Origin of the sequence: Rhizobium sp. NPDC090275, assembly GCF_044772225.1 — a bacterium.
Classification (GTDB): domain Bacteria; phylum Pseudomonadota; class Alphaproteobacteria; order Rhizobiales; family Rhizobiaceae; genus Rhizobium.
In genome coordinates, this window is sequence record NZ_JBIVYL010000005.1 from 56,912 (window position 1) to 167,054 (window position 110,143).

116 protein-coding genes and 1 tRNA gene (2 of these 117 cut by a window edge) are annotated in these 110,143 nt (G+C 62.5%); 63 read left to right on the forward strand and 54 right to left on the reverse strand.

All coding sequences use genetic code 11. The features are described from left to right. On the forward strand, positions 1 to 378 hold the 3' portion of the coding sequence (locus ACIQUB_RS14050) for a PLP-dependent aminotransferase family protein (protein WP_113235865.1). Its footprint begins 1,032 nt before the window's first position; only the last 378 of its 1,410 coding nucleotides appear in the window; its start codon lies beyond the left edge, outside the window; it ends in the stop codon at positions 376 to 378. A gap of 89 nt (positions 379 to 467) precedes the next feature. Next, on the forward strand, positions 468 to 1,262 hold the full coding sequence (locus tag ACIQUB_RS14055) for an alpha/beta fold hydrolase (protein WP_113235864.1): 795 nt from the start codon (positions 468 to 470) through the stop codon (positions 1,260 to 1,262). A 3-nt stretch (positions 1,263 to 1,265) separates the two neighbouring features. Here ACIQUB_RS14055 and ACIQUB_RS14060 read toward each other — a convergent pair whose 3' ends face one another. Further along, positions 1,266 to 2,192 carry a carbohydrate kinase gene (locus tag ACIQUB_RS14060; protein WP_112981960.1) on the reverse strand — a complete coding sequence of 309 codons (927 nt, stop codon included), beginning with the start codon at positions 2,190 to 2,192 and terminating at the stop codon, positions 1,266 to 1,268. A 91-nt stretch (positions 2,193 to 2,283) separates the two neighbouring features. Continuing rightward, positions 2,284 to 2,973, reverse strand: coding sequence for an orotate phosphoribosyltransferase (locus ACIQUB_RS14065; protein WP_111561624.1), 690 nt, complete (start codon positions 2,971 to 2,973; stop codon positions 2,284 to 2,286). Between the two features lie 434 nt (positions 2,974 to 3,407). Here ACIQUB_RS14065 and ACIQUB_RS14070 point away from each other — a divergent pair, with 434 nt between their 5' ends. Further along, complete coding sequence (locus tag ACIQUB_RS14070) at positions 3,408 to 4,310, forward strand: GGDEF domain-containing protein (RefSeq protein WP_113235863.1); 903 nt, start codon at positions 3,408 to 3,410, stop codon at positions 4,308 to 4,310. Here ACIQUB_RS14070 and ACIQUB_RS14075 read toward each other — a convergent pair whose 3' ends face one another. Beyond that, positions 4,311 to 4,967 carry a TetR/AcrR family transcriptional regulator gene (locus ACIQUB_RS14075; protein ID WP_113235862.1) on the reverse strand — a complete coding sequence of 219 codons (657 nt, stop codon included), beginning with the start codon at positions 4,965 to 4,967 and terminating at the stop codon, positions 4,311 to 4,313. Between the two features lie 115 nt (positions 4,968 to 5,082). On the opposite strand from ACIQUB_RS14075, the gene ACIQUB_RS14080 reads away from it, so the two are divergent. Together ACIQUB_RS14080 and ACIQUB_RS14085 are read left to right on the forward strand one after the other, a co-directional pair. Then, complete coding sequence (locus tag ACIQUB_RS14080; protein ID WP_113235861.1) at positions 5,083 to 5,565, forward strand: anthrone oxygenase family protein; 483 nt, start codon at positions 5,083 to 5,085, stop codon at positions 5,563 to 5,565. A 90-nt stretch (positions 5,566 to 5,655) separates the two neighbouring features. Beyond that, positions 5,656 to 6,927 carry an MgtC/SapB family protein gene (locus ACIQUB_RS14085; protein WP_113235860.1) on the forward strand — a complete coding sequence of 424 codons (1,272 nt, stop codon included), beginning with the start codon at positions 5,656 to 5,658 and terminating at the stop codon, positions 6,925 to 6,927. Between the two features lie 10 nt (positions 6,928 to 6,937). Here the strand turns inward: ACIQUB_RS14085 and ACIQUB_RS14090 are convergent, their stop codons facing one another. The 6 genes from ACIQUB_RS14090 to ACIQUB_RS14115 form a co-directional block, all read right to left on the reverse strand. Then, positions 6,938 to 8,116, reverse strand: coding sequence for a GGDEF domain-containing protein (locus ACIQUB_RS14090; protein ID WP_113235859.1), 1,179 nt, complete (start codon positions 8,114 to 8,116; stop codon positions 6,938 to 6,940). Positions 8,117 to 8,298: 182 nt separating this feature from the next. After that, on the reverse strand, positions 8,299 to 9,339 hold the full coding sequence (pyrC, locus tag ACIQUB_RS14095; protein ID WP_113235858.1) for a dihydroorotase: 1,041 nt from the start codon (positions 9,337 to 9,339) through the stop codon (positions 8,299 to 8,301). A 104-nt stretch (positions 9,340 to 9,443) separates the two neighbouring features. Further along, on the reverse strand, positions 9,444 to 10,070 hold the full coding sequence (locus tag ACIQUB_RS14100; RefSeq protein ID WP_111561617.1) for a nucleoside triphosphate hydrolase: 627 nt from the start codon (positions 10,068 to 10,070) through the stop codon (positions 9,444 to 9,446). Beyond that, a complete protein-coding gene (locus ACIQUB_RS14105; protein WP_018898262.1) occupies positions 10,067 to 10,849 on the reverse strand; it encodes an ATP-binding cassette domain-containing protein in 783 nt (260 codons plus the stop codon). The genes ACIQUB_RS14100 and ACIQUB_RS14105 overlap by 4 nt, the downstream gene beginning before the upstream one ends. Further along, positions 10,849 to 11,928, reverse strand: a complete 1,080-nt coding sequence (locus tag ACIQUB_RS14110) for an ABC transporter permease (protein ID WP_018898261.1) — start codon at positions 11,926 to 11,928, stop codon at positions 10,849 to 10,851. Before ACIQUB_RS14110 ends, ACIQUB_RS14105 begins: the two co-directional genes overlap by 1 nt. 264 nt (positions 11,929 to 12,192) lie before the next feature. Next, the gene (locus tag ACIQUB_RS14115; protein ID WP_018898260.1) at positions 12,193 to 13,218 is read right to left on the reverse strand and encodes a sugar ABC transporter substrate-binding protein; all 1,026 of its coding nucleotides are present in this window, start codon (positions 13,216 to 13,218) and stop codon (positions 12,193 to 12,195) included. A 233-nt stretch (positions 13,219 to 13,451) separates the two neighbouring features. Between ACIQUB_RS14115 and ACIQUB_RS14120 the strand changes: the two genes are divergently transcribed. Both ACIQUB_RS14120 and ACIQUB_RS14125 read left to right on the forward strand, forming a co-directional pair. Next, positions 13,452 to 14,699 (forward strand): ROK family protein, encoded by a 1,248-nt coding sequence (locus ACIQUB_RS14120; RefSeq protein ID WP_113239779.1) that lies wholly within the window; start codon positions 13,452 to 13,454, stop codon positions 14,697 to 14,699. Further along, on the forward strand, positions 14,683 to 15,159 hold the full coding sequence (locus tag ACIQUB_RS14125) for an RbsD/FucU domain-containing protein (RefSeq protein WP_113239780.1): 477 nt from the start codon (positions 14,683 to 14,685) through the stop codon (positions 15,157 to 15,159). Before ACIQUB_RS14120 ends, ACIQUB_RS14125 begins: the two co-directional genes overlap by 17 nt. A gap of 15 nt (positions 15,160 to 15,174) precedes the next feature. Here ACIQUB_RS14125 and ACIQUB_RS14130 read toward each other — a convergent pair whose 3' ends face one another. From ACIQUB_RS14130 to ACIQUB_RS14145, 4 genes are all read right to left on the reverse strand, one after another. Then, positions 15,175 to 16,212 carry a 4-hydroxyproline epimerase gene (locus ACIQUB_RS14130; protein WP_402930355.1) on the reverse strand — a complete coding sequence of 346 codons (1,038 nt, stop codon included), beginning with the start codon at positions 16,210 to 16,212 and terminating at the stop codon, positions 15,175 to 15,177. A 62-nt stretch (positions 16,213 to 16,274) separates the two neighbouring features. Continuing rightward, positions 16,275 to 17,522 (reverse strand): FAD-dependent oxidoreductase, encoded by a 1,248-nt coding sequence (locus ACIQUB_RS14135; protein ID WP_113239782.1) that lies wholly within the window; start codon positions 17,520 to 17,522, stop codon positions 16,275 to 16,277. Positions 17,523 to 18,033: 511 nt separating this feature from the next. Next, a complete protein-coding gene (locus ACIQUB_RS14140) occupies positions 18,034 to 18,411 on the reverse strand; it encodes a surface protein (RefSeq protein ID WP_113239783.1) in 378 nt (125 codons plus the stop codon). Between the two features lie 190 nt (positions 18,412 to 18,601). Beyond that, positions 18,602 to 18,928, reverse strand: coding sequence for a hypothetical protein (locus tag ACIQUB_RS14145; protein WP_113239784.1), 327 nt, complete (start codon positions 18,926 to 18,928; stop codon positions 18,602 to 18,604). A gap of 137 nt (positions 18,929 to 19,065) precedes the next feature. Here ACIQUB_RS14145 and ACIQUB_RS14150 point away from each other — a divergent pair, with 137 nt between their 5' ends. Further along, positions 19,066 to 19,275 (forward strand): hypothetical protein, encoded by a 210-nt coding sequence (locus ACIQUB_RS14150; RefSeq protein WP_162737628.1) that lies wholly within the window; start codon positions 19,066 to 19,068, stop codon positions 19,273 to 19,275. A 31-nt stretch (positions 19,276 to 19,306) separates the two neighbouring features. Here the strand turns inward: ACIQUB_RS14150 and ACIQUB_RS14155 are convergent, their stop codons facing one another. From ACIQUB_RS14155 to ACIQUB_RS14175, 5 genes are all read right to left on the reverse strand, one after another. Then, complete coding sequence (locus ACIQUB_RS14155) at positions 19,307 to 19,474, reverse strand: hypothetical protein (RefSeq protein WP_018898251.1); 168 nt, start codon at positions 19,472 to 19,474, stop codon at positions 19,307 to 19,309. A 50-nt stretch (positions 19,475 to 19,524) separates the two neighbouring features. Further along, positions 19,525 to 19,746 carry a hypothetical protein gene (locus ACIQUB_RS14160; protein ID WP_113239786.1) on the reverse strand — a complete coding sequence of 74 codons (222 nt, stop codon included), beginning with the start codon at positions 19,744 to 19,746 and terminating at the stop codon, positions 19,525 to 19,527. Between the two features lie 220 nt (positions 19,747 to 19,966). After that, positions 19,967 to 20,043 (reverse strand) — tRNA-Arg (locus ACIQUB_RS14165). Between the two features lie 122 nt (positions 20,044 to 20,165). Then, entirely contained in the window at positions 20,166 to 21,680 is a 1,515-nt protein-coding gene (locus ACIQUB_RS14170) for a HAMP domain-containing sensor histidine kinase (protein WP_113239787.1), read from the reverse strand. Between the two features lie 155 nt (positions 21,681 to 21,835). Beyond that, positions 21,836 to 23,833, reverse strand: a complete 1,998-nt coding sequence (locus ACIQUB_RS14175; RefSeq protein WP_402930359.1) for a methyl-accepting chemotaxis protein — start codon at positions 23,831 to 23,833, stop codon at positions 21,836 to 21,838. 449 nt (positions 23,834 to 24,282) lie between these two features. Between ACIQUB_RS14175 and rpmH the strand changes: the two genes are divergently transcribed. The 4 genes from rpmH (at position 24,283) to yihA (ending at position 27,423) form a co-directional block, all read left to right on the forward strand. Beyond that, positions 24,283 to 24,417: a 50S ribosomal protein L34 gene (gene rpmH / locus ACIQUB_RS14180; protein ID WP_065689331.1), complete on the forward strand. Its 135-nt coding sequence runs from the start codon at positions 24,283 to 24,285 to the stop codon at positions 24,415 to 24,417. 20 nt (positions 24,418 to 24,437) lie between these two features. Continuing rightward, on the forward strand, positions 24,438 to 24,839 hold the full coding sequence (rnpA, locus tag ACIQUB_RS14185) for a ribonuclease P protein component (RefSeq protein ID WP_081619887.1): 402 nt from the start codon (positions 24,438 to 24,440) through the stop codon (positions 24,837 to 24,839). Further along, positions 24,839 to 26,626 carry a membrane protein insertase YidC gene (gene yidC / locus ACIQUB_RS14190; RefSeq protein ID WP_113239789.1) on the forward strand — a complete coding sequence of 596 codons (1,788 nt, stop codon included), beginning with the start codon at positions 24,839 to 24,841 and terminating at the stop codon, positions 26,624 to 26,626. Before rnpA ends, yidC begins: the two co-directional genes overlap by 1 nt. 140 nt (positions 26,627 to 26,766) lie before the next feature. Next, positions 26,767 to 27,423: a ribosome biogenesis GTP-binding protein YihA/YsxC gene (gene yihA, locus ACIQUB_RS14195; RefSeq protein WP_018898245.1), complete on the forward strand. Its 657-nt coding sequence runs from the start codon at positions 26,767 to 26,769 to the stop codon at positions 27,421 to 27,423. Between the two features lie 58 nt (positions 27,424 to 27,481). Here the strand turns inward: yihA and ACIQUB_RS14200 are convergent, their stop codons facing one another. From ACIQUB_RS14200 to ACIQUB_RS14210, 3 genes are all read right to left on the reverse strand, one after another. After that, a complete protein-coding gene (locus tag ACIQUB_RS14200; RefSeq protein ID WP_113239790.1) occupies positions 27,482 to 28,039 on the reverse strand; it encodes a fasciclin domain-containing protein in 558 nt (185 codons plus the stop codon). 105 nt (positions 28,040 to 28,144) lie between these two features. Then, complete coding sequence (locus ACIQUB_RS14205) at positions 28,145 to 28,873, reverse strand: anti-sigma factor domain-containing protein (protein WP_113196579.1); 729 nt, start codon at positions 28,871 to 28,873, stop codon at positions 28,145 to 28,147. Further along, positions 28,870 to 29,409 (reverse strand): sigma-70 family RNA polymerase sigma factor, encoded by a 540-nt coding sequence (locus ACIQUB_RS14210; RefSeq protein WP_402930363.1) that lies wholly within the window; start codon positions 29,407 to 29,409, stop codon positions 28,870 to 28,872. Before ACIQUB_RS14210 ends, ACIQUB_RS14205 begins: the two co-directional genes overlap by 4 nt. 163 nt (positions 29,410 to 29,572) lie before the next feature. On the opposite strand from ACIQUB_RS14210, the gene argB reads away from it, so the two are divergent. Then, positions 29,573 to 30,460 (forward strand): acetylglutamate kinase, encoded by an 888-nt coding sequence (argB, locus tag ACIQUB_RS14215; protein ID WP_111561606.1) that lies wholly within the window; start codon positions 29,573 to 29,575, stop codon positions 30,458 to 30,460. Positions 30,461 to 30,652: 192 nt separating this feature from the next. Here argB and ACIQUB_RS14220 read toward each other — a convergent pair whose 3' ends face one another. Next, positions 30,653 to 31,423 carry an isocitrate lyase/phosphoenolpyruvate mutase family protein gene (locus ACIQUB_RS14220; RefSeq protein ID WP_113237530.1) on the reverse strand — a complete coding sequence of 257 codons (771 nt, stop codon included), beginning with the start codon at positions 31,421 to 31,423 and terminating at the stop codon, positions 30,653 to 30,655. Between the two features lie 120 nt (positions 31,424 to 31,543). On the opposite strand from ACIQUB_RS14220, the gene ACIQUB_RS14225 reads away from it, so the two are divergent. The 4 genes from ACIQUB_RS14225 to ACIQUB_RS14240 all read left to right on the forward strand — a co-directional run bounded on the left by ACIQUB_RS14225 (position 31,544) and on the right by ACIQUB_RS14240 (position 33,758). Next, positions 31,544 to 32,263 carry a pyrimidine 5'-nucleotidase gene (locus ACIQUB_RS14225; protein ID WP_402930366.1) on the forward strand — a complete coding sequence of 240 codons (720 nt, stop codon included), beginning with the start codon at positions 31,544 to 31,546 and terminating at the stop codon, positions 32,261 to 32,263. A 110-nt stretch (positions 32,264 to 32,373) separates the two neighbouring features. Beyond that, entirely contained in the window at positions 32,374 to 33,015 is a 642-nt protein-coding gene (locus ACIQUB_RS14230; protein WP_113237528.1) for an EF-hand domain-containing protein, read from the forward strand. A 136-nt stretch (positions 33,016 to 33,151) separates the two neighbouring features. Beyond that, a complete protein-coding gene (locus ACIQUB_RS14235; RefSeq protein ID WP_402930368.1) occupies positions 33,152 to 33,352 on the forward strand; it encodes a DUF4160 domain-containing protein in 201 nt (66 codons plus the stop codon). Next, complete coding sequence (locus tag ACIQUB_RS14240; RefSeq protein ID WP_113237526.1) at positions 33,345 to 33,758, forward strand: DUF2442 domain-containing protein; 414 nt, start codon at positions 33,345 to 33,347, stop codon at positions 33,756 to 33,758. The genes ACIQUB_RS14235 and ACIQUB_RS14240 overlap by 8 nt, the downstream gene beginning before the upstream one ends. A gap of 7 nt (positions 33,759 to 33,765) precedes the next feature. Here the strand turns inward: ACIQUB_RS14240 and ACIQUB_RS14245 are convergent, their stop codons facing one another. Then, positions 33,766 to 34,632 (reverse strand): LOG family protein, encoded by an 867-nt coding sequence (locus tag ACIQUB_RS14245; protein ID WP_113237525.1) that lies wholly within the window; start codon positions 34,630 to 34,632, stop codon positions 33,766 to 33,768. Positions 34,633 to 34,821: 189 nt separating this feature from the next. Here ACIQUB_RS14245 and dapD point away from each other — a divergent pair, with 189 nt between their 5' ends. The 3 genes from dapD to ACIQUB_RS14260 all read left to right on the forward strand — a co-directional run bounded on the left by dapD (position 34,822) and on the right by ACIQUB_RS14260 (position 37,616). Beyond that, positions 34,822 to 35,682: a 2,3,4,5-tetrahydropyridine-2,6-dicarboxylate N-succinyltransferase gene (gene dapD / locus ACIQUB_RS14250; RefSeq protein ID WP_111561602.1), complete on the forward strand. Its 861-nt coding sequence runs from the start codon at positions 34,822 to 34,824 to the stop codon at positions 35,680 to 35,682. 157 nt (positions 35,683 to 35,839) lie between these two features. Continuing rightward, complete coding sequence (dapE, locus tag ACIQUB_RS14255) at positions 35,840 to 37,033, forward strand: succinyl-diaminopimelate desuccinylase (RefSeq protein WP_113237524.1); 1,194 nt, start codon at positions 35,840 to 35,842, stop codon at positions 37,031 to 37,033. Next, complete coding sequence (locus tag ACIQUB_RS14260) at positions 37,020 to 37,616, forward strand: hypothetical protein (RefSeq protein ID WP_018898233.1); 597 nt, start codon at positions 37,020 to 37,022, stop codon at positions 37,614 to 37,616. The genes dapE and ACIQUB_RS14260 overlap by 14 nt, the downstream gene beginning before the upstream one ends. On the opposite strand, the gene ACIQUB_RS14265 is transcribed toward ACIQUB_RS14260, so the two are convergent. From ACIQUB_RS14265 to ACIQUB_RS14305, 9 genes are all read right to left on the reverse strand, one after another. Continuing rightward, the gene (locus ACIQUB_RS14265; RefSeq protein WP_162737471.1) at positions 37,613 to 38,092 is read right to left on the reverse strand and encodes a DUF2442 domain-containing protein; all 480 of its coding nucleotides are present in this window, start codon (positions 38,090 to 38,092) and stop codon (positions 37,613 to 37,615) included. The two genes, ACIQUB_RS14260 and ACIQUB_RS14265, sit on opposite strands and share 4 nt — an antisense overlap. Continuing rightward, on the reverse strand, positions 38,064 to 38,294 hold the full coding sequence (locus ACIQUB_RS14270) for a DUF4160 domain-containing protein (protein ID WP_113237522.1): 231 nt from the start codon (positions 38,292 to 38,294) through the stop codon (positions 38,064 to 38,066). Before ACIQUB_RS14270 ends, ACIQUB_RS14265 begins: the two co-directional genes overlap by 29 nt. Positions 38,295 to 38,371: 77 nt before the next feature. Then, positions 38,372 to 38,773 (reverse strand): arsenate reductase (glutaredoxin), encoded by a 402-nt coding sequence (arsC, locus tag ACIQUB_RS14275; protein ID WP_113237521.1) that lies wholly within the window; start codon positions 38,771 to 38,773, stop codon positions 38,372 to 38,374. Further along, positions 38,751 to 39,557 carry a tRNA pseudouridine(38-40) synthase TruA gene (gene truA / locus ACIQUB_RS14280; RefSeq protein ID WP_113237520.1) on the reverse strand — a complete coding sequence of 269 codons (807 nt, stop codon included), beginning with the start codon at positions 39,555 to 39,557 and terminating at the stop codon, positions 38,751 to 38,753. The genes arsC and truA overlap by 23 nt, the downstream gene beginning before the upstream one ends. Next, a complete protein-coding gene (gene fmt / locus ACIQUB_RS14285) occupies positions 39,557 to 40,498 on the reverse strand; it encodes a methionyl-tRNA formyltransferase (RefSeq protein ID WP_113237519.1) in 942 nt (313 codons plus the stop codon). Before fmt ends, truA begins: the two co-directional genes overlap by 1 nt. Positions 40,499 to 40,538: 40 nt before the next feature. Next, positions 40,539 to 40,958 carry a type II toxin-antitoxin system VapC family toxin gene (locus ACIQUB_RS14290; protein ID WP_113237518.1) on the reverse strand — a complete coding sequence of 140 codons (420 nt, stop codon included), beginning with the start codon at positions 40,956 to 40,958 and terminating at the stop codon, positions 40,539 to 40,541. Beyond that, positions 40,955 to 41,242 (reverse strand): FitA-like ribbon-helix-helix domain-containing protein, encoded by a 288-nt coding sequence (locus ACIQUB_RS14295; RefSeq protein WP_113237517.1) that lies wholly within the window; start codon positions 41,240 to 41,242, stop codon positions 40,955 to 40,957. The genes ACIQUB_RS14290 and ACIQUB_RS14295 overlap by 4 nt, the downstream gene beginning before the upstream one ends. A 65-nt stretch (positions 41,243 to 41,307) precedes the next feature. After that, positions 41,308 to 41,826, reverse strand: coding sequence for a peptide deformylase (gene def, locus ACIQUB_RS14300; RefSeq protein ID WP_026282951.1), 519 nt, complete (start codon positions 41,824 to 41,826; stop codon positions 41,308 to 41,310). Between the two features lie 97 nt (positions 41,827 to 41,923). Then, a complete protein-coding gene (locus ACIQUB_RS14305) occupies positions 41,924 to 43,423 on the reverse strand; it encodes a methyl-accepting chemotaxis protein (protein WP_402930373.1) in 1,500 nt (499 codons plus the stop codon). A 195-nt stretch (positions 43,424 to 43,618) separates the two neighbouring features. On the opposite strand from ACIQUB_RS14305, the gene ACIQUB_RS14310 reads away from it, so the two are divergent. The 3 genes from ACIQUB_RS14310 to ACIQUB_RS14320 all read left to right on the forward strand — a co-directional run bounded on the left by ACIQUB_RS14310 (position 43,619) and on the right by ACIQUB_RS14320 (position 48,382). Continuing rightward, a complete protein-coding gene (locus ACIQUB_RS14310; protein WP_113237516.1) occupies positions 43,619 to 44,842 on the forward strand; it encodes a DNA recombination protein RmuC in 1,224 nt (407 codons plus the stop codon). A 50-nt stretch (positions 44,843 to 44,892) separates the two neighbouring features. Beyond that, positions 44,893 to 45,792 carry a ribokinase gene (locus tag ACIQUB_RS14315; protein WP_113237515.1) on the forward strand — a complete coding sequence of 300 codons (900 nt, stop codon included), beginning with the start codon at positions 44,893 to 44,895 and terminating at the stop codon, positions 45,790 to 45,792. Between the two features lie 226 nt (positions 45,793 to 46,018). Then, positions 46,019 to 48,382: a methyl-accepting chemotaxis protein gene (locus ACIQUB_RS14320; protein WP_113237514.1), complete on the forward strand. Its 2,364-nt coding sequence runs from the start codon at positions 46,019 to 46,021 to the stop codon at positions 48,380 to 48,382. A 74-nt stretch (positions 48,383 to 48,456) separates the two neighbouring features. Here ACIQUB_RS14320 and ptsN read toward each other — a convergent pair whose 3' ends face one another. The 6 genes from ptsN to lptC all read right to left on the reverse strand — a co-directional run bounded on the left by ptsN (position 48,457) and on the right by lptC (position 53,692). Continuing rightward, complete coding sequence (gene ptsN, locus ACIQUB_RS14325) at positions 48,457 to 48,921, reverse strand: PTS IIA-like nitrogen regulatory protein PtsN (RefSeq protein ID WP_018898220.1); 465 nt, start codon at positions 48,919 to 48,921, stop codon at positions 48,457 to 48,459. 62 nt (positions 48,922 to 48,983) lie between these two features. Beyond that, positions 48,984 to 49,559 carry a ribosome hibernation-promoting factor, HPF/YfiA family gene (hpf, locus tag ACIQUB_RS14330; RefSeq protein WP_026282950.1) on the reverse strand — a complete coding sequence of 192 codons (576 nt, stop codon included), beginning with the start codon at positions 49,557 to 49,559 and terminating at the stop codon, positions 48,984 to 48,986. Between the two features lie 256 nt (positions 49,560 to 49,815). Beyond that, complete coding sequence (gene rpoN, locus ACIQUB_RS14335) at positions 49,816 to 51,381, reverse strand: RNA polymerase factor sigma-54 (protein ID WP_113237513.1); 1,566 nt, start codon at positions 51,379 to 51,381, stop codon at positions 49,816 to 49,818. A gap of 193 nt (positions 51,382 to 51,574) precedes the next feature. Continuing rightward, the gene (gene lptB / locus ACIQUB_RS14340; protein ID WP_047507090.1) at positions 51,575 to 52,357 is read right to left on the reverse strand and encodes an LPS export ABC transporter ATP-binding protein; all 783 of its coding nucleotides are present in this window, start codon (positions 52,355 to 52,357) and stop codon (positions 51,575 to 51,577) included. 37 nt (positions 52,358 to 52,394) lie between these two features. Further along, positions 52,395 to 53,015 (reverse strand): LptA/OstA family protein, encoded by a 621-nt coding sequence (locus ACIQUB_RS14345; protein WP_112941010.1) that lies wholly within the window; start codon positions 53,013 to 53,015, stop codon positions 52,395 to 52,397. An 11-nt stretch (positions 53,016 to 53,026) separates the two neighbouring features. Next, positions 53,027 to 53,692 (reverse strand): LPS export ABC transporter periplasmic protein LptC, encoded by a 666-nt coding sequence (lptC, locus tag ACIQUB_RS14350; RefSeq protein WP_112941011.1) that lies wholly within the window; start codon positions 53,690 to 53,692, stop codon positions 53,027 to 53,029. Positions 53,693 to 53,902: 210 nt separating this feature from the next. Between lptC and sppA the strand changes: the two genes are divergently transcribed. The 5 genes from sppA to ACIQUB_RS14375 all read left to right on the forward strand — a co-directional run bounded on the left by sppA (position 53,903) and on the right by ACIQUB_RS14375 (position 57,136). After that, positions 53,903 to 54,853: a signal peptide peptidase SppA gene (gene sppA / locus ACIQUB_RS14355; RefSeq protein ID WP_113010997.1), complete on the forward strand. Its 951-nt coding sequence runs from the start codon at positions 53,903 to 53,905 to the stop codon at positions 54,851 to 54,853. Between the two features lie 29 nt (positions 54,854 to 54,882). Then, on the forward strand, positions 54,883 to 55,182 hold the full coding sequence (locus ACIQUB_RS14360; RefSeq protein WP_018898213.1) for an integration host factor subunit beta: 300 nt from the start codon (positions 54,883 to 54,885) through the stop codon (positions 55,180 to 55,182). Between the two features lie 121 nt (positions 55,183 to 55,303). Next, positions 55,304 to 55,636, forward strand: coding sequence for a LapA family protein (locus tag ACIQUB_RS14365; protein WP_018898212.1), 333 nt, complete (start codon positions 55,304 to 55,306; stop codon positions 55,634 to 55,636). Next, positions 55,636 to 56,073, forward strand: coding sequence for a GNAT family N-acetyltransferase (locus tag ACIQUB_RS14370; RefSeq protein ID WP_113237512.1), 438 nt, complete (start codon positions 55,636 to 55,638; stop codon positions 56,071 to 56,073). Before ACIQUB_RS14365 ends, ACIQUB_RS14370 begins: the two co-directional genes overlap by 1 nt. A gap of 157 nt (positions 56,074 to 56,230) precedes the next feature. Continuing rightward, positions 56,231 to 57,136, forward strand: a complete 906-nt coding sequence (locus ACIQUB_RS14375) for a S1C family serine protease (protein ID WP_018898210.1) — start codon at positions 56,231 to 56,233, stop codon at positions 57,134 to 57,136. Between the two features lie 5 nt (positions 57,137 to 57,141). Here ACIQUB_RS14375 and ACIQUB_RS14380 read toward each other — a convergent pair whose 3' ends face one another. Beyond that, on the reverse strand, positions 57,142 to 57,579 hold the full coding sequence (locus ACIQUB_RS14380) for a GNAT family N-acetyltransferase (protein WP_113237511.1): 438 nt from the start codon (positions 57,577 to 57,579) through the stop codon (positions 57,142 to 57,144). A 61-nt stretch (positions 57,580 to 57,640) separates the two neighbouring features. Then, on the reverse strand, positions 57,641 to 58,093 hold the full coding sequence (locus ACIQUB_RS14385) for a carbon monoxide dehydrogenase subunit G (protein WP_113237510.1): 453 nt from the start codon (positions 58,091 to 58,093) through the stop codon (positions 57,641 to 57,643). 117 nt (positions 58,094 to 58,210) lie between these two features. On the opposite strand from ACIQUB_RS14385, the gene ACIQUB_RS14390 reads away from it, so the two are divergent. From ACIQUB_RS14390 to ACIQUB_RS14410, 5 genes are all read left to right on the forward strand, one after another. Then, on the forward strand, positions 58,211 to 59,314 hold the full coding sequence (locus tag ACIQUB_RS14390) for a class I SAM-dependent methyltransferase (protein ID WP_113237509.1): 1,104 nt from the start codon (positions 58,211 to 58,213) through the stop codon (positions 59,312 to 59,314). Continuing rightward, entirely contained in the window at positions 59,311 to 60,171 is an 861-nt protein-coding gene (locus ACIQUB_RS14395) for an RNA methyltransferase (protein WP_113237508.1), read from the forward strand. The genes ACIQUB_RS14390 and ACIQUB_RS14395 overlap by 4 nt, the downstream gene beginning before the upstream one ends. Next, the gene (lspA, locus tag ACIQUB_RS14400) at positions 60,168 to 60,671 is read left to right on the forward strand and encodes a signal peptidase II (RefSeq protein WP_047507075.1); all 504 of its coding nucleotides are present in this window, start codon (positions 60,168 to 60,170) and stop codon (positions 60,669 to 60,671) included. Before ACIQUB_RS14395 ends, lspA begins: the two co-directional genes overlap by 4 nt. A 55-nt stretch (positions 60,672 to 60,726) precedes the next feature. Next, positions 60,727 to 62,994 carry an ATP-binding protein gene (locus ACIQUB_RS14405; RefSeq protein WP_113237507.1) on the forward strand — a complete coding sequence of 756 codons (2,268 nt, stop codon included), beginning with the start codon at positions 60,727 to 60,729 and terminating at the stop codon, positions 62,992 to 62,994. Positions 62,995 to 63,103: 109 nt separating this feature from the next. Continuing rightward, positions 63,104 to 63,979, forward strand: coding sequence for a GNAT family N-acetyltransferase (locus ACIQUB_RS14410; protein ID WP_113237506.1), 876 nt, complete (start codon positions 63,104 to 63,106; stop codon positions 63,977 to 63,979). Between the two features lie 199 nt (positions 63,980 to 64,178). Here the strand turns inward: ACIQUB_RS14410 and ACIQUB_RS14415 are convergent, their stop codons facing one another. Next, complete coding sequence (locus tag ACIQUB_RS14415) at positions 64,179 to 66,461, reverse strand: NADP-dependent malic enzyme (protein WP_113237505.1); 2,283 nt, start codon at positions 66,459 to 66,461, stop codon at positions 64,179 to 64,181. A gap of 124 nt (positions 66,462 to 66,585) precedes the next feature. Here ACIQUB_RS14415 and mutS point away from each other — a divergent pair, with 124 nt between their 5' ends. The 4 genes from mutS (at position 66,586) to murJ (ending at position 74,226) form a co-directional block, all read left to right on the forward strand. After that, entirely contained in the window at positions 66,586 to 69,306 is a 2,721-nt protein-coding gene (mutS, locus tag ACIQUB_RS14420; RefSeq protein ID WP_402930381.1) for a DNA mismatch repair protein MutS, read from the forward strand. 4 nt (positions 69,307 to 69,310) lie between these two features. After that, positions 69,311 to 69,586 (forward strand): hypothetical protein, encoded by a 276-nt coding sequence (locus ACIQUB_RS14425; RefSeq protein WP_047507061.1) that lies wholly within the window; start codon positions 69,311 to 69,313, stop codon positions 69,584 to 69,586. Positions 69,587 to 69,696: 110 nt separating this feature from the next. After that, positions 69,697 to 72,594: a [protein-PII] uridylyltransferase gene (locus tag ACIQUB_RS14430; protein WP_402930384.1), complete on the forward strand. Its 2,898-nt coding sequence runs from the start codon at positions 69,697 to 69,699 to the stop codon at positions 72,592 to 72,594. A gap of 48 nt (positions 72,595 to 72,642) precedes the next feature. Then, positions 72,643 to 74,226, forward strand: a complete 1,584-nt coding sequence (gene murJ, locus ACIQUB_RS14435; RefSeq protein WP_112943831.1) for a murein biosynthesis integral membrane protein MurJ — start codon at positions 72,643 to 72,645, stop codon at positions 74,224 to 74,226. 22 nt (positions 74,227 to 74,248) lie between these two features. Here murJ and ACIQUB_RS14440 read toward each other — a convergent pair whose 3' ends face one another. Continuing rightward, entirely contained in the window at positions 74,249 to 74,677 is a 429-nt protein-coding gene (locus tag ACIQUB_RS14440; protein ID WP_209189597.1) for a D-Ala-D-Ala carboxypeptidase family metallohydrolase, read from the reverse strand. A gap of 1,026 nt (positions 74,678 to 75,703) precedes the next feature. Here ACIQUB_RS14440 and trpS point away from each other — a divergent pair. From trpS to ACIQUB_RS14525, 17 genes are all read left to right on the forward strand, one after another. Next, the gene (trpS, locus tag ACIQUB_RS14445; RefSeq protein ID WP_018898196.1) at positions 75,704 to 76,768 is read left to right on the forward strand and encodes a tryptophan--tRNA ligase; all 1,065 of its coding nucleotides are present in this window, start codon (positions 75,704 to 75,706) and stop codon (positions 76,766 to 76,768) included. A 120-nt stretch (positions 76,769 to 76,888) separates the two neighbouring features. Further along, the gene (locus tag ACIQUB_RS14450) at positions 76,889 to 77,320 is read left to right on the forward strand and encodes a cupin domain-containing protein (RefSeq protein WP_111561577.1); all 432 of its coding nucleotides are present in this window, start codon (positions 76,889 to 76,891) and stop codon (positions 77,318 to 77,320) included. A gap of 88 nt (positions 77,321 to 77,408) precedes the next feature. Continuing rightward, positions 77,409 to 77,900, forward strand: a complete 492-nt coding sequence (locus ACIQUB_RS14455; protein WP_047507053.1) for a universal stress protein — start codon at positions 77,409 to 77,411, stop codon at positions 77,898 to 77,900. A gap of 111 nt (positions 77,901 to 78,011) precedes the next feature. Continuing rightward, positions 78,012 to 78,578, forward strand: coding sequence for a NifU family protein (locus ACIQUB_RS14460; RefSeq protein ID WP_018898193.1), 567 nt, complete (start codon positions 78,012 to 78,014; stop codon positions 78,576 to 78,578). Positions 78,579 to 78,675: 97 nt separating this feature from the next. Next, entirely contained in the window at positions 78,676 to 79,335 is a 660-nt protein-coding gene (gene tsaB, locus ACIQUB_RS14465) for a tRNA (adenosine(37)-N6)-threonylcarbamoyltransferase complex dimerization subunit type 1 TsaB (RefSeq protein WP_113237499.1), read from the forward strand. Then, positions 79,332 to 79,832: a GNAT family N-acetyltransferase gene (locus ACIQUB_RS14470; protein ID WP_402930388.1), complete on the forward strand. Its 501-nt coding sequence runs from the start codon at positions 79,332 to 79,334 to the stop codon at positions 79,830 to 79,832. Before tsaB ends, ACIQUB_RS14470 begins: the two co-directional genes overlap by 4 nt. A 36-nt stretch (positions 79,833 to 79,868) precedes the next feature. Then, positions 79,869 to 80,297 carry a Fur family transcriptional regulator gene (locus tag ACIQUB_RS14475; protein WP_018898190.1) on the forward strand — a complete coding sequence of 143 codons (429 nt, stop codon included), beginning with the start codon at positions 79,869 to 79,871 and terminating at the stop codon, positions 80,295 to 80,297. Between the two features lie 30 nt (positions 80,298 to 80,327). Continuing rightward, a complete protein-coding gene (locus ACIQUB_RS14480; RefSeq protein ID WP_113237498.1) occupies positions 80,328 to 81,128 on the forward strand; it encodes a lysophospholipid acyltransferase family protein in 801 nt (266 codons plus the stop codon). 64 nt (positions 81,129 to 81,192) lie between these two features. Then, positions 81,193 to 81,405, forward strand: coding sequence for a hypothetical protein (locus ACIQUB_RS14485; protein WP_113237497.1), 213 nt, complete (start codon positions 81,193 to 81,195; stop codon positions 81,403 to 81,405). A gap of 5 nt (positions 81,406 to 81,410) precedes the next feature. Next, the gene (gene miaB / locus ACIQUB_RS14490) at positions 81,411 to 82,820 is read left to right on the forward strand and encodes a tRNA (N6-isopentenyl adenosine(37)-C2)-methylthiotransferase MiaB (RefSeq protein ID WP_113237496.1); all 1,410 of its coding nucleotides are present in this window, start codon (positions 81,411 to 81,413) and stop codon (positions 82,818 to 82,820) included. An 18-nt stretch (positions 82,821 to 82,838) separates the two neighbouring features. Further along, on the forward strand, positions 82,839 to 83,891 hold the full coding sequence (locus ACIQUB_RS14495) for a PhoH family protein (RefSeq protein WP_026282943.1): 1,053 nt from the start codon (positions 82,839 to 82,841) through the stop codon (positions 83,889 to 83,891). Continuing rightward, a complete protein-coding gene (gene ybeY / locus ACIQUB_RS14500) occupies positions 83,891 to 84,406 on the forward strand; it encodes an rRNA maturation RNase YbeY (protein ID WP_113237495.1) in 516 nt (171 codons plus the stop codon). The genes ACIQUB_RS14495 and ybeY overlap by 1 nt, the downstream gene beginning before the upstream one ends. Further along, positions 84,403 to 85,554: a hemolysin family protein gene (locus ACIQUB_RS14505; protein ID WP_047507047.1), complete on the forward strand. Its 1,152-nt coding sequence runs from the start codon at positions 84,403 to 84,405 to the stop codon at positions 85,552 to 85,554. Before ybeY ends, ACIQUB_RS14505 begins: the two co-directional genes overlap by 4 nt. 77 nt (positions 85,555 to 85,631) lie before the next feature. Then, positions 85,632 to 87,236, forward strand: coding sequence for an apolipoprotein N-acyltransferase (gene lnt, locus ACIQUB_RS14510; RefSeq protein WP_113237494.1), 1,605 nt, complete (start codon positions 85,632 to 85,634; stop codon positions 87,234 to 87,236). 151 nt (positions 87,237 to 87,387) lie between these two features. Continuing rightward, entirely contained in the window at positions 87,388 to 87,807 is a 420-nt protein-coding gene (locus ACIQUB_RS14515; RefSeq protein WP_018898182.1) for a helix-turn-helix domain-containing protein, read from the forward strand. A 180-nt stretch (positions 87,808 to 87,987) separates the two neighbouring features. Then, positions 87,988 to 89,229 (forward strand): methionine adenosyltransferase, encoded by a 1,242-nt coding sequence (gene metK, locus ACIQUB_RS14520; protein ID WP_112982010.1) that lies wholly within the window; start codon positions 87,988 to 87,990, stop codon positions 89,227 to 89,229. Between the two features lie 4 nt (positions 89,230 to 89,233). Beyond that, entirely contained in the window at positions 89,234 to 89,935 is a 702-nt protein-coding gene (locus ACIQUB_RS14525; protein ID WP_047507043.1) for a tRNA (guanosine(46)-N(7))-methyltransferase TrmB, read from the forward strand. Here the strand turns inward: ACIQUB_RS14525 and ACIQUB_RS14530 are convergent. The 3 genes from ACIQUB_RS14530 to ACIQUB_RS14540 form a co-directional block, all read right to left on the reverse strand. Continuing rightward, positions 89,922 to 90,665: a carbon-nitrogen hydrolase family protein gene (locus ACIQUB_RS14530; protein ID WP_112982011.1), complete on the reverse strand. Its 744-nt coding sequence runs from the start codon at positions 90,663 to 90,665 to the stop codon at positions 89,922 to 89,924. The genes ACIQUB_RS14525 and ACIQUB_RS14530 overlap by 14 nt on opposite strands. An 84-nt stretch (positions 90,666 to 90,749) precedes the next feature. After that, complete coding sequence (locus ACIQUB_RS14535) at positions 90,750 to 91,007, reverse strand: DUF1150 family protein (RefSeq protein ID WP_018898177.1); 258 nt, start codon at positions 91,005 to 91,007, stop codon at positions 90,750 to 90,752. A gap of 50 nt (positions 91,008 to 91,057) precedes the next feature. Then, positions 91,058 to 91,489: an Hsp20 family protein gene (locus ACIQUB_RS14540; RefSeq protein ID WP_047507035.1), complete on the reverse strand. Its 432-nt coding sequence runs from the start codon at positions 91,487 to 91,489 to the stop codon at positions 91,058 to 91,060. Between the two features lie 288 nt (positions 91,490 to 91,777). Between ACIQUB_RS14540 and ACIQUB_RS14545 the strand changes: the two genes are divergently transcribed. Further along, positions 91,778 to 92,722 carry a nucleoside hydrolase gene (locus ACIQUB_RS14545; RefSeq protein WP_112982012.1) on the forward strand — a complete coding sequence of 315 codons (945 nt, stop codon included), beginning with the start codon at positions 91,778 to 91,780 and terminating at the stop codon, positions 92,720 to 92,722. 48 nt (positions 92,723 to 92,770) lie between these two features. Here the strand turns inward: ACIQUB_RS14545 and grpE are convergent, their stop codons facing one another. Further along, positions 92,771 to 93,391, reverse strand: a complete 621-nt coding sequence (gene grpE / locus ACIQUB_RS14550; protein WP_018898174.1) for a nucleotide exchange factor GrpE — start codon at positions 93,389 to 93,391, stop codon at positions 92,771 to 92,773. Between the two features lie 219 nt (positions 93,392 to 93,610). Between grpE and ACIQUB_RS14555 the strand changes: the two genes are divergently transcribed. Beyond that, on the forward strand, positions 93,611 to 94,045 hold the full coding sequence (locus ACIQUB_RS14555; protein WP_111561566.1) for a GFA family protein: 435 nt from the start codon (positions 93,611 to 93,613) through the stop codon (positions 94,043 to 94,045). 9 nt (positions 94,046 to 94,054) lie between these two features. Here ACIQUB_RS14555 and hrcA read toward each other — a convergent pair whose 3' ends face one another. Further along, positions 94,055 to 95,143: a heat-inducible transcriptional repressor HrcA gene (gene hrcA / locus ACIQUB_RS14560; protein WP_018898172.1), complete on the reverse strand. Its 1,089-nt coding sequence runs from the start codon at positions 95,141 to 95,143 to the stop codon at positions 94,055 to 94,057. 183 nt (positions 95,144 to 95,326) lie between these two features. Here hrcA and rph point away from each other — a divergent pair, with 183 nt between their 5' ends. The 4 genes from rph (at position 95,327) to hemW (ending at position 98,502) form a co-directional block, all read left to right on the forward strand. Further along, a complete protein-coding gene (gene rph, locus ACIQUB_RS14565; RefSeq protein ID WP_018898171.1) occupies positions 95,327 to 96,043 on the forward strand; it encodes a ribonuclease PH in 717 nt (238 codons plus the stop codon). A 186-nt stretch (positions 96,044 to 96,229) separates the two neighbouring features. Further along, positions 96,230 to 96,634, forward strand: coding sequence for a VOC family protein (locus ACIQUB_RS14570; RefSeq protein ID WP_113239293.1), 405 nt, complete (start codon positions 96,230 to 96,232; stop codon positions 96,632 to 96,634). Between the two features lie 10 nt (positions 96,635 to 96,644). Further along, the gene (gene rdgB, locus ACIQUB_RS14575; protein ID WP_113239292.1) at positions 96,645 to 97,289 is read left to right on the forward strand and encodes an RdgB/HAM1 family non-canonical purine NTP pyrophosphatase; all 645 of its coding nucleotides are present in this window, start codon (positions 96,645 to 96,647) and stop codon (positions 97,287 to 97,289) included. Positions 97,290 to 97,299: 10 nt separating this feature from the next. Beyond that, complete coding sequence (gene hemW, locus ACIQUB_RS14580; protein WP_047507020.1) at positions 97,300 to 98,502, forward strand: radical SAM family heme chaperone HemW; 1,203 nt, start codon at positions 97,300 to 97,302, stop codon at positions 98,500 to 98,502. Between the two features lie 175 nt (positions 98,503 to 98,677). Here hemW and ACIQUB_RS14585 read toward each other — a convergent pair whose 3' ends face one another. Beyond that, on the reverse strand, positions 98,678 to 99,595 hold the full coding sequence (locus tag ACIQUB_RS14585; protein WP_402930397.1) for a DMT family transporter: 918 nt from the start codon (positions 99,593 to 99,595) through the stop codon (positions 98,678 to 98,680). Positions 99,596 to 99,793: 198 nt separating this feature from the next. On the opposite strand from ACIQUB_RS14585, the gene fhuF reads away from it, so the two are divergent. Next, positions 99,794 to 100,558 (forward strand): siderophore-iron reductase FhuF, encoded by a 765-nt coding sequence (gene fhuF, locus ACIQUB_RS14590; protein WP_402930399.1) that lies wholly within the window; start codon positions 99,794 to 99,796, stop codon positions 100,556 to 100,558. Positions 100,559 to 100,611: 53 nt separating this feature from the next. Here fhuF and ACIQUB_RS14595 read toward each other — a convergent pair whose 3' ends face one another. From ACIQUB_RS14595 to mutM, 5 genes are all read right to left on the reverse strand, one after another. Then, positions 100,612 to 101,694: a saccharopine dehydrogenase family protein gene (locus tag ACIQUB_RS14595; protein ID WP_113239289.1), complete on the reverse strand. Its 1,083-nt coding sequence runs from the start codon at positions 101,692 to 101,694 to the stop codon at positions 100,612 to 100,614. Positions 101,695 to 101,827: 133 nt separating this feature from the next. Beyond that, positions 101,828 to 103,378 carry a chromosomal replication initiator protein DnaA gene (gene dnaA, locus ACIQUB_RS14600; RefSeq protein WP_112945236.1) on the reverse strand — a complete coding sequence of 517 codons (1,551 nt, stop codon included), beginning with the start codon at positions 103,376 to 103,378 and terminating at the stop codon, positions 101,828 to 101,830. Positions 103,379 to 104,232: 854 nt separating this feature from the next. Then, positions 104,233 to 104,511, reverse strand: a complete 279-nt coding sequence (gene rpsT, locus ACIQUB_RS14605; RefSeq protein WP_111563244.1) for a 30S ribosomal protein S20 — start codon at positions 104,509 to 104,511, stop codon at positions 104,233 to 104,235. Positions 104,512 to 104,702: 191 nt separating this feature from the next. Then, positions 104,703 to 105,476: an enoyl-CoA hydratase gene (locus tag ACIQUB_RS14610; RefSeq protein ID WP_113239288.1), complete on the reverse strand. Its 774-nt coding sequence runs from the start codon at positions 105,474 to 105,476 to the stop codon at positions 104,703 to 104,705. Between the two features lie 48 nt (positions 105,477 to 105,524). Beyond that, on the reverse strand, positions 105,525 to 106,430 hold the full coding sequence (gene mutM / locus ACIQUB_RS14615) for a bifunctional DNA-formamidopyrimidine glycosylase/DNA-(apurinic or apyrimidinic site) lyase (RefSeq protein ID WP_113239287.1): 906 nt from the start codon (positions 106,428 to 106,430) through the stop codon (positions 105,525 to 105,527). Between the two features lie 149 nt (positions 106,431 to 106,579). Here mutM and ubiE point away from each other — a divergent pair, with 149 nt between their 5' ends. Together ubiE and ubiB are read left to right on the forward strand one after the other, a co-directional pair. Continuing rightward, entirely contained in the window at positions 106,580 to 107,356 is a 777-nt protein-coding gene (gene ubiE / locus ACIQUB_RS14620; RefSeq protein WP_047507000.1) for a bifunctional demethylmenaquinone methyltransferase/2-methoxy-6-polyprenyl-1,4-benzoquinol methylase UbiE, read from the forward strand. Positions 107,357 to 107,362: 6 nt separating this feature from the next. After that, on the forward strand, positions 107,363 to 108,937 hold the full coding sequence (ubiB, locus tag ACIQUB_RS14625; protein WP_402930405.1) for a 2-polyprenylphenol 6-hydroxylase: 1,575 nt from the start codon (positions 107,363 to 107,365) through the stop codon (positions 108,935 to 108,937). 64 nt (positions 108,938 to 109,001) lie between these two features. Here ubiB and ACIQUB_RS14630 read toward each other — a convergent pair whose 3' ends face one another. Continuing rightward, positions 109,002 to 110,143 carry the 3' portion of an MFS transporter gene (locus ACIQUB_RS14630; protein ID WP_113239285.1) on the reverse strand. Its footprint extends 157 nt past the window's final position, so 1,142 of the gene's 1,299 nt are visible here — the last part of the coding sequence; its start codon lies beyond the right edge, outside the window; the stop codon is at positions 109,002 to 109,004.

The following is a 110,143-nucleotide window of genomic DNA, read 5'->3' on the forward strand; positions in this document are numbered from 1 at the left end:
GGCGGCGGGCGTCATGCGGCGCAACTGGTGTTGAGCGTGCTCAGCGACGGCAGCTACCGAAAGCATATCGAGACACTGCGTAGCCGGCTGTCGAAGACCATGTTCGATGTTTCGACGAGGTTGAAAAACCTCGGCATCGTGCCCTGGATAGAGCCGCAGGCGGGGATGTTCCTCTGGTGCCGGTTGCCTGACGGGATCGACGCCGCCGATGTGGCGCGCGCCGCACTGGAGCGGGACGTTGTGCTGGCGCCCGGCAACGCGTTCAGCCTGTCGCAGACGGCGACGGATTTCATGCGGTTCAATGTTTCGCAGACGGAAGACCCGAAAGTGTTCGAGGTGCTGCGCGAGGCCATGCAGGCGGCGCGAGGTAAGGCTTAGTTCGGGCGGCGCGGTGATTATTTCGGTGGAGGTGTCGAGATGGGGCCGCGTCATCCGTCTAAAGACAGTGAGGGATTGGGAGGACCGACATGACTGACGACGAGCTGGAGCGATTTGCGGCGCAGGGAGCGGAGGCGCTGCCTGACGGTGAAGACGGCGTGGTCACGCATGATGGCGCCGATATCTGGTACAGCGCCTATGGCTCCGGGCCGGCTGTGATTCTGCTGCATGGCGGGCTCGGGAACAGCGGCAACTGGGGCTACCAGGTGCCGGCGCTGTTGCGATCAGGGCGGCGCGTGGTGGTGATCGACAGCCGTGGACATGGCCAGAGCACGCGGGACGGCAAGCCCTACACCTACGAGCTGATGGCATCGGACGTGCTTGCGGTGATGGATCATCTGGATATCCAGAAGGCAGCGCTTGTCGGCTGGAGCGATGGGGCGTGCACGGCGCTCATTCTCGCCGACAGGCACCCCGAGCGCGTCGACGGCGTGTTCTTCTTCGCCTGCAGCATGGACCCGTCGGGCGTAAACCCCTTCGTGCCGACGCCTGTGATCGACCGCTGCTTCAATAGGCATCGGATGGATTACGAGGCGCTGTCGCCGACGCCGGATCAGTTCGACCGCTTTGTCGAGGATGTGAGCCTGATGATGTCGACCGAGCCGAATTATTCGGCGGCCGATCTGAACCGCATCCGTGTGCCGGTGGCGGTGGCGCTCGGCGACAAGGACGAGTTCATCAAGCCGGAGCATGCCGCCCATTTGGTGCGCAGCATCCCCGGCGCGACCTTCATTCCGCTTGAAGGCGTGAGCCACTTCGCGCCGCTGCAGCGGCCCGATGATTTCAATCGGACCGTGCTTGGCTTTCTGGATCAGTTGCCCTGAGGGTTAGAGGCCGATTTCATTGGCCCATGGCGGGTTGGCGCCGGCGCGGGAGACCGTGACGGCGGCGGCCTTGGCGCCGAGCGAGAGCGCGTTCTGCAGTGCCTTTTCGTCGAGCGAGGCGACCTCAGCCTTGGTGAGCAGGCCATCCATTTTCAGCGAGGCGAGAACGCCGGCATCAAACGTATCGCCGGCACCGACGGTATCGACAACAGTGACGCGCTGGCTGGGAACGGTGACCTTGCGCTCGCTGGTGTAGCCCGTCGCGCCCTCGGCGCCCTTGGTGATGACAACCAGCTTGGCGCCGTGCTGCAGCCAGTGGGCGGCAAGATCGTCATGGCTGCCATCCATGCCGAACCATTCCAGGTCCTCATCGGAGAATTTCAGGATATCGGACTTGGCGGCCATGCGCTTGATGCGCGCCATGTGCGCCTGCTTGTCCTTGATGAAGCCGGGGCGGATGTTCGGGTCAAGCGAGATGACGCGCTTGGCCGCCTCGCGGTCGAGCAGCGCCTCGTAGGTTTCGCCACACGGGCTGGGGATCAGGCTGATGGCGCCGAAATGCAGCGCCTCGCAATCATCGCCGAGAACGGGAAGATCGTCGGTCGTGATCATGCGGCCGGCGGTGCCTTCGTCATAGAAAGCGTAGGTCGCCTGGCCGTTGACCAGCTTGACGAAGGCGAGCGTCGAGGGACGCTGCGCGATGGCGCAGAGGCTGAAGTCGACATTGCTCGCCTTCAGCGTATCGCAAAGGATTTCGCCCATCATGTCGTCGGCGAGACCCGTGAAGAAAGACGTCTGAATGCCCAGGCGCCCGAGCGCGATCGCCGTGTTGAATATGGCGCCGCCGGCATAGGGCGCAAAGCCCTTTTCGCCGAGCGTCGTCTCCCGCGGCAGCATGTCGATCAACGCTTCTCCACAGCACAAAATCATGTCCGTCTCCCAAGGGCATTACGATCTGTCGATGCCCAATTGGATTAGATAACTTCGTGGTAAAAGCAAAGCGCCGTGAGCAATTATTCACTCAAAGTGATGAAATACCGCCGTTGCGGCCGGACCATGCGAGCGGCGCGTCGAGGAAGGATTCCACCTCGTTCAAGGTGTTCTGATCGAACAGCTGCTGCTCCTTGGCGACGGCGAGAACATCGCGCCACGTGGCGATATAGTGCAGCTTGACCTTGCCATCGGCAAAGCGCAACGCGCCTTCATCGAAGATGCCGTAGTAGAAGAGCGCGATGCCGTGATCGACCACACCGCCGGCGTCGCGCACCGCATCGATGAACTTGAACATGCTGCCGCCCGCCGTCGTCAGGTCCTCGATGACCAGCACGCGCGAACCCTCTGGCATGTTGCCCTCGATCTGGGCGTTGCGGCCGTGACCCTTCGGCTGCTTGCGGACATAGATCATCGGCAGGCTGAGACGATCGGCGAGAAGGGCGGCAAAGGGGATGCCCGCGGTTTCGCCGCCGGCGATGCAATCGAACTTCTCGAAGCCCGCTTCGCGCAGCACGACGCTGGCGGCGAAATCCATCACCGTCGAGCGGATGCGCGGGAAGGAGAGAAGCTTGCGGCAATCGATATAGACGGGGCTCGCCATGCCGGAGGCGAACTTGTAGGGCTGGGTGGCATTGAAGTGAACGGCCTTGATCTCCCAGAGCATCTTGGCCACCAGTTCGGCCATGACTTTGCGGTCTGTGAATGTTGCCTGGATCATCGTTCTCTCCTTCGCCGGGATCTTGTGCTCAAACTTATGGGCCAATAGCAGCAAGTGGGGCAAGTTTCCAGAACGCGCGAGGCTCAAACGCAAGAATGGCAATTGCACGCGCCTGCGTTGCCGTTGGTGCCGCTTCTCGCTCTGTTAATTTCGCCGCTCAACGGGTGCGCCGCAGCACGGCCATTTCACCGTTTGCGCGAGGCGTATCCCGCGATGAAAACCATCGCTGGTATTTCCGTTGCGGACAACTTAAATTTCCACAACCTGTTCATAATTTTAGACATTCATCATACATATTGTTCAGCAGGGACTTGCATCGAGCCCCATGCCCGATGAAGCCCAGAACGCTCAAATTTGAATGATTTCGTTAACAACGGGGTGAAACTTCCCGCGCCATTTTCGCTGCGCCCAAAGACACCATGAAGGAGTCCAGAATGCGCCTCACGAGGTTCACACCGTTCCAGCAGTTCAACCAATCGCTGACCCTCAAGATCTTCTCCATTTGCTTTGTCTCGACGCACGTGCCGCTGCTGGCGCTCGTCGTCTATCTCGTCACCGGCTTTCGGAGCGAGGCGACGCCTGTACTGGTCCTCGTGCTGGCGGCGACGCTGATCGGGACTGCCTTTTGCCTGGCCTGCGTTTGGGCGTTCATCCGGCCGCTGCACCAGATCGCCGGCGTGGTCGAGACCTACCGTTCCACCGGCGTCGTGAAATCGGTGCGCAGCAAGCGCAAGGACGAGGTTGGTATCGTCACGAACGGGATCTCGATCCTGATCAAGGAACTCGACGCGACGCTGGCGCAACTGCGCCGCCAGGCGACGACAGACGTTCTAACCGGCCTCGGCAACCGCCGCTGGCTGAAGGATATCGGGGCACTTGAGATTGCCCGCGCCGCACGCGAGCGCACGCCGATCTCCGTCGTGGTCTTCGATCTCGATCACTTCAAGTCGATCAACGACCAGTTCGGTCATGATGTCGGCGACCAGGTGCTGGTCATGGCCGGCGCCACGATCCAGCACAATCTGCGGCCCTATGACATCGCCGCGCGCATCGGCGGCGAGGAGTTCTGCCTGGTATTGCCGCGCACCGATATCGATGTCGCCGTCAGCATCGCCAACAGGCTGCGCATGCAGTTCGAAAGCAAGGCCGTCGGCCCGCTGCCGGCCAAGCGCGTGACGGCAAGCTTCGGCGTCTATCGCGGCGACCCCGCCAGCGAAACGCTGAAGTCCATGCTGATGGCGGCGGACCGGGAGCTTTATGCCGCCAAGAACGGCGGTCGCAACGCGGTTCGTTCTGCGGTCGCATTGTCGATCCGGGACACGAAAATGCGTGCCTGATCACTCCGCTACCAGTTCACCGATATCGGCGGGCAGCATCTTCTTGTAGAGCGCGATTGCTGCCCGTCCCTCGTCCTCGCTCAACGCGGCGGCATATCTGACCGCCGCCGCCAGGAGCTGCATGACGAGCCTCGCAAGCGCGAGCAAGGCTGGCTTGCGACGATCCGGATAGACCCTCACCAGCACGCCAAGCAGCGCCTGGGAGTGAAACTCCATATCGTCGGCATCGATTTCCTGCAGCAGCCGATCCGCCTGGGTGGCGAACCATATGTCGCGCATGACGGGCTCGCTGCGGAAGAAGGCGTGGTACTCGTCGGCGATCCGGCAGAGCGCGATACGCAGCGTGGCGGCATCCGTTGCGTCCGCAAGCGCCGCGACCACACAGGCGCGCCCCTCCTCGTTGAAGCGCTCGGCCAGCGTCGCGAAGATCGAGCTCCTATCCGGGAAATACTGGTATAGCGCGCCGAAGGAGAGATCGGCCTTTTCGACGATTTCGCTCATCTTCAGCGCATCGCTTCCCTTCGCCTCGATCAGCTGCGTGGCAACAGCGAGAATCTTTTCGAAGCGCTCGCGGCCTCTTTGCTGGCGGGGAATACGCCGGGGCTGCCTTGTGGCGCCCGTCTTGGTTCGCGATCCCGCCGCCGCCTCGTCCGCCATCCAACACTCCATTCCGGTTGACAGGAGAAATAAGAGAGTTTATCTCATTTTGCAAATGAGAGAGTTTCTCTGTTATTGGCTTTTGGCTTGGTAGCCAAAATGGGAGGTCATCGGCATGGCAATCATTCTCGTATTGGCACTTGTCGCCGCCGCGATCGGCAGCGGGCTCGTCGCCGGCACATTCTTCGCGTTCTCGACGTTCGTGATGCCAGCGTTTTCGCGCATACCGACGGAACAGGGGATCGCGGCGATGAACTCGATCAATGTCACCATCCTGCGCTCGCCCTTCATGATGCTGTTCGTGCCGACGGCAATTCTCTGCCTGTTGATCGGCGTGCTCGCGGTGATGAGCTGGCGGGAGGGGGCGAGCCTCTGGATGCTCGCCGGCGCCGTCATCTACATCGTCGCCTCTTTCGCCTCGACCATCATCTTCAACGTGCCGATGAATGATGCGCTAGGGCAGGTTTCAGGCAACGGTCCCGAGGCATCGGCACTGTGGCAGGGCTACCTTCGCGACTGGACGTGGTGGAACCATGTGAGGACCGTGGCTTCGCTTTTGGCATCGGCCGCGTTCGTTCGGGCACTGATGCTGATCTGATCGCGCAACCGAGCGTCGCTATCTCTAATGCGCCAATGGTTTCAGATGTTTGCGCTTGCTTAGCGGCGCGGCGGCGATATCGTGCAGTATATGGAACATATCGAAGTCTTCCGCCGTCTCGGCGTGGCGCTTGCCATCGGTCTGCTCGTCGGCGTCGAGCGGGGCTGGACCGAGCGCGACGTGCGCGTCGGCGGACGCACCGCTGGACTTCGCACCTTTGGTCTCACCGGCTTCCTCGGCGGCATTGTCGGCACGCTGCAGCCGCTGACCGGCCCGTTTTTCCCGGCCACGATCGCGGTGCTTCTCGGGGTCGTCTATATCGCCGGCAAGTGGCAGGAAGCGATCGAGGACAAGGATTACGGCATTACCTCGATCATCGCCGCACTTTGCGTCTTCGCGCTCGGCATGCTCGCCACGCTTGGCGATCTCATCACGGCGGGAGCCGGCGCGGTTGTGGTGACCGTCGTGCTCGCGGCCCGCACCAGCCTTCACGGTTTCCTGCAGGGGCTGACCTGGGTGGAACTCCGCTCGGCGCTGATGCTGCTTGCCATGACCGTGATCGCCCTGCCGCTGCTGCCCGACAAGCCGTTGGACCCCTGGGGCGCGCTCAATCCGTACGCACTCTGGCTTCTGACGATTACCATCGCTGCGCTCTCCTTTGCCGGCTATGTGGCGATACGGCTCATGGGATCGAGCCGCGGGATATTGCTTGCGGGCGCTGCCGGTGGGCTTGTCTCGTCCACCGCGCTGACGCTCTCCTTCGCGCGCTACTCGATGGAGGCCCCGCAAGGGGCGCGACATCTGGCGGCGGGTGCGGCGATTGCTGGCGCGCTCTCCTTCGCGCGCGTTCTCGTCATTGCGAGCGCGCTTTCGCTGAGCATGCTGGTGCCGCTCTCCTCGGCACTCGTCCCCGCCATCATCGGCTTCCTGGCGACCAGCCTGTTTCTGGCCTGGCGATCAGGCTCAAGCACGCAGGCGCCGGAGATCGGGCTCACCAATCCGTTCGAACTGAAGACGGTGATTTCGTTTGCGCTGCTACTCGGCCTGATCAGCCTCGTCTCAAAGATGGCGACGGAATATGTCGGCGCATCGGCGCTCTATGTCGTCGCTGCCATCTCGGGTCTTGTCGACGTGGACGCGATCACGCTCTCCACCGTACGCCTCGTCGGATCGGCGATCAGCGCCACGACGGCGGCCGATGTCACGCTGATTGCCGTGTTCGTCAACATGGTCACCAAGGTTGCGCTCGCTTTTACCGCGGGGCGCCGAGAATATGCCGTGACACTCGGCCTAGCCTCGGCGGTCGCCATCCTTTTCGGCGCGGTCGGCTATCTCTCCACGCGCGGGATTTGGGCTGTCTGAGGCGAGCCGATCAGGAGGCGGTGCGGGCGGTGTCCGTGGGGACGGCCTGCAGGTGGCTCGCAAGCTCGACGCGATTGCGGCCGGCGCGCTTGGCCGCGTAGAGCGCCTTGTCGGCAGCGGTCAGCATGGCGTCGAATGGCAGCGGCTTGGTGCGGCCGGAAGCGACGCCGACGCTGACGGTACATTTGCAGATCTCGCCGTCGATATCGAGTTCGCGTCCCTCGAAGGCCTTGCGGATGCGCTCGGCCACGACTTCGGCGCGGCCTGGCATGACCTCGTGCAGGACCATCGCGAACTCTTCACCGCCGAGGCGCGCAACCGTGTCGCTCAGCCGGCAGCTCGCGGTCAATTCGGCCGCAAAGACCTTCAGCACGCGGTCACCGACCGTGTGACCGAAGTTGTCGTTGATCGACTTGAAATGATCGATGTCGAAAACCAGTACCGCCGTGGTCGGGCCCATGACGCCGGCGCCGTGGCGATCGAACAAGGCGCGGCGATTGAGCAGGCCGGTCAGCGGATCGGTTGCGGCATCGATGCGGTGGCGGGCGGCCATGCGCCATTGGTGCAGGGCCAGAGACAGCGCGCCGATGCCGGTCATGCTGGCGATGCAGACGGCGAGGCTCAAATCCTCCGACCAGTTGTCGGGGGCAGCACCCAGAACAAGCTTGCCCTGATAGATCAGGACGGCGGCGCAGAGGACGAAAGAGAAGCCAGTCAGGCAATAGAGGCTGGTGATGCCCGTCAGCGGGACGATCGCTTCGGCGCGGGCGCGCCAATACTGGTAGGCCGTGGCGAACAGGAAGGAAGCTATGGCGATATTGTCCATGATGAAGGACAGGCCGTCATAGCCCAGCAACATCGGCAATGCGGTCGCCACCACCGCCACGGCGGCGAAGGCCGCGATACGCGCGTGTGGCAATGCTCCTGTCCGGAACTGGCAGCCGGCACCCCAGACGATCGCAAATCCGGGGAAGAGCAGCGCGAAGCAGACAACGCCGACGATCGCGTTCGGCTTATCGACATAGATGCCATAGGCAAAGATGCCGCTGACAATCAGGATCAGGCCGACCCCACAGGCCAGCAGAAATGTTTCGGTCCGCCGGGCAATCCAGCTCGCCAGCAAAGTAATGGCGAGACAAGTCGCCGAGACCGCCAACGCGGTCAGCAATGAATTATAGTCAAGCGTCATGCTTTGAGCTCCGCGGCTTCTGCCACGCTTTCGTTTTAAGAAAATGGGATTCGCCCGACAGCGAATGTGTTATCAATTTCGTTAAAAAAACATGTATTTAAAGCTTAGATGTTAGCGCAGTAACATATCTCGACGGATGCGCATCCTTCTTCCAGTAAAAAATGAGGGGTTTACGAGCGCTATTAGCGCTCGACATCCCAATGAAGCGGGAACATGGGGTCGAATACCGTGACGGGACCGGCGCCGGTCTCGATCTTGGCCGGGAACGACACGGGCTCAGCGCGCTTCACCAGCGTTATTACTTCTTCGTTTATCGGAAGGCCGTACCAGGCAGGACCGTTCAGCGAGGCGAAGGCTTCCAGTTTGTCGATGGCATTGTCCTGTTCGAAGACGTGGGCAAGGCAGCTCATCGTGTTGATCGAAGTATAGATGCCGGCGCAGCCGCAGCCGCATTCCTTCAGCGGATCGACATGCGGCGCGGAATCGGTGCCGAGGAAAAAGCGCGCATCGCCGCTCGTGGCTGCCTGGCGCAGCGCCACACGGTGGTGTTCGCGCTTGGCGACCGGCAGGCAGTAATAATGCGGGCGAATGCCGCCGACGAGGATGGCGTTGCGGTTGATGATCAGGTGGTGGGTGGTGATCGAGCCTGCGAGGTTGCGCTCGGCCGACTTGATGTAGTCGATGCCGTCCTTCGTCGTGACGTGTTCCATCGTCACCTTCAGTTCCGGCAGGCGCTTGCGCAACGGATCGAGCACGGTTTCGATGAAGACGGCTTCGCGATCGAAGATATCGACATCCGATGTCGTGACTTCACCATGGACGCAAAGCGGAAGGCCGATCTTGGCCATACGTTCCAGCACCGGCATGGCCTTGTCGATATCGCGTACGCCGCCATGCGAATTGGTGGTGGCGCCGGCGGGGTAGAGCTTGACGGCGGTGATCAGGCCGCTGGCCTTGCCCTTCTCCACATCATCGGGATCGGTGTGCTCCGTGAGATAAAGCGTCATCAGTGGCTCGAAGCGGTCGCCCTTCGGTAGCGCAGCCATGATGCGGCCGCGATAGGCCTCGGCATCCGCTGTCGTGACAACCGGCGGCACGAGGTTCGGCATGATGATGGCGCGGGCGAAGTCGCGGCTCGAATCGGCGATCACGCCTTCCAGCATGGCGCCATCACGCAGGTGAAGATGCCAATCATCGGGGCGGCGGATGGTGATCGATTGCATGACTGTAACTCCGGCAAGGCTGCGCTTTAGGGCTCAGCCTTGGGAATTACATCCAAGCATGGGGGATGGCAAATGGTTTGCCCATCGCTACCGGGCAAATGCGATCAGGCGATCTCGAGCGTGACGTCGGCGCGGCGGCGGTTGCCGAGAATGAGGCGGCCGTTCGGAAGGTCGTTCTCGTAGACCTTGCGAGCAGACTCCTCCTCGCTCAGCTTGTAGCCGCGCCAGCGCGCCCACAGCCGCTCTTCCAGAACCTCGATCGGTGGGGCGAGCATGATCGAATAATCGAACACGCCTTCCAGCTCCGCCCACTTGCCGAGGCTGAAAAGCAGGTAGTTGCCCTCGACGATGATGAAGCGATGCTCCGGGCCGATGGGACGCGCCGAGGCGATGGCAAGCTCACGCGAGCGATCGAACACCGGCACCAGCACTTCCTGGTCGGCCAGGCGAACGGCGCGGATGATATCGAGGAAGCCGCGCACGTCGAAGGTTTCGGGGATGCCCTTGCGGGCAAGCTGGCCGCGCTCGATCAGGATGGCATTGTCCATGTGGAAGCCGTCCATCGGCAGCACCGCCGCCGTTTCGCCGCCGGCGCGCAAGGCGTCGGCGATGTGGTCTGCCATGGTGGATTTGCCGGCGCCGGGCGGACCGGCGATGGCGATCAGAAAGCGCTTCGCGTCGCCGGCGCGGGCAAGAACCTCGCCGGCGATATCCTCGATCGTCATCGTCATGCGGCAACAGGCTCCGTAGGAACTGACTTGGCGCCGGTCATGAAGGCGACGGCATCCGACATTGTGTATTCCTTCGGATTGATCACCGTCAAGCGACGGCCGAGGCGGTGGATGTGGATGCGGTCGGCCACCTCGAAGACATGCGGCATGTTGTGCGAAATGAGCACGATCGGGATGCCGCGAGAACGGACGTCGAGGATGAGTTCCAGCACGCGCCGGCTCTCCTTGACGCCCAGGGCCGCCGTCGGCTCGTCGAGGATGATAACCTTGGAGCCGAAGGCAGCCGCACGGGCAACCGCCACGCCCTGGCGCTGGCCGCCGGAGAGGGTCTCGACCGCCTGGTTGATGTTCTGGATGGTCATCAGGCCAAGCTCGGTGAGCTTCTGCCGCGCCATCTTTTCCATCGCGGAATGATCGAGCTTGCGCATGAATTTGCCCATGAAGCCCGGTTTGCGGATTTCGCGGCCGAGGAACATGTTGTCGGCGATCGAGAGCGCCGGCGACAAGGCAAGGTTCTGGTAGACGGTTTCGATGCCGGCCTTTCTGGCTTCCATCGGCGAATGGAAGTTGATCGGCTGGCCCTCGAGGCGGATCTCGCCTTCATCGGGGCGGATGGCGCCGGAGATCGCCTTGATGAGCGAGGACTTGCCGGCGCCGTTATCGCCGATCACGGCCAGGATTTCGCCCGGATAGAGATCGAAGTCGGCATGATCGAGGGCGGTGACGCGGCCGTAGCGCTTGACGAGACCACGCGCCATGAGAAGGGGTTCGGTAGCCATCAGCCTGCTGCCTTTCTGATCCACTGGTCGATTGCGACGGCGACGATGATGAGGACGCCGATCAAGAGGTAGGTCCATTGCACGTCCGTGCCGAGCAGGCGCAGACCGAGCGAGAAGACGCCGACGATGAGCGCGCCGAACATCATGCCGAGCACGGAGCCGCGGCCGCCGAAGAGCGAGATGCCGCCGATTACCACCGCGGTGATGCTTTCGATGTTGGCGAACTGGCCGGCGGTCGGCGATACCGAGCCGATGCGGCCGATAAGGGCCCAGCCGGCGAGCGCGCAGATGATGCCAGAGAGCACGTAGACCGAGATCAGCATGCGCTTGACGTTGACACCCGATAGTTCTGCTGCCTCAGGATCGTCACCCACTGCATAGAGATGGCGGCCCCAGGGCGTGTGGTTGAGCACGTACCAGAGGAAGGCCACGAGCAGCACCATGGCGATGACGCCATAGGTGAAGACCGCGCCGCCGATGCGGAACGTATCACCGAAGAGCTGCAGGAGCGGCGCCGTGGTTTCGATTTCCTGGGCGCGGATCGTCTCGTTGGCGGAGTAGAGGAAGTTCGTCGCGAGAACGATCTGCCACATGCCGAGCGTGACAATGAAGGGCGGCAGCTTCATGCGGGCGACGAGCCAGCCATTGATGAAGCCGCAGAGCGCGCCGACGGCAAAGCCACAGAGGATCGCGAGCTCGACCGGAAGGCCATAGCGGAAGACGAACTGGCCCATGACGACCGAGGACAGCACCATGATGGCGCCAACCGAAAGATCGATGCCTGCCGTCATGATGACCAGCGTCTGCGCGGCGCCGACGATGCCCGTGATCGCCACCTGCTGAAGGATGAGCGTCAGCGAGAAGGCGGAGAAGAACTTGGTGCCCAACAGGGCGCCGAAGATGACCAGCGACAGCACGAGCACGATCAGTGATACCGCCGATGGGCTCGAATGCAGGAAATGCCGGAACTTCTGAAGGAAACTCTTGTCGTCCGTGTCGAACGAGGCGACGTCGGTCGAACTGTCCTTGAGGACTTTTTCGTAATCGTGATGCGGCGATGCCGCGGTTGGCTCACTCATGGATGTTCCTCCCGGAATCCTGTCCGCCGTGCGTGCGCGGGACGATTGCATGTGAGTGGTGGTCTTTCCCCAGGCCTGCCTTGCGGCCGCCTGGGGTCACAGTCGATGCATCGGGAAAGTCCCCCTCTGGCCTGCCGGCCATCTCCCCCACAAGGGGGGAGAAGACTTGCGGCGCCCACCTGCCCCAATCGAGGCTCAGCGGGTCCGGCCGGGTTAGCCCTCCCCCTTGTGGGGAGGGTTGGGAGGGGTCTTAGGCCCGATCGCTTAGCCCCAGCACTTGCCCAGGCCTTCCTTGGTGTCGATCGACTTGACGCCGGAGACCGGCTTGTCGGTAACGAGCGTCACGCCGGTGTCGAAGAAGTTCTTGCCTTCGGTCGGCTTCGGCTTTTCGCCGCTGTCGGCGAACTTCTTGATCGCCTCGATGCCAAGCGCTGCCATCTGCAGCGGGTACTGCTGCGAGGTGGCGCCGATGACGCCATCGGCAACGTTCTTGACGCCTGGGCAACCACCGTCGACGGAGACGATCAGCACGTCCTTCTCGCGGCCGACAGCCTTCAGCGCTTCATAGGCGCCGGCTGCAGCCGGCTCGTTGATGGTGTGGACGACGTTGATGGTCGGATCCTTCTGGAGAAGGTTTTCCATCGCGGTACGGCCGCCTTCTTCGTTGCCGTTGGTGATGTCGTGGCCGACGATGCGCTTGTCATCCTCGTCGCCGATCTTGTTCGGGTCCTTCGGGTCGATGCCGAAGCCCATCATGAAGCCCTGGTCACGGAGCACGTCGACGGACGGCTGCGACGGCGTCAGGTCGAGGAAGGCAACCTTGGCGTCCGCAGCCTTGTCACCCAGCGTTTCCTTGGCCCACTGGCCGATCAGCTTGCCGGCGAGCAGGTTGTCGGTGGCAAAGGTCATGTCGGCGCTGTCGATCGGCTCAAGAGGGGTGTCGAGCGCGATGACGAGCAGGCCGGCGTCGCGGGCCTTCTTGACGTTCGGCACGATGCCCTTGGTGTCGGACGCAGCAATCAGGATACCCTTGGCGCCATCGGCGATGCAGGTCTCGATCGCGGCGACCTGGCTTTCACTGTCACCGTCAATCTTGCCGGCATAGGACTTCAGGTTGACGCCGAGTTCCTTGGCCTTTGCGGTCGCGCCTTCCTTCATCTTGACGAAGAAGGGGTTGGTGTCGGTCTTGGTGATCAGGCAGGCGGAAACGTCCGCGGCCTTTGCAGGCGCCGAGAAGGCGACGCCGAGGGCCAGCGCGGCGAGCGCTGCGGAAAGCACTGATTTCTTCATTTACTCCTCCCAGAGTGTAGCCGGACCGCCCCATGGCTGGCCGGAATTTTAAAGCACGAACACCGCCTTCGAATACCGCCGATGGCTTCCTCCAAGCCGTTTCGTGCTGTTTACGACGCTAATTAAGGGCGAAAGAATTTGGCTTGTCAATAAATAAATCCAATTGAATTATTAATTCCTTGTGGCATGCTCGGCGAAAATAACGCATAGGCCGATCAAGGGAGGAATGGCCAATGTCGTCGATGAGAGGTCCGGTTCACTTGCCGGCCCAGCTGCCTGGCGTCAGTCCGGCAGGCGGCGCGAACCAGGTTCGGGTTCGCGCTTACAATGAAAGATTGGTGCTTTCGCTGGTGCGCCTGCATGGCGCGCAGTCGAAGGCGGATATTGCACGCCGCACGGGCCTTTCGGCGCAAACGGTGTCGGTGATCATGCGTGTTCTGGAAAAAGAAGGGCTGCTTTCGCGCGGCGAGCCGATCCGCGGACGCGTGGGGCAACCATCGGTTCCGATGCGGCTCAATCCCGATGCCGTCTATTCCTTCGGCGTGAAGATGGGACGACGCAGCGCCGATCTGGTGCTGATGGATTTCGTCGGCAAGATCCGCATGCAGCTGCATGTCACCTACGCCTACCCCCTGCCCGACCTGTTTCTCGACTTCATCGTGTCAGGTATTCAGGAGCTGGAAAGCCGGCTGAGCGAGGACGAGCGCAGCCGGATCGCCGGTGTGGGCATCGCGGCACCGTTCGAATTGTGGAACTGGGAAGAGGAAGTAGGCTCGCCCAAAGGCGCGATGGACGTCTGGCGCGACTACGACCTGCACGCCGAGGTGGCGGCGAGCCTCCCCTACCCCGTCTATCTGCAGAACGACGCGACCAGCGCCTGTGGCGCGGAACTCGTCTTCGGCATCGGTCCGCAACATCCCGATTTCGTCTATTTCTTCATCGGCTCCTTCATCGGCGGCGGCATCGTTCTGAACTCGGCGATCTTTTCCGGCCGCACGGGGACCGCAGGCGCGATCGGTCCCCTACCTGTGCGCGGCAAGAACGGCGAGACGTTGCAGTTACTGGAGGTCGCCTCGATCTTCGTGCTCGAGAACATGCTGCGCGAGCGCGGCATCGATCCGGAGCCGCTCTGGTATTCGGCCGACGACTGGATCGACTTCGGCGAGCCGCTCGAACTGTGGATCCAGGATACGGCCAAGGCCCTGGCGCAGGGCATCGTCGCGGCCGCCTCGATCATCGATTTCAGCGCCGCCGTCATCGATGGCGGCTTTCCGGCCTGGGTCCGTGAGCGGATCGTGCAGGCGACGATCTACGAAGCGGACAGGCTCGACCTGCAAGGCGTCGTCATGCCCGATATCATCGAGGGCGCGGTGGGGGCGCATGCGCGCGCCATCGGCGGCGCCAGCCTGCCGATCTTCGCCCGCTATCTCACGGACCAGAACGTGCTCTTCAAGGAGGTGGAGAATGCTGAAGGGACTTAACCCGATCCTGAGCCCCGAACTGCTCTCGACGCTGCGCGCCATGGGCCATGGCGACGAGATCGCCATCGTCGACGGCAACTATCCGGGCCTCGAGGACGCACGGCGGCTGATCCGGCTCGATGGGCATGGCATTATCCCGGTGCTCGATGCCGTCTTGAGCGTATTGCCGATCGACGAGTTCGTGCCGGAGGCGATCTTCCGCGCCACCGTGAAGGGCGAGCGCGACAAGCTCGACCCCGTGCACGAGGAGATGATCGATTGCTGCGCGCATTACGAGCCGCACCGGCAGGTCGCGCCTCTGGTAGGGCCGGATTTCTACAACAGGGTGAAGGCGGCGCATGCGCTGATCCAGACCAGCGAGCCGCGCCTTTACGGCAACATCATCCTGCGCAAGGGCGTGATCCATCCGGGCAAGCCGGGCGACAAGAGCAAGGCCCAGGTCGACCCGTTTCCCTACTGACGGATCAGCCGGCAATCAGATCTCGCCGGCCTGCGGCCCCCAGACGTCCGTCAGCGCGAAGCCGCCGGGGTGTGGATCGAAGGGATCGAGCGCCACCTGCGACAGGCCGAAGGTGAAGCCGCGCCCGGTGATCGTCGGGATGACGGCGGGGCGACCGGCGACGGTGGTCTCGGCCAGAAGCTCGACCTCGAATTCGGAATCGATGATCGAGCGCGACTTGAAGACATCGCCGACCTTCGCCTTGCCGCGCGCATGCAGCGTCGCGAGGTTGGCGGAGTTGCCGGTGCCGCATGGCGAGCGATCGGCCCGACCGGGCCACATGGTGGTGCAGGTGCGCACCGTACCATCGGCTTCGCGATCACGGAACATGACATAGGCAACGCCCGATATTTCCGGGATTTCCGGATGGACCACCTCGATATCGCGGTTGATCTTTTCCTTGATCACCATGCCGGCGCTGACGAGCGCGGCGGCATTGGACTTGGCGATCGTCAGACCGATCTGGCCGACATCGACAAGCGCATAGAAGATGCCGCCGTAGCAAAGATCGAGCTTGATGGTGCCCCACTGCTCGGTCTCCAGCGAGACGTCGAGCTCGTGCACGAAGGACGGCACCATTGTCAGTTTGACCTTGTCGCAGCGGCCATCGCGGCAGGTGGCTGTCGCCTTGACGAGGCCGGCGGCCGTTTCCAGCGTGACCACGGTTTCCGGCTCGTGCATCTCGACGATGCCCGATTCGAGCAGCGCCGTGGTGACGCAGATCGAGTTCGAGCCGGAGCTGGCATGCGCCTGATCGGGCTGCAGGATGATGAAGGCGGCGTCGGCATCCGGGTGCTTGGGCGGCAGCAGCAGGTTGACGGAACCGATCGGCGCGCCGCGCGGCTCAAGGCAGAGGAAGCGGCGAAGCTCCTGGCCCTTGGGATCGGTGTTGAGCCAATGCAGCTGCTCGGCAACGGTGTTGCCCGGGATCTTTGGAACGCCGCCGATCGCGACCTTTCCAATCTCACCTTCGGCGTGGACATCCAGAAGCTGGATCGTGCGCTTCCATCTCATCGGTGTCTCCCATCGTCCTAGCCGGCAGGGCGACCCCGTCGCCGCCGGCACTCTGTTATGTCTCAATAGCGGTTAATACGGAACGGTGTCATGTCGACGGCGGGTTTTGCCCCCGTCACCATATCCGCGATCAGCTGCGCGGTGGTTGCCGAATAGGTGAGGCCGAGATGGCCGTGACCGGTCGCGTACCAGACGCCCTGCATTTTCGACGACGGCGAGATGATCGGGATCGTATCGGGCAGCGCCGGACGGTGGCCCATCCACTCTGTCGCATCCTTGACCTGAAGGCCCGGGACGGCGCGCTGGGCATGGCGAACGAGGACGCGGGCGCGGCGGAAATCGGGCGCGGCATCGAGCCCCGCCAGCTCGACATTGCCGCCGACGCGGATACCGCCAGCCGTCGGCGTGATCATGAAGGCGCGGTGCGGCCAGATCACCGAATAGCGCATGGAGACGCCGGGCTGCATGATCTGCGTGTGATAACCGCGCTCTGTCTCGAGCGGGATCGGCTCGCCGAGCTTTTCCGCCAGGAAGCGCGTGTGGACGCCGGCCGCCAGCACGACGAAATCAGCCGCGATACGCTCACCGCTTTCGAGCAGCACGACGGAGGTGCCGTCGGCATTCTTTTCAACCGTGCGAACCGCGCCGGAGAGGAAGGTGGCGCCGCGTTCGCGGGCGGCGTCCGCCAGCTTGACCACCAGGCGATAGGGATCGCGGATGGTCTTGTTGTCGGGCAGCAGAACCGCCTTGGCGATCGACGGCGAGAGCGAAGGCTCCAGATCGCGGATGGCAGCACCTGCGAGCACGTCGAAATCGAAGCCATAGCGACGCATGAAATCGATATGGCCGCGATCGCCTGTAAATTCCGCCTCGGTCTCGTAGATCGCCAGGCAGCCTTCGTCGGTCATCAGCTCGGGTGCCGCGATCGTGTCCAGCATGGCGCGGAAATCGGCGAGCGCCGGGTTCGACAGGCTCATGCCCGCATCCTCGATCTGCCGCAGCCGCGAGGGCCTGCCGGCGGCGATGAAGCGCAGGAACCATGGCGCCATCTTCAACGCATAGGAGGGGCGCAGCCAGACGGGGCCTTCGGGATCGAGCAGCCAGCGAGGGATCTTGCGCCAGGTATTGGGGCCGGAGCCGGCGGCGAAATCGAGTGCGATGCTGGCCATGTTGCCATAAGAGGTGCCGCGCCCGGGCTCGCCCTTATCGATCAGCGTGACCTGCAACCCGCGACGCTGCAATTCAAGCGCGATCGCCGCACCGATGACACCTGCGCCGACAACCGCGACCGTCTGTTTCTTCTCGTTCATCCCTCACCGCCCATTCGCGCGGCGGAGCACACCACCGGCCGCATTGTGATATATCAGAACAGGGGCGACTTCCATCTGAATTTTCGAGATCTGCCGACCGCAGCGACATCACATTGCGTTGGACATGACGATGCAGCCGCACAAGAAAAAATGCCGATGAAGGGTGCAAAGAAGATGGGGAGGCCCAGAATGGAAAAGAGCCCGGTGCGGGAGGAGGTGCACCGGGCTCTTGATCCTGACTGACAACTGGGAGGAGGAGTGTTGTCAGTCCGATGAAGGAGCGCTGGGAGGAGGAGTGCGCTGCCTTCGAGGGGATAGATAGCCCATCGTTTCGATCAGGAATAGGGAGAATACCGCAACGCAGCAATGCGCCAAGCGCATAACACGACCCCTTAGATCGTCATTCGCAGTCGATTCATGCACATCATTTCATCAAACCTGCCAAGATATGAGCAATTCCAGCCACATGGGGCCGAAGGCGGCGGCCTGTGCCGTCGCCTTCGAGACTGACTCACCACTCGTTGCCGCATGGCATGGAGCCGTCGCCATTGGTGCCGCCGAAGGTGCCCTGGCAATAGGTCTGCCTGTGCATTTGCTGCATTGGAGGCTGGGGCTGCATCGGGCTCTCGGTGATCGAGCCGGTGGTCTGGCGGTCGACTCCGAAGGCGGCATCCGGATACCAGTAGCCGTCGTGGAGGCGGGTGCCGGGCCGCTCGGCGCGCGAGCCATGGTAGCCGTGCCAATAGCCCGGCTGCGTCTGCGCCACCTGGATTACTTGAGCCTGCGGCATGGACTGGTCGGCAGGTGCTGCCTGAACAGGCACCGCGGCCGAGAGCGCCGCGATAACGCCAAGCGACAGGACGGACGGGATGTAACGGGAGATTTTCATGATAAACCCTCCTTCAGGATTCACATGAAGAAAATGCCGTCTCAGCTTGCAAAGTTCCGCGCTTGCACGCGCGCTCCAACAGTCGTGATCACAGGCGATTGCGCGTGATCCCGATTACGCCTACGGCGTGATCCCGGTCACGCTTTAGGCGTGACCTCGCTTCTGCTCACTGCGTGATATCGGGCCGCCCCTACTGGTCGTAGACGGCGCGGTAGCCCTGGCTGGAAATGCAGGTGACATACTGACGGCGTGCGGCCGCCCTCGCCTGTGCTTCCTCGTTGGCGGGGTCGATCGCATAGCGCGACATCTGCGCCCGCGCCTCGTATTGCTTGCGCGCCTCGTTATACATGACGTTGCCGTCGGCGACGCAGATGTTGTGGGCGATGCCGGGCGGATTGAGCGGCGGGTCGAGCGTGTTGACGGGCGTCAGCATCGGGCCGTTGGCATGATCGACGCAACCGGCCAGGGCCGTCACCGACGCCAGAAACACCATTCCACGAACCATATTGCTCAGCATTCAATCTCTCCGGCCCACGGCCACGGCATGTCCTGCCCCAAAGGCATCTTGCCGAGACAATCGTCTGGCAACATTGTGCCAAGCTAGCGCCACGCCCGCATCGCGCAGGCGCCAACATCAAGATGGAGGATCAGACAGTGTCAGCTCTTCAAGACGAACACGCACACGATATCCCCACTCACCCGGAGGAGATGAAATCGATCTTCGACCTTCGCGTCGGAAAGCACATCACGCTGCAGGGCAGCGCCAGGATCACGCCCGCCGGCGTCATCAGCACGGGGATCGCGGTGGCGGCGATGACGTTTGCCGTGGGGTATTTGATTTCGTCGGTTGGTCGGCGGCGGTAGGGCGATCAATCAGGCGCGCTCGGTACGCCCCTCACACATAGATCCACCCTTTGCGCACCGCCTCTATAAGCTCGAGCTCGTAGCTATATTCGGCGGCCACGGCAAAGACCTTGATATCGCTGCTGGTCATGCCGATCCCGTGCCGTCGCGAGACATATTCGAAGGTCTCGATCCAATCGAGGCCCGACAAATGCAGCATGGCGATCTCCAGGGTGAAAGGGGCTTCCCGCTTCTTCTTGCGGCGGGCCATCAAGGTTGGAACCCGTGCCGATCGAGCAACACGCGCTCCTGCTCAAACATGCGGGCGGTGAGTTCCTCGAAATCGATCAGACCGGCGGCCGCAAGCGCATAGCAGGCCGCATCCGACGCACACCGGTCCCGCTCGAATCGATCTCGCAGAGATGCTCCCACATGACGAGAGCGGTTCATCAAAACGTCAGTGGCTAGCTGCGCATAGAAATTTGAGTCCATCGGCCTGACCTCGCAACGAATGCGCGGACACACCTGCCCTGCTTCCGTGAGGAAATGCCGGCCTGTGCGACGCTCTGGTGATCGTATGGATTTCGTACCGGGGAAGTGTCTCACGACTCGCAGAGGATGGGAATCGCGGAGATCGGCTTTAAAAATTTAGACGAGCAGAATTCGGCCTTGCTTGAGGTCGTCTCGCTAAATTTTCGTGAGAAAAGAGAAGTGGCGCACCCGAAGAGATTCGAACTCCTGACCCCCAGATTCGTAGTCTGGTGCTCTATCCAGCTGAGCTACGGGTGCGTCTGCAGCGGTGTGTCCCGCTGGCGTGAGCGGTTCTCTAAAGGGTCATCTGGATGAATGCAATAGGGTTTGTAAAAAAAGTGACGTCTTTCTTCGCGAGCTGCCGGGATCGCGGGATTGCATCACTTTTCCAAGAGGCTGCGGCCGCGATAATCGTCCAGCGACACAGGGCGATCGGGGATTTCGATGCGGAACTGGGTGCCGATCGAGGGTTTTTCCACAAGCGCGATGGTGCCGCCGTGGGCGAGCACCAGTTCGCGGGCGATGGCGAGACCAAGCCCCGTGCCGCCGGAGCGGGCGGAGCCACGGAAGGCGGTGAAGAGGTTCTGGCGGGCTTTCTGCGGCATGCCTGGGCCGGTGTCGTCGACTGTGATGCTGACGACGCTGCCGATGCGGTGGGCCGACACGGTGATGCGCCGCGGGCTTGCGCCTGCGTTGTTTGACGTCAGCGCCTGCAGGGCGTTGCGGCAGAGATTGTGGATGACGCGGAACAGCTGTTCGTTGTCGGCATCCACTTCGAGATCGGCGTTGATCTGCTCGACGAACTCCACATCGCTCTGCGGATCGATCGCCAGCATGTCCCTGACATCCTCGACAAGCGTCATCACCCTGACAAGGCGGCGGCGGGGGGCCGATTCGCTGGCTTGGCCGTAAGAGAGAACTTCGGTGGTGTAGCCGACGGCGCGATCGATGGTTCGCAGCAGCTTCGGGGCGAAGCGCTTCACCATGGGATCGTCGACATCGACTAGGCGGTCGGACATCAGCTGCGCGGAGGCGAGGATGTTGCGCATGTCGTGATTGATCTTGGAGACGGCGAGGCCGAGGGCCGCGAGGTTGCTCTGCTGTTTTAGCGTCTTTTGGAGCTGCAGCTGCATGGCGGTGAGGTGGCGGCCGGCGATGCCCAGTTCGTCGCGCCCGCCATCGCCGACGAAAACATGCTGCGGATTTTCGGGATCGGCGGAAAACTGCTGCATGCTGCCCGTCAGCCTGCGGATCGGCCGGATCAGAATGCGGTTGATCGCGAAGAAGACGAGCGTGGCGGTAAAGAGCGATATCAGGATCGACAGCAGGAAGACGTTGCGGGAATAGAGCAGCATCGCATTGCGCAGATGCTTGTCCTTCATCAGCACCTCGACACCGATATTGGTGTCCTGCACCGGCCCGTAGACGCGGATCATCCGGTCGCCGCCGAAGATCAGCGTGTCAAGCGCATCGCGCATGGCGGTGACGGCAGGCACGCTGGTAAGATCATATTGCTCATCGACGGATGCCGGCATGTCCCAGGTGGCGAGCAGGCGCGAGGTGCCGTCCTTGCGCAGCACGATCGCCTTGGTGCCCGTCGCTTCCAGGGTCTGCCGCTGCAGATCGCGCGGCAGTTCCACCGGCTGCAGGCCATCGATGGCGATGGCGGCGGCGGCGGCCGCGTTCAGCCGCTCGTCCAGCCAGCGAAGGCGCATGGAGGCCACCGAGGGAAAGAAGATCAGCACTTCGGCGAGCATGATGCAGACGACCGTCAGCCACAGGAGCTTGCCGGAGATGCCGCCGAACATCCCCGCGGGCCGGCATGAGGACCGCGCGGCGTCGGTCGCCGTCGTGAGTGCTTCGGGAACAGTTTGGCCTTGATCAGGGGCGGGCATCGCTTCTCGTCCAATCGGCGCCATGCGCCACGGATTCAATCTCTATATTAGACGAAACCGCGTCGCTTTCAAATCTTTGCGAGCGGTGCGACATAATGCCGAAACGCGAACGCCGCCCGAAGGCGGCGCTCTTGTTCAGTTTGCACACCAGGAAATCAGAATTCTTCCCAGCTCTGGTCGACCGCGGCGTTGCCGTTGAAGGCGCGGGCAACGTTCCCCATGGCGCGGCGGGCGGGCGAGGCAACCGGGCGGTGCTCCTCGTAGCGGGCGACGGCCACGGGCGCCGCGTGCTGCGCGTTCGACACCTTGAAGCGCGAGATCAGGCGTACGAGGCTGTCTGCTTCCGACGAGAGCTTGTGGGTGGCCGCCGAGGTTTCCTCGACCATGGCAGCGTTCTGCTGCGTCACCTGGTCCATCTGGTTGACGGCGGTATTGACCTCCTTGAGACCGGTCGACTGCTCCTTGGCGGCCGTGGCGATCGAGTGGATGTGGTCGTTGATGGCGTTGACGCGACGCTCGATCTGCGAGAGCGCCTCGCCGGTCTCCTGCACCAGCTTGACGCCGATCTGGACTTCGCTGCCGGACTTGGTGATCAGGCCCTTGATGTCCTTGGCGGCTGTTGCCGAGCGCTGCGCGAGTTCGCGAACTTCCTGGGCGACGACGGCAAAGCCCTTGCCCGCTTCGCCGGCACGCGCGGCCTCGACACCGGCATTGAGCGCCAGCAGGTTGGTCTGGAAGGCGATTTCGTCGATGACGTTGATGATCTGGCTGATTTCGCGCGAGGCCTGCTCGATGCGGCCCATGGCATCGACGGCGTTGCGAACGACGACGCCCGACTTGCCGGCATCGTCCTTGGCCTCGGAGACCATGACGCTGGCTTCCTGGGCGCGATCGGTGGAGTTGTTGACGACGGCGGTGATCTCGTCCAGCGCGGCGGAGGTTTCCTCAAGCGCTGCCGCCTGCTGTTCGGTGCGCTTGGAGAGGTCGTCGCTTGCGGCGCGCAGCTCGTTGGTGTTGCCGTGAAATCCCTCGGCGGTCTCGCGCACTTCGCGCATGGTCGATTGCAGCGTGGCGAAGGTGCTGTTGACGTTCTTCTGCAGCTCGGCGAAGGCGCCCTGGAAATTGCCGCGCATGGTCTGCGTCAGATCGCCTTCAGACAGGCTCGCGATAACACGGCGGGTTTCGCCGACGCCACCATCGACGCCTGATAGCAGCTGATTGATGTTGCTGGCGAACTGGTTGAGGTTGTCGTCCTGGTAGTCCTTGTCGATCCGGCGCGAGAAATCGCCTGCGGCAGCGGCAGCCACGACGACGGACATGCTCGACTGCAGGTCGTCGCTCTTGGCGCGCATGGCGGCTTCCTGGGCGTTCATGCGGCGGACGGCGAGGCCATTCTCCTTGAACACCGCGACGGCGGCGGCCATTTCGCCGATCTCGTCATTGCGGCCGGGGAAAGGAACATCGGTGTCGAAGTTGCCGTCGGCGACATTCTTGATCGCCTCGGTAACTTTCTTGATCGGACGCGAGAGATGGATGGTGCCGACATAAAGGCCCATTCCGATGCCGGCCGCGATGCCGAAACCGGTGATGCCGAGAACCAGCCAGAGGACCGAGGTGCGGAAGCTCTCGACTTCCTGGTTGACGGCGTCGAGCGTGGCCTTGTCGGTAGCGACGATCGCGTCGATCTCTGCCTGGAAGGCCTTGCGGTTGGCGCGGTTGGCGTCGTTGTTGCCCTGCTCGTTGGCGGCCTGCGGGCTGACCTCGGTGCCGAGGCGCGCGGTTTCGGCGCGGAAGGTGCGGAATTCGGCCGAGCGGGCCTTGAGCTTGTTGAACGCATCCATCTGGTTGTCGGGAACCAGCGGCGTCCAGGATGTGATGGTGGCGTCGATCTGGTCGAGTGCGGCGAGCAGACCCTTGGCGAAGCTTGCGGCGTCCTTTGTCGAGGGGGCGCCATAGATGCCGCGCGCTTCCATCACGGTCGCGGTCACGTAGCGGTTCAGGCGCTCGCCGGAATAGGCGCGGCTGGCGGCATCCTCATAGGCGGAGAGATTATTGTTGTAGCGCTGCACGGCCCAAAGAGCAGTGGCGCCGATAACCAGCGCGACACAGGACATGGCGCATACGAGTATGTTGATCTTGCCTCGGATTTTCAAAGGATCCCCCCAATAAGACTAGAGGCCGAAAACTGGATGCCCGGCCGTTAGATCAAATTGCGCTAAAACAATTAATGTTGAATTTCCGATACTTTCGCCGGCTACTATAAAAAATCATCCATGAACGATGGTTGCCGACGCTATTTTTTGCGCGAAAAACGCACAGAGGCTGGATAGGCGCACGTTTGGGCTGCGGAAACGGAATAAAATGATAGCGAGCACGATGTCGGCCGGATGGCGCAATCATTAACAGCATCTGCTAATTTTCACACCCAAGAGGCGAGCAGAGCGGATTCTCCCGGCGATAATTGACTTTCGCGACCTTCGTCCGTATAAGCCGCCGCACGTCCGGTCATATAAGGCTTTTTGAGCCTCCCGCCGTTCGAAAAACAACGCTCCTTGCATTATGCAAATTCAAGAAGGGCCGCACTCCGCGGTGATTAAAATAAATGAAGCGTACTTACCAACCTTCCAAGCTTGTTCGCAAGCGTCGTCACGGTTTCCGTGCACGTATGGCTACCAAGGGCGGCCGTAAGGTCATCGTTGCTCGTCGCGGCCGCGGCCGCAAGCGTCTTTCGGCCTAAGGCCGGAAGTGCCCGATCAGATGACGGGCGATCCGACGACCAAAGATCCCAAAATAACTGCCGGGCGGCTGAAAAGCCGCCCGCAGTTTCTTGCTGTTCGCAATGGCGAAAAACGCAGGGGTGGATTCTTCCTTCTCGAGGTGCTCGACAGGAAGGAACCCGATACCGAAGCCCGCGTCGGCTTCACCGTCACCAAGAAGCATGGCAACGCGGTTGAAAGAAACCGCATGCGTCGGCGCCTGAAAGAGGCGGTACGGCTGCATGCAGGGTTTGCAATGAAGCCCGGACACGACTATGTGGTTGTCGCGCGAAGGGACGTGCTCCAAGCATCCTTCCATCAATTAGCCGCTGAGCTTACGGCTCGCGTCGAGACGAAGCCGAAACACAAGCGGTCCGGAGACGGCCGCCCCAGGAACGTATGATGCAAAACAACCGCAACTACTTCATTGCGATCGCTCTCTCCGTGCTGATCGTTCTCGGGTGGCAATTCCTTTACATGAATCCGCGCATCGAAGCGCAACGCAAGGCCGAGCTTGCCCAGAAGGCACAGCAGACGACCCAGCAGACGCAGACACCGGCCGCCAATGGCGCGCAGACGAACGGCGCTGCTCCGACCGGCCAGGCGCCGGCGACCACGTCGCTGGCTGACGCTCTTGCCAAGAACCCGCGCGTCGTCATCGACACGGCAGCGCTTTCCGGCTCGATCAACCTTGCCGGCGGTCGCCTCGACGACCTGAAGCTCAAGGGCTACCACGAGACCGTGGATGACTCGAGCCCGATCATCACGCTGTTCAGCCCGTCGGAAACCAAGGACGGCTACTTCGCCGAACTCGGCTATATCGGCGACGCCGCGACCGGCAACGTCCCCGGCCCCTCGACGCTGTGGACGGCTCCCGAAGGCGCGAAGCTGACCGAGAAAACCCCGGTTACGCTGACCTACACCAATGACAAGGGCATCACATTCGCCCGCACGATCTCGGTAGACGAACGCTACATGTTCACGATCACCGACAAGATCACCAATGCCGGCCAGGCGCCCGCTGCACTCTCCTCCTACGGCCGCGTGACGCGCTACAACAAGCCCGCCGTCGCCTCGACCTACGTGCTGCACGAAGGCTTCATCGGCGTGATCGGCGAAGACGGCCTGATCGAGAGCAAGTATGCTTCCGTCGAGAAGGAAGCCGTGACGCCGGCAACGGCGACCGGCGGCTGGCTCGGCATCACCGACAAGTATTGGGCCGCGACGATCATTCCGCCGCAGACGACCGCCTACGACGCCCGCTTCAGCCACTTCACGGATGGCCAGCCGCGCTTCCAGGCCGATTACAAGCAGAACGCCGTTACCGTCGCACCTGGCCAGTCGCTCGAACTGAAGAACCTCGTGTTTGCCGGTGCCAAGGAAGTTCCCGTCATCGACGGCTACGAGGCTACCTACCAGATCCCGCGCTTCGACCGCCTGATCGACTGGGGCTGGTTCTACTTCCTGACGAAGCCGATGTTCAAACTAATGGACTTCTTCTTCCGTTACTTCGGCAACTTCGGCGTCGCGATCCTGATGACGACGATCGTCGTCAAGGCGCTGTTCTTCCCGCTCGCCAGCAAGCAGTACGCTTCGATGGCGAACATGAAGCGCGTGCAGCCGAAGATGGAAGAGCTGAAGGCGAAGTTCGGCGACGACCGCATGGGCCTGCAGCAGGCGACCATGGCGCTCTACAAGGAAGAGAAGATCAACCCGATCGCCGGTTGCTGGCCGATCGCGCTGCAGATCCCGATCTTCTTCTCGCTCTACAAGGTGATCTACATCACCATCGAGATGCGCCACGCGCCGTTCTTCGGCTGGATCCAGGACCTTTCGGCGCCCGATCCGACCTCGTTCATCAACCTGTTCGGCCTGCTGCCCTTCGCCGCTCCGACCTTCCTGCATCTCGGCGTCTGGCCGCTGATCATGGGCGTCACGATGTTCCTGCAGATGCGCATGAACCCGACCCCGCCGGATCCGACGCAGGCGATGATCTTCAACTGGATGCCGCTGGTCTTCACCTTCATGCTGGCAAGCTTCCCGGCCGGTCTGGTCATCTACTGGGCCTGGAACAACACGCTGTCAGTCATCCAGCAGGGCGTCATCATGCGCCGCCACGGCGTGAAGATCGAGCTCTTCGACAATCTGAAGGGGCTGTTCAAGCGAAAGCCGGCGCCGACAGAGAAATAGCAAAAGCCCCGGTTCGCCGGGGCTTTTTCCTTTGTGGCACCGGGATGCTTCTCGCGACGATCGGGGCTGCCGGTTGACAAAATCGCCCGAAACCTGAATGCCATAAGTTCACTGGAATTGGACGCGCTGGAAAAGGCCGAATGACCGACAATAAAGACAAGCCGCTCTTCGGCCGCCCCTGGATCTTCATCCGCGGTGTGCCCTCCCTGAAGTTCCTGCCGCCGGAAGGGCCGGCCGAGGTGGCCTTTGCGGGCCGCTCGAATGTCGGCAAGTCGTCGCTGATCAACGCGCTCGTCGGCCAGCATGGCCTGGCGCGCACCTCGAACACGCCGGGGCGTACGCAGGAGCTGAACTATTTCGTGCCCGAGGGCTATTCGGGCGAGGCCGGCGATCTGCCGCCGATGGCGCTCGTCGACATGCCCGGTTACGGCTATGCCAAGGCCCCGAAGGAACATGTCGACGCCTGGACCAAGCTGGTGTTCGACTATCTGCGCGGCCGCGCGACGCTGAAGCGCGTCTATGTGCTGATCGACAGCCGCCACGGCATCAAGAAGAACGACGACGAGGTGCTCGACCTGCTCGACAAGGCCGCTGTCTCCTATCAGGTGGTGCTGACCAAGACCGACAAGATCAAGCCGCCGGCGGTGGTGAAGCTGCTTGCCGAGACGGCCGAAAAGATCAAGAAGCGCCCCGCCGCCTATCCCGGGATCATCGCCACCTCGTCCGAAAAGAGCGAGGGGCTGGACGATCTGCGCGAGGCAATCGCGCTCACCGTCGGCGCCGATCACTGGAAATGAGGTGGAGGCGCCCCAGTGGTGTTGACAGGGCGCCCCCGTTTGCTGCCTGAACTCAAGATTACATCTTCGGCAGCAAGACCTTGTCGATGACGTGAATGACGCCGTTCGACTGCTTGACGTCGGCGATCGTGACATGGGCAACGCCGCCGCTTTCGTCGGTCAGCGTGATCTTGCCCATGCTCTCCTTGGCCTTCAGCACGCAGCCGCCGACCGTCTTGATGTCATGCTCGCCGCCATCGTCCTTGATCATCTTGGCGACGGTCTTGGCCATGGCATCGGCAGCCACGACATGGCAGGTGAGGATCTTGGTGAGCTTGGCCTTGTTCTCAGGCTTCAGCAGCGTGTCGACGGTGCCGGCAGGCAGTGCCGCGAAGGCTTCGTTGGTCGGCGCAAAGACCGTGAACGGACCCTTGCCTTCGAGCGTCGAGACCAGGCCGGCTGCCTTGACGGCGGCGACCAGCGTCGTGTGATCCTTCGAGTTGACGGCATTTTCGACGATGTTCTTGGTCGGATACATGGCGGCGCCACCGACCATCGGGTTCTTGGCCTGCGCGGCAAAGGCGATTGCGGATACGGCGACTGCAAGGGCTGTCGTGCGCAGTGCGGACTTGATCATGACTGGTTCTCCTCATCCGTCCGCTCGCGGTCGCCGGCTGAATGCATCAGCGTCGCTGGGACATGAGGATCTACGGAAGGTTGCCAGAAAAAGTTTCAGCCGATCTTACGGCCGGTGCGCGGCACCGCTCGCAACCACGGGGCCGGTCGGCGCGCCCGTCGGCGAGCCGCCGAAGGGTTCGAGGCTGACCGCGAAGCTCGTGCCCTCGCCGATGGCGGAGCGCATGTCCACGGGGATGACCAGTTCGCCATCGCCGCCCTCTCCCGCCGCGAAGATGCCGAGCGATTTCGGCGTGCCGCCTTCGGGTAAGAGCCAAAGCTCGAGCGACTTCTCCTCCGGCTTGCCCGCGGCGACCGGAATGATCCGCATGCGGCCGGTCTGGGCCTCGTAGGAAGCAAGCAGATTGACCTGGCTCGCCGGTCCCGACAATTGCGCGACCAGCGGCGGGACAGTCGGCTTCAGCGGCGATACCGTCGCGACCGTCAGCGACAGGGCGGCCGACGTGATGACGAGCGAGACGGCGGCGAGACAGCGCCAGAAGAAAAGGGAATTCCAGACGCCCCTGCCCGGCGCAACAGCCTGCTGCGGGGTGCCGAAAAGTCGGGCTTCGACCTGCTTGAATGTTTCCTGGCCGGGGGTGACGGCGTCATAATCGTCGTTGAAGGTGGAGAGGTTCGCCTCCCAGCGGCTGACGATCGCCGCGAACTGCCGATCGACCCGCATGCGGTCCTCGACGACACGACGATCCTGGAAAGAGAGAACACCGAGAACATACTCACCGGCGAGTACCTCATCGCGGGAGCGACCTCCCTTGCTTTGATCGGACGACGTCATCGTTCCAGGCACTCTCTCAGCTTCAATAGGCTGCGCCGCAGCCATGTGCGCATCGTGTTCAGGGGCACGCCGAACTCACCGGCCAGTTCATGATAGCTCAGCCCTTCGACATAAGCCCGTCTGACCGCCACCGCACGATCAGCTTCCAACTGTTCCATGCAGGTGTCAATCCGCCTTCCTTCATCGCGGATCACAGTTGTCGCTTCCGGATCAAGTTGGCTGTCTGCGAGATCATAGGCACTGTCCAATTCGTCGGCTACCGGCTTGCGGCTTCTCAGGGTGTCGATCGCCTGGTTGCGCGCGATCGCCGCAAGCCAGGACGAGGGCGTTCCCGAGGAGACCGCGAAAGCGGAAGCGCGTTGCCAGACCTTGATATAGACCTCCTGCAATGCTTCCTCCCCCTCCGTCTTGTCCTTCAAGATACGCAGGCAGATCGCAAAAAGTTTCGGGCTTGTTTCACGATACAGAGCCACGAATGCCTTTCGGTCGCGCATTGCAACCCGGCCGATCAGTTCGGCGATTTCCTCGCTCGTCATGCCGTGTCTCTTCCCCAATGTCCTTCCCTAACTATGGGTGTTCGGTCACGCTTGGCAAGACGTCGGCGTCTGGGCAAATTGCGCGAACTATCGGGCCATTGATTATTCCATCTGTCAAAAACTTGGGATAAAAGGCCGCAACCATTTTTCTGCGGGGTATCCGATGACCGAGACCGAAAGCGAAATCCAGGCACGGCTGCTGGCGCAGGCGCTGCCCTTCATGCAGCGTTACGAAAACAAGACGATCGTCGTGAAATACGGCGGCCATGCCATGGGCAATCCCGAGCTCGGCAAGGCCTTTGCCAGCGATATCGCGCTTCTCAAGCAATCGGGCGTCAACCCGATCGTCGTGCACGGCGGCGGACCGCAGATCGGCGCGATGCTGACGAAGATGGGCATCGAATCGAAATTCGAAGGCGGCCTGCGCGTCACCGACGCCAAGACGGTCGAGATCGTCGAAATGGTTCTCGCCGGCTCGATCAACAAGGAAATCGTCGCGCTGATCAACCAGACGGGCGAATGGGCGATCGGCCTTTGCGGCAAGGACGGCAACATGGTCTTCGCCGAAAAGGCTCAGAAGAAGATCAAGGACCCGGACAGCAACATCGAGCGCGTTCTCGACCTCGGCTTCGTCGGCGAAGTCGTTGAAGTCGACCGCACGCTGATCGACCTTCTGGCCCGCTCGGAAATGATCCCCGTTATCGCCCCGGTTGCCCCAGGCCGCGACGGCGCGACCTACAACATCAACGCCGACACGTTCGCCGGCGCCATTGCCGGCGCGCTCAACGCGACGCGCCTCCTGTTCCTCACCGACGTCCCCGGTGTGCTCGACAAGCAGGGCAACCTGATCAAGGAACTCTCGGTCTCGCAGGCCCACCAGCTGATCGCCGACGGCACGATCTCCGGCGGCATGATCCCGAAGGTCGAGACCTGCATCGACGCGATCAAGGCCGGCGTGCAGGGCGTTGTCATCCTCAACGGCAAGACCGCCCATTCCGTGCTGCTCGAGATATTCACCGAGCGCGGCGCGGGTACGCTGATCGTTCCGTAAGGGCGGTATTTTTCTGTTGCGGTCGGGGTGAAGTCCCCTCCCCAACCCCTCCCCACAAGGGGGAGGGGCTAAGTCGTTGCGCCCTCCGTCATCTCACACCATCAGCGTCTGTCGAGAGGCTTCGGCTTCATGGAGAGGGTGCGCCCAGCAAGCCCCTCCCCCTTGTGGGGAGGGGTTGGGGAGGGGTCTACCTCATAGCGCCCCGTAAACCGCCGCAGCCGCTTCCTTCAGCTTCTCCATCATCGCCCGATACGGCCCCGGCCCATAGCTGACACGGCTGACACCAAGCTTGGCCAGCGTCTTCACATCAGGCGCACCAGGCCGCATCATGATGTTGACCGGCAGCGGTGACGCCGCGCAGATCTTCTCGATCAAGGCTTCATCGATCAGCCACGGCACGAAGAAGCCATCGGCACCGGCAGCCGCATATGCCTTGCCGCGCTCCAGCGCTTCCTCGACCAGACCGGCATGCTTCGAAAGATCACCCTCGCGCAGAAACAGGTCGGTGCGCGCATTGATGAAGAACGCAACCCCGCGACGATCCGCCATCTCGCGGATGGCGCGGATGCGGGCGGCCTGTTTCTCCACCGGGTGCAGTCCGTCACCGCCCACCACCTGATCCTCGAAATTGATGCCGATCGCGCCGGCATCGATCAGCTGTTCGACATTGGCGGCAGCACCTAAGGGATCGGCGGAATAGGCGCCCTCGAAATCGACGGAGAGCGGCAGATCGTTGACCGCGGTGATCTGGCGGGTCGTTGCAACCAGCGCCTCCATCGGGATCTTCTCGCCATCGCCATAGCCCTGCGCGGCTGCGACCGACCAGCTTCCGGTCGCCAGCGCCTTGGCGCCCGCCTCGGTCACAGCCTTTGCCGTTCCGGCATCCCATACATTGTAGAGAACGACAGGATTGCCCTTCTGGTGCAGCGCGCCGAACGTCTTTGCCTTCTCAGCCTGATTCATCTTCGCCTCCTCATTTCGTGTGCCGGAAAGCTAGTGCGATCACGTCAGCCGATCAATCGGCCGGCGTGAATGGTCGCATTCCGGATTTCAATCGAAGGCGACGCGTGGCATAAGGCAAGTATGAGCAAGATCGATCGCACGCCCACCCATTCCGACTTCTCGCATGTGACAGAGTGGGTCTTCGACCTCGACAACACACTCTATCCGCATCACGTCAATCTCTTCGCGCAGATCGACAAGAGCATGACGGCCTATGTCTCGACGCTGCTGCAGATGGAGCGGGAAGAGGCGCGCAAGCTGCAGAAGCAGTATTATTACGATCACGGCACGACGCTGCAGGGGCTGATGATCCACCACGGCGTCGATCCCAACGACTTCCTCGAGAAGGCGCATGCGATCGACTATTCCAGCCTGACGGCGCAGCCGGAACTGGGGGCTGCGATCAAGGCGCTTCCCGGCCGCAAGTTCATCTTCACCAACGGCAGCGTCAAGCATGCGGAGATGGCGGCCGGCGCGCTTGGGATTCTCGACCACTTCGACGACATCTTCGATATCGTGGCGGCCGAGTTCGTGCCCAAGCCGGCGCAGCAGACCTACGACAAGTTCACCCAGCTGAAGCGCGTCGAGACGCAGAAGGCTGCGATGTTCGAGGACCTGCCGCGTAACCTGATCGCGCCGAAGGCGCTTGGCATGCAGACCGTTCTGCTGGTGCCCAACAATCTCGAGGACACGGTTGTCGAGTGGTGGGAAAAGACCAGCGGCGAGGACGATCACATCGACTTCGTGACCGACGATCTCACTGATTTCCTTGGTAAGATTACGCCCAATATTACCGACTAAATTACGAAAGTTTCATCCAGCTTACCGATGTTTAACTGGGTAATCGGGCTTGCCCGCCCTACCTTTTCGTCTGTGATCCCCAATGAGATTGCACACTGAAAGGAACCCAAATGTCTCGGAACAAGCTGATACTGGCCGCACTCTCCTCCGTCTTGATTGTCGGTGCCGCAGCCGGCACCAGTGTTGCTGCGCCTCACGACAAGAAGCACCATGGCCCCAAGCCGCATCACATGATGATGGGCGGCGGAATGCGCGGGCCGGTGATGAGGGAAGTCGTGTTCGTGCGCATGCTGCAGCAGTTCGACACGAACAAGGACGGCCAGATTTCCAAGGACGAAGCCCAGAAGGGCATGGAAACGATCTTCGCGGCAATCGACACCAACAATGACGGCTCGCTGACACCGGGCGAAATCCGCAAGTATCACGAAGCGCAGATGGCCAAGATGAAGGCACCCGCCGACGACATGGCGGCCGATGACGAAGCCCCGCCATCCCCGCCGCCGGCTGATGCCGACGCTGGCCAGCCCGCACCGCCGCAGGACGAAGCCGGTCGTGGCCCAGGGCGCCACGGCATGCGCGGCCCCGGCATGATCCGCGAACTGATGATCATGCAGCGGATCGACACCGACGAGAACGGCCAGATTTCCAAGCAGGAAGCCGAAGCCGCCTTCGACAAGTTCTTCACGCGGATGGACACCAACAAGGACGGCGTCATCTCGATCGCCGACATGCCTCAGCGTCCATTCCTGTAATAACGGGCCTGTAAGACGGGAACCGACCGACAACCGAGCCCGCCGCGACCATCGCGGCGGGCTTTTTCGTCCGATTGAAATACCCAAGTTGTTGGGTTATTCTTTTGGGATGGTCACGGTCCTACGTCAGCATGGAATGCGCTTCGTGATCTACACGGCGGATCATGAGCCTGCGCATGTTCACGTCATCGGAGACGGGGAAGCGCGCATCGACATCATCGATCTCAAAGTCATAACGCAGGGCGGGATGTCCGACCGCGACGTGCGCCGGGCGATTGCGGTCGTGGAAGAGAACCGTCAACTGCTGCTCGATACCTGGAGGCACTATCATGGTTGAGGTCACCGACGCCGAACTCGCGCAGGCAAAACAGCGCTGGGAAGCGGAGCGCGCCGAGCGGCCGATACCCGCATCGGTTCGCTTCGATGTCGCTTCGGAGCGCGTCATCCTGGATTTCACCAATGGTGCATCGTTCATCTTCCCCGCGCGCGCGTTGCAGGGATTGGAAGAGGCGACAGTGGCGGAGCTTGCGGAAGTCGAGCTGCTTGGAGAGACCGGCCTTCACTGGGAAAGCCTCGATGCCGACTACGCGATTTCAGGTCTGATGAACGGCGTGTTCGGAACCAGGAGTTTCATGGAAGCGCAACGCCGTGGCGGGCAATCCCGCTCGCCCGCGAAGGCGGCCGCAAGCCGGGCGAACGGCGCCAAGGGCGGCCGGCCGAAGAAGGCCGGCGACGCCCCCTGAGAGCACCCTATTCCGGGTGTTCGTAGAATTCCTGGATGATCTTCCAGGCGGCGTCGGCGGTGTCGACGAAGCTGATCAGGTCGACGTCATCGGGCGCGATCGTCCCGAACTCGGCCAAAGCCTCGAAATTGATGATGCTCTTCCAGAATTTTGCGCCGAAGAGGATGAGCGGCATCTTTTCCATGCGGCCGGTCTGGATCAGCGTCAGGCATTCGAAGAACTCGTCCATCGTGCCGAAGCCGCCGGGGAAGACGGCGATTGCCTTGGCGCGGACCATGAAATGCATCTTGCGGATGGCGAAGTAGTGGAAATTGAAGCTGAGCTCCGGCGTGACATAGACATTCGGCGCCTGCTCGTGCGGCAGCACGATGTTGAGGCCGATCGAGGGGGCGCCTTCGTCCGCCGCACCGCGGTTTCCCGCTTCCATCACGCCCGGGCCGCCGCCGGTGACCACGACATATTCGTGGAAATCGAAGCCGGCCGCGTATTTCGAGCACAGGCGGGCGAACTTGCGCGCCTCGTCGTAGTAAACGGATGCCGCTTCGAGATTGGCGCGCTGCGTATCGTTGCGGGCCGCCCAGGCGCTCTGGCCGGGCGCCGGAATGCGGGCGCCGCCGAACATCACGACTGTCGACTTGATGCCGCGCTCGGTGAGCAGCATTTCAGGCTTCATCAGCTCCAGCTGCAGGCGGATCGGCCGCAATTCCTCGCGGCACAGGAAGTCCTCGTCGGCATAGGCAAGGCGATAGGCCGGCGACAGGGTCTGCGGCGTTTTCGGCACGGCTTCGGCGCGCTGCTTGTCGGTCTCGCTTGATTTCAACGGATCCCAGACGCCGTCCTTGCGCCGCAGTCTGCCGTTTTTCGCCTTTGCCATTCCAATGCCTTTCAGTCCTGCCGGCAGTGCAGCCGGTATGTCGTTTTGTAGCAGTGATCGGGAGCTAACCGGTCCCGAAAAATCATTCCATTTTAGCCTTGCATGCGATAGAGCAGATCGCATCCCGCCAATCACAATTCCCGGAGGCCTTGGCCTCCAACGATAAAGATCGAAGTTTAAGGAATTCTCATGAGCGCCACCGACCTCTCCGCCCTCGAAAAGACACTCGAAGCCGCCTTCGACAACCGCGACAGCGTCAACACCTCGACCAAAGGCGAAGTACGCGACGCGGTCGAAACCGCGCTCGAGCTTCTCGACGGCGGCAAGGTGCGCGTTGCCGAGCGCGGCGCCGATGGCGCGTGGAAGGTGAACCAGTGGCTGAAGAAGGCCGTTCTCCTCTCCTTCCGCCTGAACGACATGGAAGTCGTCAAGGGCGGTTCGGGCAACTCGACCTGGTGGGACAAGGTGCCCTCGAAGTTCGAGAACTGGGGTGAGAACGAGTATCGCTCCGCCGGCTTCCGCGCCGTGCCGAACTGTGTCGTGCGCCGCTCGGCCCATATCGGCAAGAACGTCGTGCTGATGCCGTCCTTCGTCAACCTCGGCGCCTTCGTCGACGAGGGCACGATGGTCGATACCTGGGCCACCGTCGGCTCCTGCGCGCAGATCGGCAAGCACGTGCATCTCTCGGGCGGCGTCGGCATCGGTGGCGTGCTGGAACCGATGCAGGCCGGCCCGACCATCATCGAAGACAATTGCTTCATCGGCGCCCGCTCGGAAGTCGTCGAAGGCTGCATCATCCGCGAGGGCTCGGTTCTCGGCATGGGCGTCTACATCGGCAAGTCGACCAAGATCGTCAACCGCGCCACCGGCGAAGTCTTCTACGGCGAAGTACCGCCCTACTCCGTCGTCGTCGCCGGCTCCATGCCATCGGGCAACGCCACCATGCCGAACGGCCTTGCCGCACCGCACCTCTACTGCGCCGTGATCGTCAAGACCGTCGATGAAAAGACCCGCTCGAAGACCGGCATCAACGAACTGCTGCGCGACTAATTCAGCTTCTATCCGGTGCCGCGCGTGACAAAACTTATGCGCGGCATCGCACCCTGGCTTGCCCGATATCAGGCTGCCGTAAGCGAACGGCGCATTTCGTCTGATGCAACTCTCCCTTGCCTTTTCTTTGCCATTACCGCCGGATAGTTCCACTGTCATGACCGCTACCGATCCCGTTGCCAATCTCCAGACCCTGATCCGCTGCCCATCCGTTACGCCCGCCGAGGGTGGCGCGCTTTCGGCGCTGGAGGCGATGCTGTCGCCGCTCGGCTTCAAGGTGGACAAGGTGAAGGCGATCGAGCCCGGCACGCCCGATATCGAGAACCTCTACGCCCGGCTCGGCAACGACGGCCCGCACCTGATGTTTGCAGGCCATACCGATGTCGTGCCTGTCGGCGACGAAGGCGCGTGGACGCATCCGCCCTTTGCCGCAGAGATCGCGGGCGGCGAGCTGTTCGGTCGTGGTGCTGTCGACATGAAGGGCGGCGTCGCCTGCTTCGTGGCCGCCATCGCCCGCCATATCGAAAAGCATGGAGCGCCTAAGGGCTCCGTCTCGTTCCTGATCACCGGCGACGAGGAAGGCCCTGCCGTCAACGGCACGATCAAGCTGCTGCAGTGGGCCGCCGAGCGCGGCGAACGCTGGGACGCCTGCCTTGTCGGCGAACCGACGAACCCGAACACGCTGGGCGAGATGATCAAGATCGGCCGCCGCGGCTCGCTGTCGGGCAAGATCTCCGCTCATGGCGTGCAGGGCCATGCCGCCTATCCGCATCTGGCCGATAACGCCGTGCGCGGCATCCTGCAGCTGACGCAGGCGCTCATGCATCCGCCCTTCGATGCCGGCACCGAGAACTTCCAGCCCTCCAATCTCGAAGTGACGACCGTCGATGTCGGCAACCCGGCGACCAATGTCGTGCCGGCGAAGGCGACGGCGAGCTTCAACATTCGCTTCAACGACACCTGGACGGCGGAGACGCTGCAGCAGGAGATCATCCGCCGCCTCGACGCCGCCGCCAGCGAAGGCGTGCTCAGGCCCGGCCGCGCGCCGTTCAAGTACGATATCGTCTGGGCGGAGCGCCCGAGCCACGTCTTCCTCACCCGCAACAACGCGCTGATCGCCTCGCTGTCCTCGGCCATCGAAAGCGTGACCGGCCAGTCACCCAAGCTGTCGACCACGGGTGGCACCTCGGACGCGCGCTTCATCAAGGATTACTGCCCCGTCGTCGAGTTCGGTCTAGTCGGGCAGACCATGCACATGGTCGACGAACGCGTCGCGGTCGAAGACCTCGAGCGGCTGACGGTCGTCTATGAAACCTTTATCGCGCGCTGGTTCGAGAATGCCGGGGTTTAGGGAGGTCCAGTATTACCTGGCCGGCCTCTGGTTGCTGATCCGAATGGATCCGGCCGGCTTCCGGTTTCTCGACATGTCGGATCGCGGCGTCAACCGCTCCTTCTGGGCCTTCGTCTGGTGCCTGCCGCCCATGGGGATTTCCTGGCTCTGGTGGCGCGAATCCTTCCTGCGCACGATGCCGCCGCACACCGATGTCGGCCTGGTCTTTTATGTTCGCTTAGGCCTGGTGGAGGCGGCTAACTGGTTCGTGCCGCTGGTGCTGGCGGGGCTGCTGCTGCTTGCCATGAAGAAGGGCGAGCGCTTCTCGGCCGTCGTCGTCAGCGTCAACTGGCTGGGCGTGCCGCTCTCCTATATCAACGGCCTGCTGCTGGCGCTGGTGTTCTTCCTGCCTGGCACGATCGGCATCGTCTCGCTGCTGCTACTTGCCTTCATGCTGGCCCAGGTCTTCGCCATTGCGCGGATCTTGCGAATGATCTTCAACGGCAACGGGCTCCTGATCGGCGCGATGACGCTGGTGCTCTTCGTGCCGGCGCTGATGCTGTCGGAGTTCATGCAGCGGTTTTTGGGCATCTATCCGGTTTAGACCGCGTGCTTGAGCCGGTGCTCGAGCATGTAGCGCGTCGCGAAGGCGATGTGGCGCGGGATCGGCTTATCCTTGCGGTAGTCCGCGACCAGCCGTCTCGAAATCTGCAACGCCGCCGCCATGCCATCCAGGCTGTTGCCGAGCTCATCCATCGCCGCCCTGAAGTCCGCATTCGAGAACTCGATCGGCGGAAGGCTGGCGAGCCAGACAGCGGAAAACTCCAAGTCTTCGCCCGGCCATTCGATGCCATCGCCATGCTCATTGACGGCCACGCGGCTGAAAAGCGCATCGTCGGCACGCAGCGGAATATAGATGCGTCGGCTCTGCAAGGCGGGAGCGAGATCGAGAACGACCGTTTCTCCCGATGTCCAGTCTATCCTGATGTTGCGCGCATCGAGCGGCTCGACCGCCGCGATCCTCGGGAGCGGTTCACCGACAACAATGATGTCATCGCGCGTTGAGACGTTGCCACTCATGTTCCAGACGCTCCCTGTTTTCCGACGCCCATGCCACGGCGAGTTCATAGCTGCGACGATCGATAGAGCCGCGCAGCACAGCGAAATCGGAGATCCCGACCAGCGCCTCGTGATCCGGCGTCAACACGTGGAAATGCGGCGGATTGTGATCATCCGCGAACATCCGCACCTTGATGTTGCCGATCGTCACGAGGGTCGGCATCGCTGTCCTGTTGCGATCTCTGTTGTTGATCGCAACAATAGTGCAACAGGCGCACCATTTCAAGCTGCCCGCGTGACCTATCGGCTGCCGACGACCTCGCCGTCTTCCTTGGTGAAGACGGCGATCGGGTTTTCCAATATCTCCAACACGATTTCCGACGGGCGGCAGAGGCGGGTGCCTTTGGTGGTCTGGACGATGGGGCGGTTGATGAGGATCGGATGGGCGAGCATGGCGTCGAGGAGGTGCTCGTCGCTGAGATCAGGATCGGCAAGGCCGAGCTCGTGGTAGGGCGTGCCCTTCTCTCGTAGCAGCGCGCGGAGGGGGATTCCCATTTCGGCGATCAGCGCGACCAACGTCTCGCGGCTCGGCGGGGTCTTCAGATATTCGATGACGACGGGTTCCTCGTCCGACTGGCGGATCATCGCCAGCGTGTTGCGGGAGGTGCCGCAGGCAGGGTTATGATAGATCGTCGTCGACATCGGCTGTTTCCGTTTCTTTGCGGCGGTCGACGATCACGTCGGGATAATCGACCTGCATGAAATAAAGACCGTCGGGCGGGGCGACGGGACCGCAGGCCTTGCGATCTCTCGCCTCCAGCGCCGCGCGGACATCATCAGGCGTCCAGCGCCCTTCGCCCGCCAGCTTCAGCGTGCCGGCGAAGGAGCGGATCTGGTTGTGCAGGAAGCTCTGGGCGGTGGCGCGGATTTCGATGAGATCGCCTGATCGCGTCACATCCAGACGATCAAGCGTGCGGATCGGGCTGTTCGCCTGGCAATTGGCGGAGCGGAAGGTGGTGAAATCGTGCTTGCCGACCAGCGTCTGGGCGGCGGCGTGCATGACCTCGTGATCGAGCGTCTTCGCCACGAACCACGCCTTGCCGGCCTCCAGCGCCAGCGGCGCGCGGCGGCTGATGATGCGGTAGAGATAGTGCCGGCGTAGCGCCGAGAAACGCGCATCGAAGAACTCGCTGGCGCTCTCGACATCGAGGATCGCGACGCGTTCGCCTGATAGCCTCAGATGCGCATTCAGCGCGTTCTGCAGCTTGAAGGGTGACCACTCCTTCGAGAGATCGGCATGGACGACCTGGCCCATGGCATGCACGCCGGAATCGGTGCGGCCGGCACCGCGGATGGAGACGACCTCGCCGCTCGCCGACAGGATGGCTTTCTCGATCGCGCCCTGCACCGAGGGACCATTGTCCTGCCGCTGCCAGCCGACATATTGCGAGCCGTCATATTCGACGATCATGCGGTAGCGAAACATCAAGCGAGCCTCGTGCCCTTGGCAAGCGGCGTGCCGCGCAGGAAGTCGGCTGCGGCCAACGGCTTGCCGCCGGCCTTCTGCAGCTTCGTCAACCTCACGGCGCCGGTGCCGCAGGCAACGACGAGATCATCGCTCAACAGCTCGCCCGCTGCACCCGATCCCTCGGCGCGCTCGGAGCCCAGCACCTTGACGCGCTCGGGCTTGCCAGAGATTTCAAGCTCGAACCAGGCGCCCGGGAACGGCGCCAGGCCGCGAATGTGGTTGTGGACGTCGGCGGCGTCGCGCGAGAAATCGATCCGCGTCTCGGCCTTGTCGATCTTCGATGCGTAAAGCACGCCATCCTCGTCCTCGGGCTGCGGCGTCAGTGGCAGGTCGCCCATCTCTAGCTTGACCATGGCCTCGGCCATCGCCTTGGCGCCAGCAAACATCAGCCTGTCGTGCAGTTCGCCGGCCGTCATGTTTTCGCCGATCGCGACTTCGCTGGTGATGGCCACCGCGCCGGTATCGAGGCCCTTGTCCATCTTCATCACCATCATTCCGGTCTTCTCGTCTCCGGCCATGATCGCGCGCTGGATGGGCGCGGCACCGCGCCAGCGTGGCAGCAGCGAGGCGTGGCCGTTATAGCAGCCATATCGCGTGCCGTTGAGGATCGCTTCGGGAAGCAGCAGCCCATAGGCGACGACAACGGCGACATCGGCCTTATGGGCGGCGAAGCGTTCGCGCTCTTCTGGGTCCTTGAAATTGACAGGCGTGAAGACGGGCAGCCCCAGGAGCTCCGCTGCCTGATGGACCGGCGACTTCTGCAGATCCAGCCCGCGACGCCCGCCGGGACGCGGCGGCTGGGTGTAGACCGCCTGGATCGTGTGGCCGGCGTCGACCAACGCGCGCAGCGTCGGAACGGAGAAGTCGGGCGTACCCATGAAGATGATGCGAAGAGACATTCTATGCCGCCAATTCCTGGCTCGGGGCCAATCTTGAAGATCAGCCGCCTTCAAACGGGTTTACGAGCTTGAGATCAAGCCCTTCGAAGTCTTTTGTGTTGCGCGTCGCAAGCGTGGCGCCGTGGATGAGGCAGATCGCGGCGATCATGGCGTCCTGCACGGAGATCGGCCGGCCGATGGATTCGCGACGGGCGAGGAGCTTGCCTGTTTCGATAGCCGTAGAGCGGTCGCATGAAAGTATGCGATCGCTATAGGCGACCAGCAGCCTGTCGAGGGAGTCATAGTAGCGGCGGGATTTGTCACGAAGCCAAACGCGCTCGGCTCCGTATGATTGTTCCATCAGCACCGTATCACAGAGGTAGAGCTGATCTTCGGCCTGAGCGGCAGCCCACGCGAGCACGCGTGGATCGCACCCCGGCTTTATAACTTCCGAAATCACGTTGGTGTCGAGAACGATCAATCGAAGCCCTCGAGCGGCCGGCCAAAATCCTTCTTCCGCTCTGCCTCAATGTCATCCATGATCTTCGCAAAGTCTTCCCGCTCGTCGTCGGTTAGCGGCGAAAATATCTCGCGAAATACATCTAGAGCCGACCGCGTCGGCGTATCGGCGCCCGAGACATCGATTATGGCCTTCTGCAAGAGGTTCTTCGCCTCATCGGAAAGGCTATTCCCGTTCTTCTCGGCGCGCGCGGAAATATCGCGCTTCAACGCGTCCGAAATATTGCGGATCAGAAGATCACCCATATCGGCACCTCCTATTTGATATCACTGATATCATAGAAGGGCCGGCGCTGTTTTCAAGTAATCGCTCAGAGCGCCTTGGTGGTCTTGGCGGCCTTGGTGAACTTCTTGATGACCATCTCGCGCTTCAGGCGGGAAATGTGGTCAATGAAGAGGACGCCGTTCAGGTGGTCGATCTCGTGCTGCAGGCAGGTGGCGAGCAGGCTGTCTGCTTCCATCGTCTGCTCCTTGCCGTCGCGGTCGAGATACTTGACGCCGACGGTGGCCGGGCGTTCGACCTCGGCATAGTAATCCGGGATCGACAGGCAGCCCTCTTCATAGACCGAGCGCTCGTCGGAGGACGAGACGATTTCGGGATTGATGAAGACGAGCGGCTGCTTTTCCTCGCCCTCGCGCGCAACGTCGATGACGAGCATGCGGCGGGCAACGCCGATCTGGATGGCGGCCAGCCCGATGCCAGGGGCATCGTACATGGTCTCCAGCATGTCGTCGGCGAGACGCTGCAGATCGCTGTCGACGCGCTCGATCGGCTTGGAAACCTGACGGAGCAGCGGATCGGGAAGAATGATGAGTGGCTTGATGGTCATGGCGTTCCCCATAACCCATCTTTTTGCGGGATGGAATTATCCGATAGCCGGAGGCGGCGCTTTTTTACGCCGCCTTCGCAATTTCGACGCTTTTGCCTCAGGCGGCGCGGGGCGCGGCCTGATAGCCGGAGTGGCTGGCGCTGTCGGTGCGGAACCGTTCGAGCAGGCCGACCAGGCCTTCCACCTCGTTGCGGAGGCGCCGGGTTTCCGACGAGGTGCGCTCCACCATGCCCGAATTCTGCTGGGTGATGGTGTCCATGTTGCGGATGGCGACGCTGACCTCGTTGACGCCGGTCGCCTGATCGCGTGCGGCGGCGGCGATATCGGCAACGAAGCTGCTGATGTTGTCGATGCGATTGATCATGTCGCTCAGCGACTCGCCGGTGCTGCTGACGATATCGACGCCCTGGTTGACCTGCGCGGAGCTCTCGGAGATCAGCTTCTTGATCTCCTTGGCGGCATCGGCCGAGCGCTGTGCCAGCTGACGGACTTCCTGGGCGACGACGGCAAAGCCCTTACCGGCTTCGCCCGCGCGCGCTGCTTCAACGCCCGCATTCAGCGCGAGAAGGTTGGTCTGGAAGGCGATATCGTCGATAACGCCGATGATCTTGGTGATCTCGCTCGACGATCTTTCAATGCCGGCCATGGCGGAGACGGCGCTGGTGACCAGTTCGCCGGAGTTCTTCGCCTTCTGCTGCGTTTCGCGCACGGCCGCCGACGCCTTTTCGGCGTTGGATGCCGTCTGGCCGACGCTGACGGAGAGCTGCTGCAGGGCAGCCGAGCTTTCCTCGACGCCGGCTGCCTGCTGGGCGGTGCGCAACGCCAGATCGTCCGAGCCCTTGGCGATCACATCGGTGCCGCGCAGGATTTCGCCTGATGTGGCGCGAACCGATGCGAAGGAGGCGCGAAGGGCGGCCACTGCGCGGTTGTAGTCGTCACCCATATCCTTGAAGTTGCCCGGCAGATCAGCCGGCAAGGTAGCTTCGAGGTCGCCGCGCGACAGCGCTTCGAGACCGCGACGGAGATGGCTCAGCGCCATGGCCTGATCGGCTTCTGCCTTTTGGCGTTCCTCTTCGAGCTTCAGCCGCTTTTCTTCCAGCGCTTCCAGATAGACCGAGATCGAATAATCCATATCCAGCATCGCGGCCTTGACGACGGCGGTGAGCTTTTCGGCGAGCAGTTTGCCCTGGCCGCGACCGAAGCGCGACGGCCATTCCTTGGCCATCAGCCCCTTGATCAGATCGCTCATAAGAAGCGCGTAGCCGCCGATGTACCAGCGCGGCTCGAGGCCGATGCGCGCATGGGTCTTGCCGACCGCGACGACGCCCTTGACGTAGGCCTCGTCGAAATTGCCACCGGCGAGATTGGCCCAATGCGCCTCCTGCCGGGTCTTGGCACTATTCATATGCGACTTGTCGGAGAAGAAGCTCGCGACCGAGGGCGTGCGCGCCAGCTTCCCGTAGAATCGTTCGAGCGCGCCGCTCAGCAGCTCCGAAATCGCCGGACGCATCTGGCGCAGCGATTGCCGCGCGTTGTCGTCCAGTTCGATGAAATCGAGGCGTTGCTTGAGACCGTTTTCAGGCTGCTGGCTGCTCATAATATATTTCTGCTTTTGCATTTGATGAAGGGCAATTTTCGCGCAGCTTTTGCCGAATATAGTTTCGCAAGTGTTAAATTATGCGGTTATTTCTTAGCTGGTGCTCGAATGCCGCAGCACGCGCCGCCCGTAAGACCATTTACGATGTTCACGTTTTGATCTGGAAAAGCTGCACGACTTTGCTATGGTGCCGAGATGACAACCAGCACCGAGTCGTTTTCCGCCACCCTTTCCGGTCTCAGCCCCATGTCGCTTGCCCTTGCCGGCGCGGCACTGGCCATCGTGATCGTCCTGATGCTTGCCTTGCTGGTTCGTGGCGGCCAGGCTCGGCGCGAGCAGGCCGAGGAGGCGCTGGAGCGAGCCGCCGAGGCGGATGCGCGGATGATGGAACTGTTGCGGATCCAATCGGAAATGCAGGGCCGGATGGCGGCGATGGCCGAGGTGTTCGGCTCTCGGCAATCGGAACTCAACCAGGCAATCAGCCAGCGCCTCGATGGCATGTCGCAGCGGGTCAGCACCACCATCACGGAGCAGACCAAGTCGACGCATGAGAACCTGAGGAGACTGCAGGAGCGGCTGGCGGTCATCGATGCGGCGCAGAACAATATCCAGACGCTCGCCAAGGACGTCGTCGGGCTGCAGGCGATCCTGTCCAACAAGCAGACGCGCGGCGCCTTTGGCCAATCGCGGATGGAGACGATCGTTGCCGATGGCCTGCCGATCGGCGCCTATGCCTTCCAGCAGACGCTGAGCAACGGCTCACGCCCGGACTGCACGATCCGGATGCCCAATGGCGCGCCGCCGCTTGTCATCGACGCCAAGTTTCCGCTGGAAGGATGGAATGCCATTCGCGAGGCGAGCGGGCCGGATCTTGCCAAGGCCGCGTCGCAGCAGTTACGGCGCGATATGGAGATCCATATCCGCGATATCGCGGAGAAGTATCTGATCCAGGGCGAAACGCAGGACACCGCATTCCTCTTCGTGCCGTCGGAATCGATCTTCGCGGAAATTCACGAGAATTTCGAAGCGATCGTGCAGAAGGCGCATCGGGCCCGCGTGGTGATCGTCTCGCCGTCGCTGCTGATGCTGTCGATCCAGGTCATCCAGGCGGTGCTGAAGGATCAGCGGATGCAGGCGCAGGCGCATGTCATCCAGGGCGAAGTCGCCAATCTGATGGATGATCTCGGCCGTCTCGACGACCGCGTGCGCAAGCTGCAGGGGCATTTCGCCATGGCGCAGAAGGATGTCGACATGATCGTCACCTCGGCCGACAAGCTGACCAAGCGCGGCGCCAAGATCGAGGCGCTGGAATTCGAGGGAGCGGATGCAGGCCGCGTTGCGGATGAAAGTGCACCGGCGTCGAAATCCGTGGAGAGCAGAACGGGGCTTCTCAAGCTAAGGGTGGTTGACGACGAGTGAGGCCTTCGGCAGTGTCGCGCCCGACAAAAGCACTGGGAAGGACACCTCGCATGATCACCGTTTTCGGCTCCATCAACATGGACCTCATCGCCACGACGCAACGGCTTCCGAAGCCGGGCGAGACGGTGGCCGGCAACGGCTTTTCGACGGCCGCCGGCGGCAAGGGCGCCAACCAGGCGCTGGCCGCGCGTCGCGCCGGCCGCAGCGTGACCATGGCGGGTGCCGTCGGCCATGATGGCTTTTCGGACGAGGCGCTCGCGCTGCTGAAGGACGCCGGCACGGATCTCCAGTCCGTCAAGCGCGCCGACCAGCCGACCGGAACCGCGATCATCCTCGTGGGCGGAGACGGCGAGAACATGATCGCCGTCGTGCCGGGCGCCAACGGCACGGTCACCGCGCAGGATGCCGATCGGGCCGTCGGCGCGATGAGCAAGGGCGACACGCTGATGCTGCAGCTGGAAATCCCGGTTCCATCAGTCGAGCAGGCTCTGGCTGCCGCGCGCGCCAAGGGCGTGACCACCATTCTCAATCTCGCGCCGCTGATCGACGATGCCGCGCGCCTCGGGCGCCTTGCCGATATCGTCATCGCCAACGAGACCGAATTCGAGCTCCTGGCCGGGCAGGAAAACATGAGCGCTGAGGATCGCGAAGCCGCGCTGAAGCGCCTCAACGCCGAGACGGGTCAGACGCTGATCGTGACGCTTGGCGGCGATGGCGTGGTCGCGATCCGCGATGGCGTGATATCGCGGGCAAAGGGCTTGAAGATCGAGCCCGTGGATACGGTCGGCGCGGGTGACACCTTCTGTGGTTATTTCGCTGCCAGCCTCGACGAAGGGATCGATTTCGAGCCGGCGTTGCGCCGCGCGGCCGTTGCCGGCTCGCTCGCATGCCTCAAGGCCGGTGCCCAGCCATCCATTCCCTCGCGCGAAGACGTCGCAAACAAACTATAGGCGTTATCCGCCGACGACATCGGCGATGCGTTTGCTTGCGATTGGTCGAATTATCATCGCATTTCACTCAAATTTAATAGGTTTCCGGCGATCTTCCGCGTGATCGCCGGCTTCTTCTCAAAGGGGATGCGGCATTCGCCACGGCGGCTCCATGATGAAGCCCGCCCTCGCTTCTTGTGCCGGCGGATGCTTCGCCTGGCCCATCCTTGATCCCCCCGAGGAATGCATGTTCATCTTTCGCATGAAATCGCTTGCGGCCAAACTCATTGTGATCACCGGCAGCGCGATCGCACTGGTTCTCCTGATCTCCAATTTCTTCCTCATCGGCGAAACCCGTGATCGCGTGGAAACGCTGACCATGGATCAGGCCAATCTCGAGGCGAAGTCAATCGCCAACGAGGTCGCTTCCTCGGTCGGCGAACTTGCGGGCGCGGCGCGCTCCATGGCCGGCGTCATCGGCCGCGGCCACGAAGGCAAGTATCTCGATCGCAAGGCGATCGTCGATATGCTGAAGGCCAATGTCGAGCGCAACCAGTTCGCCTTCGGCAGCTGGTTCGGCGAAGAGCCGAACGCCTTCGACGGCCAGTCGCCGTCGCTTGCCGGCCGCACGGACCTGGGCTCGGACAAGACCGGCGCCTTCAACGCCTATTGGACCAAGAAGAAGGACGGCGGCTTCACGTTCTCGGTATTCGGATCGGACTACAAGGCCGAATGGTACAGCCTTGCCGCCGCCAGCAAGAAGGGCGCGATCTCCTCGCCCTACGCTGAAAGCACCACTGGCGAAAACACCGCGATGACCTCGATTGCCTATCCCGTCATGTCGGGTGGCAAGATGATCGGCGTCAGCGGCGTCGACATTTCGCTGAAGTCGCTCGCCGACAAGCTCGGCGGCCTGCATCCTTTCGGCACCGGCCGCGTGACCCTGCTCTCGCAGGGCGGCAACTGGATCGTCGCGCCGTCCAAGGATCTGGCGATGAAGCCCTACGAGGGTGAAGGTGCCGATGCGGTCAAGGCTGGTCTTTCAACGCTTGCGCCTGCCGTCGTCAAGAACCTCTCGATCGATGGCGGCGAGCAGTTCGACCGCGTTGTCTATCCCTTTGCGCTCCCCGACGTGAACACCAACTGGGTGATCCTCGTCGACGTGCCGCACAGCGCGATCAACGCGCCGGTGCAGGACCAGACCTTCATGATGATCGTGGCAGGCATCGTCGTTCTGGCGGCCGTCATGCTGGCGCTCTACTTCGCCGTCCGCGCCTTCGTGCAGAAGCCGCTCGGCGGCCTCGTCGCCAGCGTCAAGATGCTGAGCGAAGGCCGCTACGAGCAGCCGGTCGTCGGCCAGGATCGTTCGGATGAAACCGGCTCGGTCGCCAAGGCGCTCGAAGGCTTCCGCCATGCGCTCGCCGACAGCCGCCGTCTCGAAGCCGAAGCCAAGAGCCAGCGCCAGGAAGCGGAAGACGAGCGCGGTCGTTCGGAAAGCGAACGTCAGCAGTCGGTTTCGCTGCAGCGTCACATCGTGTCCATCGTCGGCGCCGGTCTGTCCGAGCTGTCGCAGGGCAATCTCAGCCACCGCATCACCGACGAATTCCCGGGCGAATACGGCAAGCTGAAGCAGGACTTCAACGCGGCGCTGGCCGCCCTTGAAGAGACCATCACGACGATGAACCTCAGCGTCGTCAACATCGGCTCCGGCACCAGCGAGATCAGCGGCAGCGCCTCGGACCTCGCCAAGCGCACGGAACAGCAGGCGGCAAGCCTGGAAGAGACGGCTGCGGCCCTGAACGAGCTGACGGCACAGGTCAACTCCAGCGCCGACAATGCCCGCACCGCCGCCGACAACGTCAACCACGCCTGCGAGGATGCCGAGAAGTCGGGCGATGTCGTGCGCAAGGCGATCGCCTCGATGCACGGGATCGAGCAGTCCTCCACCGAGGTGTCGCGCATCATCGGCGTCATCGACGAGATCGCGTTCCAGACCAACCTGCTGGCGCTCAACGCGGGTGTCGAAGCCGCGCGTGCCGGTGAAGCCGGCAAGGGCTTTGCGGTCGTAGCCCAGGAAGTTCGCGAGCTGGCCCAGCGTTCGGCGAACGCCGCCAAGGAGATCAAGACGCTCATCAACACCTCGGCCGTCCAGGTCAAGGAAGGCGTCGATCTCGTCGGCCGCGCCGGCGATACGCTGCACAACATCTCCGAGCAGGTGATGCGCATCAATGGTCTGATCCGCGAGATCTCGGCATCGGCCAGCGAGCAGGCGATCGGCTTGAAGGAAGTCAGCCAGGCGATGAACCAGATGGACCAGGTGACGCAGCAGAACGCCGCCATGGTCGAAGAAACCACCGCGGCCAGCGTCACGCTGAACGAAGAGGCACAGACGCTGCAGCATCTCGTCGCCCGCTTCCGCGTCAGCAACGCCAACCATGGCGCATCGCTGCGCTCGACCGCCCAGCAGATGCGGGCACCGGCAGCGGCACCGAGCTATCGCCCGTCGTCGCAGCCGAGCTACCGCCAGGCAGCCGCCCCTGCCCCGCGCCGCGCTGTCGCGCAATCGCATGGATCGGCAGCTGTCGCGCAGGACAATTGGGAAGAGTTCTGAGCCGATCGGCTAAGCCAAAACAAAAAGAGGCGCCGGAGCAATCCGGCGCCTCTTTTCATTTGAATTGGAGATGATCAAGCCGCGTTTGAGGTCTGCTCTTCGTTGAGGAAGGCATAGATCGCCGAGGCGCTGTCGGTGGCGCGCAGCTTGGCCACGAGATCGTGGTCGCGCAGGACGCGGGCAATGCGCGACAGGGCCTTCAGGTGATCGGCGCCGGCGCCCTCGGGCGCCAGGAGCAGGAAGACGAGATCGACCGGCTGATCGTCCAGCGCTTCGAAATCGACCGGCTGGTCGAGACGCGCGAAGATGCCGACGATGGAATTGACGCTTGCCAGCTTGCCGTGCGGAATGGCGATGCCATTGCCGACTCCGGTGGAACCAAGCCGCTCGCGCTGCAGGACAACGTCAAAAATCTCGCGCTCGGACAGCCCGGTGACTTTCGACGCCTTGGCCGACAATTCCTGCAGGAGCTGTTTCTTGGAGTTGACCCTGAGAGCGGGAATGATCGCATTCTGCTGCAGCAAATCTGCCAAAGCCATTTCTTTTTCCTTTTGTGCCAAGCCGGGGGAGCGGCAGATGCCCGCCGCTCCGCTCCGTTTTCTCAGCTTTTGATGTTGGCTGCGTCTATCCAGCCAATGTTGCCGTCGTGCCGACGGTAAACGATGTTCAACTGTTCGTTACCCGGGCTGCGGAAGAGCAGCAGGGGCTCGTCCGTCATATCGAGCGCCATCACGGCGGTCGCGACGGACATGGTCTTCATCTGCTTGGTGCTTTCGGCAACGATCGCTGGTGCGAAATCATCGGCGATCTCGTCGTCATGATCCGGCATGCCATCCATGACGGTGTAGGCGACTTCTGCAAAACCATTCAGATGATTTCCGGCATGGTGATCCTTGAGCTTGCGCTTGTAACGGCGAAGTCGCTTCTCGATACGCTCGGAAGCGGCGTCGAATGCCAACTGCGGATCCATTGCCTCGCCGGCCGCGTGCAAAATCACGCCACTGTCGAGATGAACCTTGCAATCGGCGGCGAAACGGGCGTTGGCCTTTTGTACGATCACTTGACCAGAATACCCTCCGTCGAAGTATTTCGTGACGGCCACGGCAATTTGGTCCTCTATCCGCTGACGGAACGAGTCACCAATTTCCATATGTTTACCGGATACACGCACACTCATGGAGTTTCCCTTCTTATGTGGTTTGCGAGTACCAGTTTACGCCAAGCCTGACTCTCATCCAAGCACTTCGCGCAATCTCAAGCAAGATCGGCCGAAGTTCTCGGCAGTGGGCGCCCTTAGGATTGATGGGGATAACCTCAGACACCATTCACAGCGTCAATTTGGCGCGGCTTCTAGCCAGAAGTTACCAAAAAGTCAACACACGCCCTGTTTTCTCGCGGGGGCGGGACGCGTCGGCCGCAACAGACCGAACTCCTCAGAAGCCCGCGACCTTCGCGAGCGCTCGCTTTTCCCGCCGGCGCTGGACGGAAGAAGCGATATTCATGGCTTCACGATACTTCGCGACCGTCCTGCGGGCAAGCTCCACCCCACTCCCCTTTAGGATGTCAACGATATCATCATCTGAGAGTACGGCGTCGGGGCTTTCCTGCGCTATAAGTGCGCGGATCTTGTGACGGACGGCTTCCGCCGAATGGCTGTCGCCGCCTTCGACCGCGCTGATCGACACCGTGAAGAAGTATTTGAGCTCGAACAGGCCGCGCGGCGTCAGCATGTACTTGTTCGACGTGACGCGGCTGACGGTCGATTCATGCATCTTGATCGCGTCCGCCACGGTCTTCAGATTGAGCGGGCGCAGATGATCGACACCGTGGAGCAGGAAGGCATCCTGCTGGCGGACGATTTCGGTCGCCACCTTCATGATCGTCTTGGCGCGTTGATCGAGGCTGCGCGTCAGCCAGTTGGCGGTCTGCAGGCACTCCGACAGGAAGGCGTGATCATCGCCGGTCTTGTTGACCTTGGCGAAATAGGCCTGGTTCACGAGCACGCGCGGCAGCGTGTCCGGGTTGAGTTCCACCAGCCAGCTGCCGTCGGCGCTGGGACGAACCACGACGTCGGGCATGATCGCCTCCGACACCGCGGTCTCGAAGCCGCTGCCCGGCTTGGGGTTCAGCTGGCGGATCTCGCTCAGCATGTCGAGCAGATCCTCTTCATCGACACCGCAAAGCCGCTTCAGCGTCGCGAAGTCGCGACGGGCCAGCAATTCGAGATTGCCGACGAAAGCCTGCATGGCCGGATCGAGGCGATCCTTCTGCCGAAGCTGGATCGCCAGGCATTCCGACAGGTTGCGGGCGAAGACACCGGGCGGATCGAGCGTCTGTAGCGCGGCCAGAACCCGCTCGACATCCGCAGCGCCGGCACCCAGCCGCTCGGCCGCTTCGGTGAGATCGGCGTGGAGGTAGCCTGCCTCGTCGAGCTGGTCGGCGAGATACTGGCCGATCAACTGGTCGGCCATATCGGGAAGGACGAAAGGCATCTGCTGGGCGAGATGATCGCGCAGCGAGACCTGGCCGGCGACGAAATCGTCGAGGTCATAGCCATCGGCACCACCCTCGCCGCCACCCGGCATCGATTTCCACTGGCTGATCAGTTCGGGCGCGTCGGCGCGCTGCGGCACGCCGTCATCAGGGAAGACGTTGGCATAGTTGGCGTCGAGCTCGTCGCTCATTCTTGTGGCGCCGGCGCCATCTGCGCGGTCGGACCAATCGCCGGACATCACTTCCGAGCGGCTGTCGTAATCTTCGTCGAAGCTTTGTTCTTCGGCCTGGCGGGAATGGCCGTCGTCGTCATCGCCGGCGCGATCACTGCCTGTTTCGGCGTCATTTGACGGAAACTCGAGCAGCGGGTTCTTTTCGACTTCCTGGGCGATGAACTGATTGAGCTCGAAATGCGTCATCTGAAGCAGCTGGATGGACTGCATCAGCTGTGGTGTCATCACCAGCGATTGGCTTTGGCGCAGGTATAAATTGGCCGAAAGTGCCATGATGGACGCAAAACTCCCGCTCGGTTCCTCCGGGAAACAGTGTCCTATAACGGGGCTAAGGCCACTGATATCCAAGTTGGCCCAAAAATTGCTTTTTTATTCTATTTGGTCAAGCGGAACTATGCGGGAAGGTGAATTTCCGCTGCGGGAGCCCCATGATCAAAGGGACTCGTGATCAAAAAAAGATGAGCGATCAGAGGCTGAAGTTGTCGCCGAGATAAAGCCTGCGGACTTCGGCATTGTTAACAATGTCGTTTGCCCGGCCATGCGTCAACACTTCGCCCGCATGAATGATATAGGCGCGGTCGATCAGCCCGAGCGTCTCGCGCACATTGTGGTCGGTGATCAAGACACCGATGCCGCGCGCCGTCAGGTGATGGACGAGGTTCTGGATATCGGAGACCGAGATCGGATCGACGCCCGCAAAAGGTTCATCGAGCAGCATGAAGGTCGGGTCGGTCGCCAGTGCGCGGGCGATTTCCAGGCGGCGGCGCTCACCGCCGGACAGGGAGACCGCCGCACTCTTGCGCAGCTTGCGAATATGAAATTCGTCGAGCAGCTCGTCGAGCTTCTTTTCGCGCGCGGCCTTGTCCTTCACATGCACTTCGAGAACGGCGCGGATATTCTCCTCGACCGTCAGCCCGCGAAAGATCGAGGCTTCCTGCGGCAGATAGCCCACGCCGAGGCGCGAGCGGCGATACATCGGCATCGACGTGACGTCATTGCCGTCGATCTCGATCGTGCCTTCATCGACAGGGACGAGGCCCGTGATCATGTAGAAACAGGTCGTCTTGCCGGCGCCGTTCGGGCCGAGCAGGCCGACGGCCTCGCCACGACGCACGACCAGCGACACGCCGTTCACGACGCGCCGGGTGCTGTACGTCTTCGTCAGACCGCGCGCGATCAGGGTGCCCTGATAGCGGCTCTTGTCAACGGCGCCATCTGCGGCGGCCTGTTGCCCGGTCTTGCCGAACATATTCGATAGCGAGAATAATTTCACGTGGCAGCCGGGGTCAGTTCTTTTTCTGGGATTGAGGATCGAGCTGGATCTGGACGCGCCCCCCGCAGCTGTCCAACTGTGCCTGACCCGTTTCCATGTGCACCGTCAGCTGGCAGCCGGTGAAGACATTGCCGCCGTCGGTCAGAACGACCTTGTCGCCCTTCAGGATGAAGAGCTGCTTTGCCATGTCGAACGAGCCGTTATCGGCGGTCGCGGTCTGGGTGCCCGAGGTGAGGTACACCTTGTTCGTCACGATGATGTGGTCGATGTCGGTGTTGCCCGACGACATCGAGGATGTCGGCGTCGACGGGGTTTCAGACGCCTTCGTCGCGGGCGCGCTGCCATCGGCTGCGGCCTTCGCCTTGTAGAAGACGGTCATGTGACCGGCCTGCAGCGTGGTCGTTCCCTGAACGACCTTCACGTTGCCGGTGAAGTCGGCGGTGTGTTCCTGATCGTGGATCTCGAGCTTGTCGCTTTCGATCTGGATCGGCTGATCCTTGTTGAGCTTCAGTCCGCTCATCTGGCTGGTCGTCGCCTGCGCCATCGCGGCTCCGGCCAACAGCAGGAGTGCAAGCGCACCGTTCGTGAATACTGCGCCCGCCTTGCGGGTAGAAATGCGACAATCTTTTGCCATGGTGACCCGGGTTAAGTGCCCTGTTTGCGGATAGCGGTGGGGTTCACATTCATTCGAACGTTCCCCTCGAATGTGATCGTCCGTCCCTTATCTGTCATCTTGAGCGAGCGCGCAACAACCGAAGCGCCATCTTTTTTGATGTCGACAGGGTCGCTGGTTGTAAGCTTTCCGCCCTTCACATCGACCTGCGCGGTCTGGAATTTGGCGGTCAGGCCATCGCTCATGTTGATGACGAAGGGAGACGTGATGTTCAGATTGTCGGTCGCGCGATCATAATCGGCGGTCGTCGCCTCGACGCGGGCGACCACATCATCCTTGACCGGAACCACCGCCTTGACCGTCTCGAGCGAGATCAGGTTCGGGTTCTTGATGTCCTGCAGCGCGCGTTCGGCGAGCATCGAATAGTTGATACCGGAAGCGTTGCGGCCGGCAATCGCCGGCTTCAGCATCACGACCTTGCCGTTTTCGATCCTGGCGCCTTCGATCTTGATGTTCTCGGGCAAATAGGTGCGGATGACGGAGACGCCAATGAAGGCGAGCGACACGACCACGGCGGCGACCGGCAGCAGAACCTTCAGCCGGCGAACGCGGGCTGAGTGAAACCGCGCGGCGCCATAGGCACTTTGCGCGGGCTTCGCATAGGCAGCCTGTCCGCCATTATCCAAGGTGTTGAGCATTCATTCGGTCCGTGTCGGTGATAGGACGGCGTATATAGGGAGCGCTTTCGCCCGATCACAGTTCATTTCGCATTATTACACTGACTTGCCAATATGGATTTTTTTCTGCAACAAGCAAGAAAACCGCAAAACCAATCGACACAGCGTTAACGCATATCTATGCACTCTACGTAAGAAGAGTTGCGTCAGACTTGCCGACCGGAGGAATAAATGGACAGCTCCATGATCGCAGATCGCCGCAGGCTGCGCCGCAAGGTCGGCTTCTGGCGCGTGGTGGCGGTACTGCTTCTTCTCGCGCTTGCGCTGGCGATTTACGGCTTTCTGTTCGCCGACAATGCAAACAGGCGTCCTCATGTCGCGCATGTGACGATCTCCGGCCTGATCACCGACGACAGCGAATTGCTTGAGCGGCTCGCCAAGATCAAGGACGAAGACGCGGTGAAGGCGCTGGTCGTCTCCATTTCCTCGCCCGGCGGCACGACCTATGGCGGCGAGCGGATCTTCAAGGCGATCCGGGCGATCGCCGCCAAGAAGCCCGTCGTCTCCGATGTCCGCACACTTGCGGCATCCGCCGGCTACATGATCGCGACAGCAGGCGATACGATCATCGCCGGCGACAGCTCGATCACCGGCTCGATCGGGGTGATCTTCCAGTATCCGCAGGTCAAGCCGCTGCTCGACAAGATCGGCGTCTCGATGGAGGAGATCAAATCCTCGCCGCTGAAGGCGGAGCCCTCGCCCTTCCATCCGGCAAGCGAAGAAGCCAAGGCGATGATCAACAACATGATCGTCGACAGCTATGCCTGGTTCGTCGATCTGGTCGCCGATCGCCGCAAGCTGCCGCGCGAGGACGTGCTGAAGCTCGCCGACGGCACCATATTTACCGGTCGCCAGGCGCTGAAGATGAAGCTCATCGACCAGCTCGGCGGCGACGACGAAATCCGCGCCTATCTGGCCACCAAGAACGTCAGCAAGGACCTGCCTGAGATCGATTGGAACAAGAAGAGCAGCACGCCGTTCCTGCTTGCAGGCGCGGCATCGCAGATCCTGACAGTTCTCGGTTACGGCGATCTCGCCAGAAGCCAGGACCTCACGGGAATTCTGCCGCAGAAGTTGCTTCTTGACGGGCTCGTTTCAGTTTGGCAGGTTGGCCATGATTGATAAGAAATCAATAATTTAAGGGGGCCACCGTGATCAAGTCCGAGCTGGTGCAGATAGTTGCGGCTCGCAACCCGCATCTTTACCATCGCGATGTGGAAAATATCGTGAACGCGGTTCTCGACGAGATCACCGATGCGCTGGCGGCGGGCAACCGCGTCGAGCTGCGCGGTTTCGGCGCCTTTTCCGTCAAGAACCGTCCATCGCGCTCGGGCCGCAACCCGCGCACCGGCGACACGGTGTTCGTCGAGGAGAAGTGGGTCCCCTTCTTCAAGACCGGCAAGGAGCTGCGCGAGCGGCTGAACCCGGGACAGGCCGATCAAGACGACTGATCGCCGCCTATAGGTCCGGCTGCGGCGAAACCGCACTTGAACTTCACGAGGTCTTTTCTATCCTGTGGCTGAAAGAATGCGCCGCTCGCAGTGAGCCTGCGCATGCATGTGGAGGCCTGCGATGGCGAAGAAGATTATCAACCTCCTGATCTTGCTGCCGCTCGGCATCATCCTGATCATTTTTTGCGTGGCCAACCGCCAGAGCGTGACGCTGGCGTTCAATCCGTTCCGCCCCGAGGATCAGGTGCTGTCGCTCTCGGCGCCGTTCTTCGTGTTCCTCTTTATCGCGCTGATCATCGGCATGTTCGCCGGCTCGGCGGTGACCTGGATGAACCAGGGCAAGCATCGTAAGCGCGCCCGCAGCGAGGCCAAGGAAGCCGTGCGCTGGCAGGGCGAAGCCGACCGCCACAAGGCGCGCTCGGAAGAAATCGCCGGACAGCTGCCGTCGCGGTGATGGTGCCCTTCGTCGATATCGTCGATGGCGAGCCGGATGATCACGACACGGACCGTCTCCTAGACATCCTGCTCGAATACAATGCACCATGGACAGCGCATATCGCTGAGAAGCCTCATCTCGCTATTCTCCTTCGCAAGGAAGAAGGCGGAGAGGTGATCGGCGGGCTTTACGCTCGTGATGAGTACAATTGGCTGTTCATCAAATACCTGGTGGTGCCGCAAGAATTCCGCGGCATGGGGCTGGGATCGCAATTGATGCGCCACGCCGAGGCCATCGCACGCGAACGCGGTTATCTCGGCTTGTTTCTCGACACCTTCGAATTTCAGGCAAGACCGTTTTACGAGAAGCTCGGTTTCGAGGTTTTTGGAAGCCTAGAAGGTGATCAGGAGACGCCTGCTAGGTTCTTCCTGAAGAAGCGACTTGCAGCCACCTAAGCGCGTCGGAGACAACACCTCCGCAAGACATATTTCGGCTTGCCAAGCCCTTGCACCGCGCCATCTGTCTTCATAGCTATGTCCAATAGAACCCGTTGCGCCTTTCTTCCGAAAGCAGTTTCACTGCCTCAGCGCGTCGCTTCATGAGGATGAAACCATGAACACAGATCAGATCCTGAAATCGGTCGTCGCCGTCCGCGGCATCATTCCCGATGATGCGTACACTGCCGATACGCTCGGCACCCGGCGCGAGGGCAGCGGCGTGGTCATCAAGGACAGCGGCCTGGTGCTGACGATCGGCTATCTGATCACCGAGGCCGAGGAAGTGTGGCTCACCGCCCATGACGGACGGGTGGTCGCGGCGCATCCGCTCGGCTACGACCAGGAAACGGGCTTCGGCCTGCTTCAGGCGCTGGGCCCTCTCAACCTGCCGGCGCTGGAATTCGGCGATGCCACCTTGGCCGAGCTTGGGCAATCGGTGACGCTGATCGACGGGATCGGCGAGTTCGTGGATGCCAAGATCGTCGCCAAGCAGGAATTCGCCGGCTATTGGGAATATCTGCTCGACGAAGCGATCTTCACCACGCCCGCACACCCCTCGTGGGGCGGAGCGGCATTGGTCGATGGCGACGGCAAGCTGATCGGCATCGGTTCGCTGCGCTTGCAGATGAGCCAGGGTGGCGAGGTGGCTGATATCAACATGATCGTTCCAATCAACCTCCTGACACCGATCCTTGACGACCTGACCACGCGCGGGCAGGTCAACAAGCCGGCGCGTCCGTGGCTCGGCGCGTTCTCGGCCGAAAGCAACGGCGACGTGATCGTGATGAGCGTCGCGGAGGGTAGCCCGGCGGATCAGGCCGGGCTCAAGCGCGGCGACGTGATCTCGGAAATCCGCGACGGCGAGGTCGATGGGCTGGCCGATTTCTACCGCAAGATCTGGAGCAGCGGCCCTGCCGGCGCCGAGATCCCCATGCGCATCCTGAGAGACGGCCGCGAGGCCTGGCTGCGCGTGCGCTCGGCCGACCGCAACAGCTTCCTGCGCAAGCCGCAGATGCAGTGACGCGATCAGCGCTCGGGGAAGAAGGTCATCTCTTCGTATTCGCCTTCACGCGATGAGCCCTTGCCTGTCACCACGAAACCCCGGGCGCGATAGAAGGCCTTGGCGTGTTCGTTGCGGTCGAGGCACTTCAGCCGATAGGTCTTGTCCGGCCAGTAGGGCAGCGCTTTCAGGAGAGCCTGGCCGATGCCGAGGCCGCGATACTGTTTCCTGATGTAGAGCATATGGATGAAGTCATCGGGCGACCACAGCGTCATGAAGCCCGCGATCTCGCCATCCGGCATTTCGGCGAGCCACAGAAGTTCGCCCTGCGTATGCGCGTGAAAATCCTCGTGGCGGAAAACCTGCGGGGCCACCCAGGTGAAGGTATCGCGACGCACCGCGAGATAGATATCCGCGAGTTCTTCCAGGTCGGCCTTTTCTGGCGATCGGATGGTCCAGTGCATGGTTATGGATGTAGCCGAGACGGGATGGGCTGCCAATTACCTCGTTGGACGGCAGCAGCTTTTATTCGGCCGCCTTGGCACTCACAGCTGCATTGAAATCGGAAAAGAACCGCTGCGCGAGCTTCTGCGAGGAGGAATCGATCAGCTTGGCGCCGAGCTGGGCGATCTTGCCGCCGACATCGGCGCCGGCGCGATAATGCAGGATGGTTTCGCCGCCGTCGTCCTCGAGCGTCACATCGGCCGATCCCCTGGCGAAACCGGCGATGCTGCCCTTGCCTTCGGCTGACAGCGTGTAGCTCAGGGGTGCATCGATGTTGGAGACCCGGATTTCGCCGGTGAAGGTCAGCGGCACCATGCCGATCTTGACCCTGATCGTGGCGACGAGCTCGTTCGGACCGGTAAACTCCAACGACTGGCAGCCGGGTATGCATCCCTTGAGGATATCGGGATCGTTGAGGCCGGCCCACACGACGTCGCGCGGCGCGGTAATCCGCTCTTGTCCGACGAAGTCCATCACAATCCTCCCATTTTCACCTTGTCGAACATATCGCGGCGGGAAAGCGCTTTGCCAAGGTGAAAATGGGATGCTATTTGCACGGGCTCTATCAAATTCAGCACGCGGAACACCACGTTGAGACAAAAAGAACGCCGGCCGGGCCAGAAATCCGGCACGGGCCCCGCCAGTGGACGACGCGGCGACGAGCGCGGCAACAGCCGCCCGCCGAAGCCCGCGAACAGACCCGCAGCGCCGCAACAGGCCCCGCGCGAGCCCGCCTCCGCGCCCGCAGCACTGGAGCGCCCGTTGATGGAGCGCACCGGTGACCGGCCGCCCGAGCGTGTGCCGATCATTCTCGAATCCCTCGGCGCCGGCGATTTTCACCTGATCGACAGCGGCAATGGGGAAAAGCTCGAGCAATACGGCCCTTACCGGATCATTCGTCCGGAAGGACAAGCGCTGTGGAAGCCATCGCTGCCCAAACATGTCTGGGACAAGGTCGATGCGGCCTTTACCGGCGATACCGATGAAGAAGGCACCGGCCGCTGGCGTTTCCCCAAGGAAGCGCTGGGCGAGACCTGGCCGCTCAATCTTCTCGGCGTCGATTTCCTCGGCCGCTTCACCTCGTTTCGCCATGTCGGCGTGTTTCCCGAGCAGATCGTTCACTGGACGTGGATGAAGCAGCAGGTCGAAGCCGCCGGCCGGCCGCTGAAGGTGCTGAACCTCTTCGGTTACACCGGCGTTGCCTCGCTGGTGGCGGCTGCCGCCGGCGCCGAGGTCACGCATGTCGATGCCTCGAAGAAGGCGATCGGCTGGGCGCGCGAGAACCAGGCGATGAGCGGGCTTGAGAAGGCGCCGATCCGCTGGATCTGCGAAGACGCGATGAAGTTCATTCTGCGCGAGGAGCGCCGCGGCAACACATACGACATCATTCTGACCGATCCGCCGAAGTTCGGCCGCGGGCCGAATGGCGAAGTCTGGCATCTGTTCGAGCACCTGCCCGTCATGCTCGACATCTGCCGCGAGATCCTGTCGCCGAAGGCTGTCGGCCTCGTGCTGACGGCCTATTCGATCCGCGCCAGCTTCTATTCCATCCACGAGCTGATGCGCGAGACGATGCGCGGAGCCGGCGGCGTGGTCGAATCCGGAGAGCTGGTGATCCGCGAAGCCGGGCTTGATGGCAACACGCCGGGCCGCGCGCTCTCCACATCCCTCTTTTCCCGCTGGGTGCCGAAATGAGCCACGAACACCGCGACAACGGTCCGCGCAGGGTCGGCCAGGTGAAGGAAGTCACCTCGCTTGCCAATCCCATCATCAAGGACATCAAGGCGCTCAGCGACAAGAAGACCCGCGAGCAGAGCGGCACCTTCATGGCCGAAGGCCTGAAGCTCGTGATCGACGCGATCGAGCTTGGCTGGACGATCCGCACGCTGGTCTACGCCAAGGCCGCCAAGGGCAAGCCGCTGGTCGAGCAGATGGCGGCAAAGACCGTTGCCTCCGGCGGGCTGGTGCTCGAGGTCAGCGAGAAGGTCCTCTCCTCGATCACCCGCCGCGACAATCCGCAGATGGTGGTCGGCGTGTTCGAAAACCGCTGGAAGCCGCTGCGCGACATTCGTCCGGCCAAGGGCGAGACATGGATCGCACTCGACCGGGTTCGCGATCCCGGCAATCTCGGCACGATCATCCGCACCGCCGATGCGGCCGGCGCTTCCGGCGTCATCCTGGTCGGCGAGACCACGGACCCGTTTTCGCTCGAGACCGTACGGGCAACGATGGGCTCGGTCTTCGCCATGCCGGTGTCGCGCGCGACGCCGGAGGAGTTCATCGCCTGGAAGAAGCAGGCGGGCGTTTCGCTGGTCGCCACGCATCTGGCAGGCTCCGTCGACTACCGCACGATCGACTACAAGGCGAAGCCCGTCGTCATCCTGATGGGCAACGAGCAGTCCGGCCTGCCGGAGCAGCTTGCGCGCGAAGCCGACGCGCTTGCCCGCATTCCGCAGCAGGGCCTGGCGGATTCGCTCAATCTGGCGGTCGCCAGCGCCGTCATGATGTTTGAGGCACGCCGCCACCTTCTCTCACTCACCGAGGCCAAATGACCGATCAGACGCTAGACCGCCCGACGCTGTTTTCGCGCCCGCTGCCGATCCTGATCTTCGTCGTTCTTGCCGTGGTGCTCGACCAGATCATCAAGATCGTGGTCGATCACACGCTGCCGCTTCAAGAAGCGGTCCACGTCATCCCGATGCTGGCGCTCTACCGCACCTACAATCTCGGCGTCGCCTTCTCGATGCTCTCAGGCATGGACGGCTGGTTCATCGTCGGCATGCGTCTGATCATCGTGGCCTTCGTGCTCTGGCTCTGGCATCGCACGGGCAAGCAGCGCACCTTCGCCCATCTCGGCTACGCACTGATCATTTCAGGCGCGCTGGGCAATCTCCTCGACCGTTTCCTTTATGGACACGTGATCGATTACATCCTGTTCTATACCGAGACATGGTCGTTCGCGGTTTTCAACTTGGCCGATAGTTTCATCACCATCGGCGCGGGATGCGTGATTTTGGACGAGCTATTGCAACCCAAGACCGCCGATAAGTAAAATCTTAGCGGTTTACTGAAGGCATTTGGAACAGCCGGCGTGCTAATTTGAACCTATGGTCGGACTGGGTCAGTTACACGAGAAGCTTGCCGCTGCCTTCGGCGCGCCTGCCGCTCATCCTCAAGATGAGCAGGCCGCGATCCCGGCTGACATGTCCCCTGCTACCCCCGAACACAGCCCCGTCGTCGCCCCCTCCGCGCGCAAGCTGATCTCCTGCTGGCTCGGCGGCGCCGGCATTCTCTCTGCTATCCTCTTGCTCGCGCTCGGCTATATGGGCGGCCTGCTCTGGGTCGCGATCGGCATCGGCGCGCTGGTGCTTGCCGCGGTCGTCAGCTTCGCCGTCGTCTCCACCCGCCGCCATCACATCAAGGCCCGCGCTGGCGATGATAGCGTGCGCGGCGGAAGCGATGCGGCGCTGTTCGCCAGCATCCACGATGCGCTGGGCGACATCACCGTGACGCGCACGATGGATCGACGGATCGTTGCCGCAAACGACATGTTCCGACGGCTGACCGGGCGGCTAAACCCGATCGGACAGACCTGCGAGGAGATCGGCATCGCCTTTCGCCCCGGCACGGAGCCGCACCGCTACGATGTCGAGATGTCGACGCCCGAGGGTCAACGCATCTTCTTCTGGCGCGATGTCGTCACCCGCAACCCCTCGGACGGAAAGCTTTTGCTGCACAGCATCGCCCGCGACGTGACCGCCGATCGGATCGCTGCCCAAGAGCGCGAGGAGGCCCGGCAGAAGGCGGAGTTCAACAGCGCCTCGAAGTCGCGGCTGCTTGCCACCGTCAGCCACGAGCTGCGCACGCCGCTCTCAGGCATTCTCGGCATGACGCATCTTTTGACCGAGACGCGGATGACGCAGGAGCAGGACAATTACCTCACCGGCATCCGCCAGTCCGGCCATGCGCTGACCCAGCTGGTCGAGGATCTCCTCGATTTCTCGACCATCGAGGTTGGGCGCTTCCAGCTGCGCCCGCGCTCGGAATCGGTGCGCAAGCTGCTTGAGAGCGTCGTCGAGATGCTCGCCCACCGCGCCCACGAGAAGGGCATCGAGATCGGCTCGACCGTGTCGTCGGATGTTCCCGAACTCATGAATTTCGACGCGGCGCGCCTGCGCCAGGTCTTGTTCAACGTCATCGGCAATGCGGTGAAATTCACCCAGGTCGGCGGCGTGTTCATTCGCGTGTCGCTGCAGGATGGCGAGCTTGCGATCACGGTTACCGATACCGGGCCGGGCATGACGGAAGAAGAACAGGCGCGTGTCTTCGGCGAATACGAACAGGCGGGCACCATGGTGGAGAAGAGCAACGGCACCGGCCTTGGCCTTGCCATCTCGGCGCGCATCATGCGCGAGTTCGGCGGCGCGCTGACGGTCGCCAGCGAAAAGGGCACCGGCACGGAGTTCTGCATCCGCTTCCGCACCGAAGGGGATGACGAGCCCGTGGCCCGCCGCGACACGCTGCTTTCGGGCAATCTCGTCGTGCTCTTGGCGCCGGCCGGCGCGGCGCGCATGGCGATTTCCGAGACCATCCGCACGCTCGGCGGCCAATGCCACTTCGTCGAGGATGGCGAGACGGCGCGCTGGATCCTGCTCGACATGGCGGCCAACGGAAGGCGTCCGACCGACATCATCGTCGACCACCGCATGTCGGCCGAATTCGCCGCACACCTCGCCGACCGGACGGATATCGCAGCCCTTGGCCTGCGCAAGATCTTCCTGGTCAATCCGGAAGAGCGCAACGCCCATTCGCTCGACCTCTTCGACGCCTGGCTGATCCGGCCGCTGCGCGAACAGTCGCTGATCGACGTCTTGCGCGGGCGCATGCGCGGCATGGAAAAGCGCGACGCGCTGAACGACAACCAGCCCGGCTTCAGCCCCGGCATCCCCGAGGCGGGCATTCAGAGCGGGCTGAAGATCGTGCTCGCCGAGGACGATCCGATCAACGCCATGCTGATCCGCGCCATGCTCGAAAAAGCCGGCCACAGCGTGCAGCATGTCGAGCATTTCGAGGCGCTGCTCGATGCGGCGCTGGCGGAAGGCAGCGTGCGGCCGGATATCGTCATCAGCGATCTTTCCATGCCCGGCGGCGACGGGATCGAAATGATTGGCCGGCTACGTGGCCATGAACGCCGGCTTGAGGTTCCCTCGGTGCCGATCATCGTTCTCACCGCCGACAAACGCGATGAATCGCGTCGTCAAGTCTTGCTGAATGGGGCAAACCGCGTCATGCTGAAACCCATAGACCCCATACGGCTGCTGACGGAAGTTCAGGCTGTCGCCGCGCTCTCCGCACGCCGCGCGGAGGCATTGTAGCGCCAGAGCCACCCATGTGTTTCTTGCGTATCTGGGGGTTTAAAATGTCACTTTGCTGTCGCATATAAGTGTTTTATGGCGTCCTAAAGCCGGCAATGAAAGATTCGTCATGTCCGTAGATATCTGCAACCGTGACACCCTCGTCGAGGCTCTTCCCCGTGCGCGGAAAGCCGAACAGATCGAGAGCGACGTGTTCGGCCGGATCGGCAATCTCGAGACACGCCTTGCCCGTACGCCTGGCGAAATCGATGCCGCGCAGTCCGTGCGCTACCGTGTTTTCGTCGACGAGATGAAGGCCGAACTGCCTGCGGAAGCGATGCGCCGCAAGCGGGATTTCGACGCTTACGACGACTTTTGCGACCACCTTCTGGTGCTCGATCGCTCGATCGAGGGCGACAGCGAGGATCAGATCGTCGGCACCTACCGCCTGCTGCGGCAGGAGGTGGCGATGGCCAATGGCGGCTTTTACTCGGCTTCCGAATTCGACATCGACACGCTGATCGCGCGCCATCCGGATAAGCGTTTCATGGAACTCGGCCGCTCCTGCGTGCTGCCGGACTACCGCACCAAGCGCATCGTCGAGCTTCTGTGGCAGGGCAACTGGGCCTATGCGCTGAAGCACGGCATGAGCGCGATGTTCGGCTGCGCCTCCTTCCCCGGCATTCACCCGGAACAGCATGCGCTGGCACTCTCCTTCCTGCGCCACAACGTCGCGGCCAAGGACGAGTGGGCCGTCGACGCGCTGCCGCACCTCGCCCGCGACATGGACCTGATGCCGGTCGAAGCCGTCAATCCGAAGCGCGCGCTGATGGCGCTGCCGCCACTGATCAAGGGCTATCTGCGCCTCGGCGCCATGGTCGGCTCCACCGCGGTGGTGGACAAGGCGTTCAACACGACGGATGTGCTGATCGTTCTGCCGATCGCGAGCATTTCGGATCGGTATGTGAATTATTACGGTGCCGATGCCGGGCGGTTTGCCAGCTGATTGCTGATGTAATTCGCCGTCTTAGGCGTTTTACCGTGTAGCCCCCCTCATCCGCCCTTCGGGCACCTTCTCCCCTATGGGGCGAAGGGGAGGTTGGCGCGAGCGGCCCGCTACGAGTCCCTTCTCCCCAGCGGGGAGAAGATGGCGGCAGCCAGATGAGGGGGCCACACGGCACACCCTCACCTTTTCAAAACCCAACTCACGACCCCGTATAAGCCGCAATCGCGGCCATGTTGACGATGTCGCTGTCCTTCGCCCCCATCGAGGTGATCTGCACCGCCTTGTCGACGCCGACGAGGATGGGGCCGATGACGGTGGAGCCGCCGAGTTCCTGCAGCATCTTCGTCGAAATCGACGCCGAGTGGAACGCCGGCATGACCAGCACGTTGGCGGGACCCGACAGGCGGCAGAAGGGGTATTGCTCCATCGCCTTGCGGTTCAGCGCCACGTCCGCGGCCATTTCGCCGTCATACTCGAAATCCACATGGCGGCGGTCGAGGATGGCGACGGCTTCGCGGACGCGCTCGGAGCGTTCGCCGGAGGGGTGGCCGAAGGTCGAGTAGGCGAGCATGGCGACGCGCGGATTGTAGCCCATGCGGCGCGCGAAGCCGGCGGCCTCGACCGCGATATCGGCAAGCTCCTCAGCCGACGGCATGTCGTGGACCGCGGTGTCCGCCACGAAGACGGTGCGGCCGCGGCAGAGCGCGATCGACACGCCGATCACCCGGTGGCCGGGCTTTTCGTCGATGCAGCGGCGGACATCCTCGAGCGCGGTCGAGTAGTTGCGGGTGATGCCCGTCACCATGCCATCGGCATCGCCGAGCGCCACCATGCAGGCCGCGAAGTGGTTGCGGTCGTTGTGGATCAGGCGCTGGGCATCGCGGTGCAGATAGCCTTTGCGCTGCAGGCGGGCGTAGAGATAGTCGATGTAGGCTTCAACCCGGGTCGAGATGCGGGCGTTGACGATCTCCAGGCCGGGGCGGTTGAGATCGATACCGGCACGCTCTGCCGTCGCCTTGATCAGGTCCTCGCGGCCGAGCAGGATCGCGGTGCCGAGCTCCTGATTGGCGTAGGACATGGCGGCGCGCATGACCTGTTCTTCCTCCGCTTCCGCAAACACCACCCGCTTCGGGCGGCGGCGGACACGCTCATAGAGGCTTGCGAGCGTCGAGGCGATCGGATCACGGCGCGCCGAAAGTTCACGGGCATAGCCCGCCATATCCGTGATCACCCGGCGGGCAACGCCGCTGTCGATCGCCGCCTGCGCGACGGCCACGGGAATGGCGGAGATCAGGCGCGGATCGAACGGGACCGGGATGATGTATTGCGGGCCGAAGCGCGGACGGTTGCCCTGGTAGGCGGCGGCGACGTCGTCGGGAACATCTTCGCGGGCAAGGCTCGCCAATGCTCTCACGGCCGCGATCTTCATCTCGTCGTTGATCGTGGTGGCGCGGACATCCAGCGCGCCGCGGAAGATATAGGGAAAGCCCAGGACGTTGTTGACCTGGTTCGGATAGTCGGAGCGTCCGGTCGCCATGATCGCGTCATCGCGGATGCCGGCCACTTCCTCGGGTGTGATCTCGGGGTCGGGATTGGCCATGGCGAAGATGATCGGGCGATCGGCCATGGAGAGGATCATATCCTTCGAGAAGGCGCCTTTCTGCGATAGGCCGAAGACGACGTCGGCGCCCTTCATCGCTTCTTCCAGCGTGCGCGCCTTGGTCTTGACCGCGTGCGCCGACTTCCACTGGTTCATGCCCTCGGTGCGGCCCTGGTAGATGACCCCCTTGGTGTCGCAGAGAACGATATTCTCGGGCGCGAAGCCCATGGCCTTGATGAGCTCGACGCAGGCGATCGCTGCCGCACCGGCGCCGTTGCAGACCAGCTTGGTGGTCTTCAGATCGCGGCCCGTCAGCTCCAGCGCGTTGATGAGACCGGCGGCCGCGATGATCGCGGTGCCGTGCTGGTCGTCGTGAAAAACGGGAATGTCCATCAACTCGCGCAGGCGCTGCTCGATGATGAAACAGTCCGGCGCCTTGATGTCCTCAAGATTGATGCCGCCGAAGGAGGGGCCGAGGAAACGGACGCAGTTGATGAACTCGTCGACGTTTTCGGTATCGACCTCGAGGTCGATGCTGTCGACATCGGCGAAGCGCTTGAAGAGGACGGACTTGCCCTCCATGACCGGCTTCGACGCCAGCGCGCCGAGATTGCCGAGGCCGAGAATGGCCGTGCCGTTGGAGATGACGGCAACCATGTTGCCGCGCGTGGTGTAGTCATAGGCACTTTCCGGGTTGGCGGCGATCGCCTTGACCGGCACCGCGACACCCGGCGAATAGGCAAGCGACAGATCGCGCTGCGTCGCCATCGGCTTGGTCGGTGTGATCTCCAGCTTTCCAGGCCGGCCCATGGCATGAAACTCAAGGGCTTCGTTGTCGGTGACTGATGTGACCGGCCGCGGCTTCTTCTCGGTATCGGGCATTTTTCCTCCAACGTCTTGTGGGTGACGCCTTGCTCTTCCTCAATGGCGGTTGTCATGTATAGCGGCGGGCGGATAGGGTTGGCACCTCTTTTTTGGGATGAACCGAACCTCCGTGAACGATCGAATGACCTTGAGACACGAAGCCTTTTCGGCTGCCGAGCTTGCAACGGAAGAGAGCCGCGCCTCGGCCACGCCGATGATGGAGCAGTTCATCGAGATCAAGGCGAACAATCCGGATTCGCTCTTGTTCTACCGCATGGGCGATTTCTACGAGCTGTTCTTCGAAGACGCGCTCGACGCCTCGCGCGCACTCGGGATCACGCTGACGAAGCGCGGCCAGCATATGGGGCAGGATATCCCGATGTGCGGCGTGCCGGTTCATGCCGCCGACGACTATCTGCAGAAACTGATCGGGCTCGGCTTCCGGGTCGCGGTCTGCGAGCAGGTCGAGGATCCGGCGGAGGCCAAGAAGCGCGGCAGCAAGTCGGTGGTCAAGCGCGACGTCGTGCGGCTGGTGACGCCGGGAACGATCACCGAGGAAAAGCTGCTTTCGCCTTCGGAATCGAACTATCTCATGGCGCTGACCCGCATTCGCGGCGCCTCCGAGCCGTTGATGGCGCTTGCCTGGATCGATATTTCCACCGGCGTCTTCCGTCTGGCGGAGACCGAGGCGTCGCGGCTGCTTGCCGATATATTGAGGATCGATCCGCGCGAATTGATCGTGCCGGATACGATGTTCCATGATCCGGAGCTGAAGCCGGTCTTCGACGTGCTGGGGCGCACCGCCGTGCCGCAGCCGTCGGTGCTGTTCGACAGCGCCACGGCGGAAGGGCGGATCGCGCGCTATTTCGGCGTCTCGACGCTCGACGGCTTCGGCACCTTCTCGCGCTCGGAACTTGCGGCCGCGGCAGCGGCCGTCGCCTATGTCGAGAAGACGCAGATCGCCGAACGGCCGCCGCTCGGCAAGCCGGAGCGCGAAGGCGCTGCCTCGACGCTCTTCATCGACCCGGCGACGCGCGCCAATCTCGAACTTGCGCGCACGCTTTCCGGCGACCGCAACGGATCGCTGCTCAAAGCCATCGACCGCACAGTGACCGGCGGCGGCGCGCGGTTGCTCGCCGAACGCCTGATGTCGCCGCTCACCGATCCCACGCGGATCAACGAGCGGCTGGATTCGATCGGCTTCCTGATCGAGGAGCCCACGCTCTCGGGCGACCTGCGCGATCTCCTCAAACACGTACCCGACATGCCGCGCGCGCTGTCACGCCTGGCGCTCGAGCGCGGCGGACCGCGCGATCTGGCGGCGATCCGGCAGGGGCTGAATGCCGCCACCGACGTGGCGCGGCTCTTGGAAACCGCGATGCTGCCCGAGGAACTGGCGGATGCGCTGGCCGGCCTCATCGCCCTGCCCCATCAGGTGGCGGCACTTCTCAGCGAAACGCTCGGCGACGAGCTGCCGCTTTTGAAGCGCGATGGCGGTTTCCTGCGCGACGGCGCCAACGCAGAGTTGGACGAGGTGCGCGCGCTGCGCGACCAGTCGCGCCGGGTCATTGCCGGGCTGCAGCTGCAATATGCCGACGAGACCGGCATCAAGTCGCTGAAGATCAAGCACAACAATGTGCTCGGCTATTTCATCGAGGTGACGGCGGGCAATGCCGGGCCGATGACCGACACGCCGGAGGCCAAGGCGCGCTTCATCCATCGCCAGACGATGGCGAACGCCATGCGCTTCACCACGACCGAGCTTGCCGATCTCGAAAGCCGCATTGCCAACGCCGCCGACCAGGCGCTGTCGATCGAGCTTGCCGCTTTCGACCAGATGAGCGCGGCTGTCGTCGCCGAGGCGGAAACCATCAAGGCCGGCGCGCGGGCGCTTGCCGTCATCGACGTTGCCGCAGGCCTCGCGCTGCTGGCCGACGAGCAGGCCTATTGCCGGCCTTTGGTCGATGGCTCAACCATGTTTGCCATCGAGGGCGGGCGGCATCCTGTTGTCGAGCAGGCGCTGCGCCGCCAGTCCACCGGCCCCTTCGTTGCCAATAATTGCGATCTGTCGCCCGAGGGAGACGGCAAGGATGGCGCGATCTGGCTTCTGACCGGCCCGAACATGGGCGGTAAATCGACCTTCCTGCGCCAGAACGCGCTGATCGCCATTCTCGCGCAGATGGGCTGCTTCGTGCCGGCGACGTCCGCGCATATCGGCATCGTCGACCGGCTGTTTTCGCGCGTCGGCGCTTCCGACGATCTGGCGCGCGGGCGCTCGACCTTCATGGTCGAGATGGTGGAGACCGCAGCGATCCTCAACCAGGCGACCAGCCGGTCGCTCGTTATCCTCGACGAGATCGGGCGCGGCACCGCGACCTTCGACGGCCTGTCGATCGCCTGGGCATCGGTCGAGCATCTGCATGAGGCCAACCGCTGCCGTGGGCTGTTCGCCACGCATTTCCACGAATTGACCGTTCTCTCGGAGAAGCTGGCGCGGCTTTCCAACGCGACGATGCGGGTGAAGGAATGGGACGGAGACGTGATCTTCCTGCACGAGGTTGGCCCCGGTGCGGCCGACCGCTCCTACGGCATCCAGGTGGCGCGGCTTGCCGGCCTGCCGGCCTCGGTCGTTGCCCGCGCCCGTGATGTGCTGACGCGGCTCGAAGACGCCGACCGCAAGAACCCGGCGAGCCAGCTGATCGACGACCTGCCGCTGTTTCAGGTGGCGGTGCGGCGCGAGGATATGGCGCGCGGGCCTTCGAAGGTCGACGAGGCCTTGAAGAACATGAGCCTAGACGACATGACGCCGCGCGAGGCGCTGGACGCGCTCTACGATCTCAAGAAGAAACTGAAGCAGGGGTAAGCGCATGTTCATGGACCGCCTGCTTCGCGAAACGCAGCTGCTCGCCAATATCTTCACGGCGATCGAGGCGCTTCGCCTTGCCGACGAACACGGCAATCCGCGCGGCTGGGCGTCACCCTTCGGGCTGCTGCAGATCATCGCCTGCTGCTCGCGCATATCGGATCTGACGGCATCCATCGCCAAGGCGGGCTACCGCGAATGCGACAGGGAGATGCTTGAAGAGATCGCCAGCGAAAACCGCAAGGTGCTCTATTCCGTCAACGAGCAGATCGCCGCGTAAAGCCGGCTGCCCCGCACGCCGTCTCGGCGCACGATCACCTTTTCGCCAAAATTAAAGGTTCTTGCAGTATGAAAGCCCGTGTCAAACAGCGGGCAAAGAGGCTATAGCGCATGCAGACGAAACGAGAGGCGCAGCAGATGGCCGCGCCGCGCGAACAGGAAGCCGCCCAGCGCATGGCGCCGACGAACGATATCGATTTCTCCGACATTCTCGACACCGACTATCTGCGCAAGCAGTGCGACGCCGTGGTGGAGGCCAACAAGAACCGGCCGGACGCGATGCGCTCCGATCTGCTCGGTATCTTCAAGAAGGCCAGCACGGATGGGCGCAACAAGGCGCGCGAGCTGCTGTCGGCCGACGGTAGCGGCTTGAAATGCGCGCGGCGTATTTCCTGGCTGCAGGACCAGATCATCACGGTTCTCTACGAATTTTCCACCGACCACGTCTTCCCGAAGCAGAAGGACAAGTTCTCGGTCACCGCCGTCGGCGGCTATGGCCGCGACACGCTGGCGCCGGGCTCTGATATCGACCTGCTCTTCCTGTTCCAGCCGAAGCCGGCGGAAGAGACGCACAAGGCGGTCGAGTTCATCCTCTACATGCTGTGGGACATGGGCTTCAAGGTTGGCCACGCCACCCGCACCATCGAAGAGTGCATCGCGCTGTCGAAGTCCGACATGACGATCCGCACCGCGATCTTGGAGATGCGCTACATCTGCGGCCTTCGTTCGCTGGAGACCGAGCTCGAGGCCCGCTTCGACAAGGAAATCGTCACCGGCACCGGCCCCGAATTCATCGCCGCCAAGCTTGCCGAACGCGACGAGCGCCACCGCAAGGCCGGCGACACGCGTTATCTCGTCGAGCCGAACGTGAAAGAGGGCAAGGGCGGGCTGCGCGACCTGCACACGCTGTTCTGGATCTCCAAATATTACTACCACGTGCGCGACACCGCCGAGCTCGTGGCGCTCGGCGTTCTCTCCAAGCACGAATATCGTCTGTTCGAGAAGGCTGACGACTTCCTCTGGGCGGTGCGCTGCCACATGCACTTCCTCACCAACAAGGCCGAGGAACGGCTGTCCTTCGACATCCAGCGCGAGATCGCAACGGCACTCGACTATCATTCGCGCCCCGGCCTTTCGGCCGTCGAGCGCTTCATGAAGCACTACTTCCTTGTCGCCAAGGACGTCGGCGACCTGACGCGCATCCTTTGCGCGGCACTCGAGGACCAGCAGGCGAAATCGACGCCGGGGCTTTCGGGCGTGTTCAGCCGCTTCACCCACCGCACCCGCAAGATCGCCGGCAGCACCGACTTCATGGAGGATCGCGGCCGCATCGCGCTCGCCAGCCCCGATGTGTTCAAGCGCGATCCCGTCAACATCATCCGGCTCTTCCATGTGGCCGATATCAACGGGCTCGAATTCCATCCGGATGCGCTGAAGCGCGTGACGCGCTCGCTCAGCCTGATCGACAACAGCGTGCGCGAGAGCGAGGAAGCCAACCGGCTGTTCCTTTCGATCCTGACCTCGAAGCGCGATCCGGCGCTGATCCTGCGGCGCATGAACGAGGCCGGCGTGCTCGGCCGCTTCATTCCCGAGTTCGGCAAGATCGTCGCGATGATGCAGTTCAACATGTATCACCACTACACTGTGGATGAGCATCTGCTGCGCAGCGTCGACGTGCTCTCGGAGATCGACAAGGGCAAGGCCGAAGAGCTGCACCCGCTCGCCAACAAGATGATGCCCGGAATCGAGGATCGTGAGGCGCTCTATGTGGCGGTGCTGTTGCACGACGTCGCCAAGGGTCGCCAGGAGGATCACTCGATCGCCGGCGCCCGCGTCGCCCGCAAGCTCTGCGCCCGTTTCGGCCTGTCGCACAAGCAGACGGACACCGTGGTCTGGCTGATCGAGGAACACCTGACCATGTCGATGGTGGCGCAGACGCGCGACCTCACCGACCGCAAGACGATCACCGATTTCGCCGACCGCATGCAATCGCTCGAGCGGCTGAAGATGCTGATGATCCTGACGGTCTGCGACATCCGCGCCGTCGGCCCGGGCGTGTGGAACGGCTGGAAGGGCCAGCTCTTGCGCACGCTCTATTACGAGACCGAGCTTCTGCTTGCCGGCGGCTTCTCCGAGGTATCGCGCAAGGAGCGCGCTGCCGTTGCCGCCGAGGCGCTGTTCAACGCGCTTGCAGACTGGAGCCAGAAGGATCGCAAGATCTACAGCAAGCTGCACTACCAGCCCTACCTGCTTTCGGTGCCGCTGGAAGATCAGGTGCGCCATGCCGGTTTCATCCGCCAGGCCGACAAGGCCGGACAGGCGCTGGCGACGATGGTGCGCACCGACAGCTTCCACGCCATCACCGAGATCACCGTGCTCTCGCCCGACCACCCGCGCCTGCTCGCCGTCATCGCCGGCGCTTGTGCAGCGGCCGGCGCCAATATCGTCGACGCGCAGATCTTCACGACCTCAGACGGCCGGGCGCTCGACACCATCCATGTCAGCCGCGAGTTCAAGGACGATGCCGACGAGCTTCGCCGCGCCGGCACGATCGGGCGGATGATCGAGGACGTGCTTTCCGGCCGTAAGCGGCTGCCCGAGGTGATCGCGACCCGCACCAAGAACCGCAAGAAGAGCAAGGCCTTCTTCATTCCGCCATCGGTGCACATCTCCAACAGCCTGTCGAACAAGTTCACCGTCATCGAGGTCGAGTGCCTCGACCGTCCGGGCCTGTTGTCCGAGGTGACGGCCGTGCTGTCGGATCTTTCGCTCGACATCCAGTCGGCGCGGATCACGACCTTCGGCGAAAAGGTGATCGACACCTTCTACGTCACCGATCTCGTCGGCCAGAAGATATCGGGCGACAGCAAGCGCTCCAACATCACCGCCCGGATGAAGGCGGTGATCGCGGAAGAGCAGGACGAGCTGCGCGAGCGCATGCCATCAGGCATGATCGCGCCGGCGGCCACACCACGCACCCCCGGCCCCACCCAGGAGACGGCGGATTGAGCTGGTTCCGGCCGATCCGTCTGAAACAACCGTCATGAGAGCGTCCGCATGAGCCTCGTCAAGAAATTCGCCACCGTCGGCGGCGCCACGCTGGGCAGCCGGTTGTTCGGTTTCGCCCGCGAAACGCTGATGGCGGCGGCGCTCGGCACCGGGCCGATGGCCGACGTGTTCTACGCGGCCTTCCGCTTTCCTAACCTGTTTCGCCGGCTGTTTGCCGAAGGCGCGTTCAACGCCGCCTTCGTGCCGCTGTTCGCCAAGGAGATCGAGGCGAACGGCACCGATGGCGCCAAGCGTTTCTCCGAGGAAGTGTTCGGCGTACTGTTCTCGGTGCTGCTCCTCATCACCATCGTGATGGAGCTCTCGATGCCGCTCCTGGTGCGCTTCATCATCGCACCGGGCTTTACCGACGATCCCGAGAAATTCTCGATTACCGTGCGCATGGCGGCGGTGATGTTCCCCTATCTGATGTGCATGTCGCTGACGGCGATGATGAGCGGGATGCTGAACTCGCTGCATCACTTCTTCGCCGCCGCCGTGGCGCCCGTCTTCCTCAACGTCGTGATGATCGGCGCGCTCTTCTACGCGCTCTACACTGGTGCCGAACCGCTGCAGACCGCCTGGTATCTCTCCTGGGGCGTCTTGGTCGCGGGTGTCCTGCAGCTCGCGGTCGTCTATTTCGGCGTGCTGCATGCGGGCATGAGCATCGGCATCCGCTTCCCGAGGATCACGCCCAACGTCAAGCGGCTGCTCATCCTTGCCGTCCCCGCCGCCGTGACCGGCGGCATCACGCAGATCAACCAGATGATCGGCCAGGCGATCGCCTCCAGCAAAGAGGGTGCGATCGCGGCCCTGCAATATGCCGACCGCATCTACCAGCTGCCGCTCGGCGTGGTCGGGGTCGCCGTCGGCGTCGTGCTTCTGCCGGAGCTTGCGCGGGCGCTGAAGGGCGGGAATCTCCGCGAAGCCGGCAACCTACAGAACCGCTCGATCGAATTCGTGATGTTTCTGACGATCCCCGCCGCCTTCGCGCTGTGGATCCTCTCCGACGAGATCATTCGCGTGCTCTATGAGCGCGGCGCGTTCCACCAGGAAAACACCATGATCGTCGGCTCGATCCTGGCGATCTACGGCATCGGCCTGCCGGCCTTCGTGCTGATCAAGGCGCTGCAGCCGGGCTTTTACGCCCGCGAGGACACCAAGACGCCGATGCGCTTTTCGGCCGTCGCCGTCGGCGTCAATTGCGCCACCGCGCTCACACTGTTTCCCTATCTCGGCGCGCCCGGTATCGCCGTCGCGGAAGCCACGGCCGGATGGATCAGCACGGTTCTTCTGTTCTCCACGCTGCTCAGACGCGGCCACCTGACATGGGAGTGGGCGCTGGCGCGGCGCACGGCGCTGCTCGTCGTGTCCGCCGCCGTCATGGGCGCCGTCATCATGTATCTCCAGCATCGCTGGGAGCCGTGGCTTGCCTCGAGCGCTTCGCTCGCCACCAAGGTCGGCACGCTCGGCATGCTGATCGGCATCTCGATGGTCGTCTATTTCGCCACCGCGTTTTTGATCGGCGGCGCGAACCTCGGCATGATCCGCCGCAACCTCAACCGCAAGCCGGCGGTTACCAAGACCGACGGCTGAACCGCCCCCGGCTGGCGCAGCTCTAACAGTGCGTCCAGCGGCGCTTCGGGCCGACATCGACATGGATGATGCCGTTGCAATAACGGCCGATGCCGCCGATCCCCGGCGCCTGCGCGGCAATGGCGATGATGGTCTTGTCGGACACGCCGGGCACCCGGATATCGGCGGCGGCACAATTGCGGTGCTGCGAGTGCGATCGGCCGGAATGCGCCCTCAGCCCCGAGGTGACCAGCGGGCGGCGGCCGGTCTTGTCGGCGATATAGGTGAGGATGCCCCTCAGTTTCGGCGGAAAGCAGCCGGCACGGACGCTGACAGTCTGCAGGCTATAGGCGAGCGTTTCATTTTTCTTCAGCGGCCCGATCGAGAGTTTTCGAACATTCTGGGCTGTGGCGCCATTGAGGCTGGAGAGGCTGAACAAGCCGGCGAGTGCGATTGAGAATGCAGGATGCATCATGTCGTCCCCCAGTTGGGAGCGCCGCAACCGGCGGCGCTCGCGTTTGCGGTCGGAAAAACTCTCCTCAAAAATGGCCAATTTAAGGAAACATGTACCTAATATATCAGGTGGGCGCCTTATTTTACGTCGAATTGCTACATTCAAGATACCTAAAATGAAGTATGAATTGCCTTTTTCCGCGATAGCGACGGAGCATGTTCACAAAAAATCGCCCGCCGATTTTCCCCGCCTCGAAAACCCCGCCCTACACTGTCGGCGTCCCGTCATCGGATACACCGGCAGGCGTGCCGGCGAGGCGGGATCGGCGCGGAGCGTGAGGGTGAGACGCAAAACCTCATGACCCGGGTCCGCGGAAAATGATCTCCCTCCGGTGACGGCGGCATCCCTCGCAAGAGGGGGTCGAGTTGAGCCCGGACGTGCCTGTGAGGCACACATGGTTCCGCCGCGAAGTTGGGCGGAAAGGCAGAGAGATCGAAGTCGCGGATAAAAACCGCCGAACGGGGCGCTGGGAAGCGCCATATCTTACTTACTCAATCGAGGTGATTTCCAGCGCCCCGTCCGAGTGAAGTGCATGGTGGAGACACGGGCTTTCGGGCGGCGTGGGGATTGGGTGTGTTTGGGGGATGTGGGGTGGGAAGTGAATGATCGAGAGGTTGTGCCGTGGAATACCCCCCTCTGCCCTGCCGGGCATCTCCCCCACAAGGGGGGAGATCGACTCGTGGAGGGGTTTTCGCCAAACGTTGAGGTAGGAGCGAGCGGGCAAGCCCAGCCAATCTCCCCACCTGTGGGGGAGATGCCCGGCAGGGCAGAGGGGGGTATCACACGGCACAACAATCACGTTCACAAGCACCGCCCGACACCGCCGCCCACGATTTCCGGATCCCAACCGCAACACCTCCAATCTCATCCGCCACGCCACCACCACAACCCCTTGATCACAAGCCATCCGACGTGCATAAGCCGCGACGTTAGCAACATGGGCCGTTGGCCCTGGGGCCCTCCACAAGCCTAATCGAGGACATGATGAACGAATTCAAGAAACTGGTCTTTTCGGGCGTTCAGCCGACCGGCAATCTCCATCTCGGCAACTATCTCGGCGCGATCCGCAAGTTCGTGGCGCTGCAGGACGGCAACGACTGCATCTATTGCGTGGTCGACATGCATGCGCTGACCGCGCAGCTGGTGCATGAGGACATGCCGAACCAGATCCGCTCGATCGCCGCCGCCTTCATCGCCTCCGGCATCGATCCGGTGAAGCATATCGTATTCAACCAGTCGGCCGTGCCGCAGCATGCGGAACTCGCCTGGATCTTCAACTGCGTGGCGCGCATCGGCTGGATGAACCGCATGACGCAGTTCAAGGACAAGGCCGGCAAGGACCGCGAGCAGGCATCGCTCGGTCTCTACGCCTATCCGAGCCTGATGGCCGCCGACATTCTCGTCTATCGCGGAACGCATGTTCCCGTCGGCGACGACCAGAAGCAGCATCTGGAACTTGCCCGCGATATCGCGATGAAATTCAACCTCGATTACGCCGAGCATATCCGCAAGGCCGGATACGGGGTGGATATCACCGTCGGCAAGGAGCCGGTGCATGCCTACTTCCCGATGGTCGAGCCGATGATCGACGGCCCGGCGCCGCGCGTCATGTCGCTTCGCGACGGCACCAAGAAGATGTCGAAGTCGGACCCGTCGGATCTGTCGCGCATCAACCTGATGGACGACGAGGATGCGATCTCGAAGAAAATCCGCAAGGCCAAGACCGATCCGGATGGCCTGCCGAGCGAACTCGACGGCCTGCAGGGTCGCCCGGAGGCCGACAACCTCGTCGGCATCTACGCGGCACTTGCCGACAAGTCGAAGGCCGAAGTGCTCGCCGAGTTCGGCGGACAGCAGTTCTCGGTGTTCAAGCCGGCGCTGATCGACCTCTCGGTCAAGGTGCTTTCGCCGATCACCGCCGAGATGCGCCGCCTGATGGCCGACACCAGCCATATCGACGCGATCCTGCGCGATGGCGGCGAGCGGGCACGCGCCCGCGCCGAAGTGACGATGAAGGAAGTCCGCGACATCGTCGGCTTCCTCTACTAGCAAGTTGAGCCGGGCGGCTTCGGCCGCCCGAGCCTATCAACGGGCCAGACTTGTCGAAGGCCCGCACTTGTCCAAGACTGGACTGCGGCGTACTCTCCTCCAAGCCATGAGGAGGCCAAGATGCGCAACCGGAACCTCATTCAGATTGGCATGATGGAGGTTCGGCTGCTGGTCGATGAGGACCAGAGCGCGGGCAGCATGGTCATGTTCGAATTCGTGGTCCCCTACCAGTCGCGTGTGCCGGCGGCGCATTATCACGACGATGTCGACGAAGTGATCTTCGGTCTCTCCGGAACGATGACGACAACAGTCGACGGCGAGCGCTGCGAGGTGCGGGCCGGCGACACTGTGTTCATTCCGCGCGGCGTGGTCCACACCCATGAGAACCTGCACCAGGAAACCGCACGCGCGCTGATCACCATGACACCAGGGCTGATCGGCCGGCGGTTCTTCGAGGAGATCGCATCGGCGATCAACGTCATCGGCAAGCCCGACATCGAGCATGTGAAGGAAATCATGCTGCTCTACGGGCTCGTTGCAGCACCCCGATAGCCTCGGCTGAACACCTGTCGGTGAGCGGACAGTTTGCGGCAAAACGGGGACTTGCAAATCTCCCGGATCAAGTGTCAGAGTCGCGCTCATGGTATCAAAACGACTCTCACGGCTCGAAGGTCACCGCCGCAAGTTCATGGCCGTGATCGATGACACGCCCGAATGCCAACGCGCCGTCCATTATGCCGGCCGGCGCGCCAAGAATTCCAATGGCGGATTAGTGCTCGTCTATGTGATCCCCGACGGCGACTTCCAGCAGTGGCTGGGGGTCGAGGAGATCATGCGGGCGGAAGCTCGCGAGGAAGCCGAAGCGGTCGTGGCCAAATCCGCCCAGCTGGTGCGCGAGAATATCGGCATCGAGCCGGAGATCGTCATCCGCGAGGGCGGTGCGGCCGAGCAGATCAACGCCGTCATCGAGGATGACCGCGACATCGCCATTCTGGTGCTCGCCGCAAGCTCCGCCAAGGAAGGTCCGGGGCCGCTGGTGTCGTCGGTTGCCGGCCGGGGAGCGGCCTTTCCCATCCCCGTCACCGTCTTGCCTGATACACTGAGCGATGAGGAACTGGACGCGTTGGCGTGATTGCGATTTCCTGAGTATCAGTCTCTTGAATTGCACAGCCAAACGGCTTATTTCTACTTTTGAAGAATTCTAAATACGTCGCGGGCGCGCGCCTGCCGCACGGAGAGCACCATGTTTATCCAGACCGAAGCCACGCCGAACCCTTCCACGCAGAAGTTCCTGCCGGGCAAGATCGTCATGGAGAGCGGCACCGCCGAGTTCCGCAATCGCGAGGAAGCGGCTGCCTCGCCGCTCGCCGCGCGCCTGTTCGAGATCAACGGCGTCACCGGCGTCTATTTCGGCTATGATTTCATCAGCGTTTCCAAGGAAGACCAGGAGTGGCAGCACCTGAAGCCCGCCATCCTCGGCTCAATCATGGAGCATTTCATGTCCGGAAAGCCGGTTATGGGCGCTTCTTCCGTGCTTGGTGAAGCAGCCGATGCCGATGGCGAATTCTTCGACGAAGGCGACGAGACGATCGTTCTGACCATCAAGGAACTGCTTGAGACGCGCGTTCGTCCGGCCGTTGCCCAGGATGGCGGCGACATCACTTTCCGCGGCTTCAAGGACGGCACCGTCTATCTGAACATGAAGGGCTCGTGCGCGGGTTGCCCGTCCTCGACGGCAACGCTGAAGCACGGCGTCCAGAACCTTTTGCGCCATTTCGTGCCGGAAGTTCAGGAAGTCGAAGCCGTCTGACGAGCTGAACCGACATTCGCGACGACGCGGCGTGTGCAAACGCGGCGTCTTGCGATGTATGGACAGGTCAGGAACGGTTTATTCGGAAATAGATGCCATGATCATACTGGCGCTCGACACCGCAGGTGTGGATTGCGCTGCTTCTGTCTATGACAGCAGCAGGAATACGGTGCTGGGGGAGGCATCGGACATGATCGGCAAGGGGCATGCAGAGCATCTGATGGGAATAGTCGACCGCGCGCTGGATCAGGCGGGCGTTCAGCTCTCCGATGTCGAGCGCGTTGCCGTCACCATTGGTCCGGGCTCATTCACCGGCATCCGCGTCGGCGTCGCCGCCGCCCGTGGCTTCGCCCTTTCGCTCGGCGTGCCCGCCGTCGGCATCACGACGCTCGCGGTCATGGCCGAGGCCGAGCGTGAGCGCTCGCCGGGCCGACAGGTGCTGGCCGCCATGGATGCCAAGCGCAACGAGATTTATCTGCAGGCCTTTGACGCCGACGGCACGCCGCTCGATGAAGCCAGGGCCGTGACCGTCGAGGACGCGCAGGCCTTCGCGGCATCCTTCCACGGCGTCGTCACCGGCTCGGCAACGCCCTTGCTGCGACCCGATGCTACAGGCGAACACTCCAACCATTTCCCCATCTCCATCGTGGCGCGCCTTGCCGCTGCCGCCGACCCCTCTTCCGGAAAGCCGAAGCCACTTTATCTGCGCGGACCCGACGCCAAACCGCAGGCCGGGTTTGCGATTGCGCGAGTATGACGATGCTGGAATCCTATCTGTCGCTGAAGCCGGAATTCGAAATCATCCCTATGGATGCCGATGATTGCCATGCGGTCTCGACGCTGCACGGCGAGCGCTTCGCGCGTCCCTGGGGCGATGGCGAGTTCTACAGCCTGCTCAGCCAGGGCAATGTCTTCGGCTTCGTGGCACGGCAGACCAACGCCTTCCTGAAAAAGCCGCTGCCGGGCTTCGTGCTGGCCCGCGAGATTGCTGGCGAGGCCGAGATCCTGACGATCGCCGTGCAGGCGAAGGTCGGACGGTCGGGTCTCGGATGGCGGCTGATGCAGGCGGCGATGCGCGAGGCAAAGCAGCGCGGCGGCGAAAGCATCTTCCTCGAGGTCGACAAGGGCAACGCTGCTGCGCTCGGCCTTTACCGCAAGCTCGGTTTCGACCAGGTCGGAGAACGCCGTGGATACTACAAGGACGCCAATGGCGACGTGTCCACGGCGCTTGTCATGAAGCGCATTCTTCGCTAGTTCCGTCTTGAGACGTTGACTATCGAAAGGCTCCTGATGACGGATGTGGCAAAGACCCTCGAGGAACTCTGCACCGAGCGCGGCATGCGCATGACGGAGCAGCGCCGGGTCATTGCGCGCATTCTCGAGGAATCCGAAGACCATCCCGACGTCGAGGAGCTCTACCGCCGCTCGGTGAAGGTCGACGCCAAGATCTCGATTTCCACTGTCTACCGCACCGTCAAGCTGTTCGAGGATGCCGGCATCATCGCCCGCCACGACTTCCGTGACGGCCGTTCGCGCTACGAGACGGTGCCGGAAGAGCATCACGATCACTTGATCGACCTGAAGACCGGCGTCGTCATCGAGTTCCGCTCGCCGGAGATCGAGGCGCTGCAGGAGCGGATTGCCCGCGAGCACGGTTTCACGCTGGTGGATCACCGGCTCGAGCTCTACGGCATACCGCTCAAGAAGGACGATCACTGATACCATGCGTGCAGCCGCGGAGTGTTCGATTTGATCGCCTGGCTGCGCGTCGCCCTCGCCGGCATCGTCATTCTCATCGCCAGCATCCTGCTCATGCCTTGGCAGCTCCTTGCCCTGCGCTACGACTGGAAGATGCGCCGCTGGCTGCCACGCGTCTGGCACCGCATCATCTGCTTCTGTCTCGGCATCCGGGTTCGCGTTCACGGGCAGATGGAAACGCATCGGCCGCTGATGCTGTGCGCCAACCATTCCTCGTGGATGGACATCATGGTGCTGTCCTCGATCGCCGACGTCGCCTTCATCGCCAAGAACGAGGTGCGCGACTGGCCGATCTTCGGCACGCTCGCCAAGCTGCAGAAGAGCGTGTTCGTGGTGCGCGAGGAAAAGCGCAACACCGGCAACCAGGTGAGCGAGATCGCCGCGCGCATGGCCGACGGCGAGATCGTGGTGCTGTTTCCCGAGGGCACGACATCGGATGGCAACCGGTTGCTCGAGGTGAAATCCTCGCTGTTCGGCGCCGCCGCCATGGCCGTCCCCGCTTCACCCACCGGCACCGTCATCGTGCAGCCCGTCGCGGTCGCCTATACCGGCGTGCATGGCCTTCCCATGGGCCGCTACCACCGCCCGCTCGCCTCCTGGCCCGGCGATGTCGAGATGCTGCCGCACCTCAAAGACATGCTCCGCTGCGGCGCCTTCGACGTCGACGTCCACTTCGGCGAAGCCGTCTCCTACAGCGCCGAGACCAACCGCAAGCAGGTCAGCGCCACGATCGCCAGCCGTATCCGCGCCATGCTGGGTGCGGCGCTCAGAGGTCGGGACGTCCAGCCGTAAAAGCCGTTGCCGATATCTGCATAATCTTGCAGACTTCAAAGCTGACGCTGGAGAACCGTCTGGCATGGCAAAGCGAAAAGCGGAAGCAAACACAGATTGGGCACGCATCCGGGCGCTCTCCGATAACGAGATCGAGCGCATGGCGAACGACGATGCCGAGAACCCTGCCAGCGAGGCAGCCGATTGGGCCGATGCCATGATCGGGCTCCCCAACTTCGACGCCACCGGAAGACGGGATAACAAGCCCTTTTCTCCCGGCGCAAAAACCACTAAATAGCCGGCATGACCCAGGATAGCGCCCTCCTCCCGGCCCCGGAGACCACACTCCGCGATGGCAGCAACAGCCGCAAGGTTTTCATCAAGACCTACGGCTGTCAGATGAACGTCTATGACTCCACGCGCATGAGCGATGCTCTGGCGCGCGACGGCTATGAGCCGACGGAGGACATGGAGCAGGCCGATCTCGTGCTGCTGAACACCTGTCATATCCGCGAGAAGGCCGCCGAGAAGGTTTACTCGGCGCTGGGGCGGCTGCGCGACATGAAGAAGGAGCGCAACAAAGAGGGCCGCGAGTTCATGATCGGCGTGGCGGGTTGCGTGGCGCAGGCCGAGGGCGAAGAGATTCTGCGCCGGGCGCCGGCCGTCGACGTCGTCATCGGGCCGCAGACCTATCACCGCCTGCCGGAAGCGCTGCGCCGCGCCAAGGAAGGGCAGCGCATCGTCGATACGGAATATGCGCTGGAAGACAAGTTCGAGCACCTGCCGATCGCCGAAAAGACCAAGATCCGGGCGCGCGGCGTGACCGCGTTCCTGACGGTGCAGGAAGGCTGCGACAAGTTCTGCACCTTCTGCGTGGTACCCTATACGCGCGGCTCGGAAGTGTCGCGGCCGGTGAGCCAGATCGTCGAGGAAGCGCAGAAGATGGTCGAGGGCGGCGTGCGCGAGATCACGCTGCTCGGCCAGAACGTCAATGCCTGGCACGGCGTCGGCCCTGATGGCCAGGAATGGACGCTGGGCGACCTGCTTTATCGGCTGGCCGAAATCCCCGGCCTTGCCCGCCTTCGCTACACCACCAGCCATCCGCGCGACATGGACGACCGGCTGATCGAGGCGCACCGCGATCTCAGAGCGCTGATGCCCTATCTGCATCTTCCGGTGCAGGCCGGCTCCGACCGGATCCTGAAAGCCATGAACCGCCGCCACACCGCTGCCGAGTACCTGACGCTGGTCGAGCGCATCCGCGCCGCGCGTCCCGATATCGCGCTCTCGGGCGACTTCATCGTCGGTTTTCCGGGGGAGACAGATGCCGATTTTGAGGATACACTAAAACTCGTTGAGAAGGTCCGCTATGCGCAGGCCTTCTCGTTCAAATACTCGACGCGGCCGGGTACGCCCGGCGCTGATCTGAAGGACCAAGTGCCGGAAGAGATCAAGGCAGAACGGCTCGAACGCCTGCAGGCGCTTCTCCTGAAGCAGCAGCAGGAATTTGCCGAATCCTGCGTCGGGAAGACCATCGAACTGTTGCTCGAAAAGCCCGGTCGCATGTCTCAACAACTTATCGGCCGTTCGCCCTGGCTTCAGTCGGTGAATGTTGATGCAAAAGCATCGCAAATCGGTGACATTATTAAAGTGCGAATCACAGGTACCGGACCCAACAGCCTGTTTTCCGAGATGGTAGAGGCTGGTGCCTAACTCAAGGAGCTCGACCGCTTGAACGGACAAGAATTGGTTTCTTCTTCACCGCGCCACCCACGCATCGCGAGCGACGCCAATCACTTTATTCTGACGTTCGAAAACAATCGGTTCGCCAGCGAACTGTTTGGTCAATTCGACCAGAACCTCAAGCTTCTCGAGGAACGCCTTAATATCGACGCCCGAGCGCGTGGCAACTCCGTGGTGATCTCGGGTGACATCGTCACCACCAATCAGGCGCGCCGCACGCTGGACTATCTCTACGACAAGCTCCAGAAGGGTGGCAGCGTGGAACGCTCCGACGTCGAGGGCGCGATCCGCATGGCCGTTGCAGCCGACGATCAGCTGAGCCTGCCGACGATGGAGAAGAAGGCCAAGCTGACGATGGCGCAGGTTTCCACGCGCAAGAAGACCATCATTGCCCGCACACCGACGCAGGATGCCTATCTGCGCGCACTCGAGCGGTCCGAACTCGTCTTCGGCTGTGGCCCTGCCGGTACCGGCAAGACCTATCTCGCCGTTGCCCACGCCGCCCAGCTTCTGGAGCGCGGCGTCGTCGAAAAGATCATCCTCTCGCGTCCGGCCGTCGAAGCCGGCGAGCGCCTCGGCTTCCTGCCCGGCGACATGAAGGAGAAGGTCGACCCCTATCTGCGCCCGCTTTACGACGCGCTCTACGACATGATGCCGGCCGACAAGGTCGATCGTGCCATCACCGCAGGCGTCATCGAAATCGCGCCGCTGGCCTTCATGCGCGGCCGCACGCTGTCCAACGCCGCCGTCATCCTCGACGAGGCGCAGAACACGACGTCTATGCAGATGAAGATGTTCCTAACCCGTCTCGGCGAAAACTCGCGCATGATCGTGACCGGCGACCCGAGCCAGATCGACCTTCCGCGCGGCGTCAAGTCGGGCCTGGTCGAGGCGCTGCAACTCCTGAACGGTGTCGAGGGCATCTCGATCATCCGCTTCAAGGACACCGACGTCGTGCGCCATCCGCTGGTCGGCCGCATCGTTCGCGCCTACGACGCGACCTATCTGACGGACACAGCAGAGGCCGCGCAGCAGGACTGATGGCCGAACTCGACATACAGATCAGCATCGAGGAGGGCGAATGGCCCTCCGAAGACGCGCTCCACGCGCTGGCCGACCGCGTGCTTGAGACGGCCGCGACCTATCTGCGCGAGACCGAGAAGCAGCCGTTTCCGAAAATGGTCCCCGAGGTGTCGCTGGTCTTCACCGACGACGCCTCCATCCAGGACATCAACGCGGAATGGCGCGGCAAGGACAAGCCCACCAACGTGCTTTCATTCCCCGCCTTCCCGGTTCAGCCGGGCAAGGTTCCGGGGCCGATGCTTGGCGATATCATCATCGCCAGGGAGACCGTGGCCCGCGAGGCGGTCGAACTCGAAAAGAGCTTCCACGACCATCTCACTCACCTAATGGTGCACGGCTTCTTGCATCTCTTCGGCTACGATCATAATAATGATACCGAAGCCGAGATAATGGAGGGGCTGGAGACTCGCATTTTGGCGAAACTCGGCCTATCTGACCCATACGAGGGTCAAGACCTTAAAATGGAACCATGAGCGACTTTACGACGAGACCGGCCACCGAGGCCAAGGACACCGCCGATCAATCATCCTCCGACGAGGGTGGCAGTAGTAGCAGGCAGTCCGGACGATCCCAATCCTTCTGGTCGCGGGCTGCCCGCATATTGAGGCCACAGCAGGGTTCGCGCATCCGCGAAGACCTTGCCGACGCGCTGATGACCGACGCGGCCGATGGCGATGCCTTCTCCGCCGACGAGAAGGCGATGCTCAACAACATCCTGCGCTTCCGGGAAGTGCGCGTTGCCGACGTGATGGTGCCGCGCGCCGATATCGAGGCGGTGGACCAGACAATCACCATCGGCGAGCTGATGATCCTGTTCGAGGAATCCGGCCGCTCGCGCATGCCGGTCTATGCCGAAACGCTGGATGATCCGCGCGGGATGGTGCACATCCGCGATCTGCTCTCCTACGTCGCCAAGCAGGCGCGCAACAAGCGCCGTGGATCGACCAAGGCCGCCAAGGGCGCCGAGCCGATCGTCGAGGTCGCGCCGGAGAACCTGCAGAAGGCACCGCGCTCGGCCAAGCCGAACTTCGACCTTGCCCGCGTGGACCTGCAGAAGACGCTTTCCGAAGCAGGCATCATCCGCAAGATCCTGTTCGTGCCGCCCTCGATGCTGGCCTCCGACCTTCTGCGCCGCATGCAGGTGAACCGCACGCAGATGGCGCTCGTCATCGACGAATATGGCGGCACCGACGGGCTGGCCTCGCATGAGGACATCGTGGAAATGGTCGTCGGCGATATCGACGACGAGCACGACGACGAAGAAGTCATGTTCAAGCGGGTCTCCGAGGACATGTTCGTGGCCGACGCCCGCGTCGAGCTTGAGGATATCGCCGAAGCCATCGGGCCGGATTTCGACATCACCGAGCAGGTCGACGAAGTCGATACGCTGGGCGGACTGATCTTCTCCGAACTCGGACGCATTCCCGTGCGCGGCGAAGTCGTTCAGGCGCTGCCGGGCTTCGAGTTCCACATTCTCGACGCCGATCCGCGCCGCATCAAGCGCGTGCGGATTACCCGCAAGCGCCAGGCGATCCGCCGGCGCGCGAAGAGCGATGGTGACGGCGCAATCGGTCTCGACCACGGCGACGAGCGGCAGAGCGAGACGCCGACGGCAAACTGATCACTGCCAACCACGACAACGGGCGGCTTTTTTGAAACACTGCGACCTCAGTTGATTCGCGGATTGGTGGGGTGCGCATGGAGCGAATTGCCGACAGGGTCATCCTGGTCTGGGGCTACAAGAGAGTGCTGCTGGCGATCCTTGCAGGCGCATTCGGCGTTCTGGCCCTTCCGCCCATCGGCTTCTTCGCCGCGATGTTCGTGTCCTTCACGCTTCTGGTCTGGCTGATCGACGGTGCCGCGGCCGCACCCGACAGCGGCATCATCGGGCGCCTCTGGCCATCCTTCGTCACCGGCTGGCTGTTCGGCTTCGGTTACTTCGTCGCCGGCCTCTGGTGGCTCGGGCATGCGCTGATGATCGATGCCGAGGAATTCGCCTGGGCGCTGCCGCTGGCGATCTTCGGGCTGCCGGCGGTGCTTGCGATCTTCTACGGGCTGGCCACAGCGCTTGCCCGCATCCTCTGGTCCGACGGGGTCGGGCGGATCGCGGCGCTGGCGGCGAGCTTCGGCCTGCTCGAATGGGCGCGCAGCGTGCTCTTCACCGGCTTTCCGTGGAATGCCATCGGCTATGGCATGACGCCGGTGCCTGTGATGATGCAGTCGGCCCATATCATCGGGATCATGGGCATCACCGCGCTGTCGGTCTTCGTCTTCGCCGCCCCTGCCCTCATCGGCACCAAGCAGGGCGCCAAAACCGGTATTTCGCTGGCACTGCTGCTGCTTGCCGCGCATGTCGGATATGGCGCCTATGTGCTTTACGGCGCACCGAAGCCTGTTGCCGCCACTACCGACAAGAGCCCCGTCATCCGTCTCGTGCAGCCGATGATCGACCAGAGCGCCAAGATGGACAGCGACGCAGATCGGGCGGCGATCTTCGAGAAGCATCTGAAGCTCTCGGCCGAGGCGCCCAAGGATGGCGGCCGCAAGCCCGACATCATCGTCTGGCCGGAGACGGCAATCCCGTTCATCCTGACCGACAACCAGGATGCGCTGACAAGGATCGCCGATACGCTCGACGACAACCAGGTGCTGCTTGCCGGCGCCGTGCGCGCCGAGGACATGGGCCCCGGCAATCCGCCGCGCTACTATAATTCGATCTACGTGATCGACGGACGCGGCCAGATCATCGCCGCCTCGGACAAGGTGCACCTCGTGCCGTTCGGCGAATACATGCCGTTCGAAAGCCTTCTCAGCGAGTTCGGCATTCAGAATATCGTGGAGATGCCCGGCGGCTTCTCGGCGGCCGCCACGCGCCAGCTGCTGACGCTGCCAAGCGGGCTGAAGCTCTATCCGCTGGTCTGCTACGAGATCATTTTCCCCGGCGAAATGACCGGCGATATCGGCTCGGCATCAGCCATTTTGAACATCACCAACGATGCCTGGTTTGGCGCAACGCCAGGCCCCTACCAGCACTTCCAGCAGGCCCGTGTTCGGGCCGTGGAAACGGGTCTGCCGCTGATTCGCGACGGCAATAGCGGGATTTCCGCCCTTGTCAGCCCCCGTGGTGAAATTATTGCAGGTCTTTCGCTCAATGAGACCGGCTTTATTGACGCAACCCTTGATAGTTTCACCTCTCCGGCCCATCTGCCGCTGTCACGCGAAACGTACTTCTGGTTGATCGAAACACTTCTGCTTGCAATTGCACTGGCTTCGCGTTTTGGTTTTGTTTTCAAGCGTAATTGACCGAAAACCCCTAAAATTGCATAGTGGTTAGGATCGGCATTCTTAACGTATGGTTCAAGGTGAGTGTATCACACTTTGCAACGTGGCGTTTTGGGGATGGGTTTGGGCGTGCCGGTTTAAACAAGGGCAGAATTATTGTTAGGGCAGCACCATGATTGAGAACAAGAAGAAGCCGAACCCGATCGACATTCACGTCGGCAGCCGTATTCGCCTTCGCCGGACTATGCTTGGAATGAGCCAGGAAAAGCTTGGGGAAAGCCTTGGCATTACATTCCAGCAGATCCAGAAATACGAAAAAGGCACCAACCGCGTCGGCGCGAGCCGGCTGCAAAACATCTCCAGCATTCTGAACGTTCCGGTCTCCTTCTTCTTCGAGGATGCACCCGGCGAGAACGCTGGCATGGCGGGTGGCATGGCGGAAGCCTCCAGCTCCAACTACGTGGTCGACTTCCTGTCTTCCTCGGAAGGTCTGCAGCTGAACCGCGCCTTCGTGAAGATCACCGATCCCAAGGTACGCCGCAAGGTCGTCGAACTGGTCAAGGCACTGGCCGCCGAAGCCGACTCCGAATAAGCATCCCTCATAAGTCATAATAGAGAACGCGGTCGTAAAGGCCGCTTTTTTGCGTTTTTTGGGCAAAATTTGTCACTTCGTCGCAGATATAAAGATATATTTATGTCCTTCTGCGCTTGTTTTTCAACCCTGAACTGAGTACCACTACCGAGCTTTTTATTCTTTGAGGGGAATCCCGGAATGCGTGCCAATTACCTCTTCACCAGCGAATCCGTAGCTGAAGGTCACCCGGACAAGGTCTGCGACCGTATCTCCGACGAGATCGTGGATCTGGTGTACCGCGAAGCCGCCAAGACCGGCATCAACCCTTGGGGCGTGCGCATCGCATGCGAAACGCTGGCAACCACCAACCGCGTGGTCATCGCCGGTGAAGTTCGCCTGCCGCCGAGCCTGATGAAGAAGGACAAGAACGGCGCCGACGTCATCAACCCGTCGAAGTTCAAGACCGCCGCACGCCGCGCCATCAAGGACATCGGCTACGAGCAGGACGGCTTCCACTGGAAGACCGCCAAGATCGACGTTCTCCTGCACTCGCAGTCCGCCGACATCGCACAGGGCGTCGACAACGCCGCCGACCAGCAGGGCGACGAAGGTGCCGGCGACCAGGGCATCATGTTCGGTTACGCCTGCAAGGAAACGCCGGACCTCATGCCGGCGCCGATCTACTACTCGCACAAGATCCTGCAGCTGCTCGCCGCCGCCCGCAAGGCCGGCAACGGCGACGCCGCCAAGCTCGGCCCGGACGCCAAGAGCCAGGTCACCGTTCGCTACGTCGACGGCAAGCCGTCCGAGGTTGCCTCGATCGTTCTCTCCACGCAGCACCTCGATGACAGCTGGGATTCGAAGAAGGTTCGCGCCGTGGTCGAGCCATATATCCGCGAAGCCCTCGGCGACCTGCCGATCGCCGACGATTGCAAGTGGTACATCAACCCGACCGGCAAGTTCGTCATCGGCGGCCCTGACGGCGACGCCGGCCTGACCGGCCGCAAGATCATCGTCGACACCTACGGCGGTGCTGCTCCGCATGGCGGCGGCGCATTCTCCGGCAAGGACACGACCAAGGTCGACCGTTCGGCAGCCTACGCCGCTCGCTACCTCGCCAAGAACGTCGTGGCGGCCGGCCTTGCCGAGAAGTGCACGATCCAGATCTCCTACGCCATCGGCGTTGCCCAGCCGCTGTCGATCTATGTCGACCTGCACGGCACCGGCAACAAGGTGACGGAAGACCAGGTCGAAGCGGCGATCCGCAAGACCATGGACCTGTCGCCGACCGGCATTCGTCGTCACCTGGACCTCAACAAGCCGATCTACGCCAAGACCTCCGCATACGGCCATTTCGGCCGCAAGGCTGGCCGTGACGGTTCGTTCTCCTGGGAGAAGACCGACCTGGTGAAGCCGCTCAAGGAAGCGATCAAGGCTTAATACGATGACTGACATGGAACGTCGCGGACGCGCGACCGAGGCTTTCTTCGGTCGCCGCAAGGGTAAGGCACTTCGCGGACAACAGGCGGAGAAGCTCAGCACCCTCTTGCCGGCGTTCATCATCGACCTCTCGGCGGCTCCCCCGGAGCCGCTGAGCACTCTCTTTCCCGTCGAGACCAACCGGCTGCGTCTTGAGATCGGCTTCGGCGGCGGCGAGCATCTGATCCACCGCGCGATCGAAACGCCTTCGACCGGCTTCATCGGCGTCGAGCCCTTCATCAATTCGATGCAGAAGCTGCTTGCCAGCGTCGACAATGCCGGCGCCCGCAATGTCCGCGTCTACAACGACGACGCGACGCAACTGCTCGACTGGCTGCCGGATGGATCGATCGACCAGATCGACCTGCTCTACCCGGATCCCTGGCCGAAGCGGAAGCACTGGAAGCGCCGCTTCGTCTCGAAGACCAATCTTGACCGCTTTCACCGCGTGCTGAAGCCCGGCGGCCTGTTCTGCTTCGCCTCCGACATCGACACCTATGTGAACTGGACGCTTCTGAAATGCCGCGACCACGGCGGCTTCGACTGGCAGGCCAGCAACGCAGCCGACTGGTTGACGCCCTACGAGGGCTGGCCGAGCACGCGCTACGAGGCCAAGGCTAGGCGCGAAGGGCGCTCGTCCGCCTATCTGACGTTCAAGCGCGTCTAGCGTCGAACGACGGCGGAATATCCAGCAGGATAGCGCCTTCTTGCCATTCAGGCGCCTTGCTCGCGATCACGCCATCAGGCCCGACCGCGAGCGTGCAGCCGCAGCTCATCCAGCCATCTCCCCTGTCGCCGACGACATCGGAGGAGATGACCCAGCTGCCCGTGCGGACCGCGCAGGCGCGAAGGCTCTCGATCGCGGGCTCGCGCCATTGATCCACCTTGTGCGCCCGGATCATCATGTTGAGCGGAGCGCAGACGACGGAGGCGCCGTTTGCCACGATGGCATCGGAGAATGCCGGATCACGAAAGTCGCTGCAGATATTGATGCCGAAGCCACGGCCGGCTCTTCGCCAGACGGGAAATGCATCGCCCGGGGTGCAGCCATCTTCCAGCGGTTTCGCCTTGGCGTATACGCCCGCCACGGCGCCGCTCTCGATCAGCATGGCGCTGTTGTAGACCAGATCGCCACGCCGCTCGACAAAACCGACGATGACGGCCGTCCTGATGGAACGGAGCGTCCCGAGCAGCTGGCGCAGCGCCGGATCATCGACGCAAAGCGCGCGCCGCTCGTTGATCGAGCGGTCGTAGCTATGGCCCTGGAGGTAGCATTCGGGAAAGATGGCGAGATCGGCGCCGTGGCTATCGGCCCATGTCAGGTCGCGCAGGATCACGCCCGCCGCCTTCTCAGCGTCATCGAAAATGGGGAAACGCTGGAAGGACGCTATTCGCATGAGATGGGCGTAGCATGAGTCGCCCCTCAAAAACAAAACAACGGCGCTCCGGGGAACGCCGTCTGTTTTCATGCTGACCCGCCTTTAGTGCAGGCTGACCGTCTTCAGCTCGTCTTCAGCGGCCTTGAAGAAGGTGCTGGAGCGGTTGTCCGTTAAGAGGATCGGGGTTCCGTCCGCGCCGAAGAGCGCCCAGAGATCGACGTTCGGATCGATATCGGGAGCTTCCGGAAAACACCGGGGAACATCCTCGGAGCGGATTTTCCTGATATAGGCGACCTCGCCGTTGCCGATGCCGGCAAGCTCGGTCTTGGTCAGGTGCGAATTGGCTTCTTTCATCAACATTCCTGTACCTCCAGAGAGAAGGGACCAACGGTGCGATTTGCGCCGTTGTCCTACTGTGGGACCGAAATGTTAATTTTCTTCACCATACGCGACGGCTCCGGGCGAATGAGATCCACCGACAGAAGGCCGTTCTTGAGGCCCGCGCCGAGAACCTGCATGCCATCGGCGAGCACGAAAGTGCGCTGGAACTGTCTGGCGGCGATGCCGCGATAGAGATATTCGCGCTCGCCCTGCTCGACCTGGCGGCCGCGGATGACCAGCTGGTTTTCCTCGACGGAAATGTCGAGTTCCTCTTCGCTGAAGCCGGCGACAGCCAGCGTGATGCGCAGGCGCTCAGGATCATCGGTGATGCGGTCGGCGGCGAGGCGCTCGATATTATAAGGGGGATATCCGTCACTCGCCTTGGAAATCCGCTCCAGCGTCTTTTCCATGGCGTCGAAACCCAGCAACAGCGGGCTGGCGAAAGGCGTCATACGGCTCATCAGCGTTCCAAGTCCTTGATGCAAGCGACCCTTCCGGACCTGAAGACAGCATCCGGATGTTGCTAATATGGGAACGAATGCTGTCATTCGCAAGACAGGGCGCAAGACAGGGAAGCGAGACGTGCGCCTCTCCCAGCACGCGATTGCACCGCCTTGACAAAGCTTGCTGCGCCTCGCATCAAATCCTGCCCGGTGCCGGCTGTGCCGATTTGCGGCGGGAAGGTAAACAGATGGTGCATGCATCGATACATGCGTCGATACAGGCACCGGGAGGATGGGACGAACGGAATGGCAAACCCGAGAAAGATCATTATCGACACCGACCCAGGTCAGGACGACGCGGCCGCGATCATGCTGGCCTTCGGCAGCCCTGAGGAACTGGAACTGCTCGGCATCACCACCGTCGCCGGCAACGTGCCGCTCTCCTATACCAGCCGCAATGCGCGCATCGTCTGCGAGCTCTGCGGCAAGACCGACACCAAGGTTTTCGCCGGCGCCGACAAGCCGATCGCCCGTCCACTCGTCACCGCCGAGCATGTGCATGGCAAGACCGGCCTCGACGGTCCCAAGCTAGATGAGCCGACCATGCCGCTGCAGGCCGGCCACGCCGTCGATTTCATCATCGAGACGCTGCGCAGCGAGCCTGAAGGCACCGTGACGCTCTGCACGCTCGGACCGCTGACGAATATCGGCCTCGCCTTCCAGAAGGCGCCTGACATCATCGGCCGCGTGCGCGAGCTCGTCATGATGGGCGGCGGCTATTCCGAGGGCGGCAACATCACGCCGGCGGCCGAATTCAACATCTACGTCGATCCCGAGGCCGCTGACATCGTGTTCCGCTCCGGCGTGCCGATCGTGATGATGCCGCTCGACGTAACGCACAAGCTCTTGACGCTCAAATCGCGCGTCAAGCGCATGGCCGAGATCGGCACGCGTCCGGCGATCGCGATGGTCGAGATGCTGGAATTCTTCGAGCGCTTCGATGTCGAGAAATACGGCACCGACGGCGGCCCGCTGCACGACCCGACGGTCGTTGCCTATCTGCTGAAGCCGGAGCTGTTCAAGGGACGGGTCTGCAATGTCGAGATCGAAGTGAAGTCGGAGCTGACCGTCGGCATGACCGTGGTCGATTGGTGGCACGTGACCGACCGCAAGCGCAACGCGACCGTGATGCGCGATGTCGACGCGGACGGCTTCTTCGATCTCCTGATCGAACGCTTCGCCCGCATCTGACTATCTTGAATAAATGAGGTCAGGCCCGCTTATGCGGGCCCGATCGGATCAGGCGTCCTTCTGGTCGAAGACCGAGTTGGTTTCGGCTTCGACGATCTTCGGGCCGCCCTTGGCGACGCCGACCATGGCGGGGCGCAGGACGCGTTCGCCGATGGAATAGCCGGCCTGGACGACCTGGACGACGGTGTTGTTGGGCACGTCGGGGTTCGGCACTTCGAACATCGCCTGGTGGAAGTTCGGATCGAACTTCTGGCCGACCGGCTCCAGCTTGCGCACGCCGTGGCGCTCCAGCGTCGACAGCATCGAGCGCTCGGTCATCTCGACACCTTCGATCAGCGTCGTCAGGCCGGCATCGGCGCCGGCGCGGGCCTCTTCCGGAATGGCGTCGAGCGCGCGGCGCAGGTTGTCGGAGACAGCCAGCATGTCGCGGGCGAAGCCGGCCGCGGAATAGGACTTGGCGTCCTTGACTTCGCGCTCGGTGCGGCGACGCAGATTGTCCATGTCGGCGGCGAGGCGCAGATAGCGGTCGCGCAGCTCGGCATTCTCAGCCTTCAGGAGCTCGATCGGATCGGGCTCGGCTGCGGTCTCGTTCTCGACGTTTGCGGCGGCGTCGGCTGCGGCTTCTTCCGCGGCTGCGTCAGGTCCGTTCTTCGTCGTCTCGTCAGTCATGACGTTCTCCGGTCATTGGTGGCTTTTGGATGTGCCCGATATCGAACTTTGAACATCAAAAATCAAGTCTGCGTGACGAAGAAGGTCGGAAACACAGGCATGTTCGGCCCGTGACGACCGCTTATGAAAGCGACAGCGAGGCGGCAGCCATATGTCATTCTTACTTTCGCAAAGGCTGATATGGTGCGACACTCATCTCCCAACCTGGGAGGTGCTGAGATGGCCGACGAAAACGTCTATGTCGGGAAATGCTTTTGCGGTGCCGTGGAACTGACCGTGACCGGCACGCCTGTCGCGATGGGCTATTGCCATTGTCGCTCCTGCCAGCACTGGTCGGCCGGACCGATCAACACCTTCACGCTGTGGCAGCCTCAGGCGGTTCGCGTCACCAAGGGTGGCGAGCATGTCGAGAGCTTCCAGAAGACCGATTACAGCGTGCGCAAATTCTGCGACACCTGCGGCGGGCATCTCTACAGCGAGCATCCGCTCTGGGGCGTGACCGATGTCTATGCGCCCGTTATCCCCGATCTCGATTACAAGCCGACCATGCATGTGAACTACGAAGACACCATCCTGCACGTGAAGGACGGGTTGCCGAAGTTCAAGGACATGCCTTCGGAAATGGGCGGCTCCGGCGTGCAGCTGCCTGAGTAACGCCTACCGCTATTTGGACGGGCGCGAGAGCCTTGCCATGAGCTGGGCGGTGTAATCGACCATCGGCACGATGCGCGAATAGTTGAGCCGCGTCGGGCCGATGACGCCGACGGCGCCGACGATGCGGTCGTCCTCGTCGCGATAGGGTGCGACGATCAGCGAAGAGCCGGAGAGCGAGAAGAGTTTGTTTTCCGAGCCGATGAAGATGCGAACGCCCGGGCCGCTTTCGGCCAGGTTCAGCAGCTCCAGCAGGCTGTCCTTCTTCTCGAGATCATCGAACAGCATGCGCAGCCGATCGAGATCATCCGGATTGCCCAGCCCCTCCAGGAGATTGGCGCGGCCGCGGATGATGAGCTGCGCCGGCTTGCCTTCATCCGCGCTGCCGGACCAGACCGCGATGCCGCGCTCCACCAGATCCTGCGACAGCGCGTCGAGCTCGTGGCGCACATCGGCCTTCAAGCGGCCGAGCTGGCTGCGCAGCTCGGGCAGCGTCTGGCCGGTCATGTGGGCGTTGAGGAAATTCGCGGCTTCGGTGAGCTGCGAGGAGGTGACGCCGGCGGGGAGTTCGATGATGCGGTTTTCGACCTGATCGTGATCACCGACGAGAACGGCAAGCGCCTTGGTGGGCTCCAGGCGGATGAACTCGACGTGCTTGAGCACGGGATCGCTCTTCGAGGTGATGACGAGACCGGCGCCGCGCGACATGCCCGACAGCATGCGGCTTGCCTCGTTCATCATCGCTTCCATCGGGCCGTCACGGCTTTCCGCCCGCACCTGCCGGTCGATATTGGCGCGGTCCTCGGCGGAGAGATCGCCGACCTGCATGAAGGCATCGACGAAGAAGCGCAGGCCCACCTGCGTGGGCAGGCGGCCAGCGCTGACATGCGGGGAATAGACGAGGCCGAGCTCTTCCAGATCGCTCATGACGTTGCGCACCGAGGCCGGCGACAGCGACATGGGCAGGATGCGCGAAAGATTGCGCGAGCCCAGCGGCTCGCCCGTCTCCAGATAGCCCTCGACGATGCGACGGAAGATTTCCTTGGAGCGTTCGTCCAGCGCGGCAACGGCGTCCGAAATCGTCGACGACCTGAATTCCATTAAGCCTTGCGCACCCATGCTGATAATGATGCCGCAAAATATAGCCAATCTCCCCGTGGGCGCAAAAGGGAATTTGCAAATGCGCGCCGCCAATCGTAGAAGCGGTCAACAACAGACCCGCACATAGGATGAAGCCTGGGATCGCGCCCGCGTTCCCGGCCCCGTGCACCGAGGAGAATTAGGATGCGGCCATCAGGCAGAAAAACCGACCAGATGCGCAAGGTCACCTTCGAGCGCAACTTTTCCAAGCACGCCGAAGGCTCCTGTCTGGTGAAATTCGGCGACACGCACGTGCTCTGCACGGCGAGCCTTGAAGAAAAGACGCCGCCGTGGCTGCGCAATACCGGCAAAGGCTGGGTCACCGCCGAATACGGCATGCTGCCGCGCGCCACCGGCGACCGCATGAAGCGCGAAGCCGCCGCCGGCAAGCAGGGCGGCCGCACCCAGGAAATCCAGCGCCTGATCGGCCGCTCGCTGCGCGCCGTGGTGGATCTCAAGGAACTCGGCGAACGCCAGATCACGCTCGACTGCGACGTGATCCAGGCTGATGGCGGCACGCGCACGGCATCCATCACCGGCGCATGGATCGCGCTCTACGACTGCCTGAAGTGGATGGAAAGCCGCAACATGATCAAGGTCGAGCGGGTTCTGAAGGACCACGTCGCCGCGATCTCCTGCGGCGTCTTCGCCAGCCAGCCTGTCATCGATCTCGATTACCTCGAGGACTCGTCCGCGGAGACCGATGCGAACTTCGTGATGACGGGTTCGGGCGGGATCGTCGAAATCCAGGGCACGGCCGAGGGCACGCCGTTCAGCGAGGAAGAGTTCGGCGCGCTGATGGCGCTTGCCAAGAACGGCATTGCCGAACTGGTGGAGATGCAGAAGGCGGCGATTGCCTGAGGGGAGCTGAATAAAGGCCCCTCCCCAACCCTCCCCACAAGGGGGAGGGCTTAACCCAGACGCCCCGTCGACGTTCAATTTGGGCAGGCGGTTGCCACGGGTCTTCTCCCCCCTTGTGGGGGAGATGGCCGGCAGGCCAGAGAGGGTCTTAATCCAGCACGCGACGGCGCCCCGGAGAATGACAGCATGATCGACGGCATTCTTGAAACCGCGCTTTACGTCGACGACCTCGATGCCGCCGAACGCTTCTATCGCGATGTTCTCGGCCTCGAGAAGGTTCTGCGCCATGACAACCGGCACGTCTTCTTTCGCTGCGGCGCAGGCATTCTCCTGATCTTCAACCGCCACGAAACGATCAAGCCGCCCTCTTCCGACGCGCTGCCGGTTCCGCCGCATGGCACCACCGGCGCGGGGCATGCCTGTTTCCGGATGAGTGCGGAAGCGATTGACTTGATCGCGGAAAAGCTCAACAAAGCGGGCGTTTCCATCGAAAGCGATTTCTGCTGGCCGAACGGGGCGCGATCGATCTATTTCCGCGATCCTGACGGCAACAGCCTGGAATGCGCCGAACCCAAACTTTGGAATCTTTGAAGGACCGCTCATGCGCAAGCTCGATACCCGCACCATCGTCGTTGCCAGCCACAATGCCGGCAAGATACGCGAGATCGCCGACCTGATCGGTCCTTTCGGCTTCTCGGCGAAATCGGCAGCCGAACTGAAATTCGAGGAGCCGGATGAGACCGGCACGACCTTCGAGGAAAACGCCGCGATCAAGGCGCTGGCTTCCGCCAAGGCTTCCGGCCTGCCGTCGCTCTCCGACGACAGCGGCCTGGTGATCGACGCGCTGGACGGCGCACCCGGCGTCTACACCGCCAACTGGGCGGAAACCGCCGATGGCACGCGCGATTTCGCCATGGCGATGCAGAAGGTCGAAACCGCTCTTCAGGAAAAGGGCGCCACCACGCCGGAGCAGCGCACCGCGCGCTTCGTCAGCGTTCTCTGCCTGGCGTGGCCGGATGGGCACACCGAAATGTTCCGCGGCGAAGTCGAAGGCTTCGTCGCCTGGCCACCGCGCGGCACTGAAGGCTTCGGCTACGATCCGGTCTTCCAACCCGAGGGCTACGACACCACATTCGGCGAGATGAACGCGGAAGAGAAGCATGGCTGGAAGCCGGGCGACGCTGCCGCTCTCTCGCATCGCGCCCGCGCCTTCAAGATCTTCGTCGAAACCTGCCTGGACGCATAAGACCCGAATCGTGGACACTTTGGAACAGCCTAACCTGACGCGCTATGCATCTCTTTTGCCCGATACCGGCGAGCCCGGCTTCGGCGTCTACGTGCATTGGCCGTTCTGTGCCGCCAAGTGCCCCTATTGCGACTTCAACAGCCATGTGCGCCACCAGCCTGTGGACCAGGAGCGCTTTACCGCCGCCTTCCTGAAGGAGATGGCGGCGATGCGGCAGCTGAGCGGCCCGAAGACTGTCACCAGCGTCTTCCTCGGCGGCGGCACGCCCTCGCTGATGAACCCATCGACCGTCTCGGCCATTCTCGACGGCATCGCCAAGGAATGGCACATGCCTGATGGCATCGAGATCACCATGGAGGCCAACCCCTCCAGCGTCGAGGCCGAGCGTTTTCGCGGCTACCGCGCCGCCGGCGTCAACCGCGTGTCGCTGGGCGTGCAGGCGCTGAACGATCGCGACCTCAAATTCCTCGGGCGTCTGCACGATGTCGAGGATGCGCTGAAGGCGATCAAGCTGGCGCGCGACATCTTCCCGCGCATGTCCTTCGACCTGATCTATGCCCGTCCCAAGCAGACGGTCGAGGAATGGGAACGCGAGCTGCGCGAAGCGATCTCCTACGCCGTCGACCACCTGTCGCTCTACCAGCTGACGATCGAGGAGGGCACGCCCTTCTTCGGGCTGCACAAGATGGGCAAGCTCGTCGTGCCCGACGACGATCAGTCGGCGCTGCTCTATGAGGCGACACAGGACATCACCGCCGCCGAGGGCATGCCCGCCTACGAAGTCTCCAACCACGCCCGCCCAGGCGCCGAGAGCCGCCACAATCTCACCTACTGGCGCTACGGCGACTATGCCGGCATTGGCCCCGGCGCGCATGGACGGCTGACGCGCGGCCCCATCAAGCTCGCCACCGCCACCGAGCGCAAGCCGGAAGCCTGGCTGGAGCTCGTCGAGCGCGACGGCCACGGCGTGCTCGACCAGGAGCAGCTGGGCTATGACGAACAGGCCGACGAACTACTGCTGATGGGACTTCGCCTCACCGAAGGCGTCGACCTCGCCCGCTGGCAACAGCTCTCCGGCCGCGACCCCGATCCGAAGCGCGAAGAATTTTTACTGGAACACGGGTTTATCGAACGGATCGGCAATTCGCGCATCCGCTGCACGCCGTCGGGGATGCTGATTCTGGATTCGGTGGTGGCTGATCTGGCTTGTTGATTTTGGGGGTGAGGCCTCTGGAGAGGTTTTCGCAAGTGGCCCCTCATCCGCCTGCCGGCACCTTCTCCCCAACGGGGAGAAGGTGGCCCGAAGGTTTCAGGTGCAACTTGTTGCACCGGGGATGAGGGGGCTCCGGGCTCTGCCCTATCCTGTTGTTCTTAAATAACTCCCGCACTCAAACCACCCTCCTCCGCACCCGCGCAAACAACCGCCCATCGATCGCAGCCAAACCGATCGCGATCATCGCCATGCCGATCAGGTGCTTGGCCTGCAGCTGCTCGCCCAAGATGGCCGCGCCGAGCAGGATGGCGCTGACGGGGATGAGGAAGGTGACGAGCATCAGGTTGGTGGCGCCCGCCGTGGCGAGGATGCGGAAGAAGAGGACGTAGGCGACCGCTGTCGAGAGCAGCGCCAGGCCGAAGAGCGCCATCCAGGTCTCGGCCGAGGGGGCGGCGAGCGTCCAGGGGTGATCGACGATGAGGGCGATGGGGAGCATCAGCACGCTGGAGGCGGTGACCTGGCCAGCGGCGGGGAGAAGCGGTGCCATGCCCATCTGGCGGAAGCGGCGACCGTAGATGCCGGCGAAAGAGTAGGAGATTGCGGCGCCGAGAACGGCGAGCTGCGCCAGCACATTGGTTCCCAAATCGCGCAGCGCATCGAAGCCGATCATGTAGGCGACGCCGGCGAAGCCGACGATGACGCCGAGCAGGCGGTTTCCGGTCATCTTCTCATCCGCCGTCAACAGATGCGCGACGACGACGCCGAAGAGCGGCGTGGTGGCGTTGAGGATCGAGGCAAGGCCGCTCGCAATATGGGTTTGTCCCCAGACGATAAGGCAGAAGGGGATCATGTTGTTGATCAGGCCCATGACGAAGAAGGCGGCCCAAGACTTGCCATCACGCGGCATGGCGTGGCCGGTGGCGCGCACGATCAGATTCAGCGCGACGGCGGCGATCAGCACGCGGCCGGTGACGATGGTAAACGGCGGCAGGGTTTTCACCAGGATGCCGTTGAACAGGAAGGAGCCGCCCCAGAGCAGCGACAGCACCAGCAACATTCCCCATTCGGCAAGACCCATCTGTCTCTGCTGCATCGCTTCTCTCCCTCTCCCAGCATAGCAAGGCATAGCGCCACGCCCGCGCTGGCGCCACCCGTTTCCTGTGGGCTCTCACAAATCTCGCGACCGGTGGAAAAAGTGGACACCTGCACTCATAAAACGCTTTCCTGCCGCGCATTTGCTGATTATCATAGTCAGGATTAAGACGCATACAGGCAAGGCCGAACCTCAGTCATGGCAGTTCAACAGATCGCGCGGACGGCGCCCGGGCTCCCGCAGCCGATTGGCTTGTCCCACGCTTTTTCCGGCGATCACGCCTGGTGCCGCGAGAAGATGATGCTGGCGGATGAGCTGGCCGGTGGCGTCGCCCTCGCAACATTCTTCGAGGATGGCGGTTTCGAGCGGGCGATCGACCGGTACACCGAGGTCACCAAGGGCACGGACCGCCGCGCCGTCGTCTCCATGTGGTCGCTCTACTACTTCGCCGGGATCAGCATTCCCTATCTGCTCGCCCGTCGCCTGGCTGGCCAGGTGCTGCCGGTGGCGTTTGATGAGATGACGATCGCGCTCACCGAGGACGGGCTGCCGCGTGCCTTCGGCGTCTCCCATCGCGGCATGATCGGCGAAGAGACGAGCGCCGACGAATTTACCGTGGTCGGGCCGCTGATGTCTGATCATCTCAACACGGCCGTCGAGCGCCTGAAGCGCTGCGGGCTCTCGGCCAAGCTCCTGTGGAACAACGCCGCCGTCTACATCGACTATACGCTGCGGCTGACCGATAGCGAGGGCGGAGGGCGCTCGGCTCCCGACCTGCCGCTCTTCGTGCGCGGGTGCCTGCCGGATGGCGGGCCGAACCCGCTCTGCGGCAGCGTCAGACAGGTCGAGGAAGACGGGCAGATGATCCAGCGGCGCAAGCTCTGCTGCCTGCGCTACATGCTTCCCGGGGTCGCCAGCTGCGGCAATCGCTGCGCACTGCCCAGCCAGCGCAATCCGCAATAGCGGTGTCCACACCGCCGCCCTGAGAGCGGCGATGTGTTGAAACGCTTGGCCGATCAGGCTCTGCGGGACGCACCCGTCTTGAAGAGGCTGCCGGTCGGCGTCTTCAGGAACATATCGAGCGGAATGTGTTCCTGGTGCAGGAAGCCGGTTGCGGGTAGCAGCCCGTCGCGCACCATCTCGATGACGGCTACGACCGATGCCGAGGTTGTCCAGGCGATCGCCGTGCGGCGGGCGCCTGATATCTCGATCGGGTAATAGGCGCGCACGAATTCCTTGCGGCGCAGGCTGCCACGCTCGGTGCCTTCGGCGGCCACATGCACGTAGACGACATCGTCATCGACGGGGGGCTTGGCCTCCGTCAGGATCTCGCCGGCGAGCTTGCGCTTGTCGCGCATCAGAAGCTCGTGGAAGAAGAAGTTCATCAGGTCCATGTGGCCGGGATAGCGCATGGTCTTGTAGTCAAGGTTCTCGACCTTGCCGAGCAGCGTGTCGCACATGGTGCCGAGACCGCCCGAGGTCGTGAACGCCTCAAGCTTCACGCCCTCGACGTAGATGGTTTCGAGCCACTCCATCGGCGACACCAGCTTGCGCACGCCGCCTTCGATCACTTCGCAATCGTTCAGATATTCGTTGACCACGCCCTCCGGCGACCAGTTGAAGGCATAGCCCAAGAGGCCCGTCGGATTTTGCGGCAGGGCGCCGACGCGCATGCGGATCGAGCGGCAGCGATCGAAGCCATCGGCAAGGCTCGAGCCGACGATGCCGACGAAGCCCGGGGCAAGCCCGCATTGCGGCGCCATCAGGCCACGCGCGGTTTTCGACAGCTCGATGATGAAGTTGGTGGTGGGCACATCTTCCGTCAGATCGAAATAATGGATGCCGGCGGCATGGGCGGCGCGCGCCAGCTCGATGTTCAGGTGATAGGGCAGGCACGACAGCACCGCGTCGACACCCGACAGCAATTCACCGATGACGGCGGGGTCGGAGATATCGCCGCTATGGCACTTGAACGGCACCTCGCCGACAGGCAGCTGCGCATCCACACCCGTGACCTCGAAGCCGCCCTCATGCAAAAGCGTGGCGGCCAGCCGCCCGACCTTGCCCAGACCGAGTACGGCGATTTTCGTAAAGCTCATTTATATCCTCCCAAGGCGCGGCGTTTTCCTCCCGCCGCGCGTATGCTTGAAAGGGCTGTATAAAATAAACAGCGCATAAAAGGAAACGGCCGGGATCGCTCCCGGCCGCTTAATTTCGATGCTATGATCGCGACTATTCGTTGATCAGGCGCTTCAGCAGCTCGATCTCGTGCGACAGCTTGCTGTCACCTGAAATCAGCTCCTCGATCTTGCGCACGGCGTGCAGCACGGTCGTGTGGTCACGTCCGCCGAAGCGACGACCGATCTCCGGGAAGGAGCGCGGCGTCAGGGTCTTGGCCAGATACATGGCGATCTGGCGCGGCTTGACGATGACGCGCGTGCGACGGTTCGAGACCAGCTCCTGGCGCGACACGTTGTAGTGACGGGCGACGATGCGCTGGATATCCTCGATACGTACGCGGCGCGGCTCGCCAGAGCCGACCAGGTGGGCGAGAAGCTCGTCCACGCGCTCGACCGTCAGGTTCGGCTCGAAGGAGCGACGGAAGAGCAGCTGGTTGAAGGCGCCTTCCAGTTCGCGGCCGCTGGCGGTGATGCTGCGGGCAACGTGGTTGAGCAGCTCGCTCGACATTTCCAGCGACGGGTCTTCGCCACGGGCGACCTCAAGGCGGCGCTGGAGGATTTCGAGACGCATCTCGTAATCCGGGCCGTCAAGCTCGATCGCCACGCCACCCTGCAGACGCGAACGAACGCGCGGGTCGAGCGATTCCAGCTCCCAGGGTGCGCGGTCGGCTGCGACGACGACCTGCTTGGCGCTGTCGAGCAGCATGTTCAAGAGATGGCAGAACTCGTGCTGGATCATCTTGCCCTGCAGGAACTGCATGTCGTCGATGATCAGAAGGTCGATGTTGCGAAGCGAGTCCTTCAGCGTCAGCGCATCATTGTCGCGGATCGCGGTCGCGAAACGCCACATGAAGTATTCCGCCGTCAGGTAGACGACGCGCAGCTGGCGCGGGTTCTGTACGGCTGCATTGGCGATTGCCTGCAGCAGATGGGTCTTGCCGAGACCGACCGTGGAATGAACGAAGAGCGGGTTGAAGCGCACTGCGCCCTGACCGGCTTCGGCAATGGTTTTTGCGGCCGCGAGAGCGACGCGATTGGAGCTGCCTTCGACGAAGGTGTCGAAGGTGAAGCGGTTATCGAGCGGCGAGCCGAAGAGCGGCTGGCCCGATGTGGCCGGACGCGCGGCGGATGCCGCCGAAACGGCCTGCTGTACGATCTGGCCGGCCTGCTGAGCGACCGGGCGACGGATCGGCGCGACTGATGATACCGGCTCCTGCGTCGCCGTTTCTTCCGGTTTGCTGGTTGCGCGCGCTGCCGTGCGAACCAGGATTTCGACCTTCAGGATTTCAGCGTCTTCCGCCTGGAAGATGCCGGTGATCAGGTCGAGATAGCGATTGTTGATCCAGGACTTCAGAAAAGTTGTTGGGACCGTCAGCCGTACGACACTCTTGGAGACGGAATGGAGCTTCAGTCGTGCAAACCAGCTTGCGTAGACATCCGGACCGACCTGCGCCTTCAGGCGTGCACTTGCTCGTTCAAAAAGTATGCCATCATTCTTCATGTCTCCCTTTTCCCCCGCCGCGTCTGGGCAAATAGAGCCTAACGTCTGAGATACCTTGTCCGAGTTGTCCAAAGCACTCGCCGCCATCGAATTCATGTGCATCTTGCCGCCTTATAGTTCCATCGGCCGACCTAATTCTGGTCGCCCGATCATTTCCCCGCTTATGACCTGACAGCATCACCCTCATGCTCTGCCGTCGGCCGGTTCACTCAAACGCGTGCCTCTTAACGAGAGGCGACTGTTGGAGGCGAAGCCAACCGCTTCATGCGGTCTTATTGCTTCTTGTCTCCTAGGTGCCCGCTCCTCGTCCAACGAACACCAGCCTGCCTGCGTATGCTTTTTCTCTTTATTAGGATCGCACGCGCTGCGTGCAGCCCCTCAAAAAAGGCGCACAGATGATCCCGTTCCGCGGCAGCCACAGCCGCGGTCCAATCTGCATCAGTGCGTGAAAATCCGGAGGTCGAAACTTCCGTAACAAAAGACACTAAAGCATCGTCCTGCCGACGTGGCAGTTTCAGACCAAGCCTTAAAACAGGTGATGTCCGAGCCCCTTGTTGGGAGGCATTTAGGCAGGATCGGGGGTCGAGATCAACGGGCATATTTCGCCAAAATTAAGCGTAGCCGGTTGACTCCTGCGGCAGATTTAGGGCGCTGCACTGGAGCAAAAAAAGAATCGCTTTTGAATCAAGGAGATTCCGGAAACCGGCAATTTTGACACGCATAAAAAGAAAAAAAGAAAAAAGCTTCTTGACTCGTTTTAGACGCCGCAAGGGAAGGTCTGAGTCTCTTCGTTCAGGAACAACCTGACACAAGCCTTTGTAATCATTCATTTTTTTGTGTCATTTGCCGGACACGAAATCGTCGCCAAATTAACCACAGTTCGGGCAATCGGCTGAATCGAAAAAGCCCGACAAAGTTGCCGGGCTAATCATATAGCTGTCTTTATTAACGGAAGCTTAAGCGGTCGCGCCGACCGACAGAGCCTTCACACGAGCTGCGAGGCGCGAGACCTTGCGGGATGCCGTGTTGGCGTGCAGGACGCCCTTGCTTGCTGCGCGGGCCAGTTCCGGCTGCGCGGCCTGGAAGGCTTCCTTGGCCTTGGCAGCATCGCCAGCTGCGAGTGCTTCTTCGACCTGACGAACGAACGTGCGAACGCGCGAGCGACGAGCCTTGTTGACGTCGGTACGGCGGGCGATCTTGCGGGTCGCTTTTTTCGCCGAAGTTGTATTGGCCATGGATGCCTCTCTCAAGAATTCGAACAAATTCCGCTACCGCCGCGGGCCTTGCAGCCACTTCCTACACAGCAATGCGGGAGTATTATCGGAAAACCGGACTGGCTTCCCGAACCTTGGGCGGGCATATAACCCTAAAGCCGACCGGCGTCAACGCGCATTTTCAAGGAACCGTCGCCTTTTCTCTTCAGGGGTCAGCGGTTCTTGAAGGCGGGTTTACGCTTTTCGATGAAGGCTGTCATCCCTTCCTTCTGATCTTCCGTCGCAAAGAGACTGTGGAACAGGCGGCGTTCGAAGCGCAGGCCTTCCTCCAGCGTGGTCTCAAGAGCGCGGTTGACGGCCTCCTTGGCCATCAGCACTGAGGGGCGTGACAGGGAGGCGATCTTGGCGGCCGCCTCGAGCGCTTCATCGAGCAGACGATCGGCAGGCACTACACGCGATACGAGTCCTGCCCGTTCTGCTTCCGCCGCATCCATCATGCGGCCGGTCAGTACCATGTCCATCGCCTTGGCCTTGCCGACGGCGCGCGTCAGGCGCTGGGAGCCGCCCATGCCGGGAATGACGCCGAGGGTGATCTCGGGCTGGCCGAACTTGGCGGTCTCCGACGCGATGATGAAGTCGCAGATCATGGCGAGCTCGCAGCCGCCGCCGAGCGCGAAGCCGCTGACGGCGGCGATGACGGGTTTGCGCACTTTCGCGACATCGTCCCAGCCGCCGAGGAAATTGCGGGCGTAGACATCGGCGAAATCGAGCGGCTGCATTTCCTTGATATCGGCGCCGGCGGCAAAGGCGCGCTCGGAGCCGGTCAGGACGATGGCGCCGATGGCGTCGTCGACCTCGAATGCAGCATAGGCCTGCAGCAGCTCCTTCAGCACCGTCGAGTTCAGCGCGTTCAGCGCCTGCGGGCGGTTCAGCGTGATCAGCCCCACGGCGCCTCGGGTTTCGACGATCAGCGTTTCATAAGACATGCGTTCCTCCCGGTCGGGCCAATGCCCAGGCTTACTTCTGACAGCCAGTTACTTCTGACAGGTAGGGCAATAGAAGGTCGAGCGCCCGGCCTGAACGATGCGGGCGATGGTACCGCCGCAATCGGGCGTACGGCAAGGCTGCCCTTCACGATCGTAGACGGAGAAGGAGTGCTGGAAATAGCCGAGCGAGCCATCCGTCTGGATATGATCGCGCAGCGACGAGCCGCCGGCCAGAATCGCGTCTGCAATGACGTCGCGGATCGAGGAGACGAGCAGGTCGAGCTGCTTGGTGGGCTTGCCTGTTGGCGTCACAAGGGTGGATGCGGGCCGCGTCGGCTTCAGGTGCGAGCGCCACAGCGCCTCGCACACATATATATTGCCGAGGCCGGCAATGTTCTTCTGGTCGAGCAGCGCGCTCTTCAGCGGCTGCGCCTTGCCCTTGAAGCGCTCCGCCAGATAGGCGGCGCTCAGCGCATTGCCCGTCGGCTCCGGGCCGAGCCCATAAAGAAAGGGATTGATGTCGAGCGCGGTGCGGTCGGCCATGTCCATGAAGCCGAAGCGGCGCGGGTCATTATAGATGACGCGACTTACGCCCGACGGCCCCTCCAGATGGAAGATCACGTGATCGTGCTTTTCATCCTTGGAGCGTGGGTGATGGAATTCGCCCGGTGTTTCGGAGACGGAGGTTTCCGCGATCGGGCCTGCCTCGATGCGGAAGGAGCCGGACATGCCGAGATGGGCTATGATGGTGGCGCCGCTATCGAGATCGATCAGCAGATACTTGGCGCGGCGGCCGAGAGAGACGATGGTGCGGCCGGATGCCTTCTCGCCGAAGGCCTCCGGAAACGGGAAGCGCAGGTCCCCTCGCCTGAGTTCCAATTTGACGATGCGCGCACCTTCCATCGTGGGCGCGAGGCCGCGTTTGACGGTTTCGACTTCTGGCAATTCCGGCATCTTAACCCATCTATATCGAACATGTTTCAACCGCCCGCGATGTGCGCTATAGCGCCATGGTGTCGCGGACCGGACCGTTGCCCACAGATAGCGTCGCCTGCCTGATTTCGCTATGGTCGCCGCGTTGATTTAAGAGATTGGAGTATTCGATGTCAGACAGCCGCACCTCCGCCGACGGCGGCATGGAAACATCATACGGCTTCCGCGAAGTTTCAGGCGGCGAAAAGCAGGGCCTCGTCAACGAAGTCTTCCATAAGGTCGCCAAGCGCTACGACATCATGAACGACGTCATGTCCGTTGGCATGCACCGCGTCTGGAAGGACGCGATGATCGCGGCGCTGAACCCGCGCAAGGAGCCCGGCTACAAGACGCTCGACGTGGCCGGCGGCACGGGTGATATCGCATTCCGCATCATCGAAGCCTCGAACCGGATGGCGCACTCGACAGTGCTCGACATCAATGGATCGATGCTGGCAGTCGGCGCCGAACGCGCCGCCAAGAAGAAGCTCTCCGACAACCTGACCTTCGTCGAGGCGAATGCCGAGGAACTGCCGTTCGAGGCGAACAGCTTCGACGCCTATACGATCGCCTTCGGCATCCGCAACGTGCCGCGCATCGACGTGGCGCTCAGCGAAGCCTACCGCGTGCTGAAGCGCGGCGGCCGCCTGCTGGTGCTCGAATTCTCCGAAGTCGACATGCCGCTGCTCGACCGCGTCTATGAAAGCTGGTCGTTCAATGCCATTCCGAAGTTCGGCAAGGCGATCACCGGCGATGCCGAACCCTACCAGTATCTGGTCGAATCCATCCGCAAGTTCCCCAACCAGGAAAACTTCGCAGCGATGATCCGCAATGCCGGCTTCTCGCGCGTCAGCTACACCAACTATACCGGCGGTATCGCCGCCCTTCACTCCGGCTGGAAGCTTTAAGCCGGAATGAGCACTGTTTCGGCATATTTCCAGCTCTGGCGGGTTGGCTGGATTCTCGTGCGCGAGGGCGTCGTCTCGGCGCTGCCTTCCGACGAACTTCCGCCTTCGGTCGCGGCTGCCAAGTCCTTCGTCGGCATGTTTGCGCGCAAGCGCGCCAAGACCCAGAAGCGCAGCGACCGGCTTTCCAAGGCCGTCGAACGGTTGGGGCCTTCCTATGTGAAGATCGGCCAATTCCTGGCGACGCGTCCCGACGTCGTCGGCGTCGAGTTCGCCGACGACCTGTCGCAGCTGCAGGACCGGATGGCCTTCTTTCCTGATGCCGCCGCCAAGGCCAATATCGAGGGATCACTTGGCCGGCCGGTGGACGAGCTTTACGTCAGTTTCGGCGAGCCGATCGCGGCAGCCTCGATCGCGCAGGTGCATCCGGCCGAGGTGATGACACCGCAGGGACGCAAGAAGGTTGCCGTCAAAGTGGTGCGCCCCGGCGTGCGCCAGCGCTTCACGCATGACCTCGAGGCGATGTATCTCGTCGCCCACTTACAGGAGCGCTTCATGCCCTCCAGCCGGCGCCTGAAGCCGGTGGAAGTGACGAAGACGCTGGAGCAGACGACCAAGGTCGAGATGGACCTGAGGCTCGAGGCGGCAGCGCTTTCGGAGATCGCCGAGAACACCCAGAACGATCCGGGCTTCCGCGTTCCGACCGTCGATTGGGAACGAACAGGACGCGACGTCATCACCATGGAGTGGATCGACGGCGTCAAGATGTCGGATGTCGAGGGCCTGAAGGCCGCCGGCCACGATCTCAATGCGCTCGCCGACACGCTGATCCAGTCCTTCCTGCGCCATACGCTGCGCGACGGCTTCTTCCACGCCGACATGCATCCGGGCAATCTCTTCGTCGACCCCAAGGGCATGATCGTCGCCGTCGACATGGGCATTGTCGGGCGTCTCGGAAAGAAGGAGCGCCGCTTCCTCGCCGAGATCCTCTACGGCTTCATCACCCGCGATTACATCCGTGTCGCCGAGGTGCATTTCGAGGCGGGCTACGTGCCCGGCCACCACAATGTGGAGAGCTTCGCGCAGGCGATCCGGGCGATCGGCGAGCCGATCCACGGGCAGCCGGCCGAGACGATCTCGATGGGCAAGCTGCTGACGCTGCTGTTCGAGGTGACCGAGCTGTTCGACATGGCCGCACGGCCCGAGCTGGTGATGCTGCAGAAGACCATGGTCGTGGTCGAGGGCGTGGCGCGCATCCTCAACCCGCGCTTCAACATGTGGAAGGCATCAGAACCCGTCGTCGGCGACTGGATCCGCAACAATCTCGGACCCAAGCGGATCGCGACCGATATCAAGGACGGGCTGAAGGCCGCCGTGAAGCTTGCCGAGGCGGCACCCGAGATCGCCGCCAAGACAGAGAAGTTCCACCACGAGCTGCTCAGGATGAGCGAAAACGGCCTGCGCTTCGACGCCGAGACGGCCGAGGCGATCGGCAAGTCGGAAGCCCGCCACAGCCGCTCCGGCCGCTGGGCACTCTGGCTGATCGCGCTGACGCTTGTTTATATCGCCTGGGCGGTTAGCTGACTGCTCACCATGAGCGTACCAATAATGAGAAAGCCCGCCTTGCCGCGGGCTTTTTCTATGTTTGCTATCGGCACGACAGCCTTGCGGCGGCGAGTGCGGCGGCCATGCCGATCGCCAAGAGCGTCAGGGTGAAGATGACGACCGCATTCCAGCCATCGGCGCCCCAGAAATAGCCGCCGACGGAGCCGGCGACGCTGGAGCCGATGTAATAGGACAACAGATAAAGCGACGAGGCGTGGCCCTTGGTGCCCTTGGCGAGCCGCCCGACCAGCGCGCTTGCGACCGAGTGGGCGACGAAGAAGCCCGAGGTTAGCAGAACGATGCCCAGGATGATCAGCGGCAGCGAGGCCGAGAGTGTCAGCGCCACGCCGATCGCCGAGAGCGCGATGCCAGAGGGCAGCACGACGAAGTGGCCGAAGCGGTCTCCGAGCAGGCCTGCGATCCACGAGGCGGCGATGCCGAAGATGTAGACCGTGAAGATCAGGCCGAGCTCGGTCTGGTTCAGATTGTAAGGCGCTTCGACGAGGCGGAAGCCGATATAATTGTAGATCGTGACGAATGTGCCCATGGCGAGGAAGCCGATGGCAAACAGGAAGGGCAGCGCCGGGCTCCTGATGTGGCCGGCCCAGGCGCCGAGATGGAAGCGGGCGTTGAAGCCCTTGCGCGGCGTGAAATTGCATGAGGCGGGCAGGAGCAGGAAGAAGCCGATGGCCGCCGCAAGGCCGATGGCGCCAAGCGTGCCGAGCGCGATACGCCAGGAGAAGAACTCGGCCAACGTGCCGGTGACAACGCGGCCGGCCATGCCGCCGAAGGCGTTGCCGGCGATGTAGAGGCCCATCGAGGCGCCGAGGCCGCGGGGATCGATCTCTTCGGAGAGATAGGCCATGGCGACGGCGGGGACGCCGCCGAGAAGCAGGCCTTCAAGCGCGCGGATGACCAGCAGCGCATGCCAGCTCGGGACTAGCGCGCAGGCGATCGTGCAAAGCGCGGCACCGAGCAGCGAGGCGAACATCAGGCTGCGGCGGCGGAAGCTTTCGGAGACGGCGGCGGCGCAGAAGATGGCGAAGGCGAGCAGGCCCGTCGACAGCGACAGGGAGAGCGAGCTTGCGGCCGGGCTGATGCCGAAGTCGCTGGCGAAGATCGGCATCAGCGGCTGGACGCAATAGAGAAGCGAGAAGGTGGCGAAGCCCGAGAGGAACAGCGCGA

Coding starts and splice junctions, on each gene's coding strand:
- ACIQUB_RS14110 (WP_018898261.1), bottom strand. CDS start 11,928: ATGAGTGAGCCAACCGCGGCATCGCCGCATCACGATTACGAAAAAGTC.
- ACIQUB_RS14415 (WP_113237505.1), bottom strand. CDS start 66,461: ATGCCCGATACCGAGAAGAAGCCGCGGCCGGTCACATCAGTCACCGAC.
- ACIQUB_RS14160 (WP_113239786.1), bottom strand. CDS start 19,746: ATGGACTCAAATTTCTATGCGCAGCTAGCCACTGACGTTTTGATGAAC.
- ACIQUB_RS14530 (WP_112982011.1), bottom strand. CDS start 90,665: ATGCGAATAGCGTCCTTCCAGCGTTTCCCCATTTTCGATGACGCTGAG.
- ACIQUB_RS14310 (WP_113237516.1), top strand. CDS start 43,619: ATGACAACCAGCACCGAGTCGTTTTCCGCCACCCTTTCCGGTCTCAGC.
- ACIQUB_RS14220 (WP_113237530.1), bottom strand. CDS start 31,423: ATGAATCAGGCTGAGAAGGCAAAGACGTTCGGCGCGCTGCACCAGAAG.
- ACIQUB_RS14130 (WP_402930355.1), bottom strand. CDS start 16,212: ATGAGATGGAAGCGCACGATCCAGCTTCTGGATGTCCACGCCGAAGGT.
- lspA (WP_047507075.1), top strand. CDS start 60,168: ATGACCGATCAGACGCTAGACCGCCCGACGCTGTTTTCGCGCCCGCTG.
- ACIQUB_RS14395 (WP_113237508.1), top strand. CDS start 59,311: ATGAGCCACGAACACCGCGACAACGGTCCGCGCAGGGTCGGCCAGGTG.
- argB (WP_111561606.1), top strand. CDS start 29,573: ATGACCGAGACCGAAAGCGAAATCCAGGCACGGCTGCTGGCGCAGGCG.
- ACIQUB_RS14555 (WP_111561566.1), top strand. CDS start 93,611: ATGGCCGACGAAAACGTCTATGTCGGGAAATGCTTTTGCGGTGCCGTG.
- ACIQUB_RS14170 (WP_113239787.1), bottom strand. CDS start 21,680: ATGCCCGCCCCTGATCAAGGCCAAACTGTTCCCGAAGCACTCACGACG.
- dapD (WP_111561602.1), top strand. CDS start 34,822: ATGAGCGCCACCGACCTCTCCGCCCTCGAAAAGACACTCGAAGCCGCC.
- ACIQUB_RS14345 (WP_112941010.1), bottom strand. CDS start 53,015: ATGGCAAAAGATTGTCGCATTTCTACCCGCAAGGCGGGCGCAGTATTC.
- pyrC (WP_113235858.1), bottom strand. CDS start 9,339: ATGCAATCGATCACCATCCGCCGCCCCGATGATTGGCATCTTCACCTG.
- rph (WP_018898171.1), top strand. CDS start 95,327: ATGCGGCCATCAGGCAGAAAAACCGACCAGATGCGCAAGGTCACCTTC.
- ACIQUB_RS14265 (WP_162737471.1), bottom strand. CDS start 38,092: ATGAGTGGCAACGTCTCAACGCGCGATGACATCATTGTTGTCGGTGAA.
- tsaB (WP_113237499.1), top strand. CDS start 78,676: ATGATCATACTGGCGCTCGACACCGCAGGTGTGGATTGCGCTGCTTCT.
- ACIQUB_RS14125 (WP_113239780.1), top strand. CDS start 14,683: ATGCTGAAGGGACTTAACCCGATCCTGAGCCCCGAACTGCTCTCGACG.
- ACIQUB_RS14245 (WP_113237525.1), bottom strand. CDS start 34,632: ATGGCAAAGGCGAAAAACGGCAGACTGCGGCGCAAGGACGGCGTCTGG.
- dnaA (WP_112945236.1), bottom strand. CDS start 103,378: ATGCACATGAATTCGATGGCGGCGAGTGCTTTGGACAACTCGGACAAG.
- ACIQUB_RS14225 (WP_402930366.1), top strand. CDS start 31,544: ATGAGCAAGATCGATCGCACGCCCACCCATTCCGACTTCTCGCATGTG.
- ACIQUB_RS14295 (WP_113237517.1), bottom strand. CDS start 41,242: ATGGGTGATCTTCTGATCCGCAATATTTCGGACGCGTTGAAGCGCGAT.
- ACIQUB_RS14105 (WP_018898262.1), bottom strand. CDS start 10,849: ATGGCTACCGAACCCCTTCTCATGGCGCGTGGTCTCGTCAAGCGCTAC.
- def (WP_026282951.1), bottom strand. CDS start 41,826: ATGACCATCAAGCCACTCATCATTCTTCCCGATCCGCTGCTCCGTCAG.
- ACIQUB_RS14470 (WP_402930388.1), top strand. CDS start 79,332: ATGACGATGCTGGAATCCTATCTGTCGCTGAAGCCGGAATTCGAAATC.
- ACIQUB_RS14080 (WP_113235861.1), top strand. CDS start 5,083: ATGGCAATCATTCTCGTATTGGCACTTGTCGCCGCCGCGATCGGCAGC.
- ACIQUB_RS14380 (WP_113237511.1), bottom strand. CDS start 57,579: ATGCACTGGACCATCCGATCGCCAGAAAAGGCCGACCTGGAAGAACTC.
- truA (WP_113237520.1), bottom strand. CDS start 39,557: ATGTTTCGCTACCGCATGATCGTCGAATATGACGGCTCGCAATATGTC.
- ACIQUB_RS14505 (WP_047507047.1), top strand. CDS start 84,403: ATGAGCGACTTTACGACGAGACCGGCCACCGAGGCCAAGGACACCGCC.
- ACIQUB_RS14230 (WP_113237528.1), top strand. CDS start 32,374: ATGTCTCGGAACAAGCTGATACTGGCCGCACTCTCCTCCGTCTTGATT.
- ACIQUB_RS14365 (WP_018898212.1), top strand. CDS start 55,304: ATGGCGAAGAAGATTATCAACCTCCTGATCTTGCTGCCGCTCGGCATC.
- ACIQUB_RS14570 (WP_113239293.1), top strand. CDS start 96,230: ATGATCGACGGCATTCTTGAAACCGCGCTTTACGTCGACGACCTCGAT.
- ACIQUB_RS14075 (WP_113235862.1), bottom strand. CDS start 4,967: ATGGCGGACGAGGCGGCGGCGGGATCGCGAACCAAGACGGGCGCCACA.
- rpmH (WP_065689331.1), top strand. CDS start 24,283: ATGAAGCGTACTTACCAACCTTCCAAGCTTGTTCGCAAGCGTCGTCAC.
- dapE (WP_113237524.1), top strand. CDS start 35,840: ATGACCGCTACCGATCCCGTTGCCAATCTCCAGACCCTGATCCGCTGC.
- ACIQUB_RS14455 (WP_047507053.1), top strand. CDS start 77,409: ATGGTATCAAAACGACTCTCACGGCTCGAAGGTCACCGCCGCAAGTTC.
- hrcA (WP_018898172.1), bottom strand. CDS start 95,143: ATGGAATTCAGGTCGTCGACGATTTCGGACGCCGTTGCCGCGCTGGAC.
- mutM (WP_113239287.1), bottom strand. CDS start 106,430: ATGCCGGAATTGCCAGAAGTCGAAACCGTCAAACGCGGCCTCGCGCCC.
- ACIQUB_RS14305 (WP_402930373.1), bottom strand. CDS start 43,423: ATGAGCAGCCAGCAGCCTGAAAACGGTCTCAAGCAACGCCTCGATTTC.
- grpE (WP_018898174.1), bottom strand. CDS start 93,391: ATGACTGACGAGACGACGAAGAACGGACCTGACGCAGCCGCGGAAGAA.
- ACIQUB_RS14100 (WP_111561617.1), bottom strand. CDS start 10,070: ATGACGATGACGATCGAGGATATCGCCGGCGAGGTTCTTGCCCGCGCC.
- ACIQUB_RS14200 (WP_113239790.1), bottom strand. CDS start 28,039: ATGATCAAGTCCGCACTGCGCACGACAGCCCTTGCAGTCGCCGTATCC.
- ACIQUB_RS14315 (WP_113237515.1), top strand. CDS start 44,893: ATGATCACCGTTTTCGGCTCCATCAACATGGACCTCATCGCCACGACG.
- ubiE (WP_047507000.1), top strand. CDS start 106,580: ATGTCAGACAGCCGCACCTCCGCCGACGGCGGCATGGAAACATCATAC.
- murJ (WP_112943831.1), top strand. CDS start 72,643: ATGAGCCTCGTCAAGAAATTCGCCACCGTCGGCGGCGCCACGCTGGGC.
- ACIQUB_RS14060 (WP_112981960.1), bottom strand. CDS start 2,192: ATGATTTTGTGCTGTGGAGAAGCGTTGATCGACATGCTGCCGCGGGAG.
- metK (WP_112982010.1), top strand. CDS start 87,988: ATGCGTGCCAATTACCTCTTCACCAGCGAATCCGTAGCTGAAGGTCAC.
- ACIQUB_RS14135 (WP_113239782.1), bottom strand. CDS start 17,522: ATGAACGAGAAGAAACAGACGGTCGCGGTTGTCGGCGCAGGTGTCATC.
- ACIQUB_RS14425 (WP_047507061.1), top strand. CDS start 69,311: ATGTTCATGGACCGCCTGCTTCGCGAAACGCAGCTGCTCGCCAATATC.
- miaB (WP_113237496.1), top strand. CDS start 81,411: ATGACCCAGGATAGCGCCCTCCTCCCGGCCCCGGAGACCACACTCCGC.
- ptsN (WP_018898220.1), bottom strand. CDS start 48,921: ATGGCTTTGGCAGATTTGCTGCAGCAGAATGCGATCATTCCCGCTCTC.
- ACIQUB_RS14370 (WP_113237512.1), top strand. CDS start 55,636: ATGGTGCCCTTCGTCGATATCGTCGATGGCGAGCCGGATGATCACGAC.
- ACIQUB_RS14205 (WP_113196579.1), bottom strand. CDS start 28,873: ATGACGTCGTCCGATCAAAGCAAGGGAGGTCGCTCCCGCGATGAGGTA.
- lptC (WP_112941011.1), bottom strand. CDS start 53,692: ATGCTCAACACCTTGGATAATGGCGGACAGGCTGCCTATGCGAAGCCC.
- ACIQUB_RS14430 (WP_402930384.1), top strand. CDS start 69,697: ATGCAGACGAAACGAGAGGCGCAGCAGATGGCCGCGCCGCGCGAACAG.
- ACIQUB_RS14585 (WP_402930397.1), bottom strand. CDS start 99,595: ATGCAGCAGAGACAGATGGGTCTTGCCGAATGGGGAATGTTGCTGGTG.
- lptB (WP_047507090.1), bottom strand. CDS start 52,357: ATGTTCGGCAAGACCGGGCAACAGGCCGCCGCAGATGGCGCCGTTGAC.
- ACIQUB_RS14140 (WP_113239783.1), bottom strand. CDS start 18,411: ATGAAAATCTCCCGTTACATCCCGTCCGTCCTGTCGCTTGGCGTTATC.
- ACIQUB_RS14375 (WP_018898210.1), top strand. CDS start 56,231: ATGAACACAGATCAGATCCTGAAATCGGTCGTCGCCGTCCGCGGCATC.
- ACIQUB_RS14410 (WP_113237506.1), top strand. CDS start 63,104: ATGTCCGTAGATATCTGCAACCGTGACACCCTCGTCGAGGCTCTTCCC.
- rpsT (WP_111563244.1), bottom strand. CDS start 104,511: ATGGCCAATACAACTTCGGCGAAAAAAGCGACCCGCAAGATCGCCCGC.
- rnpA (WP_081619887.1), top strand. CDS start 24,438: ATGACGGGCGATCCGACGACCAAAGATCCCAAAATAACTGCCGGGCGG.
- ACIQUB_RS14475 (WP_018898190.1), top strand. CDS start 79,869: ATGACGGATGTGGCAAAGACCCTCGAGGAACTCTGCACCGAGCGCGGC.
- fmt (WP_113237519.1), bottom strand. CDS start 40,498: ATGTCTCTTCGCATCATCTTCATGGGTACGCCCGACTTCTCCGTTCCG.
- ACIQUB_RS14535 (WP_018898177.1), bottom strand. CDS start 91,007: ATGTTGATGAAAGAAGCCAATTCGCACCTGACCAAGACCGAGCTTGCC.
- ACIQUB_RS14320 (WP_113237514.1), top strand. CDS start 46,019: ATGTTCATCTTTCGCATGAAATCGCTTGCGGCCAAACTCATTGTGATC.
- sppA (WP_113010997.1), top strand. CDS start 53,903: ATGGACAGCTCCATGATCGCAGATCGCCGCAGGCTGCGCCGCAAGGTC.
- ACIQUB_RS14210 (WP_402930363.1), bottom strand. CDS start 29,409: ATGACGAGCGAGGAAATCGCCGAACTGATCGGCCGGGTTGCAATGCGC.
- arsC (WP_113237521.1), bottom strand. CDS start 38,773: ATGTCGACGACGATCTATCATAACCCTGCCTGCGGCACCTCCCGCAAC.
- ACIQUB_RS14145 (WP_113239784.1), bottom strand. CDS start 18,928: ATGCTGAGCAATATGGTTCGTGGAATGGTGTTTCTGGCGTCGGTGACG.
- ACIQUB_RS14115 (WP_018898260.1), bottom strand. CDS start 13,218: ATGAAGAAATCAGTGCTTTCCGCAGCGCTCGCCGCGCTGGCCCTCGGC.
- ACIQUB_RS14540 (WP_047507035.1), bottom strand. CDS start 91,489: ATGAGCCGTATGACGCCTTTCGCCAGCCCGCTGTTGCTGGGTTTCGAC.
- ubiB (WP_402930405.1), top strand. CDS start 107,363: ATGAGCACTGTTTCGGCATATTTCCAGCTCTGGCGGGTTGGCTGGATT.
- trpS (WP_018898196.1), top strand. CDS start 75,704: ATGAACGAATTCAAGAAACTGGTCTTTTCGGGCGTTCAGCCGACCGGC.
- yidC (WP_113239789.1), top strand. CDS start 24,839: ATGCAAAACAACCGCAACTACTTCATTGCGATCGCTCTCTCCGTGCTG.
- ACIQUB_RS14090 (WP_113235859.1), bottom strand. CDS start 8,116: ATGACGCTTGACTATAATTCATTGCTGACCGCGTTGGCGGTCTCGGCG.
- ACIQUB_RS14595 (WP_113239289.1), bottom strand. CDS start 101,694: ATGAGCTTTACGAAAATCGCCGTACTCGGTCTGGGCAAGGTCGGGCGG.
- ACIQUB_RS14440 (WP_209189597.1), bottom strand. CDS start 74,677: ATGCATCCTGCATTCTCAATCGCACTCGCCGGCTTGTTCAGCCTCTCC.
- ACIQUB_RS14515 (WP_018898182.1), top strand. CDS start 87,388: ATGATTGAGAACAAGAAGAAGCCGAACCCGATCGACATTCACGTCGGC.
- ACIQUB_RS14085 (WP_113235860.1), top strand. CDS start 5,656: ATGGAACATATCGAAGTCTTCCGCCGTCTCGGCGTGGCGCTTGCCATC.
- mutS (WP_402930381.1), top strand. CDS start 66,586: ATGACCTTGAGACACGAAGCCTTTTCGGCTGCCGAGCTTGCAACGGAA.
- ACIQUB_RS14610 (WP_113239288.1), bottom strand. CDS start 105,476: ATGTCTTATGAAACGCTGATCGTCGAAACCCGAGGCGCCGTGGGGCTG.
- ybeY (WP_113237495.1), top strand. CDS start 83,891: ATGGCCGAACTCGACATACAGATCAGCATCGAGGAGGGCGAATGGCCC.
- ACIQUB_RS14545 (WP_112982012.1), top strand. CDS start 91,778: ATGGCAAACCCGAGAAAGATCATTATCGACACCGACCCAGGTCAGGAC.
- ACIQUB_RS14155 (WP_018898251.1), bottom strand. CDS start 19,474: ATGCTGCATTTGTCGGGCCTCGATTGGATCGAGACCTTCGAATATGTC.
- ACIQUB_RS14460 (WP_018898193.1), top strand. CDS start 78,012: ATGTTTATCCAGACCGAAGCCACGCCGAACCCTTCCACGCAGAAGTTC.
- ACIQUB_RS14235 (WP_402930368.1), top strand. CDS start 33,152: ATGCGCTTCGTGATCTACACGGCGGATCATGAGCCTGCGCATGTTCAC.
- ACIQUB_RS14405 (WP_113237507.1), top strand. CDS start 60,727: ATGGTCGGACTGGGTCAGTTACACGAGAAGCTTGCCGCTGCCTTCGGC.
- ACIQUB_RS14065 (WP_111561624.1), bottom strand. CDS start 2,973: ATGATCCAGGCAACATTCACAGACCGCAAAGTCATGGCCGAACTGGTG.
- ACIQUB_RS14070 (WP_113235863.1), top strand. CDS start 3,408: ATGCGCCTCACGAGGTTCACACCGTTCCAGCAGTTCAACCAATCGCTG.
- ACIQUB_RS14260 (WP_018898233.1), top strand. CDS start 37,020: ATGCCGGGGTTTAGGGAGGTCCAGTATTACCTGGCCGGCCTCTGGTTG.
- rpoN (WP_113237513.1), bottom strand. CDS start 51,381: ATGGCACTTTCGGCCAATTTATACCTGCGCCAAAGCCAATCGCTGGTG.
- ACIQUB_RS14385 (WP_113237510.1), bottom strand. CDS start 58,093: ATGGACTTCGTCGGACAAGAGCGGATTACCGCGCCGCGCGACGTCGTG.
- fhuF (WP_402930399.1), top strand. CDS start 99,794: ATGGCAGTTCAACAGATCGCGCGGACGGCGCCCGGGCTCCCGCAGCCG.
- yihA (WP_018898245.1), top strand. CDS start 26,767: ATGACCGACAATAAAGACAAGCCGCTCTTCGGCCGCCCCTGGATCTTC.
- rdgB (WP_113239292.1), top strand. CDS start 96,645: ATGCGCAAGCTCGATACCCGCACCATCGTCGTTGCCAGCCACAATGCC.
- ACIQUB_RS14240 (WP_113237526.1), top strand. CDS start 33,345: ATGGTTGAGGTCACCGACGCCGAACTCGCGCAGGCAAAACAGCGCTGG.
- lnt (WP_113237494.1), top strand. CDS start 85,632: ATGGAGCGAATTGCCGACAGGGTCATCCTGGTCTGGGGCTACAAGAGA.
- ACIQUB_RS14120 (WP_113239779.1), top strand. CDS start 13,452: ATGTCGTCGATGAGAGGTCCGGTTCACTTGCCGGCCCAGCTGCCTGGC.
- ACIQUB_RS14485 (WP_113237497.1), top strand. CDS start 81,193: ATGGCAAAGCGAAAAGCGGAAGCAAACACAGATTGGGCACGCATCCGG.
- hpf (WP_026282950.1), bottom strand. CDS start 49,559: ATGAGTGTGCGTGTATCCGGTAAACATATGGAAATTGGTGACTCGTTC.
- ACIQUB_RS14525 (WP_047507043.1), top strand. CDS start 89,234: ATGACTGACATGGAACGTCGCGGACGCGCGACCGAGGCTTTCTTCGGT.
- ACIQUB_RS14450 (WP_111561577.1), top strand. CDS start 76,889: ATGCGCAACCGGAACCTCATTCAGATTGGCATGATGGAGGTTCGGCTG.
- ACIQUB_RS14055 (WP_113235864.1), top strand. CDS start 468: ATGACTGACGACGAGCTGGAGCGATTTGCGGCGCAGGGAGCGGAGGCG.
- ACIQUB_RS14270 (WP_113237522.1), bottom strand. CDS start 38,294: ATGCCGACCCTCGTGACGATCGGCAACATCAAGGTGCGGATGTTCGCG.